Source organism: Spongiibacter pelagi, from assembly GCF_014705705.1.
GTDB classification, from domain to species: Bacteria; Pseudomonadota; Gammaproteobacteria; order Pseudomonadales; family Spongiibacteraceae; genus Spongiibacter; species Spongiibacter pelagi.
Window position 1 is genome coordinate 1 of sequence record NZ_JACXLD010000004.1, and the last position, 115,343, is coordinate 115,343.

Here is a 115,343-nt window from a genome sequence, read left to right on the forward strand (position 1 = left end):
CAGTGGAAAACCAGTCCAGGAATGCATTCCAATTTTGGGGGTAGTCTTTGCCGGCAATCGGGGATAAAGTATGGATATCCATCCAGTAGTTATACGCTATGTGGAGCTAAATGGATACCCCTTTTATGTATACAGTATTTGGCGGCGTTTACGATGCGCAAAATTATTCACTGCGATTGCGACAGCTTCTTTGCTTCAGTTGAAATGCGAGATGATCCCAGCTTGCGGGGTCGCGCAGTTGCGGTTGGTGGAAGTAGCCAGCGCCGAGGCGTGATTGCCACCTGTAATTACGAGGCTCGACGTTTTGGCGTGCGCTCAGCAATGCCTACAGGTCATGCCATGCGTTTGTGTCCTGATCTTATTGTTATTCCGCCGCAAATGGATAAATACCGCCGAGTCGCCAGCGATATTCGGCAGATTTTCAGTACCTATACCGATTTGATTGAGCCCTTGTCTTTAGATGAGGCCTATCTTGATGTGAGTCAGTCTAAACGCTGTGCCGGCAGTGCCAGTTTGATGGCTGAGGAAATTCGGCAGCGAGTTTCCCGCGAGCTGGGGATTACCATTTCAGCCGGTGTGGCCCCCAATAAATTTTTAGCCAAAGTGGCAAGTGACTGGAATAAACCCAATGGCTTAATGGTGATTCCACCGGCCAAAGTAGACGCTTTCGTGCGACAGTTACCCGTCGAAAAAATTCATGGTGTAGGCAAAGTGAGTCGTGCCCGTTTGCATGGTCGCGGTATTTATCTTTGCAGTGATTTACAACAGTTCAGTCTGCACGAACTCAGTAAAGAGTTTGGTCAGTTTGGGCCGAGACTGTATGAGTATGCTCGTGGAATTGATGAGCGCGATGTTGTGCCCTCAAGGGACCGGAAATCACTGAGCGTGGAGCGCACCTTTGAAATGGATATCGCCGATGCCGGAGAGGCGCGACTGGCCTTGGGCGAGCTGCTTTCTCAATTACAGCAGCGTCTACAAACGAAATCACAGAGTGACCGAGTCAGCGGTGTCTTTATCAAATTAAAGAGCTGTGATTTCCGCCAGACCACGGTGGAGCAAGGGCATATTGGTGGATTGCAGGAGCAGAGTTTTCAGCGCTTATTAGCGCAGGCGTGGTCACGATTGGCGAGTCCGGTGCGTTTGATCGGCGCGGGAGTAAGATTTGCCGAACCAGCTGCAGCGCAGAGCCGTCAGCTGGTTCTTTTTCATTAGGAGCCGTCAGCTGGCATTGTTTCATTAAGCCTAATCTACTTAGGCAGCTTGATCCTGAGCAATGGCCAAGCTGCGGCGCAAATACAACGGTTGTGGCGCATTGGGGCTGGCCTGATAAAACTCAGTGAAATCATCCAAGCTGACAATCGCTTCTTCAAGAACCTCATTCTCCAAAGCAAAAGCGTTAAAGCCAACCCGAGCCAGATAGCACAGTTGGTCGCGAATAAAGCCGCCAATTGCGCGCAGTTCACCGGTATAGCCCAATTGTTCACGCAGTTCACGGGCATAGCTAAAACCGCGGCCATCGCTAAATACGGGGAAATCCACCGCAATCAAGGCTAGCTCGCTAAGGTCTTCGCTCAGCGCTTTTGGTGATTCGTTGCATAGAAATACACCGACTTCACCCAGTGCCGCGAGTGCCGCTTTGTGCTCTTGCCAAAGTTTCAGGGATACGATGACGCGCCCCTGTGAAGGCAGGTTTTCTGTATCGCGCCAAACCTGCCAGCTATCTTCAAAAATTTCGCGGTTTTTAATGATCTTAGGCATATGCGCGCTCCTTGAATGGGTCCATGCCAATACGGTGGAAAGTGTCAATAAAACGCTCTTCCGGATTCCGTTTTTCTACATAAGTTGCCAGAATTTTTTCGATCACTTCTGGGATCTCTTCGCGGGCAAAAGAGGGGCCGAGAATATTGCCGATGCCGGCCTCGTTGCCTTGCTTGCCGCCGAGTGAAACTTGGAAAAACTCTTGGCCTTTCTTATCGACACCGAGAATACCAATGTGGCCGATATGGTGATGGCCACAGGCATTCATGCAGCCAGAAATATTCAGCTCGATTTCACCCAGATCGTAGAGGTAATCTAAATTGTCAAAGCGACGGTGAATCGCATCGGCTACCGGGATCGACTTGGCGTTGGCCAGTGAGCAGAAATCACCACCGGGGCAGCAAATCATATCGTTCAGTGTACCTACCACTGGCGCGGCCAGTTGCAGGGGTACAAGGGCTTGCCAGAGTTTGTATAGGTCTGCTTGTTTTACATCCGGCAACACGAGGTTTTGCTGGTGAGTGCTGCGAATTTCGCCAAAACCAAATTGCTCAGAAAGCGCAGCGACAGCTTCTAGCTGCTCGGCACTGATGTCGCCCGGTGCTACGCCTGCATTTTTCAGGGGCAGGGTGGCAATGGCATAACCCGCTTTTTTGTGGGGCTGTACATTGTGGCGCAGCCAGCGCGCAAAATCGGGGCCTTCCAATGCCAAGGCTTGTAAGTCCTCATTGCCCAGCGCTTCATATGCTGGGGGAACAAAGAACGTCTTAGCGCGTGCGATTTCCTCATTAGTCAGCAATAAGGGGCCGTCTTTGATTTGCTGCCATTCGGCGTCCACCAATTCACGGAAGGCTTCTGCGCCCATCGCTTTTACCAGAATCTTGATTCGCGCCTTGAACTTGTTGTCACGGCGGCCAAGCTGGTTGTATACCCGCAAAATGGCATCTAAATAACTGAGCAGATGCTGGGGTTCTAACGCTTCATGAATGACGGAGCCAACAACAGGGGTACGACCAAGCCCGCCGCCAACAATTACTTTGAAGCGAGTTTCGCCCTGTTCGTTGTGAATAATCTGCAAGCCGATATCGTGAACCAGCACCGCCGCGCGATCTTCTGCAGAGGCGCATACTGCGATCTTGAACTTGCGAGGTAAAAACGCAAACTCAGGGTGGAAGGTTGACCACTGACGAATAATTTCGCACCAGGGGCGGGGATCTTCAATTTCATCAACCGCAACCCCTGCAAACTGGTCGGTGGTGGTGTTGCGAATGCAGTTGCCACTGGTTTGTACCGCGTGCATTTCCACTTCGGCCAAGTCGGCTAAGATATCGGGCACGCGCTCAAGTTCTGGCCAGTTGAGCTGGATATTTTGGCGGGTGCTGATGTGCGCATAGCCTTTGTCGTAGTCACGGGTAATACGGGCAATTTGGCGGAGCTGGCGGGCATTCAGTGTGCCGTAGGGTACGGCGATACGCATCATTGGCGCTACTCGCTGAACATAAAGACCATTTTGCAGGCGCAGGGGCAAAAAATGCTCGTCGCTGATCTTGCCGTCAAGATAGCGTTGAGTCTGGTCGCGGAACTGATTGACCCGCTGACCAATAATCTGGTGATCATATTCGTTGTACTGATACATCTCTCGTGCCTTATCTACAGGACAGCCTAACTGTCATTTCGGGGAGAATTTTAATTTTTAATCGGATTTGTCGCTAACGGGTTTTGTGGATATGGCTTATACGATCTGCCGATGAATGATACCCATTGAGCGACTCGTGGAAGTGGCGGAATTGCTGTTATAATCCGCTCACATTTTGGTGGCGCCGGAAATCACCTGCGCTGGAAACTTGTTTTTTCGCAATAATTACTCACTAGGAAAACATCCATGACTGACCAAACTCAAGAAGAGCGCGAAGATAACACGGCCGATGTTGCAGCAACAGTGGCTTTGCTGACCATCGTTGTTGGCACCGTGGTTTATTGGCTTGCAGGTATGCCAAGCTGATTTAAGCCTGCGTTTATATAAAAATCCCGGCCATGTGCCGGGATTTTTTTTAGATGCGATCTCCCGGCAAGCGATCTTTTAAACGGTAGGCAAAGGCAATAATTTCGGCCACGGCAAGGTAGAGCTGAGGGGGGATTTCGGTATCTAAATCCACCTGAGAGAGCAGTTGAACAAGGTGGGTATCTTGATAGATTGGGACATCGTGTTCCATCGCTAATTCAAGAATGCGGTGGGCGAGATCACCTTCGCCTTTGGCGCTGACGATGGGGGCATTGCGCTGGTCGTAATGCAGAGAAACCGCAATTTCGCCGGGCTTGTTTGAGCCAGTTTGATCGTTCATCGGAGTCATGCTTGATCCTTCAGCAAATGTAGCTGATGCAGTGGCGAGTTATTTTCGGCACTGCTGCCCTGTTTTGAGCTGACTTGGATATCGTTTATACCTTGTTCCTGTAAGCGCTGGGTGAGTTCGCCTTGAAATTGTTTAATGGCGGCATCGGTGGCCGCATTTTCGGCGGTAAAATCTACTTTCATCTTTTCATTTTGCTGGCGCAGTACCGCTTTAACGGGGCCCATGCCGGGAAAGTCAAAATTCAATGTGACCGTCCACTGGTGCTTGGCCTTATCTGGATCAGTGCGTGATTTTGCAGAGGCTTGGTCTTCAAGGTCCCGTCGTTCAAGTCGCATTTGCCAAACGTCAATTCCATCTCTATCGCGGACTGGAATCTCCATGACATATTGCTGTTGCTGTGGATCTGCCGTTTGCAAATGCAGTAGTTGGTGGGCTTCGCCGCGGGCTAACACACCGCGAACCATATTCAATAATTGCTGATTGCTAGTGTCTGGATGTTTCAGAATTTCCGCTTGATTTAGCGGAATACGTGCCTGCGCCTGAATATCTCCGGGTAGGCTGACATTACTGCTTGGCAGCGCGGCTTGGGTGGTTTGATACGCTGAAGCTGCTCGACTAGATGGCGTTGTGAGTTTTACGGTCGTGCTGAGTAGCTCGTTGGGTAAGGGGGATTTTGCTGCAGTATTAGCTTGAGCTTGGGTCTGCGTTTTTCCCGCTTCGCCACTGGCTGTAGGGGTAGCGGTTTGATTCGTGCTCTGAGCTAATGTGGTTTTAAGTGGACCAGTGTCTTTCAAACCCGCAGTGAGCTGGGCCTCAATTCCGGCCTTGTCTGCAAGGGTTTTTGACGGTTGCGAGTTTGCATGGGCAGTTGTTTGTGCCGTGGATGCATTGGGTTTTGCGCTGTCTGCGCCACTGTTTGCTGCCATTGCGCCAGGGCGGCTATTAAGTTGCGAGGCAGCTTCTAATTGCCGAGCGAGTTTTAGCAAGGCGGTTTTGATATCACCGGTGACAGCTTGGCCCCGCGCTAGGTGAGATTCCAAAAACAGGCCGCTATTTTGTAACACGACATTTAAGGATTGCGGGTTGGTCATCTGCGATCGCTCCGGCAGGCTGGTGAAGAACTGTGCCGTGGCATTTTGTAGCTGGGGTGTTGTTCCTCCACGAAGATTGGCCAGTAGGCTGCTACTTAACTGATTCAGGTTTTCCTGCTGTGGCAGGCTCGCTTTAATCAGAGGCAGTAATTGCACGCTATTGCGATTGAGAATTTCCAATTGTGGACGCTGGCTGGCGTCGTGGCCGGTAACGCGGAGCTGAAGTTGTTCACCTTGTTTGAGCGGAGTTTGACTCTCCGCCATCATGCGCAGGCTGCCCGATGCCAATTCGTACATATGGTTGGCTTTCTGACTCAGAACCACAGCCATTAACACTTTGTCCGCCGCTAAAATTGGCGCAGGGCCGGCTGGGCGATTAAAGGCCGCCGGCTGAATTGGGACTTGTGGATTGATAATGACCATGTATCAAACTCGGTACTGCTCGTGTTTCGTAAAGAGTTTTGCCGTTGTTGAAAGAGTACGCTTAAAGAATACTCTATACCGGTTTATCGGCAGAAAGCGGGCATTTCTTTAATAAATTCCAATAAATTAAATCGTGCACGATTTAATTGCTCGTGATCTAGTTGTGTGCTTTACTGCGTAAACAGAAAAAACCAGCCACCGGGAGTTCAATAATGAGCACATTTTACGATTTTGAAATTGCCTCGCTGCAAGGCAAATCGATGAACCTGAAAGACTACGCCGGCAAAGTTGTGTTGATGGTAAATACCGCCAGCAAATGTGGTTTAACCCCACAGTACGAGGGTTTGCAGGCGCTCTATGAAAAATATAAGGACCGTGGCTTAGTGATTATTGGTGCGCCTTGTAATCAGTTTGCCAACCAAGAACCCGGCGATGCTGACACCATTCAAGGTGCGTGCTTGATGAATTATGGTGTGAGTTTCCCGATCACCGAAAAAATTGATGTGAATGGCAAAGGCGCTCATCCCTTGTTCGCGTACTTGAAAAAAGCGGCTCCGGGCACCCTGACCAATGCGATTAAGTGGAACTTTACCAAGTTTCTGATTGGCAAGGATGGACAGCCCATCAAGCGCTACTCGCCAACGACCGTACCTGCCAAACTCGAAGCCGACATTGAGGCCGCACTGAGTGCCTGATAGCGTTGATCCGGATTTTGCAGTGGCAGAGTCGATGCCGGAACAACTGCGTTTGCAAAATCAGCTCTGCTTTCCCCTTTATGCGGCGTCACGTTTAGTCACGCGGCTGTATCAGCCCCAACTAGATCGACTGGGGCTGACGTATCCGCAATACGTGGTGCTGATGATTCTGTGGGAGTCGGCGCCGCTCACCGTGAATGAAATTGGTCAGCGCGCCATGCTCAGTAGCAATACCTTAACGCCTCTACTCAAGCGGCTTGAAGCGCAGGGCTTGGTATCGCGGCAGCGCGATAGTGCGGATGAGCGGCGCGTTGTGATCAGCCTGACAGAACAGGGCTTGGCTTTGCGCGGTGAGTGCGAGTGTATTCCGCAGACGCTGTTCGAGCAGGCAGGGCTCAATGTTGAAGAGGCACTTGAGCTGAAGCGATTATTGGATGCATTACTGCCGGGGTTGGAGAGGGCAGTAGAGGGGACAGCATAAGAATGGTTTTCGCCCCGAGGGGCGGCTTAAGAAAAGGTTTCGCCCTTCTTGGGCGACTTCATTTTCTTTTAAAAGAAAACGAAGCAAAAGAAACTTTCCCCGCTCACTCGGCCTACGGCTACCCTCACTTCTTAAAATTCAATGAAACGCTGCGGAACTCGACCTTCACTGCGTTTCGGTCTCAAACAGTCCTCGCGAAATCCTTTCATTGAATTTCTACGATGTTCGGCGAGTTCGGACGGGGCTTGGGGTGGCACCGATCACCCCCTTCAGAGCCGTCGAGCACTGAAGAATCTGAACGGAAATAGCGCGAGGACTGTTTGAACGGAGCGTTAGCGAAGAGAGTTCCGCAGCGCCCGTTCAGGTTCAAAGCGCGCAGAGTACCGATGGCGCTGTTTGCCATCGGCGGTACTGCGGGGCGTGTTTTCTTGCTTACTTCTTTTTCACGAAAAAAGAAGTAAGTCGCCTAGGAAGGGCGAAAACCATTCTAAGATCGTCCCGCCGGGACGAACCCCTCCACCATAAAAAAAGGGCTGCAAAAGCAGCCCCTCATTTAAATCCCAGCGAAATAATGTATCAGGCAAATGCCTTGATGATATTCCCCAGCATTTCTTTGGCGTCGCCGAACAACATCCGGGTGTTCTCTTTGAAGAACAGTGGGTTGTCGATGCCGGCAAAACCGGAAGCCATAGAGCGCTTCATCACGAACACGTTGCGGGCCATGTCTACGTTGATAACAGGCATACCGTAGATTGGGCTGCCTTCCATCTCGCGAGCGGCGGGGTTTACAACGTCGTTAGCACCGATAACGATGGCCACGTCGAAGGTGTCCATGCGTGGGTTAACGGCGTCCATTTCCAGCAGCAGGTCGTAGGAAACGTCGGCCTCAGCCAGCAGTACGTTCATGTGGCCAGGCATACGACCGGCAACTGGGTGAATCGCGTACACAACTTCGGCGCCGTTCTTTTCCAGAATTTCCTGAAGCTCTTTAACCACGTGCTGAGCTTGGGCAACCGCCATACCGTAACCGGGTACGATAACAACGCTGCTGGCTGCTTCCAGAACGTAGTAGGCGTCCTCGGCAGACATAGCTTTTGCTTCGCCTTCGATCTTGGCCATACCGCCACCGGCAGCTACTTTGGTGAAGCCGCTGAACAAAACGTTGCTCAGTGAGCGGTTCATGGCTTTACACATGATCTGGGTCAGGATGATACCGGAGGCACCAACCAGAGCACCGGCTACGATCAGGATGATGTTGTTGATCGCGAAACCTGCGGCACACGCTGCCAGACCGGAGTAGCTGTTCAGCAGTGAGATAACCACGGGCATGTCGGCGCCGCCAATGGGGATAACCAGCATAATACCCAGCAGAGCAGAGAGGCCAACAACCAGATACAGGTAGAGGTGTTGCTCAGGGTTGAGAACAAACATCACGGTGCTGGCGATAATCGCCAGAATCAGCAGGATGTTGAAAACGCGCTGACCGGCAAACACCAGCGGGCGACCGGGCATTTTTTCGCTCAGTTTACCGTAGGCGATCATGGAGCCGGTGAAGGTCACACCACCAATCAGAATTGACAGGGCAATGGTGATCATTTCAAAGGCGTTGGCTTCAAAGCCGTAAAGAGCCGCCCAGCCAACCAGCAGTGATGCAATACCACCAAAGCCGTTGAACATGGCAACCATTTCTGGCATTGAGGTCATGGCGACGCTGCGGGCGATAACCGCACCGACGACACCGCCGGCAACAATACCTACAGCAATCCACTTGTAGTCGATAATGCTTTGGTCAAGCAGGGTGATAACCACGGCGATAAACATACCGACCGCAGATACCAGGTTACCTTTACGTGCTGTGGCGGGTGAGCCCAGCATTTTAAGGCCAAAAATAAACAGTACGGCCGCTGCCACATAGGACAGGTTGACCAGCAATTCAATTCCCATTACTTACGTCTCCCTTAGCCCTTTTTGAACATGGCTAACATGCGGTCAGTTACCATGTAGCCGCCAATCACGTTGATGGTGGCCATAGCAACGGCGATAGTGCCCAATACGGTTGCCAGCACGGTGTGCTCGGCGCCAGCAGAGGTGAGTGCACCTACTAGGGTAATACCTGAGATCGCGTTGGAGCCGGACATCAGGGGAGTGTGCAAGGTTGCGGGAACCTTGTTGATGAGTTCAAAGCCCAGAAAAATGGACAACATCAAGATAAATGCAAGAAATACGATTTCCATCTTGGTCGCTCCCCTTATTTAATGATTTCTTTGATGGTGGCATTGGTGATTTCACCGCCGTGGGTGATCACGCAGCCTTGCAGGATGTCGTTTTCGAAATCGATAACCATCGCTGATTTTTCTTTATCCCAGCCCTCGTCAACCAGGTTGAACAAGTTTGAGGAATACATTTGGCTGGCGTCAGTGGCCACGTAGTTTGACCAGTTGCCGTCACCGATAATGGTCACGCCGTCTACAACTACGGTTTGTCCGGGAACAGTGCCTTCAACGTTGCCGCCGGCCATGTCCACAATCACAGAACCGGGCTTCATGCCGGCAACCATGTCTTTGGTTACGAGCAGTGGAGGCTTGCGGCCAAATACCTGAGCGGTAGTGATCACGATGTCAGACTCGGCAATCTGCTTTTTCTGACCTTCTAGCTGTAATTGACGCTGTTCTTCGGTCAACTCAACGGCATAACCGTCTTTAGTCTGACCGGTTTCGCCCAGATCAATCTCTAGGAATTTACCGCCCAGAGAGCGCACTTGCTCGGCCACAACGGAGCGGGTGTCGAAGGCAACGACCTTGGCGCCCAGACGTTTGGCGGTAGCGATAGCTTGCAGACCTGCTACACCGGCACCGATGATAAATACGGTTGCAGGCTTCAGCGTACCGGCAGGAGTCATCATCATTGGCAGAATGCGGGGCAGCTTGGTGGTTGCCAGCAGTACCATCACATAACCGGCAAGGCTGGCCTGTGAGCTGAGCGCATCCATTTTCTGGCTGCGGGTGCTGCGTGGAATCATTTCCATACTGATGGCGGTCACGTTCTGATCGCGGAATGCTTTAATCAGATCGTGCTCATTGAATGGGTCTAGGTAGCTGATGTGGATACAGCCAGCTTTCAGCTGCTTCACTTCATCAATGTTGGGTTTAGCAATGCGCAGAACGATATCTGCGGTGCTTACCACATTGGCGCGCTCGCCAACAGTGGCGCCCGCTTCAACGTAGTCGTTATCACTGTAGCCGCTACCCAGGCCGATACCGGATTCGATCATCACCGACGCGCCGGCTCGTACCAGCTTTTTTGCGTCGCTCGGAATGATCGCCACTCTGTTCTCCCCCTGGGCGAGCTCTTTTGGAATTCCTATGAGCATTTGTGTATTCCGTTGTTGTTGTGAGTTGGTTAAACGCTTAACTTATAAAAAAGGCCGCGTAGGATATTACATTCCGGTTAAAGAAGCGACAGCTCTGAATGTTCACAGGTGCATGTTAAGTGTCTGTAATGGCAATAATTATAAAAAATGTCCCTATCCATTTTGGTGATAATTGGTGTCGATCTCAGGGCATCTCCTTATTAGCCTTTTCTGAGCATTTGTCTAAGCTAGTCCTAATTTTGAGCTTTCTGTGACATTGCAGCTCAATGTTGCTCGTATCGCCCCATTCTCAGGGAATGGGCTGGATGGATGCTATTGGAAGAATGATCACTAAGCCCGCATACCCTCTACAGTTGTTATTGGTATTCATCGCCTATTTTGTGGCTGGACGACTGGCGATTTTGCTGTCGATTCCGCCGGGCTATGCCACCGCTATTTGGCCGGCGGCGGGTATTGCGCTGGCTGCCTGTGTTTTATTGGGTAATCGGGTTTGGCCGGGTGTATTAATGGGCTCGGTTGCAGTCAATCTGAGCTTAGGGCCGGCCTTGGAAGGAGCGCCTTCGGAATGGCTCTCCGCACTTTCGGTACCGTTTGTTATTGGTTTCGGTGCGGCATTACAAGCGGTAGTTGGGTCGAGCCTCGCCACTAAGTACCTTGGTAAGTATTTCACCCTCAGTGACTTACATTCGGCCATCAAGTTTGTATTGCTGGTTTGTGCTGGCAGTTGCTTAATCAATTCCATTGTTGGTGTCAGCACCCTGTGGGCGGCGGGGCTGGTGCGCAGTGAAAATTTCTTGTTTAACTGGTTTACTTGGTGGGTGGGTGACGCCCTTGGGGTGCTGGTTTTTTCTAATCTGATTTTTGTTTTTTGGGCCAAGCCCAAGCAGGTTTGGCAAAGTCGCAAGCAAGTATTGGTTAGTGTTTTGGCGGTATCTTCGGCGGCCATGTTACTGATGTATGTCACCGCGAGTCGCTGGGAGTTGGAGCGTCAACAGCAAGACTTTGATCAGCGTAGCAGTCGCATGATGATCCAGATTACGACCTCCCTGGAACGTTATTGGGAAAGCCTGCTAACCCTCGAAAGCGCATTTCTACAACATACGCCAGAAAGCCCTGCTGAATTTCGTGAAGTGCTGGGCGAGACGTTACTGCGCAATAAGGGCCTGCAAGGCATTGCCTGGAATCAACCAGTTAAGAAAGAGCAGCTTGCGGCTTTTGAAGCATTGATGACACAAGAGCATGGTTTTCCAGTGGCGGTGACGCAATTGGATGAAAACGGCCTTGCTCAGCCGGTTTATTCCGACGGTCCTTATTTGCCAATTCGATTTATAGAACCGCTGAAAACCAATAAGGCCGCCTTGGGTTTTGATATCAATTCAAACCCCCTGGCTCGAGTGGCGTTATTGCGCGCTGTCCGTGAAAACCGACCTGCGGCAACTGATCCGGTAACACTGGTGCAGGAAACGGGTGGGCAACCTGGAGTGGTGGTCTATTTCCCGGTAAAACCCGATTCAGGTGGCGCTTCAGAAACCGATGTTAAAGGTTATCTTGCCGCGGTATTTCGGGTGGGCGCTCTATTTGAATCCCTGCTAGGCAGTGAGTATCTGCAGGGATTAAATTTTACGGTGTCTGCGGAAACGAGATTTGGCGACAAAGAAGTTTATCGACATGTTCAGGCAGGAGTAGAGCGAAACTCAGCGGAACATTTATTCCAAAATACCGCCTCGGTGCAATTCTCTGATCAAACTTGGCTAGTGAACATTTTTGCTAATCAACAATATTTGGCTGGCAGTCGCTCGCTGGTGCCCTGGGCGGTGCTTGCGGGAGGCATGTTGTTTAGTGGGCTTCTGGGTGTGTCGCTGTTGGTGGTTACCGGCCAGCGTATTCACGCTGAAGCGGCAGGCTTGGAATTGCAAGCTACCGTTGATGCCTTGCGCTCTACCCAGAAGCAACTGGTGGAGGCGGAGAAAATTGTCTCGCTGGGTAATATGGTGGCGGGTATGGCCCATGAATTAAACACGCCCTTGGGAGTGGCGATAACCGCCGTTTCAACATTAGAGAATGATGTTGCAAGATTGCAAAAAATCGCCACGAGCGGTGTTCTGGAAACTGCGCCACTCGCATCTTGCGCGGAGCGTATTGCCAGTGCGGCTGAGATTGTACGAAATAATGTGCATAAATCTGCGGCACTGGTGTCGAGTTTTAAGCAGGTGTCCTTGGATCAAAATGCGGGTGAGGTACGAGAGTTTAATCTTTCTGAACACCTTGCTGATTTGTTTGTGTATTTACAGGCAAAGTCCAAGCGAGAAGGGCACGCCTTGAGTTTTTCTTGCCCCCCAGGTTTGAATTTAATGACAGTGCCGGCAGGGCTGACCCAAGTGATTTATAGCTTGGTGCAAAACTCACTGCAACACGCCTTTGCTGAGGGGCAGCGCGGCAAGATGACACTGCATGTCAGTGAGTCGGGAGATTGGGTGAATATCGATTATTGCGATAATGGCGTGGGGCTAGATAGCCAGTATTTACCAAGGATTTTTGAGCCTTTCTTTACTGCGCGTCGAGGAGCTGGTGGCTCGGGACTGGGTTTGCATATGGTGAATAATTTAGTGCGCCAACAGTTGCAGGGCACTATTCGAGTCAGTGGCGATAAAGATGCGGGTCTGCGTTTTATTATTGAATTGCCGAAACGCATAACCCTGCCAGGTGAGGCGGAAAGATCTCGCGACTACAGTTTGGTTTAAGCTTTATTTAGAGAGCTTAGGAATGTTTTTCACTAAGCTGAATGCCCTTGTCGGTAATGACAATGCGGCGCTCGCGATACAGTTGCGAAAGCGCGCTTTTGAACACTTTTTTGCTGACTTTAAATAATCGAAATATCACTTCCGGTTTGGTCTTGTCGCCCAGTGCGAGAAAGCCATCGTTCGCTTGTAATTGCGCAATAATCTGATCAGTAAGCGCGCTAGCTTGCTCGGCGGCCGGAGGCTTTAGACTGATATCTAAGCGGCCGTCCGGGCGGATGCGTCTCACATAGGCATCAATTTGCTGGCCGCGCTCGAGTGCTGGAATACTTTTTAATTCGTCCTTGTATATCAGTCCCCAGAAGCGATTGGCTACTGCGCACTTTACCCCAAGGTCGGTGTGTTGCACGGCGATCACGCTGAGCTGCTCGCCGGGTTTGAATTGCTTGCGCGGTAGCTTTTCCTCGAGGTGGCGATCCAGTTTCATGCTGGAGACTAAGCGGCCGCGTTGATCGAGATACAGCTTTACCAATACCTTGCTGCCGGGCTGAATAGTGCCGACTTGCTCACCGTGGGGCAGCAATAATTCTTTGTTCAAACCCCAGCGTAAAAAAGCGCCGGTGTTATTAATGGCACTGACCTGCAAGAGGGCGACATCTCCTTCTTGCGCATCGGGGAAGCGCAGACTGGCAATAATGGAATCGTCGCTGTCCTTGTAGAGAAAAACGTCTAGGCTGTCTTGGTCGTCTTCAATGGGCGAAGAAATTTGTGAGCTGGGTAGCAGGGCTTCACCGAAAGCGCCAGCATCGAGATAAATTCCCGCTGGGGTTTGGCGAACGATGTTTAGGTGATTGCGGCGTCCCAGATTGGCCATGTCAGTCTCTAGCAAGAAAAGCGGCTATTTTAGCCTAGTTAGTCTCAGTAAGCTCTGTTCTATTTTTCCGGCGTCGTTTTAAGTGGCGTCTCGATCTATGGCAAACAGTTTTCGGCGTACGCTTTGGCGGTAGGCGGCGGGGCTGGTTTCATAGTGTTCGCGAAATAGTTTTCCAAAATAGCTGGTGTCATTAAAGCCGCAGTGATGGCTGATGTCGGTGATGCTCAAATTGCTATTGCGCAGTAATTCCTCGGCGGTTTCCAAACGGATTTTACGGAGGTATTGCTGGGGTGAAAGGCCGGTGGCATGGCTGAATCGGCGCTGAAAACTGCGCAGGCTTAAATCGTGAGCGCTGGCCAGCTCGGCAATGGAAAGGGTTTCGCTTAAATGGCTGGCAATATAACTCTGGCACATGGCGATCAGCTCATCGCCGTGGGCCGATTGGCCGGCGCTGTGAAAACCATGTCGGCTGAAGGGGCGACGGCTTTCCGGTGAAAACTGTTGAGCTACGCGCTGGGCAATGCGTCGCCCCCAGTGATTTTCAATTAAATGTAGCGTGAGGTCGGCGGCGGAGTTGACGCTGCCCGCACAGAAAAGTTTGCCAGATTCCGTCATCAGGTAGTCGCGCTGAAGTAATACTTGCGGAAAGCGCTTGGCAAAATCCTCGAAATAATGCCAGTGGGTGGTGGCGGGGCGGTAGTCGAGCAGGCCGGCGGCGGCCAATAAATAGCTGCCATTACCCACCGCGCAAATCTCTGCTCCGGCAAGAGCGTTATTGACTAACCATTCGAGTAATTCAGGGTTAATGCTGCGCTCAGGATGCCGCCAGCGACTGGGAATAAAAATAATATCGAAGGTCTCGCCGGGCGTGAGGCGATGATTAATCTCCAACGGTAAAAACCCAGACAGAGTGCATGTATCACGCTGGCCGACTAATTCCAGCGTTAGTGGGGTTGATCTTGATGAAGGCGGATGACCCAGCCGAAGGTGGTGGGCTGCTGCGTTGAGCAGCTCCATAGGCAGGCTGAGGCTGGTCATCAGCGCTTGGTCAAAAGCGAGTAGGGCGACGCGTTTTACGGGTTTTATCGGCACGCTTTGCAACCTTTGTTATGTTTTCACTGTTGGCGTAAATGGTATATTTAATGACGTTTATATCATATTTTTGATGTGAGGCTTTGACTAGACTGCTCAGGTCATTTTGGCGCTGTATGCCAATATTAAAAATATGAGGTGAGTAGTGAGTAGGTTGCCCGTTGTTGTCGGCTTTGGGGGAATTAACCCCGCTGGAAGAAGTTCATTTCACCATGCCTATCGTCGCTTGGTAATTGATGCCCTGCCTGAGAATAAGGCTTCAGCAACCTATCAAAGTTTGGCTTCGCTAATGGGCTTGCCGCTGCAAGGTTTAACGGCGGAACAGCGCCAATTTATTCTTGATCATACGCTGATTCGCCGCGTGGAAAGCTCGGCTTTTGACGTCGATCATGTGGCGTGGAATCGCCGCTTGAGCATCACCGGCAATGGTGTGCCCTGCGAGTTTGTGTGTCGCGAGCGAGATTTGCCAGAGGCACTACCGTCCAGCTGGACCGTTTCCGCTTTGGGAGATGGCCAAGTCAAAGTTCAATTTAGTCAGTCCCAAGAAATCCTTTTACCGGATACCCGCAAGTTTGAAGTTTCCAGTGCCGGGCAGTTGCCTACGGGTTTTGATCCTGCGGCTTTGTATGCGTCTCGCAATCACCCTCGCGGTTTGCAAATGTCAGTGTTTGCCGCCTCTGATGCGCTCGGTTCCATGGGGATCGATTGGGATGTGCTGCGCAATGTTGTGCGCCCGGATCATATTGGCGTTTACGCTTCGTCGGCGATGGCGCAACTGGATGAAAATGGTTTTGGCGGTTTGCTTAGCGCCAGAGATAAGGGTGCTCGGGTCAGTTCTAAACAATTGGCTCTGGGTTTGGCGGATATGCCCGCCGATTTTATCAGCGCCTATGTGCTCGGTAATGTCGGCACTACCAATGCCTCGCTGGGGGCCTGCGCGACCTTCTTTTATAACCTGCGTTCTGCCGTTCAAGATATTCGCAACGGCAAAGTTCGGGTAGCAATTGTAGGGGCGGCCGATGCGGCAGTGGAGTCGCGCGTTATGGATGGCTATAGCACGATGGGTGCATTGGCTAACGACGCGGCGCTGTTAAAACTGGATGAAGCGCTGGGTTTAACTGAGCCTAATTGCCGTCGTGCGAGCCGGCCGTTTAGTAGCAACTGTGGATTTACCGTCTCTGAGTCGGCCCAGTTTGCCGTATTGCTGGACGACAGTTTGGCGATGGAAATGGGGGCGCAGATATTTGGCGCGGTGCCCGATGCCTTTATCTGTGCTGACGGCTATAAAAAATCGATTTCTGGCCCCGGCGTGGGTAATTACCTGACGGTGGCAAAGGCGGTGGCGGAAGCGGCGGCGATTTTGGGTGATGATGCAGTGCGCCATCGCTCACTGGTTCAGGCGCATGGGACAAGCACACCACAAAACCGGGTTACGGAATCTCATATTCTGAATGAAACAGCCAAGGCCTTTGGTATTGAACATTGGCCGGTGGTGGCAATTAAGGCTTATTTGGGCCACAGCATTGGCGCCGCTTCCGGTGACCAATTCACCTCGACACTGGGTATTTGGAACGACGGCATATTGCCGGGTATTGTCACCTCGGATCATATTGCCGATGACGTGCACCGCTCAAATCTGGACTTTGTTTTGCAGCACCGTGATTGCGCGAACAATTTACCCGAGGTGGCCTTCCTTAATGCCAAGGGCTTTGGCGGTAATAACGCCACGGCTACAGTATTGTCACCGGCGGTAAGCGAGCGTCTCTTGGTGGGACGGCACGGCAAGGCAGCGTGGACCGATTATCTCAAGCGCCGTGAGGCGGTGGTGGAGCAGGCCGCAGAATACGATCAGGCCACCAGTACCGGCAATATCAATGTGCGCTATCGTTTTGGCGAAGGTGTTTTGGATGCTGAGGATGTTTCTATTGAGCGTCATCAGGTCAATATCAAGTCTTGGGAATCGCCAGTGGTGTTGCCCAGTGAGTCGCCCTATAGCGCCTGGTTAAAATAAAAGATTAATTACTACGCTCGTTACATTAATCAGGACTCCTGGACCCCTGTTTTGTCCTGTCGGCAAACAGGGGGCGTTGCCCATTACTTATCTTGCCTTCTTCAACTACTTATCTTTTCCCGGCAATTACGCATGTTGTCCTCAAGCTAGGTATGGCTCACTACTAACACGGTAATAGAACAGTTTTTTGGGTGAGTTAGCCGCACCCAATAAGTTAAGTAGTGGGGTCATTATGCGTAAATTTGTGCGTCATCCCAGCGATTTTCCCGCCGATGTTCGGGTGTTAAATGAGCATCAGGATTCGCATTCCGTGCAGATGAAAAATATCAGCAAGGGCGGCATGAGTTGTGAAGTTTCGGTTCCCATTTTTGCCGGCAGCCAAGTCGAGATTTGTGTGCCTTCGGTTTCAAAAGAGTGCTTTGGTTGTGGCGAGGTGGCATGGTGTCGCCCCGGTCGTGGGCACTTCCAGCTAGGTGTTCGCTTTGGTGATGCGGAAACGGCGTATCGAGCGCGGATGGTAGAGCAAATTTGCCAAATTGAAGCGTATCGCCGTGAGTGCGAATCTCGTGAAGGGCGCTTTCTCGCTCCAGATCAGGCGGCTGAGGAGTGGATTGAACTGTATGCTGAAGACTTTGATAACCAGTTTACGGCCGACGATAACGGCCTTCGCTTCTAAGCCGACTTCCTTCTTTATTAGTTTGACTAATCCTAGGCCCGCTTTTCAATAAAGCGGGTTTTTCCGCGCTATTGTTATTAAATTTTGCTAACAGCGGCGCGCATTTCGTGTTTGAATAAGCCAACTTTTGCTCGTGTATCTCGTCATAAGCCCCGAAATAATCGGGTCGGTGTTGAGTTGCTCTTGCGAGGCAATTTGTTGAGGAAAATACCCATGAAGCATGAAGCGACCAGTCGAGTCGTGATTAATATATCCAGGGATCTAGCTTGGAATAAACTGAAAGACCTTTCTGTTCCGCATCACTATGTGCCCGGCGTGAAAGACTGCAAAATCACCACCGAAAAGCAATCCGGCTTAGGCGCTAGCCGTCGAGTCTTCCAAGCGGGCGGTCGTTGGCTCGACGAGACAGTGACCGAGTGGAATGAGGGCGTGGGGCTGGTTTTACGCTTGCATAAAGACACGAAGGGCGCGCCATTTCCCTTTTCAAAGGCGTCCTTTCGCTATCGGATTGAAGATGCCGGTCATGGCAAAACGGCGCTGACTACCAGTCTGATGTTCGATTTGCGAATGGGAGCGTTTGGGCGTTTTATGTATCAACGTTTTCTGTACAAGTTTATTCGCGGCATGGTGCGGGATATTGCCTTGAGTCAAAAACATTTCTACGAAACCGAATCTCCGGTTACCGCATCAGACCTACCTGAATTGCGTGCCGTCGCCGCATTGGAGGCGTGATTTTTTGGATGCATTAAGCCTACTTCAGCGCCGCAATTCAGCTCCAAAACTCTGCGAGCCTGCGCCCACCGAGGCGGAGTACGCAGAAATTTTTGAGGCTGCTGCACGGGTTCCCGATCACGCGAGATTGCGGCCTTGGCGGCTGCGAGTGATTGAAGGTGCGGCTCGTAAGCAACTGGGGCAGCTGTTTGTCGACGCAGCGCAAAAACGCAATCCGGATTTTACTGAAGCAGAGTTGCAGCGCTTTCGCGATCAACCCCTGCGGGCGCCATCCATCATTGTGGTATCCGCAAGAATTCAAGCGCATCCCAAGGTGCCGGATATTGAACAGCGCCTTTCAGCAGGTTGTGCCGCCTATGCGGTGCTACTTGCCGCCGAAGCTTTAGGTTATGCCGGAATTTGGCGCACCGGTGATCACGCTTTCGATCCCGTTGTTCACGCCGGCTTAGGTATGGAAAAAGGCGAAGAAATTATTGGCTTTCTTTATTTGGGAAGCCGAGATGGCGCCGCCAAACCCCTACCTGATGTCGCTCTTTCTGAATTTGTACAATATTGGAATCACCCATGAATACAGTAACTCCACCAGAATTTGAAACCCTTGCCGTGCGTATTGAGCAGCATGTGGCTTGGGTGGCATTGAATCGCCCTGAAAAATCCAATGCGATGAATGACCCTATGTGGGTTGATCTGCAAAATTGTTTTGACTGGATTGATAGTGAGCCAGTGGTGCGGGTCGTTGTACTTTGTGGAGAAGGTAAAAACTTTTGCTCTGGTATTGATCTGGCTTCGCTGATGAATCTGTCGGTAGTGATGGCAGAAATTCCAGAAGCGGCGCGTAAGGTTGAGTGGTTCCGCCGTCGTATTCTTGAGTTGCAGGGTAATCTGACGGCAATTGAAAACTGTCGCAAACCGGTCATTGCCGCGATTCAAGGCAGCTGTGTGGGCGGTGGCGTGGACATGATTACCACCTGTGATATGCGTTATTGCACTGAAGATGCCCGCTTCTCTATTAAAGAAGTGGATGTTGGTTTGGTTGCCGATGTGGGTACCCTCCAGCGTCTGCCCAAGATTATTTCGCCGGGGATTGTTAATGAGCTGGCTTATAGCGGTCGCTATGTCAAAGCGGATGAAGCGGTGAGAATCGGCTTGGTCAATGCCTCTTACCCGTCCTATGCGGAGTTGATTGATGCGGTGTCCGAGTTGGCTCAGGATATCGCTCGCAAATCGCCGCTGGTATTGCGCGGTATAAAAGAAATGATCCGCTATACCCGAGATCACAGTGTCCAAGATTCACTCAATTACGTAGCGACTTGGAATGCGGGTATGCTGAGCCAGGAAGATGTAATGCTGGCCATTCAAGCAGGTCAGGGCGAGGCACCTGATTACAAAGACTAATATGTGGCCAGCCTCATCTAGATAGACTAATTTTCTGCCCCGATCAGGCCGGTATACTTAGCGGCGTTTTGTGGGGCGACCATTTTGCCTTGGACTCGTTTATAACATGCAGAAACTGACGATCTTTAAGACGCCATTTCTCAGCGGTTTTTTCCGCGGCTTCTTTCGTTTAACCACCTGGCTCATGCGCTGGGAGGTGGTAGGGCAACGCCCTCCCGAGAAAAAGTGCATGTTGATTGCGGCGCCGCACACCAGCAACTGGGATTTCCCTACGATGATGGTGGTGGCCTTTGTCCTCGGCTTAGATGTGCACTGGATGGGTAAACACACCCTGTTTCCCAAGGGGCCTTTGGGCGCGATTATGCGCTGGTTTGGTGGTTTGCCCATTGACCGGCGCAAGCGCCATAACACCGTTGACCAAATGGTGGATGAGTACAATCAACGTGATGAGTTGTTAGTGCTAATTACGCCAGAAGGTACGCGCAGTAAAGTCGAGCAATGGAAGGCCGGTTTCTACCATATTGCTCATGGTGCCGGTGTGCCGATTTACCTTGGCTTTGTCGATACCAAAACCCGCAAAACCGGATTGGGGCCGGCATTCCACCCCACCGGAAACTATGAAGAAGACCTGAAAACAATAATGGCGTTTTACGCCGATAAGCAGGGCTTTAAGCCAGAACACCAGTAAGGCGTTCGCCAGCTCAAATTCTGCGCTGGCCCTGTGCGGCAGATTCTGAGGACACTATGAAATTTTTTCTGACGCGAGCTGCGCAAATGGCAGCGGGCCTGTTTTTGTCTGTGCTATCTGTATCTGCACTAGCTTCACCTGTACTAACTACAGAGGCCGATGTAGCACAGATTAACACCCAAGCTATCGCCGAAAATGCGCCGGGTAACTGGCTGTCCTATGGTAAGGACTACCGCGAACAGCGCTATAGCGAGCTCAAGCACATCAATAAAGATAATGTTGCAGATCTTGGTCTCGCTTGGTCTTTTGATACCGATTTCAATCGCGGCTTGGAAGCGACGCCGATTGTGGTTGATGGCGTGCTGTACCTCACTGGTAATTGGAATGTGGTGTATGCGCTCGATGCCCGCAGCGGCAAATTGCTGTGGAAATACGATCCTCAGATTCCACGGGAGTGGGCCAAAATGGCCTGCTGTGATGTGGTCAATCGCGGCGTGGCCGTTTACGAAGGCAAAGTTATTACCGGCACCTTGAATGCCCGCTTAATTGCACTGGATGCCAAAACCGGTGACAAGCTCTGGGATGTGAGTACCGCTGATACTAAAACCTATCCTTACACCATTACCGGCGCACCTCGTGTCGCCAAAGGTTTGGTATTTATCGGTAATGGTGGTGCCGAATACGGGGTGCGCGGTTATGTCTCCGCCTTTGATGTAAACACGGGCGAGCTGCGTTGGCGTTTCTATACCGTACCCGGCAACCCGGCTGATGGCTTTGAAAATGAAGCGATGGCTAAGGCGGCAGAAACATGGACGGGTGAATGGTGGAAGCAGGGCGGTGGTGGCACCGTTTGGGACTCTATTGTTTATGACGACGAGCTAGATCAGCTTTATATCGGTGTCGGTAATGGCTCGCCTTGGAATCAAAAAATTCGCAGCCCCGATGGCGGCGATAACCTCTACTTATCTTCAATTGTTGCGCTGAACCCCGAGACCGGTGAGTACCTCTGGCATTATCAAGAAACGCCGGGAGAAACCTGGGACTTTACCGCCACGCAGCAGATAATGTTGGCAGAGATGGAGTTTGAGGGTGAGCCCCGCAAGGTGATTTGGCACGCTCCTAAAAACGGCTTCTTCTTTATTATCGATCGCGAAACCGGCGAATTCCTCTCAGCCGAACCCATTACTACCGTGAATTGGGCGACCCATTACGACAAAGAAACGGGGCGCCCAGTTGAAATTGAGGCGGCGCGCTACTTAGATGGCCCCCATGTCGTACGTCCTTCCTCAATGGGAGCGCACAACTGGCAGGCAATGTCTTACAGCCCGGAAACCGGTTATGTCTATATTCCTTTGATCAAGGCCTTATTTGAGTACAAGGATGTTGAGGACTATATGCACCATTGGGGGCACTACAATATTGGTGTCTACCTCAGTCAGCCCTCCGTGGGCGACCCAATGCTGGCTCAGCATTTAACGAAAACCTTGACCACTGGTGCCTTGCTGGCTTGGGATCCTAAAACCCAGACGGCGGCTTGGGAGGTTCCCCATAAATTAACTTGGAATGGCGGCACCTTGGCTACCGCGGGCGGATTGGTTTTTCAGGGTACCGCCGACGGCAAGATGCAGGCCTATGATGCCCAAAGTGGCAATAAGCTTTGGCAAAGCGATACCCGTGTCGGTGTGATGGCGCCGCCGGTAACCTATGAAGTGGACGGTGAGCAATTTGTTACAGTGCTGGTTGGTTGGGGCGGTGCCTTTGGCTTGATCGCAGGTATGGAGCAATCCACAGGCGTGCCTCCAAGTCGGGTATTAACTTACCGCTTGGGGGGAACAGGAGAGCTTCCGGCCAACCCAGAAAAGATTCGCTTTGACCCGCCTCCAAGACTGACTGAGGACGAGGCGGTTCTCAGCAAAGGTCGCGATTTGTACTACGCCTTCTGTGCCGCCTGTCACGGTACCGAGGTCATATCTAATGGTGCGGTGCCAGATCTGCGTCACCTTCCGCCGGTCTTTCATGAGCAGTTCAACGCCATTGTGCTTGACGGCATTATGAGTAAAGCGGGGATGGTGGGGTTTCGTGATGTTCTTGATGAGGAGAGCGCCTATGCGGTGCACGCCTACATCCTCGAGCGAGCTAACCTCGACCTAGAATCGCGCTCGCAAGCTGAGTGGTGGAAAAACTTTAAGAATTGGTTTTATACACAGATTGCCAAGTTGATGAATTTGCTTCTTTGAATACGTAATTTCCCCTAAGCTCTTCCAATTAGTCCGCCAGCCCAGAGCTGGCGGGCGATCCCGCCAAAAAACCTCTAACACTTTTCCATTGGTAACATAAAAAGCGCTCGGATTGTTACAAAGCTTGTCCACAGAATCTGTGGATAACTTGGTGGGTAACTGGTGGGATTAGGGCTGCAAGTGCGCAGTTTCGGGAACTGTAACAAATCGGTCAAATTTTATACATTTCATTGTTTTTCAATAAAAACAATAAGTTATGATAATTATGTAAACTTGTTATTTAGGTGTTTTGGCTAATTAGGGGTTTTTTACCCCAATAAAACCCTGCTGTGAATAAGTGTTACTTAGGGGGTTGACATTAGTAACACGTTACAAATTCACCCCGGGGGAAAAGTGCACCCGGGTTTCGCTTCAAAATAGTGCGGAATTAGGCTTGCTGCGGGCCGCTGTAGATGCAGCCACTTGTGCAGGTCTCCTGTATTTCGACCCGAGATAGTGCAGGTACCAGTGCCTTGGTTTGTTGCCAAATCCATTTGGCGAGGTTCTCGCTGGTCGGGTTTTCAAGGCCGGCAATGTCGTTAAGGTAGTGGTGATCCAATTGATCGTAGATCGGCATAAAGGCTTTTTTAAGATCCGAGAAATCCATAACCCAGCCCAGTACCGGATCAAGCTCTCCGCTTAATACCAGCCGTACCCGGAAGCTGTGCCCGTGTAGGCGCGAACACTTGTGGCCTTCCGGTACATTGGGTAGGCGGTGAGCTGCTTCAAAATTGAAGTCTTTATATATTTCCACGTTTTCTAAGATCCTAGCTGGGCCACTGGCGTTGGCGTAGTGAGCGGGTTGTTCGCAATGCCGAATTTTACCCCGAGCATGGGGTGCTGATGAAGCGCTGTTTACACCCGGTTCCGATTGCGGATTGCGTGCTTACTTGATTGAAAAACATACAGAAATCAGTCGGATACAATTTTTTTCATAAAAACTTAAAAAATCGCCGTTCAGCGTTTGACATGCAATTCCATTACTGTAGAATGCGCGCATCTCGATTCAGGGGTGATTAGCTCAGCTGGGAGAGCATCTGCCTTACAAGCAGAGGGTCGGCGGTTCGATCCCGTCATCACCCACCAATCGAGTTTTAAGTATGCGGACCGGTAGTTCAGTTGGTTAGAATGCCGGCCTGTCACGCCGGAGGTCGCGGGTTCGAGTCCCGTCCGGTCCGCCAATACTTACTCTGTTCAGACCTCCTTTTACTCCCTCGTACAAACTTATTTTCTGCTACTGAATAGCACGATTTTGTTTTTTGAGTTTTTGGGTTTGAGCGCACGTCTGCGGACCGGTAGTTCAGTTGGTTAGAATGCCGGCCTGTCACGCCGGAGGTCGCGGGTTCGAGTCCCGTCCGGTCCGCCAACAACGCGCTTATCCAGCCTTTTCTCGGTTTTTACCTCCTTCTTATTGCCAAGTCGCTAGCACTCTTGGGAATTTAGAAAATTTCCTTAGGCTCTCTGCCGCCATTGTGGTGAATTCTGCTTTAATATTCGCACAATAAACGTCATGATTTTTGCCGCAGGTACTGCGGGCAACTGGGAGAGGGTTTTGTCAGGGTTCACGGAAGCGATTGTTTTTTTTAAAGACAATAAAGTCGTCAAGGAAATGTTCTTCAGCGAATTTGAAGCGGTGTTGGATGACGTTGTTGGTATTCCCGATTTCACTAATCAGGCGCTGCAAGCGGCATTTGTAAAAATCGACGCCGATCTTCATGTTGTGGGTGCGGTATTTTTTCTGGTCAGCTTTGATGAAACTGGCAAAGTCAGTGCCAGCTGGAATATTCCCCTGCGCCATTTAATGGATCGAGGTTCTAAGGGACTTGATCTTGGCGGCGGTCCTATTCAATTGGTTTGTCGTAGTCTGTGCCCAGTTGCTTGGCATAAAGACCAGCTCTGGGATCCCGTGGTGGGTGATCAGGGGACGTTTTATGCCTTAAGTAAGGCGATTAAAAAGAATCGGCTGGGTATCGTAAGTCGGCCGGCTCAGGCTGAAAAAGGAAAAGAAAAGGAACGCCATAGCTTGCCGCTCTCGGAAGATGTGGCGGATGTGGTACCTATTTCCGAAGCGGTCAACCGGGCGCTGGAAAAAGCTTTTCAGGAAAAATTGGCAAGCCTGAAAGATGAGGAAAAGCTGAGCATTGCCACCCAGGCCGAAGCATTTCGCAGTCGTACCGATGACCTAGAAAAGAAATACACCAAGATGCTGGGCGAGCGCGAGAAGCAAATTGCCCACCTCAAAAAACTTGTTTTGCAGGCGCAAACGGGCCAGCAGTCGCTACAAAAGCAGCTAACAGAGACCCAGGATTTATTGGCCCGTCACCAGTCTGAGTTGGAGGCGCAGGTGAGTCATGGCGATGCGCACGCCCAGCAACAACTGGATATGCTTAAAGAGGAATACGAGCGCCGTTTTGAGCTGCAACTAGCGGAGCAACTCGCCAGTGTTAATCAGCAAATGGAGCAGCGTGAACGCGAGCTTCTGGAGCGTTCAACCCAAATTGTTGATATCCGCGCAGAATTACGTGGTCTGCGAGAGCAAAACCAGCAGTTGCTGGGGGGCGACAATAAATTGATTCAGGAGATGGGCGACAAGGGGATTATTTTCATTGCCTACCATCCCGGCGTTGAGCACTTGGTGATTCCGCCTGCAGAGCTACAGGAATACCTAGAAAACGCCAATGAATATGTGGCCAAACGTTGTGAAGTCGATTTCGAACATTACAAGCTTTGGCTGGAGCATTATCACTTGCCGATTTGCCGTGGGCTAAATGAAGACGGCGATATCTGTGGTGAGCCCATCGATAAGGTCTTGCGGCCGGTGTTGTTTAGACCGGGAGAAAGTGACCGCTGCTCGCATCACGCTGAGTCACTGGCCCCTGTTGAATAGTGGTGAGTGGCTCGGTAATTACCTCATTAGGTGATTGCTACGGCGTAAAATGGGATGTGCTAAGGCTTGATCAATTACATCCACTGGCGCCCGGCAATAAATGGTTTAAATTGCGCGGTGCACTGCTTGAGGCGGAACGTTTAGGGCGTAACACGCTAATCAGCTTTGGCGGGCCTTGGTCAAACCATCTTCACGCGCTGGCGGCGGTGGGTAAGGGTTTTGATTTCAATACCGTTGGATTTGTTCGTGCAGGTTCAAACGAGCCAGTAACCCCTTGTTTGGCAGATGCCAAAGACTGGGGCATGCAACTGCGATTCCTCTCTTATAGCGATTACCGGCGCCGTCACGATGCCGAATTTATCGCAGATATTCAGGCGGATTTTCCTGACGCGCTAATCATTCCTGAGGGTGGCGCCAGCCACTTAGGGGTGGCGTCTTGTGCGGAAATTGCCTCACTGATCCCCGAAGGCGGCGAGGTTTACGATGCGGTATTTATCGCCTGTGGCACTGGCGCGACCTTGGCTGGGCTGGTGTTAGGTTTGGCGGGGCGTGCGCCGGTAATTGGTGTGCCGGTGGTGAAGGGCGCAAGCTATTTACAGCGTGATATTGCCGCCATGCTTGCAGAGCAGGGACTTGGCGACAGTGCTGCCGAAAAATGGTCGCTCGATTTCAGGGTTAGCCAGTTGGGGTTTGGTCGGCTTAATGATGAGCTTATCGAATACATTCATCATTTTGAGGCCCGCACCGGGCTGCTGCTCGATCCAGTTTATACCGCAAAACTTTTTTTCCACGTTGATAATTTGTGCCGCGCAGGCGAGTTCGCTCCCGGCCAGCGGGTGTTATTAGTGCACACGGGTGGCTTACAGGGGCGGCGAGGTTTTCCCGAGGTGTTTTCTTAAAGCGCTGATTCTGGCCAGTCATTGGCGACCACAAAAATCCGTTCCCCTTGAGGGTTGATCAGCATAGTGGGGCGGCGCTCTACTCGTTGATCAATATCTGTGGGCAGTGCTTGTCGTTGCAGTTCGCTGGCAGAAAGCCAGTCCGGTTTTTGCAGTAGGGCCCAGCGCTCTGAGTTCTCCGTAAACTGCTTGAGATGTTGCCAGCGGCCATGCAAGTGCTGTGGGTGCAGGGCGCTGTTTTTTTGCTTGTTATCGCTGCGATAAAACAAAATCCCTCCCATCTTCAATTGGGGTTTTACCTCGCTTACGCCAAATTGATACAGCGCGCTGCGTCCTTCAGGGGTTTGAGCGAGGGGAAATTGATGGTCCCGCAAACGGGCTAATTTACGGTCGAGTCGGTCGGCGCTGTTGGGCCCCAGCCAGCGGCTGAGTGGGTCTGTCGTTAACGGCTGCTCTAATTCCAAAAAGAATTTAACCGCCAGCTCTAAATGAAAAACATCCTTGCTTATGCGGTCGCGGTACAAAATGTCGAATTCACCCAGGCTGCGGCCTTGGGCGTCGCGCACCGGAATATTGTGGCCGAGTAATTCAGTTTGTGGATCATTGTCGAGAAAGAAATGCCACAGAGCTTCATATTGCAGGCCTAGGCGACGGCTGGTTTGCGACTGGCTTAAATAGTCTTGTAGCGGTTCGGGGTTTTTGTCCAGATTATTTAGCCATTGCTCGCGCTGTGCGGTCAGTTCCAGTTCGGGGCAGAAAACGGTTTCGCCATTGTTTAGCGTAATAGCATTCAGTAATGGCGGTGCAAAGCAGCTCCAGGCAAGCGCGCGGACCAGCGGATTATTCAAGTGCGCCAGTGTGGTATCGAAACGGTTTACCGCTCCGCTTTCGGATAATTCCTGCATCTCGCTGCCATTGTTTCCTGATTACCTTTATCGGCGGTTATAATAGCGGCCAAGCTTTTGGCAATGAATACTATGAGTGAATTCAACAAAATTGGGGTTATTGGCCGCGAGGGGAAAGGAGTTGTTGAAACCCTTAATCGCCTGCTGGACTTTTTAGCCTTAAGAAGTTTACAGGTTGTGCTGGATGAACAGCTTGCAGTTTTGCTGCCGAGCCGTGAATTTGATGTTTCGCCGCGTCGTACGATTGGCGAGCGAACAGATTTGATTGTGGTGGTCGGTGGTGATGGCAGCTTGCTGGGTGCAGCTCGAAGCTTGTGTCGCCACAACACGCCGGTAGTGGGTGTTAACCGCGGACGTTTGGGCTTTCTTACTGACATCTCGCCCGATGAATTAGAAGCAACGTTGGGCGCAGTTTTAGATGGGCAATACTCTCTTGAAAAACGCTTTATGCTCTCGGTTGAGTTATTGCGCAAGGGTGAGCGGGTTGGCAAAGGCGAAGCACTGAATGATGTGGTGCTGAACTCGGGTACCTCGGGCCATATGATGGAGTTTGACCTCTTTATTGATGGCGAGCATGTCTATCGCCAGCGCAGTGACGGTTTGATTATTTCTACACCGACCGGCTCTACGGCGTATTCCCTTTCGGCGGGCGGCCCAATTATGCATCCGTGTCTCGATGCCATCGTTATTGTGCCAATGTTTCCTCATACCTTGAGCAGCCGTCCGATTGTGATTGACGGCAAAAGCGAAATCAAAATGGTGGTGTGTGACGATGATATTCACCCACCGGTAACGTGCGATGGGCAAATTCGCATTACCGCCGAGCCGGGCGATGAAGTTATCGTGCGTAAAAAGCCCCATAAAATTCGCTTAATTCACCCATTGGATCACAGCTTCTACGCCAGTTGTCGTGACAAGTTGGGTTGGAACTACAGCCGTGAGCGGGGCAACAAGTAGCCGTGCCAGACTATATTCGCTTGGGTTTTCCTCTAGAGCGCGATTTGGCGGCGTTTTCCGAATTCTTATGGCGACAGCGAATCCCGCACCGAATTGCCGAAGAAGAGGGACGTCAGGTTCTTTGGATCGGCAGCGAAGCACATGCGGAGCAGGTTAAACACTGGCTGCAAGAGATGGAGCGGGGCGAGTTGGTGCTGGATAAGCGAGACGGCGCTCCCCAAGGGATTTCCCTTTTGGGTCGCCTATTTTCCAGCCCGGCGGTCGCGGTATTGTTATTGCTCTCCGTTGTGGGTGCGGCTTTGCCGTTTCTCGATACCCGAGGACAACTTCTTCCCAGTCTCACGTTTTACCCGTTTTCGCCCTACACCGGCGAGGTGCAGGCAGTGTGGCCACTCGCTGAGCCGTGGCGAATTCTCAGCCCGATTTTTTTACATTTTGGCTTGCTGCACATCGCTTTCAATGGCCTGTGGCTTTGGTTATTGGGAGGCATGATTGAGCAGCGCCAAGGTGTCGTGCGTTTGCTTGGTGTGGTGCTCTTGGTAGGAGCGACGTCTAATATTGCGCAAGCGATGATGAGTCTGGTGATCTTTGGGGGCATGTCCGGTGTGATTTACGGCTTGCTGGGCTATATGCTGGCGTGGAATCGTCTTCGTCCCCAGCAACAATTTCCACTGCAGCCGGCACTTGCCTGGTTCATGATCGGCTGGCTTTTGCTGTGTATGGTGGGTTTGGCTTCGGCGCTTGGTCTGGGTGATATTGCCAATACTGCCCACGCCAGCGGCTTGTTAATGGGCCTGCTGTTGGGGTTTGTGGCGGCGCTGCTCGATCAGCAACCAGACCGATAGTCTCACTCTGATATAATCCAGAGCATCTTATACTTTTACTCCTTTGGCTTAAGGCCCAGTAATCTCGTTAGCAGGTTTGTATGGATTTTAAAAAACTGATCGACAATATCACCCCTGAAATTTATCAGGCGCTGCGTCGAGCGATCGAAATTGGTAAATGGCCCAACGGTGATGTGTTAACAGCTGAGCAGCGCGAACATTGCATGTCGGCGGTGATTGCTTGGGACTCGCGCCATCAACCGGAGCAGGATCGCGTAGGCTATATCGACAAGGGCAGCAAGGAAGAAGGTGAGCTGTGCGATGATGATCATAGTCATGATAATGACCCAGAAAGTGATCAGCCCCTGCGCTGGATGCACTGAGTTTTCCGTCTGTAGCCCCGCCAAATTCTAGAGCAGCCAATGACTGAAATTACTGGCCTCGCCGCCAAGATGAAGACCCAACTTGAGGGTGATCGCCCCCAATACCAATTGCCGCTAGGTGATACTTTAGTGCCGATGAATGCCTTGATCGGCCATACGGTAAAACTGGAATATCAACAGCAGATTAATTGTATTCACTGTGATCGGGTAACCAAGAAGAGCTTTAGCCAAGGCTATTGTTATCCCTGTTTTCAAAAGCTGGCGCAGTGCGATAGCTGTATTGTCAGCCCTGAAAAATGCCATTACTTCGCCGGCACTTGCCGTGAACCCGAATGGGGTGAAAGTCACTGCATGATTGATCATGTGGTGTACTTGGCGAACTCTTCTGGTCTCAAAGTGGGTATCACTCGTCATTCACAAGTACCCACGCGTTGGATTGATCAGGGCGCGGTAGCGGCACTGCCGATCTATCGAGTGAGCAATCGTCTGCAATCCGGTCTGGTGGAACATATTTACAAGCAGCATGTGGCCGATAAAACTTCGTGGCAGGCCATGCTGAAAGGCGAGCCAGAGCCCATTGATTTGCTTGCGCGGCGCGATCAGTTAGCGGCCGAGTGCGCGGATGAAATCGCTCAACTGCAAGACAAATACGGCCTGCAAGCGATTCAGCCAGTAGCGGGCGATGTGCTGGAAATTCAGTACCCGGTGCAGGAATATCCCAAAAAAGTCAGCTCCTTTAACTTGGATAAAAATCCCGTTGCCGAGGGTTGTTTAATGGGGATTAAGGGCCAATATTTAATTTTTGATACCGGCGTGATCAATATCCGCAAATACGGCGGCTACCGTCTCGCCCTTAGCAGTGATGCACTTTAAGGTAAGCACTCACCGCTGAATTACCTCGTTTTATGAATTTTGTGCTCGGTTCCCCGCCGGGCAATGGCAGGAGAACCACCATGCGCGATGCGCAGCCCAGTGCAATTTTTCTAAAAGATTACTCTGTTCCCGCGTTTTTGATCGATGCTACCGAGCTTCGATTTGAACTGGGTGAAGAGGCAACTACCGTTCACTCCTGTTTAACGCTGCGCCGTAATCCCGCCTCGGATAATGCGACCGCGGGCCTGACGCTACATGGCGCAGAGTTAGAACTGCTATCGCTGGCGATCGATGGCAATACTCTTAGTGAGTCGCAGTGGTCTGTGTCTGAAGAAACCTTGTGTATTGCCGAGGTGCCAGATCAGTTTGAACTGCGTTGCAGCACGCGGATTTATCCTCAGAAAAATACCTCACTGGAAGGCTTGTACAAATCCAGTGGCATGTTTTGCACCCAGTGCGAGGCCGAAGGGTTTCGCAAGATCACCTACTATCTGGATCGCCCGGATGTGATGTCGGTGTTTACCGTGGAGATTCTGGCCGATGCCAATACCTATCCGGTGTTGCTGTCCAATGGTAATCGCACCGACGTTGAAACACTGGAAGATGGTCGCACCCGTGTGGTTTGGCATGACCCGTTTCCCAAGCCGGCCTACCTTTTTGCCTTGGTGGCGGGCGATTTACAGGCAGTGGAAGATACCTTTACCACCTGTAATGGACGTGTGGTCGAGCTGAAAATTTACGTTGAACAGAAAGACCTCGATAAATGCGAACACGCCATGCTATCGCTCAAAAATGCGATGCGTTGGGATGAGCAAGTTTACGGCCGAGAGTACGACCTCGATATTTTTAATATCGTGGCGGTGGATGATTTCAATATGGGGGCAATGGAAAATAAGAGCCTCAATATTTTTAATACGTCCTGTGTTTTGGCCAAGCCAGAAACAACGACCGACGCTGGCTTTCAGCGTGTTGAAGGGGTGGTCGCCCACGAGTATTTCCACAACTGGTCGGGCAATCGCGTTACCTGCCGAGACTGGTTTCAGCTTAGTTTGAAAGAGGGTTTTACGGTTTTTCGCGATGCGGAATTCTCGGCGGATATGGGCTCGCCCACGGTCAAACGTGTTGAGGATGTGAGCTTGCTACGCAGTACGCAGTTTGCCGAAGATGCGGGCCCGATGGCCCATCCGGTGCGTCCCGATTCGTTTATCGAGATCTCAAATTTTTACACCGTAACCATCTATGAAAAAGGCGCGGAAGTGGTGCGCATGATTCACACCTTGCTTGGGCCTGAACTGTTCCGCAAGGGTAGTGATCTGTATTTTGAGCGCCACGATGGTCAAGCCGTGACCTGTGAGGATTTTGTGCTGGCCATGGAAGCCGCCAGTGGCATGGACCTTTCGCAGTTCCGGCGTTGGTATGAACTGGCTGGAACGCCAGAGCTGGATGTAAGCGGCAGCTACGATGCCGAGCAGGGCCGTTATACCTTAACGGTGAAACAACATTGCCCCGATACGCCGGGACAAACTAATAAGCCGCCGCTGCATATTCCTTTCTCGGTGGCTTTACTCGGCGAGGCCGGTGCCTTGCGCTTGAATCTGCAGGGGCAGGAGGCTGATAGCGAGACAGCGGACAATACCGAAATGGTGTTGCACGTGACCGAAGCGCAGCAGCAATTTGTTTTTAGCGAATTGCCGGAAGAGCCTGTACCCAGTTTGCTGCGTGGATTTTCCGCGCCGGTGAAACTGCACTTTCCCTATCGTCGTGACCAGTTAATTGCACTTATCACTCGAGATACTGATGGTTTTTGTCGCTGGGATGCCTGTCAGCAGCTGGGTATCTTAGAAATGACGGCGGCAATGGAATCTGCCAAAGCGGGGGCGGACTATCAGCTGAGTGCGGATTTCAGCGGGGCACTGGCGCAGTTATTAGCCGATGACTCGCTAGATAAGGCAATGCTGGCGATGATGCTGGTGCTGCCATCTGAGGCTTATTTGGCTGAGGTGTTTAAGCCGGTGGATGTTCACGCGATTCACCATGCTAGAGAACGTCTCCGCCGGCAGCTTGCCGAAGCCTTGCGCGAACCGCTACTGCAAACCTATGAACGCTGTCAGGATGCGCAGCCTTATCAAGCTAACGCCGAGCAGATTGCGCGTCGCAGTCTGAAAAATACGTCACTGGCGTATTTGATGTTGCTGGGCGAGGAGGGCATTGCTCAGAAAGCCCGTGAGCAGTTTGCTGAAAGCCAGAACATGACCGATCGTTTGGCGGCGCTCACCACCTTGGTCAATAACGAGGACAGCGCGAAAGCAGAAGCGCTGATGTCATTTTATCAGGATTGGCAGCACGAGCCGCTGGTGATTAATCAGTGGTTCCAAGTGCAGGCGGCCAGCTCCGCCCCCGGAACGTTGGAGAAAGTGAAATCCTTGATGAACCACCCGGCGTTTGATATTCGCAACCCGAACAAAGTCCGGGCATTGATAGCGACTTTCTGTGTGCAAAACGCGGTGAACTTTCACCGTGAAGACGGTGCCGGTTATGCCTTCTTGGCGGATCAGGTGATTGCGTTGAATCGCAGCAATCCCCAAATTGCTTCGCGTTTGCTGCAGCCATTGAGTAAATGGCGCAAATACCCCGAGGCGGCGCAGCAGAAAATGCAGGCCGAATTAAAACGGATTTTGGCCGAGCCGGATTTGTCGCGGGATGTTTATGAGGTGGTGAGTAAGTCTGTCTCAAGTTAACTATTGCGGCTTTTAAAGCGATAGGTAAAATCCTTTATTCGATATGGGCATAAAAATAAAAAAGTTATAAGCATATCGAATAAAGTTATAACATGTTGATTTTAAAAGATTTTATTCTTTTTTCTTGGCGATTATGGTAGATTCCTCGCCAGTAATCGGAGAATTTGGGTTTATTTGCCATGAGTTTTGGAGTTGGGAGTCTCGATCTCGCCGCCGCGAATGCGGAATTGCGCAATTTGTCTGCAGAAGAAATCATCTGCTGGACAATGGCGCTTGGCGAAACCGCAATGGGCTCAACCAGCTTTTCACCCAACTCGGCGGTAATGCTCAAATTGCTTACCGATAATGCCCCTAATGCTCCGATTGTCTGGGCAGACAGTGGCTACAATGTGGCGGATGCCTATCGGGTTGCCGAGCAATTGATTGAGTTGCTCAAGCCCAATCTCAAAATCGTGACTCCGGAAATGACCGCCGAGCGTCGCAATGCGCTGATGGGTGGGGTGCCGCATCCCGACGATAATCCCGATTTGCACAAAGAATTTACCCGCCAAGTTAAACTCGAGCCTTTCAATCGCGCGATTGCTGAAATTCAGCCAAAAATCTGGTTTTCCGGTATTCGCAAAGAAGAAACCGAATTCCGCCAGTCACTGGATATTTTGTCTTGGGATAAGCGCGGTATCCTGAAAGTCGCCCCTATCTTTTATTGGAGTGAGGACGATATCGAGGCCTATATGGCCACGCATAAGCTGCCGAGCTGCCGCCATTATTTTGATCCTACCAAGGTGGCGGATAACCGCGAGTGTGGCCTGCATACCTCTGCTTAAAAAAATCAGGGCAAACGCGCGGTATTGCGCTGCTTTACTTTAGTCCGCCGTGGGATTCCGGTATTCTGCCGTCGAAATTTTCCGGAGCTGATTATGTACGCTGTTCTTCGCCGCCTATTGTTTTGTCTGCCCACTGAAACCTCGCACAATCTGGCTTTGGCCGGTATCTCGCTATTACAGAAATGGCGTCTGAGCGGTTTGGTGGCGTCCGCGCCTGAGTCTCAACCAGTTGAGGTGATGGGCATTCAGTTTCCCAACCCCGTGGGCTTGGCGGCAGGCTTGGATAAAAACGCCCGCCATATTGATGGTTTGGCTGCGCTGGGTTTTGGCTTTATTGAAGTGGGCACGGTGACTCCAAAGGGGCAGCCCGGCAATCCCTTGCCGCGCCTGTTCCGCTTGCCAAAAGCACAGGCCATTATCAATCGCATGGGCTTTAATAACGACGGGGTGGATGCCTTGATCGAGGCGGTGAAGGCCAGTAAATATCGCGGCGTATTGGGTATTAATATCGGCAAGAATAAGGACACCCCGGCCGAGCAGGCGGTAGATGATTACCTGATCTGTTTGCGCAAGGTGTATCCCTATGCCAGTTATGTCACGGTGAATTTGTCTTCGCCAAATACCCCCGGTCTAAGAGACCTTCAATTCGGTGAGCCCCTTCGCCAATTATTGGCCAGCTTGAAAGAAGCGCAAACCGAGTTGGCAAAGCAGTATGGCCGTTATGTGCCGCTGGCAATCAAAATCGCACCAGATATGGCAGCAGAAGATGTGCGCAATGTGGCGGCGGTGATTAAATCCCAAGGTATTGATGGCGTGATTGCCACCAATACCACTATTGAGCGCGCGGCGGTGAGCGGCCTGCCCCATGCAGAAGAGGCTGGCGGTCTAAGTGGTGCGCCGGTTCGCCAGAAATCCACCGAGGTACTGGCCCTTTTGGCTGAGGAGTTAAAAGGCGAGGTGGCGTTGATCGGTGTGGGCGGAATCGACTGCGCCGAAGCGGCGGCGGAAAAAGCCGCCGCGGGTGCCGATCTTATTCAGGTTTACACCGGCTTTATCTATCAGGGGCCGGGCTTGATTCAGCGTGCAGCGCAGGGGTTTGGCTGGGGTAAATAAGCCTTAGCCCGCTTGTTGCTCGGCGCTAAAGGCTTGGCCAATGGCCACTTCTTCGGCGCCGGGAAATTTCATTTTTCCATCCCGAACCGACAGCGTACACAGTGGCCGTTTCGGCAGGCCCAGTTCCCGCAATAATTTGGCCAGTGGATGGCTGTTGCCAATTTCCGGCTTTTTGCCACCTAATTTAAAGGTAAAGCCTTCTCCCCATGTGCTGCCGACAATACGGCTGGCGCGACCGTGGCGAACAGTGAGAGAAGGGGCTTCCTGTTCTGGCATTTTACGGCGGCCATTGGCGGCGGCGTTAATGTCAAAAATCAATTCACCGTCGTCTTCAAAACGGGTGCGCACGCGCTTGTCATCCAGCTCAAAATCAACCTTGCTCACCCATTTCGGAAAGCCCCAAATAAAGCGCCCGGCGTGGGTGGTGAAGGGTTGGTCAACGGGCATGCGGTAAACAAAATTATCGAGTTTGCCGCTGGCCATGCGCGACAGGGCGCCGAGTAGGGGAACGCGAACCGGCGCTTGGCCCGGCGTAGTTACCGGAAACAGAATGGCGGCTTCGTTATAGTCGCCCAGATCATTGCGGCGGTAGTCTACGCCGATTAATTGCATTAGCGCCCGGCCCGGAAAAAGCTCGACGGGGGTGAAGCCGGTGTCGGCTAAAATTCGGCGAACCACGGCGGTTTTGACCGTATAAAAGTGCATCATCATTGAGGCTTCGTCGATACGTACGGGCAGGCTGATATCTTGACCATCGATCACAAAATGCTCGGCAGAAACTTTCTGGCAGCACTGATCGGTATTTTGCGGGCCATGTTGGCTGGGCACATCGTGTTCTTCAAAAATTACATCGAGCGTCTGCATTTGCGTAGGTCCGTTTTTATCGTTAATGATCGGTAATAGTCTGTATTCGCCAGCGGCCATCGGCAATAATACGTACTAATTATCTGGCATCAATGCCTGTTGCTATCACGGAATCAGATATGGCCCTTCTTACCAAACCTCTTACTCAAGTTAAAAAACTGGATGCTGCGCAAGTTCTGCGAATTGCAGAGCTAGGTTTGCGGGGTTCATTTCGTCTCGCACAGACGGTGACCGCTGTTTATCCACGGGCCCTAAAGTGGTTGGTGCAGTGGCGTCAGCCAGAGCCCCATGAAGTGCGTGAATTGTTTGAGGCGCTGGGTACCACTTACATTAAATTCGGTCAGTTTATTGCCAGTTCGCCCTCGGTGTTTCCAAAGAATTATGTCGACGAATTTCAACTGTGCCTGGATCGTACGCCGGCGATTCCCTTCACCAAAGTAAAGCAGATTGTTGAGCAGGATTTGGGGCGACCACTGGGGCAGGTGTTTGCCAGTATTGAACCGCAATCTTTGGCTTCGGCGTCTATCGCTCAAGTGCACGCTGCCAAGCTGCTAAGCGGTGAGGACGTGGTGGTAAAAGTGCAGAAACCCGGGGTTGAAGCGGTGTTGACCACGGATATGAATGCGGTGTATCTGCTGACGCGTCTGATGGAATTGATTATGCCCAATACCGACCGCGAGGCGGTGGCAGGCTTGGTGGCAGAAATGTATCAATCCATGGTGGATGAGTGCGACTTTATTAAAGAAGCGGAAAACCTTACTGAGTTCAGGCGCTTTTTGCAGAACACCGATAATACTCAGGTTGTGGCGCCCAAGCCGTATCCGCAGGCTTCCGGTCGCAAGGTGCTGACCATGGAACGACTTTATGGCCGCGCATTAACCGATAATAGCGTGGACAGCATGGGTATAGACCCGGCGGCAAGCCTGTTTAATGCCTTGAATACTTGGTTTGCCAGTTTGACCCAATGCCCGTTTTTCCACGCTGATTTGCACAGCGGTAATTTGCTGCTATTGGATGATGGTCGCGTTGGCTTTATCGATTTCGGCATGGTGGGGCGTATCCAGCCCGAGGCCTGGCAGGCGATGTTTACCTTGTTCACGGCCATTAGTACGCAAGACTACCGCAGTATGGCTGAGGCGATGGTTACCGTGGGGATTACCCGCGAAAAAGTCGATGTGGACGGCCTGACTCGCGACATTGCCAAGCTGTTTCAAGGTTTGGAAAATTTTGATGCTATGGCCGGAATGGGCGTTGGCGGTGAGGCCGGCGACGGCATTAATGCACTGCTGAGTGAGCTTGGCAATATCGCCCGAAATTACGGTATTCGTTTTCCCCGAGCGTTCACCATGCTGCTAAAGCAGTTTCTGTATTTTGATCGCTATGTGGATATGCTGGCTCCGGGGGCGGATATATTCCACGACCAGCGTATTGATATGATGCGCTTACACTAAATTAATAGGTAGATAACCCAATGCCATTTGCCGTGGTGAAGCAGCAAAATTCACAAAGGTAATCTAACGGGACAATTGGGGAACATTGTGACAGATCCAAAAATGAGCATATCGCAGGACGCGTTGCTGGATCTTGATGGGCAAAGCATGGACGGTGAAGCAGTGCAGGCTGTGGATACGCTCAAACTATCAAGTTTTCATCCAGGTCAAACCGCACAGACAAACTGGAAAGTGCTGTTAGTCGATGATGAAGACGAAGTTCATATTGTCTCGCGATTAGCATTGCAGGATTTCAGCTTTGCTGGTCGCCATCTTGAATTCATCAGCGCCCATTCCGGGGCGGAAGCTAAACAACTGATCCGGGAGCATCCGGACACTGCTATTATTTTACTCGATGTGGTGATGGAAACAGACGAGGCCGGCTTGGATGTGGCGCGCTATATCCGTCAGGAGTTGGGTAATCATTTCGTTCGAATTATTCTGCGTACGGGGCAGCCCGGCTTGGCGCCAGAGCGCCGGGTACTCAAGTCTTACGATATTAATGATTACCGGGCGAAGACCGAGCTGACCCAAGACCGTATGTTCTCGGTTATTTACACGGCGCTTTCTTCGTACCGCGACTTGATCGCCTTGGCACGCAGCCGCCACCAATTGATTGGTCTGGTGAACGAGATCGAACAATTGTCCCATCTTGCGGCTCGAGATTTACAAAACCCCCTTAATCGTGCGGTAAAAGGTGTGCGCAATTTGGCGACCAATCCGGCGGTGTTAGGTGATGTCGAAGCTGCTACTGGTTTAAAAGAGCTGAAAGGGGATATTTACGCGGTGCAGTCGGCCCTGAATCGCTTGGTCGCTCTGACCTCGGTGGGTCGGTTTAACGAAAGCCGCGAAATGGTGGATTGCAATGCGGTAATGCAAGAGGTGACCGCCAATCTCGATGCGCAGATCCGTAAGCACAATGCCAAAATCTATTACGACGCCCTGCCTACGGTATCGGCGTGTCGCCGACAGCTGGTGCAACTGTTTCAAAATCTGGTCAGTAATGCCATTAGCTATACAGACGGCGCTGCGCCAGAAGTGCGCATTAGTGCGGTAACCCATGAGCGCAATTGGCTGTTTTCGGTGAGTGATAATGGTCGGGGGATTTCCCCGGAGTTGCACAATGGCCTGTTTAGCCTTTTCCATCGCGATATGGAACAGGGCGAGAAAGCGCAAGAAACCGGTGTTGGGCTGGCTATCTGCGAGAAAATTGTGCGCTGGCATGGCGGTAAAATCTGGTTGGAATCTGAGCCGGGCCAAGGTGCAACGTTCTATTTTACTTTGCCGTTGAGTGAATAATATGTCGCCCGAGTTCGATGCCGAGCGAATACTCAAACACCTCCAAGTTCCACTGGTGTGTTTTAACGAGAGTGCGGAGTTGTGCTATCTCAATAACGCGGCCTTGGCACTGCTAACCAGTAGCTTGGATTGTGAAGAGTTACAAGGATTGTCCTTGTCTTCGCTGTTTTCGCTGCGAAAAGACTCCGGTGATCCACTGCTTAGCTCAGAGCTGATTGAGTTATCCGCCACCAATAATATGTATTCGGTGCATTTGGTGAATGGTAATGAAGATGCCGGAAAACCCTTCCTTATTGCGGTGTCTAAAATAGGCGGAGCCGAGACGGCAGCAGAGAGCGAGGCCGATTCAGAAAGTCAGTCAGATAATGAAAATATGTATCTGCTGTGCCTGCATGAGCCGGTATTTGATGGCCAAGACCAAGAGGGACTAATCAGCCCGATTTTAGATCCGCTTACCGAGCTTTTCGATCGCCGCGAATTTGAGCGCCGCTTGGATAATCTAGTGGATGATGCGGCGATCAGTTCTCGAACGCACGCGCTCGTGTTTCTCGATGTTGATCAATTCAAAATGATTAACGACACCCGTGGCCACCGGGCCGGGGATAATCTTATCAAGCAACTGGCCATGCTGTTGCAGAGTGAAGTGTGTCACGGCGATACCGTGTGCCGGCTCGGTGGCGACGAGTTTGGCGTATTGCTGAGTAATGTGGATGCCTTTGAGGCGCGCTCAGTGGCGTCGCGTTTACTGCGCGCGACTAAGCAGATGGAGTTTGTTTGGCAGGGCACAGTGCACAGTATCTCCTTCAGCGCCGGCGTGGTGCTGATAGATGAACATTCGCTCACCCGTGAAAAAGTGATGTCCCAAGCTGATGTGGCGGTGTACTCGGCCAAGGAAGAGGGGCGAGGGCGAGTTCATATCTACAATCCAGAAGACAATAAGCTTGGCCGTTTACAGGAAGATATGCACGCCGTGCAGGCGATTCGCTGTGCCTTGGAAAACCATGATTTCTTTTTGGTGAAAGAGGGTATTTACTCTCTTGATGCCGGAGAGCCTAAGCAGTCAGGAACCTATCTGGAATTGCTGTTGCGAATGCGTCGAGGCAATGAAGTGTTATCACCCGCGGCGTTTATGCCTGCGGCAGAACGATTTGGCATGATGCCAAGTATCGACCGCTGGGTCTTCGCCGAATTGATATCTTATTTGGAAGCTCATCCTGAATTACATGGGCAGGACTTGCTCTATTCGATCAATCTTTCCGGGCAATCCCTGTGCGAGAAATCCTTTTTGGAGTTTGTGATTCGCAAACTGCAAGTGTCCAATATCGACGTTCGTCAGATTTGCTTTGAAATCACCGAAACCGTAGCCATCCGCAATTTTGACTTGGTCACCGACTTTATCAGTCGGGTTCAGGCCATGGGGGGGCGCTTTGCCTTGGATGACTTTGGCACGGGAATGTCGTCCTTTGGCTATCTTCAGCAACTGCCGGTGGATTTTGTGAAGATTGACGGCATGTTTGTTCGAGACATGGATCGCAATTCGGTACACAGTGCCTTGGTCCGCTCTATTAACGAAGTGAGTCATGAGCTGGGTAAGCGCACGATTGCCGAGTTTGTTGAGCGCCCAGAGATTATTGATTGCCTAAAATCCCTTGGCGTCGACTTTTTTCAGGGGCATCTGTGTGGCAAACCTGTGCCACTGCATGAGCCTGAACCCCATCTTCAGCATTGATTTCCAACCATATTCACGTTAAATCGCGACAATTTCTGCTTTGCCAGTCGAACCGAGCCTGTTATAAACTTACTTGACAATATAAGTGCAAAATAAAAGTTTGCCGGGAGTCCATTTACGACTTCTGGAGCAAACTAGGGAGACAGAGTGACAATTAAACAGTTCTGCGACAATTCTGTACGCAAGTTCTTTCGGGCTGTGCCCACTGTTGAAAATTTGGCCAGTGTTAGGCGTATTGACCCCAATGAGGCCGACCCGTCTGAGCTAGGCTTAAAGCCTAAAGATTTGGAAAAAATCTGGCAGAACGCCGAGGATGTTTATCGCACAGGTATGCATCCGATGATGAATATCTGCCTGCGCCGACACGGCAAAATTGCCCTGCATCGCAGTGTTGGTCACTCCCATTTTGCCGGTAAACCCAATGCCCTTGTGGCCGAGTTAGATACCCCGGTTTGCCTGTTTTCCGCATCAAAAGTGGTTGCCGCGGTATTGATGCACAAGCTCGCCGAAGACGGCCACTTGGATCTGCTCAATCCGGTGAGTTATTACCTGCCGGAATTTGCCAGAGCGGGTAAGGGCAATATCACGGTTTATCAACTACTGTCCCACCGCGCCGGTGTGCCCGGTATTCCGCCAGATGTTCCTATTGAAGTGCTCTATGACCACGACACCGCGTTTGACTTGATCTGCCAGCAAGAAGCCCTCGATCCCGATGGCCGGGTAGTGGCGTATCACGCGCTTACCGGCGGTTTTGTTATGAGTGAGCTGATCCAAAAACTCACCGGGAAATCGGTGAATGAATATCTGGATGAAGTCATCCGCAAACCGATGGGAATGGGCTATTTCCATTACGGTATGCCTCAAGAGAAACACAAGCAGGCGGCTATAAATTACCTCACTGGCGCGCCCAATAAGGGGCCTATTGGTAACCAGTTGCACAAAGTGCTGGGGGCGGAGGTGGATACCGCTGTTGAAATTTCCAATAGTGAGCCGTTCCTGAATGCCACCATTCCCGCCGGCAACCTCTATGCGACTGCCGAGGAGGCTAGCCGCTTCTTCCAAATGTTGCTGCAACAGGGTGAATGGCAGGGTAAGCAAATACTCAAGCCGATTACGGTGCACCGCTTGACCCGCGAAGCCGGTCGGCCCCAATTTGACCGTTCACTGGGTGCGCCGCTGCGCTACAGCGCTGGAACCATGCTTGGCGGGCGCTTTGTTGGCTTGTATGGTCGTCATACGCCCCATGCCTTTGGTCATATCGGCTTTTCGAATATTGTGTGCTGGGCTGATCCCGAGCGGGATATTTCGGTCGCTATTCTCAATAACGGTAAGCCGATTCTTGGTACTCACATTCCTGGTCTATTAAAAATGATCGACAGTATTAGTCAGGGCTGTTCACGCTGTGTGGATATGCATGATCGTCACCACAAGATGGTGGGGGCTTTAGAGGGGTAAATGACACTATGTGCCAATGTTTGGCGCATTTCGGGAAGTCCCACTAGTCAATACGACAGCCATTGGTTAAAGTGGGTAGTAACACGATTTGCCCGTTAGGGTGACTGAGAAGCGGTAGTATTTGTGAAGAAACTTGAGAAACGAATGGAAAAGGCGGCCAGCTACGACGAGTGGCGGGAATTGGCGCTGGAGCATGATCGCAATTCCGGGCGTGAGCACTGGAAGAAGGTCGATAAAACCAGCCTGTACGATTACGCCTCTATTCGCTCTCGGATTGAGCGCCTGCGCTACTTCCGGGAAAACAACGACAATATCGGCCTGCTGTTCACCTTGAACGAAGGTATTCACGGCAATATGGGCGGTATGGGCAAACCCGTGCTGTATACCCGCGCTAAATTTGGCACTAAAAAACTGATCCACGATTATGTGGACGAAATCACCGACTCCCTAGATCATTTGGCCCGGCTTGAAGTCGATAGCCCCGGCTTTGCCGAGCGTTTGGACTTCTTCCGTCGCGCCAATAAATGTTATGGCCGTTCAGCTCTGATGCTGAGTGGTGGTGCGGTATTGGGTAATTTCCACGTCGGTGTGGTTAAGTCACTGTTACTGGAAGATTTGCTGCCAGATGTCATTTCGGGTGCCAGTGCGGGTTCACTGATTGCGGCAGTACTGGGTACGCGCAGCACAGAGGATTTAAAGCAATTTCTCGATACCAAGAACTTGATGAAAGAGCTGGTTGAAGAAGTGGACTTGGTGCGCAATGGGATTTCGAAGGGTACTCCAAGAATCAACCATCGCCTGTTGAAGGAAAAAATTGCCCGCCTAATTCCGGACATGACTTTCCAAGAGGCTTACGAGAAAACCGGCCGCTACATCAATATTTCGGTTTCGCCCTCGGATGTACACCAAACGTCGCGTTTGCTGAATGCGATCGCTTCGCCCAACGTTTACATTCGCAAGGCGGTACTGGCCTCTTGTGCCGTGCCGGGTATTTTCCCGCCGGTGATGTTAGAAGCCAAAAACGTTCACGGTCATCCCCAGCCTTACTTGGCAACGCGACGCTGGATTGACGGCTCAGTAAGCGATGATTTGCCCGCCAAACGCTTGTCGCGGATGTATGCGGTAAACCACTTTATTGTCAGCCAAACCAACCCATTGGTGTTGTGGATGGTGCGCGACACCAAGGCCGACAATTACAGTATCTTTAACTCTATTCGCCATGTTGCTTTGCGTACCATGAAAGAGAGCTTTCAAGTGAGCAATAACTTGGTGCAGCGCTACTTTAAATCGGTGCCCAGCGTACGTCGGGTGTCTAATTTAACGGCGGCTTTGGTGCGTCAGGAATACACGGGTGATATCAATATTATTCCCCGTTCTCGTTTCTTCGACCCGCGTAAACTGCTGCACGAATTGACAGAAGAACAGTTGGATTTCTTTATTCGCGAAGGCGAGAAAGCCACTTGGCCAAAGATTGAGATGATCCGTACCAGTACCAAAATCAGTCGCAAGCTGACAGAAATTCTGGAAGTGTACGAAGCCGAAGAGGCGGGGCGCTTGGGTAAGGCGCATCACCATCTCGGCGCGGAATTTCCCCAGTCACGACGCAAGCAGGCCTAATTGAGCGTTAACCTAGCTTAACTTTCATCTGCAAAAAGCTCCCTCTGTGGAGCTTTTTTTGTGGCTTGGAATATGTGCTATATAGAACACGGTAGCTTTGCAGATCAGAAATGAATTAAGCTTGCTTGTATACCCCGTGGGGTATGTGTATTCTAGCCTCCTCTTGGGCGCAGTTTTGGAGAACAAACATGGTTGAAGCAACTCCTTTCGAGCCGGTCGCGGCGCTGGGCGGCGGTGTGCTGATTGGGCTGTCTGCATTATTACTAATGTGGTCGGTGGGACGTATCGCAGGTATTTCCGGCATTGTATTTGGTGCGGTTAGCAACGGCGGCGAAGAGCGCAACTGGCGCCTGTTCTTTATTGGCGGCCTGTTTATTGGCAGTCTCATTGCGGCTTGGTTAAGTGGTGCCTTAAGCGGCGTTACTCCGGTGGCGTCTACACCCATGATGATAGCCGCTGGATTGATTGTCGGCTTTGGTACGCGTATGGGCTCAGGTTGTACCTCGGGTCATGGCGTTTGCGGTATTTCGCGTTTTTCATTGCGCTCCGTGGTGGCCACGGTCACCTTTATGGCTAGCGGATTTATTACCGTTTTCGTCATTCGCCACTTGCTGGGAGAAGGGCTATGAACTATTTGTTTGTCACGCTGGCGGGGGCGCTGTTTGGTGCCGGTATCACCATTTCAGGTATGGGTAATCCGGCCAAGGTTCAGAATTTCCTCGACCTGTTTGGCCAGTGGGATCCCAGTTTGGCACTGGTAATGGGCGCTGCTCTGGCAGTAACCACGCCGGGCTTTCGCTATGTGCTGAAACGTGGCAAGCCACTGTTTGCTGCGGATTTTTCTCTGCCTACCTTAAAAACAATTGACGGTAAATTGATTGCCGGTGCGGTGCTGTTTGGTATGGGCTGGGGGCTTAGCGGTCTTTGTCCAGCACCGGCGCTGGTAGCGCTTTGGACTGGCGCATCCAGCTTCTTTCTCTTTGTTGCGGCGATGATTGCCGGCATGTTTGCCTACCGCTTTTTGATGGAAGGCAAGTCAGCCTAATCCATTTGGGGAGTACCTTCTGTACTCCCCACATTCTCTATCACTTCACTCTAGGCGCTTTTAATACTCTGTTGTAGACTCAATTCCTTATAATAAAAAGGAGAGTCCAATGAGCGTTCGCTTTACTTTCAATCACGATATCGACACCGTTGCAGAAAAGCTGTTTGACCCTGATTTTCGGGTTGATCGGGCGATTGGCTTGGGTGAGCATAGCGCCGACTGTGAAATGGAAGGCGATGAAGATTCGGTTTCTATGGTGATGAATCGCGAGCTTGAACGTGAGCTTCCCGCCATTCTGGCCAAGGTGTTCAACGCTCGTCAAACCATGCGTTTTGAAGAGAGCTGGGAGCGCTCAGGGGATGGCTGGCAGGGCAAAGTAAATATTCAAGCTGAAGGGCAGCCAATCGTTATTACTGCGGATTACAGCCTGGTGCCCAAGGGCAAGGGCTGTGAGTACACGGCAACCCATTACTGCAAAGCCAAAATTCCCTTGATTGGCGGCAAAATTGAAAAATTTGTGCTCTCACTTACCGACGGTGATGCGGAAAAAGAGCTGCAATATCTGGCGGATGCCTTAGCCTAAATTCAATTTAGCCATTTAGGCGGCATTGGCTTGTCGATCGCTGCGCAGTTGTGCGGCGATCGCGTCTGGACAATTTAAGCGTTTCACATTTTCAAACAGGCGCTGGGCCTCAGGGTATTGGCGCCGCAAATATCCCAGCCATTGTTTGATCGGGCCGCCGGCATGGCGCGGCAGGCAATTCTGGCGGCAGTCACTGAATAAATCTTCAAGCAGGGGCAGTATTGCCAGCCAATCTAAAGGCTTGGGCACATTGCCTGCTTGTTCGGCTTTAATTTGTTGGGCCAGATCTGGGGTGCTCAACAGACCGCGACCTATCATCACTTGCTGGCTTTGGCTTTCTTGCCGACACTGCCAGTAATCCTTGGTATTCCACACCTCGCCATTGGCGATAATTGGCATTGTTGTCAGAGCGTGGAGCGGGGCAATCTGGTCCCAGAATGCGGGTGGCTTATAGCCGTCATCACGGGTGCGGGCATGAACTGCCAATTCGGTGGCGCCAGCCTCAGAAATTGCGGAAACAATCTCAGTTAAGCGTCCGCTGTCTCGGTAGCCAAGGCGGATTTTTGCCGTTACGGGTGTGGTTGCAGGCACCGCGCGACGCATAGACGAGACAATCTCGCCAACTAGCTCAGGCTCGTCTAATAGGACCGATCCACCCCGATGGCGGTTTACACATTTGGCTGGGCAGCCAAAATTGATATCGATGCCCGGCGCGCCGAGTTCTGCAGCACGGGCGGCATTGTCTGCCATACAGGCGGGGTCGCTACCGAGTAGTTGCATATAAACCGGAATACCACTGGGAGTAAGTCCCGCGTTATCCAATTCTGGGCACAGGCGGTAAAAAACTCGCCGAGGAAGTAGCTGGCCGCTGACCCGCACAAATTCAGTCACACAGCGATCTATGCCGCCGAGCTGGGTAAGCAGGGCGCGCATACGGGCGTTAACAACGCCTTCCATCGGTGCGAGGTGGATATTCATACCGGATCAGATATCTGGCTGCGTAAAAAAAGGCGTATTCTACGGTTCGAACCCCTTGAAGACTATATAATTGAACGGAATTTAGTCACTTGGCGTATGTCTAAGAGTCGATCATTTTTAAGAGGTCTCCCTTGAATCGTTTTTCGCTAAAGGCGCTGGTTTCCGGATTGAGTTTTGCAGTGATGACTGCAGGGCTGTTGTGGATATTGGCGGTTCCCGCTCCTGTCGATCCCGAAGTGGCTGCTGAAGAGGCGCAGTTATTTGAAGAGGAATTTGCGGAGTTTTTTGGCGAAGAACCTGAAATTGGTACCCAGTTATTTCTGCACCAGATCCTGCCCGGTAGTGCGCCGGTCGTGGTGATTGGCCGCGATGGTGAAGAGCTGAGGTTTGCGCGCGGAGATGCGATTGTTGAACCCTGCTTAAAATTGGCTGAAGTGTTTGATGATGCGGTATTGCTTGACGATTGCGGTGCCTATCAACTGCTAAAACTCAATGGCGAGAGTTTTGAAACCACGGTTCCGCGAGATGGCCGGTCGGGGCAAGCTGCTCCGATGATCGCTGATTTACGGGGTCAGTCTGCGGTAACAGATTTGGTGGGTGATTATCATCAGCGGCTGTTTCGTCGGCCGTTGTCACTGCGTGGACAAATGGATGTGGTGGTGAAAGAGTCAACGCCGGGTGATAAACAAATTCTATTGTTTCCGGGCAAGGACGCGCGTTTGTTTTCACTGCTACCACTTAAAAACGGCGATCAGTTAAAGGCGGTGAATGGTATTGCACTGGATGGTGGCTCGGCGCTGAATAGTATTTATGCTGAACTGGTTGATGCGCCGGTGCTAACGCTGACTTTGGAGCGAAACGGCCGGGATATGGTGATGCTGATGGCGATGCAAGCCAGTGAATGATTAGCGGGGCAGCAGAATGAAAAAAGGCGGCCAATGGCCGCCTTTTTTGTGCTCGTAAAACCGTGCCCAAATTATGGCAACAAGTGTTTTACGCCGTCGCGTTCTTCTGACAGTTCGGCAGCAGTCGCGTCCATTTTGCCACGGCTGAAGTCGCTTACAGAAACGCCTTGAACGATTTCCCACTCACCGTCTTTGCAGCGGCAAGGGAAAGAGTAGATCAGGCCTTCTGGAATGTCGTAAGAACCGTCGCTGTATACGCCCATGGAAACCCAATTGTCACCGTCAGTGCCCAGCGCCCAGCTGCGCATGTGGTCGATGGCAGCGTTAGCAGCAGAAGCAGCAGAAGAAGCACCACGTGCTTTAATGATGGCGGCGCCGCGTTGCTGAACAACGGGGATGAACTCATTTTCCAGCCAGTCTTGGTCAACCAAGTCAGATGCTGCTTCACCAGAAACTTTGGCGTTGAACAGGTCAGGGTACTGAGTGGCTGAGTGGTTGCCCCAGATAGTCATATTGGTCACGTCATTCACGGTTTTGCCAGTTTTCTGGGCAATTTGAGTCATGGCGCGGTTGTGATCCAGACGCGTCATGGCAGTGAAGTTGCGTGGGCTGATTGAAGGCGCGTTGCGCTGAGTGATCAGGGCATTGGTGTTGGCTGGGTTGCCGACAACCAATACTTTGATGTTTTTGCTGGCGTTCTGGTCAATGGCCTTGCCTTGAACAGAGAAGATCGCCGCGTTGGCTTCCAGCAGATCTTTACGCTCCATGCCTGGGCCGCGAGGACGAGCACCAACCAGCAGGGCGTAATCAGCATCTTTGAATGCTACATTCGGGTCATCGCTGCAGATAACGTCGGCCAGCAGAGGGAACGCACAGTCATCCAATTCCATTTTTACGCCTTGCAGGGCGTCAAGTGCAGGAGTGATATCCAGCAGTTGCAGAATAACGGGTTGATCGTCGCCCAGCATGGCACCAGAGGCGATTCTGAACAGCAGAGCGTAACCGATTTGACCTGCGGCACCGGTTACTGCAACACGAACGGGTTGTTTCATAGGGTTTTCCCTTTGATTTGATAACGAAAATTTGTGAGCGGGTGCCCTCGGAGGTGGATTGCACGCTCCGAGCATGCACCCGTGCCGGGATCTGGCCGTGTTTGGCTATTACACCGAACCACCTCATGCCAGCTGATTTTGGCCGGCTAATGATAGTCATGTCCGCCTCGGATTGCCAGTCGAACAGGGGGATTGTGATGGAATTGCATATGGCTGGCTGATAATTGGTCACTTCTATATAATTCACGGCCTTTTGCAGGGTCGGCTGTTAATGCTGGCTTCTGATCTTTGATATAAGCCGTTTTTTTGAAAGTCAGCCCTTTTGAACGTGAATCCGCGAGAACTGCCATGACCATGCCCAAGCTGGAATTTAACAAGTTGCAAAAGCGCTTGCGCCGGTATGCGGGGCAGGCCATTGAAGATTATCGGATGATCGAAGAGGGCGACCGCATCATGGTGTGCCTGTCGGGCGGTAAATTATGTCCGGTAAATATCTTGTAAACATTGGCTGAGAGCTGCCAACTGTGCTGCTAGGGTTATTGCATCTGTCACGACATGCTAATCTTGTTGGTATTACCTAGTTTTTCTCTTTTCTCTTTTCTCCGTTTGTAGTTGACCCTCACTGTTGATTGATTATTTTTGACAAAATGTAAGCTTCAGCATACAGTCGTATAAAAATTATTGCCCGGTGCGATTTGTCAAGAATGCTTGATGCGACCTTGAAGCGTTACAAATGGAATAAGAAGACCTTCTTCGCCATCGTTAATGGACATTCATGCCCGTTCGAGCCGTACGTTTCGGCATATCTCAATACGCTCAGTTCATACGCAAATAGCACACAGCACCGTTACGGCAGAGATCTGCTATTCATCCTCAAGTACTTTGATCGAAAGGGCATTGATCTGACTGGCCGAATAGCCTCCGGCGACCTGATTAGCATGGCTGAGTATTCGGATTTTCATACGCAGTGTGCCTTGAGCTCTGATATCGACCTTGACTCAAAGGTGGTTCCGCTCTTGTCCCACGCTGAGAGCAAAACGTTCAGGAATATCATGGCGTCAAACAACTTTGTCGCCAGCAAGGTCTCCAGCGAGACTCAGCGTGGACGACTGAACCGGCTTCGAAGCTATATAACGTGGTTGTTTGAGCAATTCCATGATCCACTTTCCGTCGGTGAGAAGCTCGAACGCAATTTCGAGAAATTAACAATGAAGATGCTCCAAGATGAGCGTTCATTGAATGTCGTTGAGGCGCATGTGAATCGACACCCAACTAAAGATGCGATTCCGCCAGACGTCTTTTGCAAGTTAATTGAGATCATTCGACCATCGTCCCCTAACAACCCATTCACCCAACGTAACCGATTGCGGAACTACCTGGTCGTCACATTACTTCTCGACACGGGTATTCGGCGAGGCGCACTGGCAAAGTTAAAGATATCGGATCTACGCTCTGACAGCTCCGGTGCGGCGCTTTGGATTTATCCAGAGCGCGATGACGTATCGGACCCACGGTTGGAAAGACCGAACCAAAAAACCAAAGCTCACCTCGCGGCGCTGAACCCCACGGTCATGGATGCCCTTTTGTTCTACATAGAAAGTGACCGGAAACTGATATGCGGATCAGCCGAGAACGACTTTGTCTTTGTAAGTAACAGCAATGCGAAGGGCACAAAAGGACAGCCTCTTGCTGCGAAATCAATCAATGAAGTGTTCTTCACGCTTTCAAAGGTGCTTGGTTACCGCGTACACCCACATTTGATGCGGCACATGTGGAACGACCTTTTTGATGACAATAGCGATCATCAGAACTTCACATCACAACAGGTTGAAGATGCCAGAAAGTACGCAATGGGGTGGTCCGCTAACTCGGCAATGTCGGACATATACAACGATCGAAGAACCTATCAGAAAGTTCGGAAAATCATGCAGTCCCACCAAGATCGTGTGGATGGTGCGAAATGAATGCCCTGTTGCAACAGGCAATGCGGTCGCATGAGCCAAACACAATTACCGCTCAAAGCGGCCTTAAAGTTGACGTAACCGCCGATTCTTGGCAGCTGCTCGCGACGACCAGTAAAGGTTGGAAGTTTGATATGAGCTGGGTCTGGAATACGGCTATTTCGGATGAAGACAGAAGCGACATGCTAACGGTCTATTCGCACTACGCGACGTCGAAGGCTGCCGGTACGACCTCAACAATTGTATCTAATACCAAACTATACCTATCATCAGGAATCCCACCGTTGATTAAGTTGAGGTCGCTGTGGAGCGGCCTTCCGGTGTCTCATAAGAAGGGGCTTAACCAATTCTTTGGCACGCTTTGCAAACTTGGATACAAGCAATACAACGATTACCACGGATTCACGAAAGCCAACTTGGACAAGGAAAAAACACTCACATTTGATTCGAAAAGAGGTGCGCTAAGTCACCAAGAGTTTGATAGCTTTTGCGCCGCTTTGAACCTGCGCCTCCAGTCGATTGACTGGAATGCAGACCGCTCGCTCGAATTTTTCCAATCACAATCCTTCAGCCAAATTTGCCGTTCCATTAGTAATAAACTAGCGGCAATCACTGTTCGTCGCCCCATACAATTGTCGATGCTCAAATGGATAGATGTGATTCCAGTAGGCAGTGGGTTTGAAGACCAACGAATCGACCCATCCCAGGAAGTTGGAAATATTGGCATCGACCAACTCCAGATAAGGTTTTTTCATGCAAAGGCTAGCGGCAGATCGTGGAGGACGGCACCAGAGAGGTTCCCGGTTGCTCTCAACGCGCAAAGCTCAGAGCTAATCGCCAGTTACAAACGGCTCTATATGCATGGTGTCCAGCTCTGGCTGAAAAATAGCGGTTGTCCGGTCACCCATGAAGAGACGCGTGATTTTTTGCCTCATATGCCGATGTTCCCGTTAACTGGCTTGTTCAATGAAAATATTGGCTCGATTGAGAGCTTGAGGTCGCTGTTTACTCAAGAGTCTCGTGGATTTCATGTCAACGAATCTGCAATAGCGATGAGCATGAGATACGTTGCAGCTGAATCCAGCCGGACGAAGGATTGCACAGTGACGTCGAACAGAATTCGGCATACAGTGCTGACTCGGGGCGCACAGGCGGGCTACACCGCAGCGACGTTAGCAAAGATCACAGGAGTTACTGAGCCCGCGGCTCGGCATTACATTGACCTTGACTACCGATCGCGTCGGATGATCGACGAACTCTATGATGGATCGGAGTTTTTAGCTGCTGTATTCAGCGATCCACTGGAGAGAGTCTCAGGCAAAGATGCGGAGGTCCTCGATCATCAGTTCAACAGCGTCGGCGGCATAAGAGATAAGCAAAGTTGCAACTCTTGCTCGGCTGTTACCGGGCGACCGATTGGCTGCTACGGGTGCAACAACTTTCGACCAATTCTGGAAGCTGATCACGCCGGAGTGCTTGAGCTGGCTGAACAGAAGCTGGCAGCCAATAGCAAAAAGCTACTTTCGCCCGTCGAAAAGCTCAGTGTGGAGAAGCTTACAAAACAGGTCGCGTGGATCAAGCGAACGATAGACGTGTGTAATCAAGTGCTGGAGGTACGACGTGGCGTTGAATAAGTACCTTGTCCGTACTCATGCACTAATTCAAAAGTACAAGGATGAAGCGCCCTTCAAGCAGTTCCAAAACCTAGATGGCCAATTGGCAACTTTCGATAATCTTGTCTGGTTTTACATTGATCCAAACAATGGCAAGAGAACTCGGATTTTAACCGGAAGGCACGGCACAAGAGGATCTGGATCGGCAGGTTCAGCCCCTAAATACGCATTGCCAGAGCCATACGGAGACTTGTTGAAGGTTTTCGTGATTGAGGCGTTTAATGCCTCTGTTTTCGCCTCGGAGATACAGGCACGTATCGGAGCGGCGCGATACTTACTCACAAACATGCAGGGTAACCTCCATACACAAACAGGATCAACGATCATCGAATGTTTCGGGGAGACTAGGCTTGATCGGATGGTGGTATTCCTTGAGTTCTGTGAGCGACAAGGGCTGATGCCTCGTGCATCCGATCAGGTTCGTCGTAATATCAGGGATAAACGTGATCGGACGGGTCACAGTGTCGAAGCCACCCGCAGAGAGAAAATGGCCAATGAGGAGGTCATAAGAGCTGCTGGGAACATATATGCAAAAACAATCACCAGTCTCAAACAAGGAAATGCCGGACAAGGCTGTTTTCGAGATGCATTGACTACATTTATTGTTTTGCTTTGCTGCGCATCACCGAATCGAGCCGGGGCTGAAGTGCCACTTCTTGTCAATCAGAAGCTCCAAAGTTATTCAGAGGATGGTCGAGCAGATGTTTTTTATCTTGATTGGCCGGGTAGCAAAGGCTATCAAGACAATCGAACCCATATTCTTTCGGCACTTAGCGGTCATGTTGAGAAAGGGATAAACTACTTCTCAAAAGCCTGTCAGCCAGGTCGAATCGTAGCTTCCTATTACTCTCGGCCAGACCAAACACTTGGGCAGCTACTAAAAGGGTTTCCAATCGACCCGGAAAGAAAAGTGCGTATAGACCTGAATCGTAAACCTCATCTTTTCACTTTAGGTTACGCATTAGGTTTCTATGACGTTGATACAGAAGTTCATGTATTTATTCATGACGCTGAAGATCAGGGGGCACCGTACGAAAGAAGCAGACCGATAAAACTAGCCACACGCAAGAGCTGCTGGAAGTCCAAGTACATATTCGAACTGCAGATAGAGGATGAAATTTCATCAAACGCGATGAGATTGGCAAAACGACCCGGTATTGAGCGTTTGTTGGGAGTCAATTTTAGTTTTTCTCAGGCTCCGAGGTTTGACCCAAATCAGAATCGTTTAATTTCTATTGGACAGCTTGAGAAAGTAGTGCGTGATTTGCAGAGAGAGGCATTCCCCAGCTTCCCTGCAGGTTTTTCTACTGGTGATTTGAATAGCGTCAAAATGGACGTTGCACTCTTCTGTGTTTTAGGTCATCAGTTCTTTAAGAACGGCGCTAATAGAAAAAGGGGAGGCGTGCCAGGCCAGCAGGGATACTACCATATACTGACCCCGCGCTCTCTTTCAACGATGGCTAGTTGGGGGCTTGGTAAAAGTGGTGATATTTTCCTACGTCACGGTTTCAGTTCTAACTACTTTCTGAATCTACATCAACTCCGTCACTATACGAATACCATTGCCGACAAAAGCGGTATTCCCAACGAAGTCTTGACAGCTTGGTCGGGTCGCAAAAGTCGCGAGCAAACATACGAGTACATTCATACCAGCCATGCTGAGCGCAGTTCAAGAGTGGCGGGCGTTCAGAAAAAGGCGACCGAAACCACCCAACCGATTCGCTGGGTCTCAAGCAACGAAATTGCGCGGGAATTTAACTTGCCCGCAAGTGTTACTTCGACGGGTCTTTGCACTCAGAATCTGGTTGTGATTCCGTGCGAATACCTGAACGATTTTGTATCGAGTTGCTTCATGTGTCCGAATGCCTGCCATGTAGCTGGAGATGGTGACGCTATCGATACACTCGAAAAGGACTGTCAATTCCAGCACCGGCGCCTGGAGGCGGTTAAAAATGATAATCGCCTCGGTGCCTCACGTGCAATGCAGGAGTGGTTCGTTCTCCATAACTTTAATACACAAGTCCTAGCTCAGCTCGTCCAGCTAATGAAAGATATGCCAGTCGGCACTGTGATCTCTTTCAGTGAAAAAGCTCGACAGTTCAATCTCCTCGATGCTAAGTCCAAGAAACTTACACAAGTTTTGGCCAAGCTTACGGATTCCCATAAGGATTTGCAGAACGCTCTTGCAAGACAAGAAAAGGCTACAGACGAGCCTCGCTCCAATAGAGATTTGAAGGAATTAATGGCCAAATACAGCCTTGCGGAGACAGAGTAAATGGCGCTACCCAGCATCTCAGCGCAAGACCAGCGGCGTATCGAGCGACTGATTTCCAACTGGAAAGGCAAACTGACTTGGAAACTGCTTGCGAAGGCGATTGAGCTTGAACTGGAGATCAAAACAACACGCCAAACGCTTTGTACCTATAGAGGAATTTACACTGCTTATTCGAACCGAAAAAGCGACCTTCGCGGCGTTACTCCTGAGGTTGTGGCTAGCATCACTCGGTCAGATATTAATGCCCAGGAGCGCATAGCACGCCTCGAAAAGGAAGTTCGCGATTTGGAAGAAAAGAACGCCCAACAATTACGAATGATTGATCGTATTTTTGCCAACGCAACCGCTATTCCGAATCTTGACCTTCGAGATCTCGTAAAGGAAAGACCTGAAGAACTTAATGTGAGACCGAAAGTATGACAAACGCTGGAAAACGCCTTAAAAAGATATATCGTTTGGTAGGGAGAGCCGTTTCAGATTATCAAATGATAGAGGATGGCGATAAAATTATGGCGGCGATAAGTGGGGGGAAAGACTCATTTTTAATGCTAGATGCACTGCTGCACTTACAGCGAGTCGCAAAAGTAAAATTTGAGGTTGTTGCTGTAAATATGGATCAAAAACAACCAGGCTTCCCTGAGGATGTGCTTCCAAGATATTTGGAAGAAAACAATATCCCATACTTTATTCTGGAAAAAGATACCTATTCTATCGTCAAAGCGAAAGTTCCAGAGGGAAAGACAACTTGTGCGCTCTGTAGTCGCCTGAGAAGGGGCAGCCTTTACGGTTTTTCGGAAGAGATCGGGGCAACAAAAATTGCTCTGGGTCATCACATGGACGACATTGTTGAGACAATGTTTCTCAATATGTTTTTTCAGGCTAAATTATCAGCTATGCCGCCAAAATTGTTGAGCGACGACAAGCGGAATATCATTATCCGTCCTCTTGCATATTGTCGTGAAAAAGATATCGAAAAGGTTGCTAGGGATCGAGCCTATCCGATAATACCCTGCAATTTGTGTGGTTCCCAAGAAGGCTTAAAGCGCCAAGCAGCCAAAACAATGTTGGAAGAGTGGGACGCACAAGACCCGGATCGTGTGGTTAATATTTTCCGCAGTCTTCAGACGGTTAAGCCCTCTCAGCTTGCCGACACTAGTCTATTTGACTTTGCCTCGCTCCATATTGAGCGTCCTGCTCTGATACCCGTAACAAATCTTGCGGACGAGGTGAATACTGAAAGCCTCTTGAAGGAAGCCTAGAGGCGTAATGATAGTAACGTTTCGGGCAATTGCGTTGGCGGGGGAGCTATGAGGCTCCCCAGTCTAGGGAAAGGTTTACGCAAGTTCTGATATTCAATTTCTAGAGTAATACTCTAAATTGCCTCTTGTCGGCATCCGATGATTTCAGGATACGGTACTCCATCCCGCTTGCCACCGCGATTTGCTGGGCAAAGTCCTTCTTGGCCTGTACAACAGCGTCCTCGATCTGGTTGTCGGCCTTCACCTCGACGATAACGTACTTCAGGCTGCCATCTGCTTCTTCACGTTGAAAAATGAAGTCAGGGTAGTAGCTGCGCACAGTCCGTGAATCGGGGTCGATGTACTGTATGAAGAAATCGGACTGGCCGTGTGTCAGCATTCCGGTGAAGTAGAGCTTTTTGACACGCTTCTCGCGTAGCAGATCCCAGAATAGCCAGTTCTCCGAGCCGGAGTCGAAGCAGTAGGTGTCGAGGTGGAAGCTCTTGGCGCGCTCTTCATCGTTGATCTTCTCGTCGTGCATCCGAACGATCTTATCCTTCGCCGCCGACATCTCGTAGTAGCCGTTCGGGGGCAGCTTAATCAGATCGACCTCGTGCTCCTCGGTTTGCTGCGATTCGTCCAAGTCGTAGAGCTGGCGGAACAGGCGCGGTATGATTTCGTCGTAGAGAAGCTCGTTGAACTCATTGGTGATGGCCACCAGCTCGTCGGAACCCTCTTTCGTCTTGGCTAGCAGTTCCTCGATCTCCAGCGGACACCGGTTCAGATAGCGGGATACCTCGGCCACAAGCGATAGTTGTGAGAAGGTTCGCTTCTTCCGGCGCGATGTGAGATCAAAGGTGCGGCTGCCGGAAGCGAGTGCCGCGTCGACGGCGGTCAAACCATCCTGCTGAGTTTCGATCAGACGGTATTTCTCGACCAGTTCGCCCCACTTCTGCGCATCCGCTCGCTCGGGCATCAACGCTTGCCCCGTCAACAACTGCTTTTCGCGTATCTCGTATTGCTTTCGCACACGCACTAGCTTGATCTTGACCGGCGGCTCAACCACGCGCACCTCCACGCGCTCCTTGTCCTTGCCGGTTTTCTGCAGCTCGTCCGCGCTGATGCGGAAGTTCTGCTGCAGCTCGTCGTTCAGGGTGTTGAGGTTGTCCTCGGAGAGGAAGACATTACCAGTGTGCTGAGCCTGCCCGATAGCCCTTAGACAGCGCATGGTGGCTTGAAGTACGAATACCTTCGATTTAGGCGAACGAAATAGTCCAACGCCAAACAGCGAGCGGCAGTTCCAGCCTTCCCGGCCCTTGTTGACCAGCAGGATGAACTGCTTTTCCGATCCTTCGGTGTCGAGCCGGTTAAATTCGCGGATGTCATCGTTAGTGGTAATCTTGCTGTCACCCACGTTGATCAGAATACGCGAGGTCGGGATGCCGTGTTTGAGAAGCGCTCGCTCCACAGCAGGTTTCAGCTCTTCGGTCAGCTCTTCAACTGTTGCGGCGAAGAACGCCAGTTTGGGCAGCAAGCCTTCCGGGCGCAGTTCGCCAGACTCTTTCAGGAAGTTCTCGATGGCGATGTCGACAAACTCGTCAGTGCGGGTGTTGGCGTAGCCGTGGAGCGTAACCTTCTTGAGGAAGTGTAGTGGTCAAGTAAAACTGGCCACGGGTTTATAAGTTTTCCAGTACATACTTTCTGCCACATTTGGCGGCAGGTCATCGTTGTGTCGATGCGGCCTGATTCCGCTGTAGTAGCCAATCACATAATCCGTGATCGACTGCTTCGCTTCAGCAAAAGAGCGGTATCCCGTTTCCGGTACCCACTCGGTTTTCAGGCTGCGGAAGAACCGTTCCATTGGTGCATTATCCCAGCAGTTACCCCGTCGACTCATGCTCTGCTTTATCTGGTAGCGCCACAAGTGTTGCCGGAAGCGCAGGCTGGTGTATTGAACGCCTTGATCTGAATGGAACAACAAGCCATTAGGCCTTCCTCTCGATTCGTAAGCCATCAGTAACGCCTTACTGGTTAGCTCGCTGTCAGCCTTTAGCGACAACGCCCAGCCAACCGGTTTCCGAGCGTATAGATCCAGCACTACCGCCAGATAAGCCCATCGTTGGCCTGTCCAGATGTAGGTAATATCACCACACCAAACCTGGTTGGGTTTACCCACAGCGAACTGCCGATCCAGTGTGTTGGGAATGGCCACATGCAGCTTCTCAGCCCGTTTATAAGCGTGTTTGGGCAGCTGATTACTCACCAGCCCCAACTCTTTCATCAAACCACCCGCCACATATCGCGTTAGCTTTTCGCCTCGCTGGTTGACGATAGAGGCAACCGTTCTGGCACCTGCGGAGCCACCACTCAACTGGTGTGCGGCACGTACCATCAACTTCAGCTTGCGACGGTAGGGGCTATCGCCTTCTGGGCGACTACGCCAGTACTTGTAACTGCTACGCTGAATATCGAATGTCTGGCACAGCAGCTTTACGGGATAGCTCTCTTGAAGCCGCTGAATTATCGAATATTTTTCAGCTCGTCTGACATCAAGAGAGCCATACCCTTTTTTAAAATGTCTTTCTCTGTTTCAAGGCGCTTAACTTGCCGCTCGAGCTCCCGAATACGACGCTGTTCTGAGGTCATAGGAGAGGCATCGTAGCTGCCACCAGAACGTTCTTGCTTGAGTTGGCGAACCCATTTGTCCATCGTGGACTTGCCCACGTTCATGGCTTCGGCGGCGTCTTTCACTGAATGCCCTGGTCAACGACGAGCTGTGCGGATTCGAGCCGAAACTCGGGGCTGAAGGTCGGGCGTGATGGTCTGGTCATTGGGTCACCTGTAATCGAATGAGGTGATGCTATCACCTCTAATTAGGTGGCCAAATTCACTATGCCACTACATGATGCTGTTATCGTAATTTTTATAACCGAGAATCGAGTTAATTTTTGGATGGATTGGAGAAACAAGCTTAATACCGGTGCGGCGTTCTTTGGGTACATGTGAAAAGCCGGTGCGCTCAGTAATATCTCCCGATATCGAGAGAGACCCGATCGAAAGGGGGCGTTGCGCATGCAGCTCAAGATGAGGCCTGGACTGCCACCCGGAGTCGGTTAGTGGACCATCAAATTCGCCGGGAATGAGATTTCTCAATACGGCGGTGATATCCCATGAAGCCCATTTTTTGGTTAGCCCTATATCGATATTGCCAAAATGATGCTCGTTGCTGTCGCGACTGGGATCGAAAAGATCGTCGTCTTCGTGCTCCACCAATCGGAGTTTTCGTTCATGCACGATAATGTATTGGTATTTGAAGCTGGCGCCGAAATTGAAACCCTTTAGCCAGTTGACGTTGAAGCGTTTCATTAAAGCCAGATCGATTACCGCTACACCGGCGGTTTCTATCGTGGATTCCAGATCGGCTGGCATGAGACCCGCGGTCATCGTTGCCAATTGCAGTCGCTGTTCGTCCTCGGGGTCGTAGACAAAGGTGCCGGCGAATCGCCCTTGGCCACAAGCACACAGGTGCCAACCTTCTGGTAGCAATGGCGCATCAAATAGTACCGCGAAATTAGCTCGACCCGTAGCGAATTGACCATCCAGCTCTTTCATCTCCGCGATAAGAGAGTCGGTTTCGAAGTCGAGTAATAACACACCGGATTCGGAACGATCACCGAGCCCTCTTGCTTGTTCAGCTAAATCCAGCACTTCACTCAGGAATCTGTCATTGTCAGTAATGCGAACACGCCCTGTAATGCCCAGTAATGGCGGGCTATCGCTCTGTTTATCCGGTAAAAGTGACGGGGAAAACGCTGCCGCTACTAATTGCGCCTGTTGGGCGATTGCGACAGGCACTTGCGTACTTAGCCGGATGCAAGTAACCAGGATGATAAATGGATGTTTCACGCACGCTTCCTTAGCGCTACGCTTTTAAATTTTCTTAGCGATCGTGCGGCATCGTCCGCGATCACATAGGCGGCTGGTAAAACCAGAAGCGTGAGAATTGTCGACGAAGACATACCACCGATGACAAGAAAACCGACTGGATTACGGAGTTCAGAGCCGTCGCTATTCGCTAACGCCACAGGCACCATGCCCAAGACAGTGGACAAAGCAGTCATTAGTACTGGCCGTAGTCGCTGAGGGCCTGCACTCAACACCGCGTCCCTCGACGCTTTCCCTGCCTCGCGGAACTGATTTGCAAGGTCTACAAGCAGGATGCCATTTTTCATGACAAGCCCCATGAGCGCAATGAGTGCAATCTGAACAAAAATGTTCAAAGGTTGATTGAAAAAATAGAGCATTGAGAAAGCGCCTATAAAAGAGAGGGGAGCCGTGACCATGACAATTAGGGGCTGCACAAAGCTGTTAAATAAGCTCGCCAGGATCATGTAAAGCGACACGAGGGCTAAAACGAAGGCGAAAATAATCGCGTCTGTGCTGTCCTGCATGCGTCGGGCTTGACCAAGGTATAGGCCGGAATAACCTTCGGGCAGGCCGACCTCAGCGACGATGCGGTCTAGCTCCTCTGTTGCAGTCCCGAGCGCAACGCCAGGCTTTGTGTTGGCGAAAATACCAATTTTTCGGGATCGAGACTGGCGCTCAATCTGGGCTGGGCCTGAAGCAAAGCGAAGGTCGGCCACATTGGCAAAATCAATGAGCGATCTGTCCGACGCCCGCGATTGAATGAGCTCGACCCAGCGCATGTCAGCGCGGTCGTCTTCCTCCATCTGGGCGCGCACCTCGATCCTTTCTCCATTTTCCTCATAGGAAGTGACCTCTATCCCGCCCAGCATAATACGCGCGTTGTTGGCAAGGCTTTTGATCGAGACGCCTAAATCTGCCGCTTTGGCACGATCGACATCAATTTGTAGTTCTGGGCGGCCAATTTTGTACGTAGAGTGTATATCCGCATAAATGCCGGTTTCTCGCATACGTCGCATGACCTCGTCGGTAATCCGTTCAAGCTCCCCCAGATCTGAACCGGTCAACGCATATTCCATATCAAAGGACGTAAGACCGCCACCGGTCATGATGGGCATTTCAGAAACAGAGATCGTTTTGGCCTCGGGTATAACCTTGTAGAGCACCTGGCGCGCTTCGGCCATAACGTCAAATTGATCCGATAAGCGATCTTTTTTGTGGACAAGTTTGAGAAAATAACTAATCTCGTTCACCCGCTCGGTCTGGTTGCCGCCGACGGTGAAGAATACGTTATCAACGTGTTTTATTTTTGCGAGCTCAGCGGCAGCGCGCTTCGCAAGCTCTCGTGACTGGGATATGCCTGCGCCTTGCTCCAATTCAACGTCGGCGATGAACTCTGACCTGTCAAGCGAAGGGATAAAATCGATGGCCAAGCGTTGAGCGACGAGCACGCCAATCACCACGGAACCCAGCGCGGCCGCGACCACAAAATAGCGATAGCGAATGGAAATGCTCAGCATTCGGCTATACCAGTTTTCCAGGCGCGATAGAGCCCGATCGATTAGGGAGCTAATTGCGCCTTTGTGCGCTTGTGGTTTTAAAATTCGAGCACACAGCGCAGGTGTGAGCGTGAGCGACACGAGCAGCGACACTCCAATGGAAAACACTACCGTTAATCCATATTCACGGAAAAAACGGCCAATCACCCCTTCCATAAAAGCGATGGGCACGTAAACCGCCATGATTGCTACTGTCGCTGCAATGACCGCACCGCCCACCCGATCGACGCCGTGGGAGGCTGCGTTCGCCGGGCTCATGCCGCCTTCTATTTCCCGCTGAATACTTTCTAGCACAACAATGGCATCGTCCACCAGAAGACCGATGGCCATGGCGAGGGCAATCAGCGTCATCATGTTGATGGTGAAGTCTGCGGTATAGAAGGCAAAAAAAGTAGCAATTAAAGCACATGGCATGGCGATAGAGACAATCAGCGTTGCCCCTATACTGAGGAGAAAGAACCAGGTGACGATAGCTACGAGACCGATGGCAAATATCATGTCCGCAAATGTGTCTCGAATGCCGGCCTCGGTGAAGAGAGATGCATCTTGAGCTGTGACGATAGTTGTTCCCTCTGGCGCTAAAGCCCGCACCTCATCGAGTGCCTCTTTTACGGCGTTGGCGACTTCGACGACGTTTGTGCCAGATTGCCTGCGAATATCAAGGGAAATACCGGTGCGGCCGTCTAACTCCGCGTAGGTGCGCTCGTCTTCCAACCCATCCTCGATGCGGGACACATCACCGAGCTTTACAGGCGCTTGACGGTCAAATGCGACGATGAGCTCTTCGAATTCACGGATTGAACCGACCTCGCCTTTTGTTTTAACGCCGAATTCGCGATCTTTCATCTCGGTTTCCATGCGGCCGCCTGGTACTTCCACATGTTCTCGCTTTATAGCCTGAACTACTTCATCGGCGGTTAGACCATAAGCGCGCAGGCGTTCTGCATTTAGCCAAATTCGTATTTGCCGTTCACGTCCACCAACGACTGTTACAGTTCCGACGCCGGTAACGCGTTGGAGGCGATTCTTAACGGTGTCCTCTGCAAACACTGTCAGTTCGCTGATTGGCACCGTACTTGCGATCATGACGGACAAAATCGGCGCAGATGCAGGATCGACTTTCTCAACAATGGGTGGCTCGATATCTAAGGGCAAATTACGCCGTGCAACGTCCAGCTTGTCCCGGACATCCTGGACCTTAACATCGAGGTTGTCCTCCATCTCAAATTCGAGAAAGATTTGTGACAGTCCTTCTGAGCTCACAGAACGGAGAAGTTTGAGGCCCGCTATGGTGTTTACAGCTTCTTCAATGACATCAGTGACTTCGGTCTCAATAGTTTCCGGCGATGCCCCCTCGAGCGCTGTGGTTACAGATACGTAGGGTATGTCCAGTTCGGGGAAAAAATTAACACCTAGACGTGCTAGCGAAATCGATCCAAGTACAACCAGTGCACCGATTAGCATGGTTGCAAAGACCGGTCGTCGGATAGACAGATCGGAAATCCACATCAGTTTTCCAATCCTTCTTTTCTGGTCATGACGACATCGTCAGAAACGTCAGTAAGGTGCGAGCTCGGCAATACGCGCATGCCGGCCTCCAGTCCACTAAGCACCTCAACCGAATCAGTGTTGTGGTCACGTGTTGTTAAGTGGCGTATTCTTGCCTTGCCATCTTCGTAGAGCAAGACATAGGGGTCGTTGGGCGGGCCACGCAATAAAGAACGGGGGAGGAGAACGACTTTGTGCGGCTTGGGAAAAATCTCGGCTCGCGCGAAAAGGCCCGGTTTGATTTTGTAGCCGTCATTGGTGATAACTGAACGTGCGTCAATCGACCGAGAGGCTATATCGATTCGGTCGTTAATAATGTGAATCTCAGATTCAATTACATCCGGTATACCATCGATACGGATTTCGACTTTCGTGCCTAACGTGATTTCGGGTAAGTACTTGGCAGCTATACTCCAGACGGCTACGACAGGATCGGCTTTTTTTACCTGGACCACGGCCGAGTTTCCCATGCCTGAGGCTCGGCTTGAGATGAAAACGCCTTCGTCCACAAACCGTTCGGTGATTACGCCGGTGTAGGGCGCGCGGGCAATAGCATCTTCAAGACTCTGTTCAACCTGGGCGAGTTTTGACTTTGTAATATCGACACGGGCTCTCGCAGTTTCTAAAGCGGCGGCCGAGGTGTCAAATTGCGCTGCTGAAGCTACTCCCTTGTTGCGCAGATTGGAGACCCGATTAAATTCAATCTTTGCCTTTCGAAATTCGGCCGCGTATAGGGCGGATGAAGCAGCGAGTTCCTGCTTTTGTAACCTGAGTACGACGTCTCGCGTTCGAAACAAGGCGTCGCCAGCTTTCACTCGATCGCCAACGCGCACATAGATTTCCTCAATCGTTCCTTCGATCTTGGGGCCAATATTGCTGGATTTTGCAGCCATTATCGTACCGGTTGCCAAAATGGGTTTTACAACGTTTTCAGTAGTGACGGTATGTAAGGCGAATTGGGATGGTTGAGAGTGCTCGGATGGCGGTGCTTGCTCAGTAATTTCGTTCTCTGCCGATGCAAATGCTTTGCCACTATGAAAAGCGGCGATCAGTGGCAGCGACACAAGAAAAATCGATTTGCTGATAAGGCGCAATGGAATACCCTCTTGCAATAAGGCGTTGTACATACTATAAGTATACATAACATATGTAAACAGAGGTTATTCCATGAAGCGAGAGGACTTGGAGTGGAATTTAGGGTACCTGCTAGACGATGCAGCGCGGCTGATGAGGCGGGCCTTCGATGCGCGAATCAGACACTTGGGTTTGACGCGAGCACAGTGGTTTGTGCTTGCACAGCTTTATCGGGAAGATGGGTACACCCAGACTAATCTTGCGAAACTGGCGGATATGGACAGGGCCACGCTGGGCAAAGTTGTCGACCGCCTCCAGGAAAAGGGCTTAATTGAGCGACGTCCCCACCCTGAAGACAGGCGGGCCAATCTTATCTACATCACAAAAGCATTTGATCGGCTGGTCGCGCCAATGCGTGCAGAATCAATACGACTCTACTCCGACGCCCTGCGCGGGCTTAGTGTCAAGCAGTGCGAGCAATTTACCGCTATGTTAGCCAAGGTCCGCGAAAATTTAATCGGTAAGGCAGAGATTGAAAATGATGGTGTTAGCGAAATGGATTCGTATATGCCACGCATGGTCGGCGTCCGTGAGCTTACCTGATTGCAGGTTCGGGCAGACAGAGAAGATGCAATAACTTTTAGTAATAATTATTTCCGCTACGCTGTGACTTGCGTGCAGCTGCCGATGCTATGCCAGGCATGCCTCGAGCATCCGGAGCCTTATTAAATATCTAAATGAGGAAAATATGGTGTTTGAGCAAGGAAAAACTGGTATTGGCAGCACTGAAAAGTTATTTGATATGTTCTTCACGCATGTTGGTACGCATCGTGACCTTGGATTGACGCTCCAAAATATAGAGGGAGATATCGCTAAAATTCATCTTCCTTTTCAGAGTAAGCATGCTGACTCAATAGAAAATGGCAGTCTTCATACAACCGCAATAGCGACGGCCATTGATAGCGCCTGCGGCTGTGCGGTGATGCTTCATCTCGGCAAGCCGGCAGCCATCGCGACCGTGAATCTAAGAATCGATTACATGCGCAAACCTGAGCCTGGGCGGGGCTTGGTTATCGAAGCTAGTTGCTATCAATATGCGGAGGATTTTATCTATGTTGGTGCGGCGGCTTATCAGGTAAATTCAAAAATAATGTGCTGCAACGCTGTTGGCATATTTAAATCTGACACGCCGGGCCCCGTGCTTGGCATGGAAATAACGTAGGCACGCCGAATGATAAACCAAAAGCTTATCGATTTTCTTGAAGAAACGCCTTATGCCCGTAACTACGGGACCGAAATAATTACTTCAATACCAGAGACGGAGTGCGTAACCCGGTGGCAGAATGTTTTTACGGGTAACCCACTTTTGCGTGCCTGGCACGGAGGCGTAGTTTCAGGTGTTCTTGAGCTGACCGGGACGCTCGCCGTCATAAATTCTGCCAAGACTAAAGAGTGCGCATTGCTTTCTATAAACACGAGCTACCTTCGTCCAGCCTTAGGTGATAAAAGTTTGTTTAGCCGTGCCACTGTCGTTCGAAGCGGAAAACGTGTTCATACGGTCAGCGCTGTTGTGTGGCAAAACTCTCCGGATGAACCAACAGCAATCGCATCATTAACGTTCGCAGGAAAGTAGTAACTCATGGTCTGCAGAAAGTCCGGGGCATCCACTTCAATTGCAATCCCGATTGAGGATTTTTATAAGAGTTGCCCTAAGCGTTCACCAAAACTGCTTTTGTCGTCATGGCAAAGCGTGATCTTTACTGACTGAGTAAACACATCTCGCCACACCCTTCATATCACAAGTATCCATCTTTAGATCAAATGCCTCTATTTTTTTCGAGGTGCCTGTTGCTAGATTACCCAAGTGAAAAGGCCAACACTTTGGGGGCGCGAGCTAAAAGCGCATGGCCAAAATTCATTTCCCATGCTGGTTCCCAATAATACCGTTGATCCTGCGCAGTACGCGCAACAGTTGAGGACGAAAGTCCCGCTTGTATTGGATCCACAAGTCCAATCATTGGGCTGTCACCAATTACGGGAAAACGGAAAGTTCGTAGGACGACCCGGTGAACTGTTCTCTTTCAGCGGGCCAGAAGGCGATTTTTAAGCAGAGGGCCGCAGCTAATTTTTGATGTGTCCGCACAACCGTGTCGACACCCCCAGACAGGTGAAGAATTCTATTATGAGCGTTGCCGAATTGGACAACTACAAGCAGGCCGCGGACAACCGCGACCTGAAACACATTCCAGGCTCCTTTGGCCTTCCCGTTATAGGGCACTTCTTCGAGATGGTGACGGATCTTTACGGCACCATCGACCGACAGTATTGCCGCTACGGGCCAGTATCGCGGCTAGGAGTGGCGTACCTCAAGGGAGTGCTGCTGATCGGGCCGGATCTCTACGGGGAGGTTTACCTCGACAAGGATAAGAATTTTTCCGCTGAGATGGGGTACGCGCGCACTCTGGGTCGCTTCTACAAAGGAGCGCTGCTGCTGCGGGATCACGGCGAGCATCGCTTCCAGCGCCGCATTATGCAGAGCGCGTTCAAGACCGAAGCCATGCGCGGCTACTTCGGCACTATGGGGCCTATGCTCAAGGAGGCTGTGGAAGGCTGGGACGGTCGCGAAGACTTCCTGTTTTTCCCAGCCATAAAACAGGCCCTGTTGGACGTGGCCGCTACAATTTTTGTCGGGCTGGACAAGGACGATGATCGCGCCGCCAATTTGAATCATGCCTTCCTGGACATCGCCAATGGCCTGCTGGGGTTTTTCGCCAAGGAAATACCCGGCACTAAATACGCCAGGGGTAAAAAGGCCCAGCGCCATTTGCAGGAGTTCTTCGGTTCGTTGATCGAGGAGCGACGCCGCGGCAAAGGCATCGATACCTTCAGTTACTTCACCCGGGAAACCACTGAGGACGGTGAATACTTCAGCGACGAAGACATCATCGCGCACATGAGCTTCCTGCTCTTCGCTGCGCACGACACCACTACCAGTGCCCTTAGTCACTTGATGCTGCATCTCGGGGAGAATCCCGAGTGGCAGCAGCGCTTGCGCGAGGAAGCGGCGTCGATCGATAAGGAGTTTCTGGATTACGACGATCTCGAAAAGATGCCACTGGCCGACGCGGCGGTGAAGGAAACCCTGCGACTGCATCCCTCAGCGATGGTGGCGCAGCGGAGAACAATTCGCGACTGCGAACTCGGCGGTTACCGCATACCTGCCAACACCCTTCTGTTTCTGGTGCCCCAGTATACCCACCGTATGGCCGAGTACTGGGATAATCCTCATACCTTCGATCCTGAGCGCTGGCTGGAGCCTCGCAACGAGCACAAGCGCCACCCCTTCAGTTTTGTCGGCTTCGGCGGCGGCGCTCATAAATGTATCGGCATGCACTTCGCGTTGACACAGACCAAGAACTTTTTACACCAGTTTCTGCGTCGCTATGAGTTCTCATTGGCGGCTGATTCCGGTGAAAAACTTCAGACCGTTCCACTGCCCAAGCCAGCGGATGATCTACCACTGCATTTGAAGCGTTTAGGGTAATACGTCTGCCGGGGCCTCCCTGTAGGCCAACCATCGCACCAGCACAATTTTGGCGTGGTTCGCCGGACTTTTCTGTGGTATGAGGCATGGGTTCGAGCGAGCTTCGCAGATGCTTTGCATCTCATACCCCAGTTTATTCTTTAGGATGGGATAGCCTGTAAGCTTTTGGTGACATGCCATAATGCTTTTTAAATAGCCTAGAAAAATTGTATTGATCGCTGTATCCCACCGCTTGCGCGATTGACTTAATCGACTGATTTGTATTCTGAAGAAGCAGCCGTGCTTTGTTCATTCTTAGGTTGCTAATGTAATCGAAAGGTGGCCTACCTAGCTCTTTCTTGAACAAGCGACTAAATGCCTCCCTTGTCATATTCTGACTGTTAGCCAGATTTTCAATGGCGATATTCTGTGTGTAAGACCGATTCAGGTAGGTGACTGATTTTTGAATGCGATGATCGATTACCGTTCTTTGGGATAACGTGATATCCAATTGGCTTAAGGTGTAACTAACTAAAAGGTTGCTATAAAGTTGTCCAATTAAGCCGTATCGATCTTTCTCTGCCATGGAACTAAGCCGAGTAACCCGATCAATCACTATGTCAATCGCAGGAGCCTTATAGATACCAGGTTCTATATTGAGGTGAATCGATGGCAGGTAAAAATAAAGTACCAACTGGAAAGACGATGAAAGTAGCGTGCCGTATACCTCCGTATGCGGCGGTATTAAATAGATCCAATTTGGCTCAAGAAAAATTTGGCGACCTTCATACTGCAGAGCCGCGGTAATCTCGGCATTGTAGTAAAGACACCACTCTTTGGTGTTCATGGGAACGTTGCCAATATTCTTGTCTACCCAAACATATTCGCAACTGACAAGGTCTACACGGAAATTCCCTTCTTCTTTCATAAACTGTACTTGGCTTTAAAAAAAGATGGCTTATTCTATCCAGCATAAATAATCGGGTGGCCTACCCTATATTGTATATCACAAATAGCCATCAATTGGTCATATTACACCATTCGTCGGAGGAATGTTTGGACTCCCCGAGAAAGATAGACACTTCCGCGCTATTCTTGAGCATAGGAGGAAGTCATATGAGCAGTCAACGATATACCCCGAAATTCAAGGACGAGGCCGTTCGCCAAGTAGTTGACAAAGGACTTTCAGTCGCCAGTTCGTTAATGCACACCGGTATGAATTTGCGGTAACAACGATGTGTCTTTCACTGAATGTTGCACGAGCCGGCTTCTACCAATGGCCGCAAATATCGCTATCTGATGGGGCAATGGAAGATTTATGGGTGCCGGCTTAACCCGGTCATCGTATGCAGCAAGCCGGGGCGTTTATGGCTCCCCACGGGTATTCCTGGATTTGCGCGAAGTCGGAGAAACCTGCGGGATACATCGGGTTGCCAAAACCATGAAAGCCCCCCTTTAAAGGCGGTGCGCGTCCAGATCACACATCTCCATCATTCGGTCAGATATACCTATTTTAGCGCAAGGTTTCTATTGCTATATTTGGAGTTGGAAAGTCCGACACATTGATTAGCAGGAGCTAGAAGGCCGTGGCAACACAATTATTTCCCATGCTGGATCCGAATTATATCGACAATCCTGAGCCGTACTGGCAACAGCTGAGAGAGGAAGCCCCGCTGTATTGGAGCGAGGAATTCAACTTTTGGGTGGTTACTCGCTATGAGGACGTGGATAATTTCGCAAAGCGGCCGGAAGACTTTTCATCTTCGAGCGGCCCTGGCGGTGGTTTGCGAATGGATGATGCTTCAGCTGAGGACGTAGTAGGCTTTTTGCCGATGATTCAAAACGACCCGCCAGAACATACCAGGTTGCGCTCTATATTTGCCAGAAGCTTCACATCGCGCCGCATAACGCAATTGGAATCTGAGATAAGTGGAATCGCCGATCAATTGATTTCTGACTTACAAAACAAATCTTCCGAAGGAAGAGAGTTAGACCTCTACAAAGATTTTGCAAGTCCATTACCGGTGGCAGTTATTGCAAAGCTTTTAGGAATACCGTTGGAATATTACGAGCGGCTTAAATTTTGGAATGAGGCATTGGGAGTTGGTGTCGGCGGAAGCTATACAGAAAAACAGCGTTTTAACGCCACAACTGAAATGAACGACACTTTATCCGAAATCATTGAGGAAAAACGACTCAACCCTGCAGGTGACCTGATTTCGTCGCTCGTTAAATTGGCCGATGAAGATGGCGAGCAGCTAAAGCCGAATGAACTTTTAGGGTTTTGTAAATTGTTGTGGATTGCCGGCAACGAGACAACCACGAATTTAATAACAAACGCTGCGGTTGTACTCCAGGAGCAACCCGAGATACTTGAGAAGCTGAAAAATAATAAAGCACTGATTCCTCAATTTGTCGAAGAAGCACTTCGCTACGTAGGGCCGGTAAATGGGCTCTTCCGTCGAGTAACTCGAGATATTGAATACAAAGGGAAGAAACTTAGGGAAAATGACAATGTCTGGATAATGTTCGCCTCAGCCAACAGGGATGAGAGACATTTTGAAAGCCCGGAAAGTTTCATTATTGAGCGAAGCCCTAATGATCATTTGTCACTGGGAAAGGGAGTGCATTTTTGCATGGGTGCAGCCCTGGCAAGACTTGAGGCACAAATAGCCTTTGAGCATCTGGTAGACGTGCTCCCTGGCTTTGAGTTAAAACCTGAAGAGGGTTTGCGCATTCCCGTACCAGTTCTGCGCGGGTGGATAAAGCTACCCATGATTCGTAAAGTATGACGCCATGAACGCCGCAGGGTTGTCTAATTGCCACGCCTTAACCAGTCGTGGCTGTTCGCGCTATGGCTGCTATGGGTCGGGAGCAGGCACGCCAGCGAAATAGTTGGAATGTCTGGAAAGAGCTGCTACCAGCCATATTGATGTCCAGGCCAGCCGTCCGCTTATTACCAGCAGCCGACTTTACTTGCGTTGGGCAGGAACTGACCTACCATAAATTGGCCATCACGGGTTTCTACCATAAGATGGCCAAAGCGGCCAAGTTATGGGTGAATCGATACGCTTTTGGTAGGTGGTCGCCGGTAGAGAGTTATATTAGGCCGCTATTAGAGCCGCTGGCTCGACTTCAGATTTGTAAAGGATATTTAGGCAGTATGACCCATTCTTAGCCCTTACTATTGGGCCCCCGTTTCGTGCTTTACGAAATAATAGATTGCTGTAAAAAAATATCCCAATATGTGTGGGTAAATTGTTTCTTATCTTATTGCTTTATAATGGAAAAATTGTTTTATCCTCGAAATTTATCGTGCTTATTGTGATTTCTTACCGGATACAAGGCAAGGACAGCTACACCATGCTCGATATCCTGATGAATCTGCAGAAAAGCGCGCCGGTGAAGTTTGAGCTGGTGGCGGTGAATATGGATCAGAAGCAGCCGGGCTTTCCCGAGCATGTGTTGCCTAATTATCTGGACAGTTTGGGCATCGAATATTACATCGTTAATAAAGATACCTACTCGATTGTTAAAGAGAAAATTCCGGAAGGCAAAACCACCTGCGGCCTGTGCTCACGTTTGCGTCGGGGCACGCTGTATGGATTTGCGGAAGACATCGGCGCCAATAAAATTGCTCTGGGCCACCACAAAGACGATATTGTTCAAACCCTGTTTTTGAACATGTTTTACGGCTCGCGGATGGCAGCAATGCCGCCCAAGTTGCTGTCTGATGACAAGCGCAATGTGATTATTCGTCCGCTCGCATACTGCCGCGAGGCGGATATCGAGCAGTTTTCTGCCTATAAAGAATTCCCGATTATTCCCTGCAACCTCTGTGGTTCTCAGGAAAATCTACAGCGCCAGAATATCCGGCAAATGTTGCTGAGTTGGGAAAAGCAGGATGGCAGTCGCATCGAGAAAATCTTTTCCGCCATGCAAAATATCGCGCCATCACAAATGGCCGATCCAAACCTGTTTAATTTCGCCGATCTCACCCTCGACCGTAGCGAGCCCCGCGCTGAATATCCTTTTGATGCCCAACAAACGATTGATGCTGGTGGTGTGTCGTTGTCTCCTACAGGAGTTCAAACACAGCTTCCGGCTGGAATTGAAACAATTAAAGTCACCCAGCTTTAAGCGACTATCTGTCTTAGCTCTCTCGAAAACGCTCTCAAGCGCCGATATTTTTCGGCGCTAGTCTTCAATCCATCAAAAACACTTTTCAGCAAAAACACACTTGCCAGTAAAAACAGGGTTGGCCTAAAAACTGCTTTACTTGTCTTGCGGCACTACAAATCAGCTTGAAATAGCTGTTTTTGTCAAAATAATGACTATTTTTTGGATTTTAAATCCGTTTTAATGGTTTTGTCATAAAATTGACGGAATGTGAGATGATTTCCCAGCTAGATACCGCCGCCCCCATGGCTCGTTTTCGGCAGCTTGTTCAAGACAAGCCAGAGCGTGTTGCCCTTGAGTTACACCAGTGGTTTCAAGAAGGTGTGGTTGGCGCAAAAGCGATGATGGCCGCCGCACTTTTTATGGCGCTAGACGGTAGCTTGGCCAAGCCGCTATTACGGTACCTGGAACCCGTCGATATCAAGTTGTTGATCAAATTGGAGGCGCAGGCCAACGAGTATTCCGATGAGGATTTGGCGCGCGCGGCGCTCAGTTTTGTCGCCGCTTTGATGGGCAGCGACAAGGTTAAAAAACCAAGCAATAAGCTCGATATTCGCGCCCTAGTTAATGCTGAATTTGGCGAAGAGGCCAGTCAACTACTGGCGATGAATCTCGATTTACATCACTCATCAAGACAAATTGACAAGCTGCGTTGGTTAGATCCAGAGGTGGTGTTGCAGTTGATTGCGGATGAGCATCCACAGGTGCAGGCGGCATTATTGGCTTGTTTGCCGGTTGAGCAGGCCAGAGCGTTAATTCCCTTGTTTGACAGTGAATTAGCCGAAGAACTGATGTTGCGCTTGTCTGCCATGTCGGGATTGTCGCCGCTGGCCGTCGCCGAACTCGACTACCTGCTAGAACATAAATTAGAGCGCATCGAGGGCCATATTCACCGTGCCTTCTCCGGTGAGCAGCGCGTAACTGCCATGCTTAAAGGCATGAAGCCGGGCACCGAAAGCCAGCTTTTGTCGGGTATTCAGCAATACCACCCCAAAACCGCGGAGCGTATTCAGGATGCGCTGCTGGATTTCGATCAGATTGCCAAATTACCGCAAATGCAGCTCGGCCGCTTATTGGGCTGGTTCGGTGACGAGGCCTTGTCCGCCTTACTGTCTTCAATGAAACAGCCCGCCAGAGGGCATTTTATGGCGGCCTTGCCTGAATCTCGTCGCGGTAGTGTGGCCGCTGGCATTGATACCGGGATGGCTGTCAGTAATCAAACTGCAACTGCTCATGAGCCACGGACGACTCTGCAAGATGCTGATTCGGTAAAACAGGAACTGGTCGGGATGGCGAAAAAATTAGCGGAGGCGGGAGAGTTGGTCTTGGGTGTGGAGCCCATTAGCTAATTAACTCTCTGCCGTTGTGAAAGATATTTGGTGAATCTGTAAATGATAGAAAACAGTAGCGCGATGACCGGGGAAATGCTCGACCGGGATTTGCTCAGTGAATTAAAGATGATCATGCCAGATCAGCTCGATGAGTTGGTGGCCCGCTTTGAACTGGATGGAACTCAGCGCCTAGAGCAGATGCAAACCGCCATTGTCCAGCAACAAGGCGAGCCGCTGCGGCAGGCGGCACATACCTTTAAGGGCGGGGCTGGCAGCTTGGGGGCCTTGGGTTTGGCTTCGCAACTGAAGTTGATGGAAGGCTGCGGCCGGGAGTCGGATTTTTCGGCGGCGCAAGGGCTTTTTAGCGAAATTAACACCCATTTTTCTATAGTTTTACAGGCGCTGCGAGTGTGGAGTAAGGAAGCGTGAACGAGCGGGGTCATTTCTGTGGATAGGGGCAGCAAAGATATTTTAAGCCAGCTTGAGGTTGATGCCTTGCTGGCGGCGATCCAGCAGGAAAATCCTCTTCCGCAGCAAACCTCGGATCGGGCAAATCATTTTGATCTGGCCACCGATCAGTTGCCTCCGCAGCAGCGCTTTGCCGGTCTGGAGCAATGGAATCGACGCTTTGCCGAAATTTTTCGCGATTCCCTCGCGCAAAGCCTCAATCAGGAAATTGATCTGACGCCACTGGATACCCAGTACTTGCCCTGTTCTGAATATCTTCACTCTCTCTATGTGCCAACCAGTATTCATATGATGCGGCTAAAGCCGCTGCCGGGGTCAGCCTTATTCGCACTCGATGCACAATTGGTCTTTCGCTTGGTGGAGTCGTTTTTTGGTAGTGGCATGGCGATTTCTCAGCCGGTCTCTCGCCAGTTTTCCCTTACTGAACGACGTATTGTCGGTCGAGTAGTCAGCATGGCTCACGACGATTTGGAGGCCTCTGCCAAGCATATTAGTGAATTGAAGTGTGAGCCCTTGGGCAGTGAAATGAACCCCTCGCTGGTGAGTGTGGCGGCGCCTTCTGAAGTGATGGCGGTCAGTCGCTTCTTCGTTGATATTGCCGGTAGTGGTGGTGAGATGCACTTGGTCTTACCTGTGAGAATGCTGGATGAACTTAGAGATGCGCTTGCTCAGAGTGGGGGTGGCCAGTATCGCGGCGAGGACTCGCGCTGGAGCGATGCGCTGACAGCAGCGGTATTAGATGTTTCGGTTCCCAGCCGTTATTTGCTTGATGAGAAAACCTTGCCACTGGGCTTTGTGGCGAATCTTCAGGTTGGCGATATTTTGCCGCTGACGGGGCGCGGTGCCGCAATTACTGTGCGGGGACGAAAAATTACCCCATTGCAGTTGGATGTCGTGCCTGGGCCTGATGATGTAAAAGGCCTGCAACTTACCATTGCCAGCCCCAATTAAGAGATATAACTAGATGAGTGATGAGCAGCATAAATCCACTGAGGCCCAGCGTAAGGCCTTTGATAATCGCTTGAGTCCGCGAGCGTCCACCAGTCCGGATATCGCCAAAGTATTGGATGTTCCGGTGCGTTTGAGTTTAGAAGTGGGCGGTGCCGAAATGAGTATTCGGCAATTAATTGAACTGCAGCAGGGTGAGGTGGTTGAGCTGGATCGAGAAGCCGGACAAGCCCTTGATGTATTGGTCAATGGCAAGCTCATTGCCCGCGGGGAAGTGGTGGTGGTTGAGAACCGCCTAGCCGTTCGCCTGACCGATGTGTTGAGTCCTAGCGAACGATTACAGACCTTGGGATGAGTTGAGGTTTTCCCATGAGTGGGGCGAAGACAGGCACAAATACGCTGCAAAACCGGCGCCGAGCTTTGGGGAGTGGCGCTATACAGGTGTTGGCTATTACCGGTGGCAAAGGTGGCGTTGGCAAGACCAGTGTCGCCATAAATTTAGCGGTGGCGGTGGCGAAATCGGGCCGTCGGGTCGCGTTGTTGGATGCCGATTTTGGCTTGGCCAATGTCGATGTGATGTTGGGACTCAGGGCAGAGCGCACTATTGAGCAGGTCTTAGATGGCGACTGTAGTTTGCGCGACATTATGCTGAGTGGGCCGGCGGGGGTTCGGATTATTCCTTCGGCGTCGGGGGCGCGCCGCTTAACCCGCTTGAATGAATTTGAGCAGGCGGGTTTGATTCGGGCTTTCGATGAGCTGTCGCAGCAAATTGATGTTCTGATTGTAGATACGGCTGCCGGGATTGCCGATGCGGTGTTGCGCGTAGTCAGTGCCAGCCAGGAAATTTTACTGGTGCTGTGTGATGAGCCTTCATCTATCACTGATGCTTACGCGATGATTAAGGTGTTGAATCAGGATTTTCAGAAAGTGCGCTTTCGGGTGTTAGTTAATAAGGCCGATTCCGAGCCCGAAGCCAGGCTGGTTTTTGAAAAACTACGCGGTGTTTGTGAGCGTTTCCTCGAAGTTTCCCTCCTGTTTGTTGGCTATATCCCCAGTGATCCTGCCTTGCTGCAATCGGTCAAAAAGCAGCGCGCGGTGGTAGACGCGTCGCCGGGTAGTGCGTCTAGCCGGGCTTTTTTCCGTTTGGCCGAACAGTTGTCGGGCTGGCGCTCGCGAGAGCGTCCGCAGGCGGCGCTGGCGTTTTTTGTCGATCAATTGCTAAGCAGCGAAACTACTGAGTTGGTGGCCCCTCCTGCAGTTAAATCGTCTTCCGAGGAGGGCGCTGATGCAAACTGAAGAGCCGGGGCCTCAATCACCCGAAAATGATGAGAATGCCGGTTTGGCGGAGCAGTGGAATACGAATGCCGCCCCCGATCCTTTCGCCATTGAAGAACAAGAAGAAGACGTGCTTTCAGCGTCGGAGCCGCGATCTGGCGGCTTGAAAATCCTGTTGGTGGAAGATTTTGCGACCATGCGGCGGATTATTCGGGACTTGCTGGCTGAAATTGGCTATCACCATATTATTGAAGCGGAGAATGGTGAGACTGCGCTGGGGATTCTCCACAATGAAGCCGTTGATCTGGTGATCAGTGATTTGAAAATGCCCGATATTTCTGGCTTGGAGTTATTGCAAGCCATCCGTGCTGACCATCGTTTGGCGCATATGCCGGTGATGATTATCACTGCCGATGCCCAGCGGGAAAATATCCTCGCCGCCGCTCGGGCCGGGGTGAATGCCTATATTATCAAGCCGTTCACCGCAGCGATTCTCGAGACCAAAATACGCCAGATCACTGGGGCAGTGTAGGCTTCATATCTGCATGGCGGGCTCGGTCTGTGAAATTAGCGACCTAGTTAACATTGCTGCAGGCTGGTGCTCGCCTACGGCTATCGTTTCTATAACAATATAACTACGTGGAGAACCGGAGGCCAAAGGCTTCGGGTAATGGATGATAACCACAGTCACTGGGGTGTGAGCCGTGCAACAGTCTGATCAAGAAAGCATATTGTCGATTTTTCTCGCTGAGGCGGGGGAAATTGTGCAGCGCCTGTTTGTGCAGTTGGAAGAATTGCATTACGGCTATGACGGTCAGCGCATTCTCGATGATATCCACCGTGGTTTTCATACTATTTATGGGGGTGCGGCGGTGTTGGGCTTGGAGCCCCTCAAGGACTGTGCTCACCTTACCGACCGAGTGATGGAACGCCTGCGCACGCGGCGTTTGAGTTTAAGTCCGAGTCGAGTGTCTTTAATCATGGGTGCCACCAGCGCCATTGAGGCAATGTTGACTCGCTTGGCAGAACAGCAACCGCTTTACCCCATTGCCGACGATCTTCATGAGCGCTTACGTCGCGCAGCGGGTTTGGCAGACTCTATGGAGGCGGCGAGCGAAGTGGCTATTGCTGAGGCCGCTATTATTGATGCTAATAGGGGAGAGCTTCAGCAGCACAGTCGTTTGGATAACACTCGCCTTGGCTTGTTTTTATCTGCGACACCTTCGATACAAACTTCGATACAGGCTTCGACGCCTTCAATGTCTTCGCATTCAGAGCCTGTCGAAGTTCGCCCAAGCGAGCAGCCGTCACTTGTCTCCGACATCGCACTAGCCGAACAGCCGGCACCCGTTTCGACCGCTGAAATAAATGCTGAAACGGCCAATGCAGATTGTATTGGTGAATTAATCCAAGAGCTTGCTTGGGTGCGCAAGCGGCTGCAGGCGGTTCAGGCGGGTAACGATCCTGAGGCATTGCAGCGGGCATTATTGCATTTTGAGCTGGTCGCTTCTGAAATTGAAAATTGGTGGCAGGCAAAACCCTGACTCTTTTTTAATTGCCTTGTTGCGTGCTTTCGCTCTTTTCATAAACTTGGTTTCCCCTATCCATAGACTCGGCTTCCGGGCCAAATCGTATATAATCGGGCGCGATTTTGTGCCGTTACCGAATACTGGCGGCTTGGGTTTAGGGGAAATTTTTGTCTTCTGCAATTCTGCAATGTGAACAGCTGTACAGCGAGCGCGATGATCGTGTGCTGTTTGCTGATCTGTCTTTCTCCCTCGCTGCGGGCGAAATTCTGCAAATCGCCGGGCCCAATGGTGCAGGTAAAACAAGTTTGCTCAGAATTCTGGCGGGTTTATCCAGTCGTTTTGAGGGCGAACTGCGCTGGCGCGGACAATCCATGCTGCACAACTGTGCACAATTTCATCGCGAAACCCATTATCTAGGGCACGGCGCCGGGCTTAAGGCGGTGTTGAGTCCACTCGAAAATTTACGTTGGTCCTGCGCCTTGCGCGGTGTATCTCAGGCTGATGAGGCCATTTTTGGCGCCCTCGACAAGGTGGGCTTATCGGGTTACGAGTATCATCCCTGTTTGGCATTGTCTGCCGGTCAGCAGCGCCGGGTTAATTTGGCTCGGCTGTTTTGCAGTTCGGCGGCGCTGTGGATTCTCGATGAACCGTTTACCGCGATTGATCAAAAAGGAGTGGCTGAGATCGAGTCGTGGTTGGCGGAATTCAAAACCGCAGGGGGTATGGTTTTGCTGACGAGTCACCAGCCCTTGTCGCCGAGTTTAGGTGCCAACGTGATCGATTTGGGGGCGCATTAATGAGCTTGGTATGGGCCATTATGCGCCGGGATATGCTGGCCTCATTGCGGCGTGGAAGTGAGTGGAGTAATCCGCTGATTTTCTTTGTGATGGTGTGTGCGCTATTTCCTTTGGGAATTGGCCCTGATCCAAAACAGCTAGCGGTATTGGCGCCGGGTATTTTATGGGTGGTGGCCTTGCTGGCATCCATGCTGGCAACAGACAGCTTGTTCCGCAGTGACTTTGATGACGCTAGCTTGGAACAAGTATTGCTTAGTGGTTCACCGTTGTTTCCGCAGGTTTTGGCCAAAACCCTCGCGCATTGGTGTATGACCGGCCTGCCTCTGAGTTTGGTGTCGCCATTACTGGGTGTGTTATTGCAATTGCCAACAAGTGGAATGTGGGCCTTGCTGCTGAGTTTGGCTATCGGCACGGTGGTGTTGAGTGTGATTGGTGCCATTGGTGCGGCGTTAACGGTGGGCTTGCGAAAAGGCGGCTTGTTGCTGTCCCTGATCGTATTGCCCCTGTATATTCCGGTGCTGATTTTTGGCAGTAGCGCGGTGCAAACCGCTGTGGAAGGGGCCAGTTATACCCCGCAATTGGCACTACTTGGAGCGCTATTACTGGGGGCTATTGCACTGGCGCCTTTGGCGATCGGTGCGGCGCTGCGTATCAGTGTGGATCAGTAATAAATAATAGAGAGAAAGGCTTTGTCGTTCTGGACGTATTTTCATAAATGGGGCTCACCGCGCTGGTTTTATCAGTTCAGTGGTCGTTTGATGCCTTGGCTGGCAATACCTGCCGTGGTTCTGTTGTTAGGGGGTTTTGCCTGGGGCTTGGCGTTTGTGCCGCCGGATTTCAAACAGGGCAATAGCTTTCGCATTATCTATCTACACGTACCGGCTTCTGCGGTGGCTATGGGCGCCTACATGCTAATGGCAACGGCCGGCGCTATTCATTTGATCTGGCGCATGAAGCTGGCGGCCATGGTGATGAAAAGTGTGGCTCCGGTCGGTGCGGCACTGACATTTTTAGCGCTCCTTACGGGTGCGGTTTGGGGCAAGCCCACGTGGGGAACTTATTGGGTCTGGGATGCTCGTATTACCTCGGTGCTGATTCTGTTCTTTCTATACCTTGGTATTTTGGCCTTACAGCAGGCTTTTGAAAATCAGGAAGCGGCCGCGAAAGCCTGCGCCGTATTGGCGATTGTCGGCGCCGTGAATATCCCAATTATCTACTGGTCAGTGGAGTGGTGGTACAGCCTGCATCAACCGGCCAGTATCAAATTTGTTGGCGAATCTACCATTCACTCCAGCATGTTGCGGCCGCTGATTGCGACTCTCACCGGAATGTACTGCTTTCTGGGATGGATGGTGTTGCTGAATACCCGCAATGAAATTTTGTACCGCGAGCGCAATACCCGCTGGGTTAAAGATGTATTAACCGGCGCTGGGAGCTAATTATGTATTTTGAGAGTTTCGCTGCGCTGATCAGCATGGAGGGGCATGGACCCTATGTCTGGTTTAGCTACGGAGTCGGCATCGTGGTTTTGGCAAGTTTGCTAGTTGCCGCTCGGCGCCGTCGCGCTCAATTAGAACAAATGTTAAAAGCCGCAGCTCGACGTGAGCAGCAGCAAAATAAAGCTGCCGTAACAGGAGAGCGCTAATGGCGATGCATCCCCAACGCAAACAGCGTTTGCAAATTATTCTCTTTATTTTAGTTGCGGTTGCAGCGGCTGCCGCGCTCTTAGGTTACGCCCTGCGAGAAAACATTAATTTGTTTTATCCCCCTGCGGATATTGTTGCGGGTAAGGCGCCGCTTGAGCGGAAAATTCGTGCCGGTGGCATGGTAGAGCAGGGCAGTGTTCAGCGCGCTACAGACAGCCTTAAAGTCCGCTTCAATATTACTGACTATATCGCCGTGGTGCCGGTGGAGTACGAGGGTATTTTGCCAGACCTGTTTGCCGAAGGTGAGGGTGTAGTGGTGTCGGGTGTGCTGGGTGGCGATGGTGTGTTTATCGCCTCTGAAGTGCTGGCCAAACACGATGAAAATTATATGCCCCCAGAAGTGAGTGCGGCGCTGGAAAAAGCCGGCACCACTTCTGTGTACCAACAGCAGGACGGCAAGGCGGAGAAATACGGCCAGTGATTATTGAGCTTGGACATTTCTCGCTGATTCTCAGCCTGTGTTTCAGTTTGGCCTTGGCCGTGCTGCCGATGGTTGGGGTAGCGCGAGCGAATAAGCGCTTGATGAATAGCGGCCGGGCGCTGGCTTTTGGTCAGTTCCTTTTTACCGGCTTGGCAACCCTTAGCTTGCTCTATGCTTTTTTGACCGACGATTTCTCGGTCAATATCGTTGCCGCCCAATCCAATACCTTGCTGCCGGTACCCTATAAAATCAGCGCCTTGTGGGGTGGCCATGAGGGCTCGCTGCTGCTGTGGGTATTTATTTTGAATACCTGGACGGTGGCTGTTGCGATTTTTTCCCGACAATTGCCTCGCGATATTCTGGCGCGGGTGCTGTCAGTGATGGGTATGGTGGCTGTGGGTTTCTACAGTTTTGCCCTGTTTACGTCTAACCCCTTTGCGCGCCGGATTATTAACGCGCCTCAGCAGGGGCAGGATCTCAATCCACTTTTGCAAGATCCCGGCATGGTCATTCATCCGCCCATGCTTTATGTCGGTTATGTCGGTTTTTCAGTCGCATTTGCCTTTGCGATTGCCGCGCTTTTGAGTGGCCGTATGGATGCCAGTTGGGCACGTTGGTCGCGGCCTTGGACTAATGTGGCGTGGTTGTTTCTCACCGTGGGCATTACCTTGGGGAGCTGGTGGGCCTACTATGAATTGGGCTGGGGCGGCTGGTGGTTTTGGGACCCGGTCGAGAACGCCTCCTTTATGCCTTGGCTGGTGGGCACGGCATTAATTCATTCCTTGGCGGTGACGGAAAAGCGGGGCTTGTTCAAAAGCTGGACCCTGTTGCTGGCGATCTTCGCTTTTGCCTTGAGCTTATTGGGTACCTTCCTAGTGCGTTCTGGGGTGTTGACCTCGGTACACGCCTTTGCCGCTGATCCGACGCGCGGGATGTTTATCCTCGGTTTCTTATTCGTGGTGGTCGGCGGTTCGTTGACGCTGTATGCACTAAAAGCGCCGAATCAGATGGCGAGCCGAGGCTTTACCTGGCTGTCTCGTGAGGCGTTTTTATTAGCCAATAATATTTTGTTATTGGTCGCCGCTTTAACGGTGCTGTTGGGCACGCTATTCCCCTTAATTATGGACTTTGCCGGATTGGGTAAATACTCGGTAGGGCCGCCGTATTTCAATGCCATGTTTGTGCCGTTGAGCTGTGTGCTGGCGTTGTTGCTGGGGCTTGGTCCCACCAGTCAGTGGAAGCGCAGCCGCAGCGGAACCTGGGGAAGGCTGATGTTGGTGGCCTTTATTGCCAGTTTACTTCTCGGTGTGACCCTGCCGGCGAGTATGGCGGGCAGCCTGCATTTTGCGTCCAGTGCGGCCGCTGTGTTGTTTATCTGGATTGTGGCCAGCAGCGTGGTCAGCCTGCGTAATAAATTGCGCAATGCCAGTCGCCTTTCCGTGGGTTTGAAACGACTCACGCCTTCCTACTACGGTATGTTGCTCGCCCATTTGGGACTGGCGTGTTCGGTACTCGGCGTGGGAATGGTCACCAGTTTTAATATCGAAAAAGATATGCGCATGGCGATTGGCGAGAGCATTGATGTCGGCCATTACCAACTGCGTTTCGATCAGATCGAAAATATTGAAGGGCCAAATTACCGAGGTCAGCGCGGTCATTTTACGCTTAGCAATAAGGGCCGGGAGCTGACTAAGCTGCATCCTGAAAAGCGCCGATATCACGCTCGCGGCAGTCAGGTGATGACGGAGGCGGCGATCGATGCAGGGCTGTTCCGCGACGTTTATGTCGCTATGGGTGAGCCGCTAGATAAGCAGGCTTGGGCGGTTCGAATTCAGGTTAAACCCTTTGTGCGCTGGATTTGGTTGGGCGGTATTTTAATGGCGCTTGGTGGCCTGCTGGCGATTTTAGATCGTCGCTATCGCCCTTCATCGGCGAGCACCACTGGTATGAAGGAGTCTCGTTAATGCAGCGCTTAAAATTATTTCTTCCGCTGATTATTTTTATCCTGATGGCGCTGCTATTTCTTGGGGTGCAGTGGCGGGTAAAAAATGGTGAGTACAGCCCGACAGATTTGCCCTCGGCGCTGATAAACAAACCGATGCCTAGCTTTCGTTTGCCCACCTTGGATGGCGGAGTATTCAGTGCGGCGGATTTACCGGCGGAACCGGTGCTGGTGAACGTTTGGGCGACCTGGTGTCCCACCTGTCATTACGAGCATCCTTTCCTAATGAAGCTGGCGGAACAAGGTGTAAAAATCCTTGGCGTTGACTACAAAGATGACGCGCAAGCCGCCCAGCAATTGCTAGACGAAAAAGGCGATCCTTATTTTGCTTCGGTTGCCGATCAAAGTGGGCAATTGGGTTTGGATCTAGGCGTAACCGGCGCGCCGGAAACCTATCTGCTCGATGCACAAGGTACAGTTTTATTTCGCTATCAAGGTGCTTTGGATCAAGCGGTTTGGGATAAGCATTTTGTACCGCGCTTGGCGGAGTTAAAAACCGGGGCGGGCAAATGATCCGTAGTGTAATTGTTTTCTTGGCCTTGTTTTTTGCCACTGCCAGCTGGGCGGTGATAGAAACCTATCAGTTTGATAATGAGCTGCAACAGCAGCGGTATAACGCGTTTATCGAAGAGCTGCGCTGCCCCAAATGTCAGAATCAAAATTTGTCTGGCTCCGACTCAGAAATTGCCCAAGACCTGCGCCGTCAGGTGCACAGCATGATTATGTCGGGAAAGTCCGATATCGAAATTACCCAATATATGTTGGATCGCTACGGTGATTTTATTCTTTATCGGCCACGATTTACGGCGGGTACAGCGGTGTTGTGGCTACTTCCTGCCGGCTTGTTGTTTATTGGTTTGATTATTTGGCTGCGCTTGGCGCGCCGCCGGGTGAATACTGCGCCAGTAAACACAAATTTGAGTGATGAAGAACGCATGCGTTTGCAATCCATCCTCAATGAACCTTCGAGCGACAAGCAGGAGGGCGCGAAATGAGTAATTTGATTTTGGGTGAACTCCTGCTGCTGGCTTTCGCTGCCGCTATTTTTATCTGGGGGATTCGTTCAGGACGCCAGCTTGATGGGGCGACTGTAGCCCAAGCCCAAAGCCAATTTTATCGACAGCGCCGCGCCGAAATTAGCGCCGAGTTTGAGCAGGGTTTGATTGATGAAACCCAGCGCGGTGATTTGGAAATGGAGCTGGATCGTCAGGTTTTGGAAGAGGCGCCCACGGCGGCAGCAGTCGCAAACTCGGCAACGGGTTTTCCGTTTTGGGTTGCCGGTTTTGGCGTGCTGCTTATTGTTTCGGCAATTTGGCTATACGGTTATTTGGGGTATCGCGACGATCTGCAATTGCAGGCGCTACAAGCCGATATTGTGGCGGCGGGCCAGTCCGGGGCGGAAATGAGCCCCGAGGCGATTAATGCCTACCAGCAGCAGTTACAAAAAATTATTGATAAGCATCCAGACAGCGCCGATCACTTAGTGGTGATGACAGGTTTGCTGCGTCAGCGCGGTGATTTTGCGGGCAGCATTCCTTATTTTGAAAAGCTGCGCGAGTTGTACCCGAAAGACCCGGATATTATGGCCCAGCTTGGTCAGGCGCGTTATCTCGCTTCTAATCGAACCTTGGATGCCACAACCCAAGCGCTATTTGATCAGGCGCTGCAAATTGAACCCAATCAAGCTACCGCTTTGGGCGTGTTGGGTATTGATGCGTTTGCCCGGGGGGATTTCCGGGGTGTGTTGCAATATTGGCAGCCATTGATGATGGGGCTGCCGCCGGGGACACAGCAGTTTAATTTGATAGCTAGTGGTATCCAGCAGGCTCGCGAACGCGCGGTGGCGGCGGGCGAGTTAAAAGGCATTTCCATTGCCATAAACTACAGCGAGGCTGCCTTGGCGACCCCCGGTATTTTGTTTGTGGTGGCGAAAGAACCGGACGGTATGCCGATGCCGGTAGCGGCGCTAAAATTGCCAGTGATGGGAAATGGTCAGCAAGTTATATTGCTCGATAGCGATATTATTCGGCCCGGTAAGCAGTTTAAGGATTTTTCTGAGCTATCGATTTCTGCGCATATCAGCACCACCGGTGTCGCCAATCGCCGCTCCGGTGAATGGCTGGCCGAGCCGGTAAGCTGGGAGTCTGATACTAGTTTGCCACTGAGCTTGCAGATTGATACTCAGCTACCTTGAAATGGCGGGTTGAGCAGGGTTGCAAAACAGGGCGAGTCGAACCTGTTTCCGGCGATACCTGTTTAGAAAAACAGGCCTTTCATCCTGCGGTGTCCAAGCTATAATCCGCCTTTGCAATTTACTCCGCCAATAAAAGATCAACGCCCTTGCCAGACGGGATTCCCGAACAGTGGATCAACCGTTTACCCGCAATTTTGTTGAAGAGCACCGGCGGACAAAGGAATTTTCGAGACAGTTTTCTATGCGGTTGAAAAGTATCAAGCTGGCGGGTTTTAAATCATTTGTCGACCCGACCACCGCGCATTTTCCCACCAACCTCTCGGCGGTAGTGGGGCCAAACGGTTGCGGCAAATCCAATATTATCGATGCCGTGCGCTGGGTAATGGGCGAGAGCTCCGCTAAAAACCTGCGCGGCGAATCGATGACCGACGTTATCTTTAACGGCTCGGTCAACCGCAAGCCGGTGGGACAGGCGTCCATCGAGCTGATTTTTGACAATACCAGCGGCCAGCTCGGCGGCGAGTACGCCCGCTTCAGCGAGATTGCGATTCGCCGTAAAGTCACCCGCGAAGGTTTGTCTGAGTATTATCTCAACGGCACCAAATGTCGCCGCCGCGATATCACCGATATTTTCCTCGGCACTGGCCTTGGTCCGCGCAGTTACGCGATTATCGAACAGGGCATGATTTCACGCCTGATCGAATCCAAACCCGAAGAGCTGCGGGTGTTTATCGAAGAAGCCGCCGGGATATCCAAATATAAAGAGCGCCGCCGCGAAACCGAAAACCGCATGCGCCGCACCCAGGAAAACCTTGAGCGTTTAACCGACCTGCGCGATGAGCTGGAGCGCCAGCTACAGCATTTGCAACGTCAGGCCGCCGCCGCTGAAAAATACACAGAGTACAAAAAAGAAGAGCGCCTGCTAAAAGCCCAGTTGCAAGTGCTGCAATGGCAGGCACTGGACGAGCAGGTTCAGGATAAAGATCGCAAAATTCGCGAACTGGAGCTGGGCCGCGAAGCCATTGTGACCGAGCAGGTCTCGCTGAATACTGGTATTGAGCAAGCGCGGGATCAGCATTCCCAGTTGAATGATGCCTTTAACGAAGTGCAGGGTCGCTTCTACAGTGTCGGCGCGGATATTGCCCGCTCTGAACAAGCCATTCAGCACCAGCAGGAACGCCATCGCCAGTTGCAGGCCGATCTGCAACGCCTCGACACCAACCTGATTGAAACCCGCCGGCACTTGGAAACCGACCGAGAAAAAATCGCCCTGTGGGAAGAGGAAATTGAAGCTATTGCGCCCGAGCTGGAGATTACCCTCGAGCAGGAAGAACAATCTTCAGAAGCCCTGATTCTGGCTGAAGAATCCATGCAAACCTGGCAGCAGCGTTGGGATGAATTTAACCAGCGCGCCGCCGGCCCAAGACAGCGGGCCGAGGTTGAGCAATCCCGTATTCAACACCTTGAGCTGACCATGAAACGCCTGCAGGAGCGCCTGCAAAAAGCCGAATCTGAGCGCGGCGGTTTGTTGGGTGAGCAGGGCGATGACGATATCGAGCTGTTACAGCAACAGGCAGCCGAGCTGGATTTGCAGGGTGAGAGCTTGCAGGAGCAGCTCGATCAATTGCAGCCTCAGATTGCCGAACAGCGTGAAGGGATTCGCAGCGATAGCGATGCTTTGGACAGTGCGCGCAGCCAATTACAAAGCCTGCGCGGGCGAATGGCGTCACTGGAAGCGCTACAACAAGCTGCTTTAGGGCAGGGCGATAAAGCGGTTTCAGAATGGTTGAGCGCCAAGGATTTAGCCAATCTACCCCGCGTGGGTGAAAGCTTGCAGGTTGCCGATAAATGGCAGAAAGCGGTGGAAACCGTGCTGGGCGATCAGTTGCAGGCACTGAGTCTGGATAGCATCGACTCGTTGGCGCCCATCTTGGCCGAGCTTGAAACCGGGGCTTTGACCTTCCTTGAGAGCGCTTCGGCTTCTGCGGGCAAAGCCGGCACTTTGGCTGAGGTGGTCACTGGCCACGCCGCATTGAGCGCCTCATTGAGTTCAGTGTATCTGGCTGAAGATTTAACTGAGGCCTTGCAGCGCCGTAATACCTTGCAGGATCACGAAAGTCTGGTGACGCCAGAGGGCTTATTGATTGGCAAGCACAGCCTGCGCGTCAATCGCGGTGACAACGCCCAAAGCGGCGTGTTGGCGCGTCAGGAAGAAATTCAGGAATTACAGGCGCAAGTTGAAGAACTGCAACAGCAAGTTGCCGAGTTACAACAGCGCTTGGAAGCGGGCCGAGAACAGCAAAAGCGCTTGGAAGAGCAGCGCGATGGTGTGCAGCGTGAGTTGCAGCAGCACGGTCGTCAGCAGGCGGAATTGCGCTCACAGTTGAGCGCCCAGCAAGCCCGTATTGAGCAGATCAGTGCCCGCCGTCAGGGCTTGGATGCGGAAATTGGCGAGCTGGCCAAGCAGTATAAAGCGGAACAGGAAACCCTAGCTGAAGCGCGGATGAGCCTGTCTGAGGCGATCGAATCCATGGAGCAGGATTCCGGTCAGCGCGAACAGTTATTGGGTGAGCGCGACCGCAATCGCACGGTCTTGGATGAGGCGCGGCAAAAAGCCCGTCACAGCAAAGATCACGCCCACCAATTGGCGATGCGCCATCAGTCACTGCAAACCCAGCGCGATTCGGTAATGGCGGGTATTGGCCGCACCGAAGAGCAACTGGCCCAGTTGATGGAGCAGCAGGAAACCCTACAACTCAATTTGGGTGAGGTCGACGGCCCGGTTGAAGAACTGAAAATGGAATTGGAAGCCAAGCTCGAACAACGCCTTGCCGTGGAAGAAGAATTGGCAGAAGCGCGCCGGAGTTTGGAAGCGGTAGATCATCAACTGCGCGAACACGAACAGAAACGCCACGGTGTGGAGCAGCGTTTGCAGCAAATCGCCGGTCAATTAGAGCAGGCTCGGGTTGAAAATCAAGGTTTGCAGGTACGCCGCAAAGGTTTACTGGATCAGTTGCAAGAAGCGCAATTTGATCTGAATAGCGTGCTTGAAAGTCTGCCCGAAGGCGCCAGTGAAAGTGATTGGCAGCAGCAGCTTGAGGCAGTGGGGCGCCGCATTGATCGTCTGGGGCCGATTAACTTGGCCGCCATTGAGGAATACAAGCAGCAATCCGAGCGTAAAAACTACCTCGATTCCCAGAATCAAGACTTGGTCGACGCACTGGAAACCTTAGAGTCGGCAATTCGCCGTATCGATAAGGAAACCCGCAATCGCTTTAAAGAAACCTTTGATCAGGTGAATAGCGGTTTGCAGAACCTGTTCCCGAAAGTGTTTGGCGGCGGTAGTGCCTATCTGGAAATGACCGGTGACGACCTGCTTAATACCGGTATCTCGATTATGGCGCGCCCACCGGGCAAGCGTAATGCCACCATTCACCTGTTGTCCGGTGGTGAAAAAGCCCTGACCGCGATTGCACTGGTATTCTCGATTTTCCGCTTGAATCCGGCGCCTTTCTGTATGCTGGATGAAGTGGATGCACCGCTGGATGATGCCAACGTGGGCCGCTATTCCCGCATGGTTAAGGAAATGTCTTCAGAAGTGCAGTTTATCTATATCAGCCACAATAAGATCGCCATGGAAATGGCCGATCAGCTGATGGGCGTGACCATGCACGAACCCGGCGTATCGCGTCTGGTATCTGTAGATATTGAAAAAGCAGCGGAACTCGCCGCCTCGTAATGGTCTCAATATGGCTATTTATTTGAGTGCATGGAACAATAGCCGCGTTGCACTCTTTATCTTAACGAAAAGAATATTACCCGCCGCACTCAGAAGGCGGGACGCTAAGGGCCTATTATGGATCTCGGTGTCAGAGAACTACTGATTATTGTCGGCGTATTGCTGGCGACGGCAGTTTTGCTGGATGGTTTTCGCCGCATGCGTCGCGAGCGTGAAGATACCCTGCGCATGAAAAGCAAGCGCCGTGACGCAGATGATGATTTAGTTAATCACGAATTGCCCAATGGCCCGGCGCGGGTGGTGGCGGTTCGTGAACATATCAGCCTGCATGAGCGTCGTGCAGACAGTATTGCCCCCGTGCAAGAAAAGCCTGTGCCAGAAACGCCTGAAGCTGTTAAACAGAGCAAAACGGTAGATGAGGTCGCTGAGTCGGTAGCGCGTGAGGCCGAGAAAGTGGATCACAGTATTTTGTTTACTGATCCCGCTGAAGAATTTGCCCGTCGTTCAACAGATAAACCCAAGGTTAAAGAAACCCGTGTGGTTGAGACTGGTATTTCTGAGCCTCGGCCTAATCAAGAAATAGAACCAGAAATCCCCGCAGATCAAGAACTCTCTGCGGCGCGAACGGTTTCTCGTCCTGCTGAAAAAACGCCTGTGTCACCCAAGACGGCTGAGCCGGTAAGCCAAGCAAAAGCTCCAGTAAAAGACACTCATTCGAAGGAAACTCATTCGAAGGAAGGCTCGCAGAAAAAGCCGGCTTTCCAAGAGTTGTTTGTGCTGAATGTGGTGGCTGAAGACGGTAAGCCCTATCGCGGCGCCGATCTTTTACAGGTCTTGCTGGGCTGTGATTTGCGCTATGGCCGCATGAAAATTTTCCATCGTCACGAGCAGGCGAATGGCGCGGGTGCCGAGCAATTTAGCGTGGCGAACTTAGTTGAGCCCGGTAATTTTGAATTGGATGGTATCGAAAACTTTTCAACGCCGGGCGTGGTGTTCTTTATGGAATTACCGGGGCCGGAAAATACCCTGAAAGCCTTTGAGGCCATGCTTGAAACCGCAAACTGTCTGGTGAGTAATCTCGGCGGTGAAATGCGCGATCAAAGCCATAGCGTGGCGACCAAGCAAACTCTGGAACACTACAAACAGCGGATTCGCGATTTTGAACGTCGCCAGATGACACTGGTATAAATTGGTTTATGTCTGATTCCGCTCTTCAGGCGCAGCTCGATTCACTGCGCCAGCAACTGCACCATCACGCCCACCAATACTATGTGCTCGATGCGCCGGAAATTCCGGATGCCGAGTACGACCGCCTGTTTCAGGCATTGCTGGAATTAGAACGCCAGCACCCCGAACTTCTTACGCCAGATTCTCCTTCCCAGCGGGTTGGTGCGGCACCCTTGAGTGCCTTTAGTCAGGTCGAGCACGATATTCCCATGTTGTCTTTGGATAACGTCTTTTCCGAACAGGAATTACTGGATTTCGACCGCCGTATTCGCTCGCGATTGGAAGACGTCGATCAGCTCAGCTATGCCTGTGAGCCCAAGCTGGACGGTATTGCGATTAGTCTGCGCTACGAAGACGGTGTTTTAGTCCGAGGTGCAACCCGTGGCGATGGTCGCAGTGGCGAAGATATCACCCAAAATGTGCGCACGGTTGGCTCGATTCCACTGCGTCTCACTGGTAGTGGCTGGCCAGCAAAATTAGAAGTGCGCGGCGAAATCTACCTGCCAAAGCAGGCCTTTGAGGCGCTGAATAATCAGGCGCGCGCCGAGGGCAGCAAGCTCTTTGTGAATCCGCGCAACGCCGCCGCAGGTAGCTTGCGCCAGTTAGATAGCCGCATTACCGCCAAGCGGGCTCTGGAAATGTGTTGTTACAGCATTGCCGGTTTGGATGACAGTGGTTTGTTCAGCCGTCATACCGAGGGTCTCGAGCAGCTTAAAGCCTGGGGCTTTTTAATTAATCCGGAAATGCGAGTGGTCGATTCGGTAGACGGCTGCATTGAGTATTACCGGGATTTACTCAAGCGCCGAGATCAGTTGCCTTACGATATCGACGGCATAGTTTTTAAGGTTAACGATCTGGAAACTCAGGCGGAATTGGGTTTTGTTTCCCGCGCGCCGCGCTGGGCCATTGCCCATAAATTTCCCGCCCAAGAAGAAATCACCACGCTGGAAGATGTGGAGTTTCAAGTGGGTCGCACCGGTGCGGTAACCCCAGTAGCGCGCTTAAAACCGGTGTTTGTGGGTGGCGTTACGGTGAGCAATGCCACCCTGCATAATTTTGATGAAATTGAACGCTTGGATGCCCGTATTGGCGATGCGGTGATTGTTCGACGCGCGGGCGATGTCATTCCGCAAATTGTACAAGTGGTGATCGACCGTCGTCCCGAAAATGCCCGAGTCGTTGCCATGCCCAGTGCATGCCCGGTGTGTGGTTCAGCGCTTGTTCGGCCCGAGGATGAGGCGGTATTTCGCTGCCCGGATAGTCTCGGTTGCGCCGCTCAGCGCAAGGAAGGAATCAAACACTTTGCCAGTCGCAAAGCCATGGATATTGATGGCTTGGGCGACAAGCTGGTTGAAGCCTTGGTGGATGAGGGACTAATCCAGTCGGTGGCCGATCTTTATGGCCTGCAGGTCGATCAAATCGCCGGTTTGGAGCGGATGGGGGCCAAGTCGGCGCAGAATCTGATTAGTGCAATCGACGCGTCTCGCAGTACCACGTTGCCCCGTTTCTTATACGCCTTGGGTATTCGTGAAGTGGGGGAGGCGACCGCAGCGAATCTTGCCCGGCATTTTGCCGTTCTCGATGCCTTGATGGCCGCCACTGAAGAAGAGTTATTAGCGGTGGATGATGTCGGCCCTATCGTAGCGGCGCATATCTTGGGCTTCTTCGCCAATGACAAAAACCGAGGTGTGATTGCCGCCTTGTTAGAGCAGGGTGTGCATTGGCCTGAAGTACAACAGCTCGCGGGTGACCTTCCTCTTGCCGGTCAAACTTGGGTGCTGACCGGTAACTTGGAAAGCATGAGTCGCACTGAAGCCAAGGAAAAGCTGGAGGCCTTGGGGGCCAAGGTGGCGGGTAGCGTTTCGGCCAAAACCGATTGTGTTGCCGCAGGTGAAAAAGCCGGCTCCAAATTGAAAAAAGCCGACGCGCTTGGCGTTAAAGTCATTGATGAAGCGGGTTTATTGGCGGTGCTTAACGGGAGTGATGACTAGTGTTGCGCTTGGGCTTGCTTATGCTGGGCGTGCTTGTGTTGTCGGCGTGTACGACGTCGCCGCCGCGTAACCCCAATGATATCTGCGCGATTTTCCGCGAGAAAGATGATTGGTATGCCGATGCCGCCAAAGCCTCGAAAAAGTGGAACTCTCCGATTCCCGTGATGATGTCGATTATGCATCAGGAGTCGCGTTTTGTGGGGGATGCCCGGCCACCGTTTCGCTGGTTCTTAGGCTTTATTCCGCTGGGTCGCGCCTCCGATGCTTTTGGCTATCCCCAAGCCAAAGACGACACCTGGCGCTGGTATAAAGACAAGGCGGGGAATTGGGGCGCAGATCGCAATGATTTTGACGATGCCATCGATTTTATCGGCTGGTATAACAATATCAGCTCGCGCACCTTAGGCATTGCCAATACCGATACCTATAGCCTTTATCTTGCCTATCACGAAGGTCATGGTGGTTTTAAAAAGCGGACGTTTGCCAAGAAGCAATGGCTGCAAAATGTGGCGGGCAAAGTCTCTGCCCGCTCGCGAACGTACAGCGCCCAACTGCAACTGTGTGAAGAAGATTTACAGCGCGGTGGCTGGTTCTTCGGGCTGTTTTAAATCCAACAGGTAAAGGAGAGTGGCTTACCACTCTCCAGTATTGGGCATAGAAGCCCAGGGCTCTTGCACAGGCAGGGCTTGGCCTTTCTGTAGTAACTCAACAGAAATACCGTCGGGTGAGCGCACAAATGCCATATGGCCATCGCGCGGTGGCCGATTAATGGTTACACCACCGTCCATCAGGCGCTGGCAGGCACCGTAAATATCGCTCACCGCAAAAGCGAGATGGCCAAAATTGCGGCCGCCTTCATAACCTTGTTCGTCCCAGTTCCACGTTAGCTCCAAGCAGGGTGTGCGATTTTCTGCCGCATTATCAGCATCGTCTGGCGCGGCGAGAAAAATCAGCGAAAATCGACCCTTATCGTTGTCGTAGCGGGCAATTTCTTTCATTCCGAGTAAATCGCAGAAAAAGTGCATTGAGGCATCGACATCTGAGATGCGAATCATGGTGTGCAGATATTTCATATTCTCTCCAGAACTTCGTTATGCTGTGGGCATTATAAGCACACAGTGACGTGGGTGATGTAAGGTGTAGTGCATATAAGTTGGATTTGGGGAAACTCCGTGAGCCACAAACATCTATTAATCGTTTATCACAGCCAGTCTGGTCGCAACGCCGATTTATCTGATCTGGCGGCCGAGGCGGCGCGTACAAGCGAAGAGCCGGTTGTGGTAAAGCGTTTAAAAGATGATGAAGCCGGGTGTCGGGATCTGGAATGGGCCGATGCGGTTATTTTCTTTTTCCCCGAAAATTTTGGCGCTTTGGCCGGTGGTATGAAGGCCTTTTTTGACCGCATTTTTTATCCGGTCATTGATAAGCAAATCAGTTGCAGCTATGCCATTTTTATCAGCACCGGTAACGACGGTAGTCAGGCCTTGACACAGGTACAGCGCATTTTTAAGGGGCTGCCATTTCGAGAAGTCAACGAGCCGGTGATTGTTCGCGGCGAGCCAAATGACGAGGCGCGTACCAAGGCATCTGAGCTGGGTTTGGCGATGGCGGCGGGCCTGGCCATGGGGATTTTTTGATCTGGCGTAAAATAAGCCGTTATATTGCGCGATATAACAATAACTTGCTTTACCTTTTAATCATCTGGTCTAGAATGTGAACGGTAGGACTAAGTGGGGGCGGATTGGCCCAAAAGTTCTTGATCTACGAAATTTGGATCATTGTTTTTCGCCCCTGGATACCCTAATGTTTTCTCTGATCACATTAATGTGGTATCCGTATTCCTGAAATTCGCTGCCTAATAAAAGCATTAAGATGGTGAAGTAATATGGAAGTGGCTGCCATCAATAATAAATCTTGGCATCGGTATACGCTGCCAAAACAACAAAAACGATAAGACCTGGTAACTGGAGCGCATATGGTTTTCAAAAAATCCTCTATTCCCCTAAAAGTGTCTGTACTGGCTGCAGCGGTAGCTGCTTCGAGTCAGGCGTTTTCCGCCGCGGTATTGGAAGAAGTGGTGGTCACCGCAACCCTGCGGGCGGAGAGTCTGCAAGACGTTCCGGTTTCGGTAAACGCCGTCAGCGGTGAAAAAATGGCTGAGGCCGGCATCGGCAAGGTAGAAGACCTGCAAGCCTATGTGCCTAACCTGACCATGTCAGAAACTGGCATTGGTACCAATATTTATATTCGCGGTATCGGTTCTGGTATCAACCCCGGTTTCGAGCAATCCGTGGGTATGTACTTCGACGGCGTAAGCTACGGTCGCGCCCAGCTAACTCGTGCGCCATTCCTCGATTTGGCACGGGTAGAGGTATTGCGCGGCCCGCAAAATATCCTGTTTGGTAAAAACAGTATCGCCGGTGCGCTGAGTTTGATTTCCGCACGCCCGGATCAAGAATTCGAAGGTAACGTCACCGCCGCCTACACTCCTGAATTTAACGAAGGTTCAGTAGACTTGATCTTGTCTGGCCCGCTGACCGACAGCGTCGGTGCTCGCTTGGCAATTCGCCAGCGCGTGACCGATGGCCACATTGAAAACCTGACGCTGGATCGCGACGAACCCCAGCGTGATGAGTTGACGATTCGGACTATTTTCGAATGGGATGCGACCCCGGATTTGACCGTGGCCTTGAAGTTGGAAGCGGGGCAGTTCGATGTGGATGGTCGTCAGATCGAAATTATTAACGACAATCCTTCTAATTCGACGACTAGCGCCTTTACTGGCCGCACCTACGCGCAGATTTTGGATGAAACCACCATTGCTTACGGCCCAGTAACTCTGGTGGAAGTGGATTCGGACTCTTCTGTTCTGAACAACTATCAGGACTTCAAGCGTTCTTCAAATGGTGATTACAGCTACAACGATACCCGCAACATCACCATCAATGCGGACTACTACAAAGACGGTCATCAGTTCACCTTTATCACTGGTTTGCTGGGTTATGAAACCGAAGAGCTGTGCGACTGTGACTTCACTGGCTCGCCCGTATTCAGCGTGGGCGCAGAAGAAGAGTACAGCCAGTTCAGCCAGGAAGTACGCTGGGTTTCACCAGCGGGTGAAAACTGGGAATTCATCGCCGGTGGTTTCTACCAGCAAAGCGAGCTGGATTTTTACGACAGTATTCGCGTAGACAGCGACATTCTGCCTCAGTTGCTTAATGCGGCAGATATTCAAGAAGCCGGTGCGCGCGGTGAGCGTCCTCCTTTTGACCTAGAAGGCGGTCCTCTGGGCTTGCCGGTTGGCGGTATCGGTGATGCCGGTGATGAGATCCGTAACTTGGGTACGCCCCGTTATTTCTCTACTGATACTAAATTGCTTTCGGCCTTTATCCAGGCCACTTGGAATGTGACAGACCTGTTCCGCACCACGCTGGGCTTGCGCTATTCCTACGAGGAAAAAGAAGGTAGCCGCCGTCTGGATTTTGAAAACCGTGAAACCGGTGTTCGTCCTGATGAAGGCGAGATCGATACCGTGGTAGCGAAAAACTTCTCCTCCGAACGTCATGACCTGAAAGGTAGCCGCGATAGCAGCTCTTTCGCGCCCTCGATCAACTTCCAGTATGACTGGAGCGACGACGTAATGCTCTACTCAACGGCGAGCATCGGTTATAAATCGGGTGGTTACGATGCCCGCTCAAACGCTTCGCCTGAAACTAATCAGATTCGCCCTCTGCAAAATGTTGGTGATGAAACACTGATTCTGGTCGGTAGTTTCGAATATGAAGAAGAGCAGGCGACCAGCTTTGAATTCGGTGCTAAAACCACCTTGTTGGATGGCGCAGCTGAGCTGAATATTGCGGCCTTCTACACCGACTACGACGATCTGCAGGTTAGTATCTTCGACGGCACCTTGGGCTTTAACGTGGGTAATGCCGGTGCGGCAACCACCATGGGTCTTGAGCTAGACGGCCGTATGGCGCTGTCTGAAAAGCTGATGATGACGGGTGCATTGGCATTCCTAGACTTTGAGTTTACTGACTATGAGAATGGCCAGTGTTATCAGGGTCAAACCCCAGACTATATGGTTGATGGTAATCCTTACTGTGATTACAAGGGTAAAACCAACCAATACGTTGCGGATTACTCGGGCAACCTGTCATTCATCTACACCGATATGTTGACCTCTGATCTTGAACTGCGCAGCGCGATTGATTTTGTGTTCACCGGTGATTACAACTCATCTCAGAACCTCGATCCGTCACAGCAGCAAGACGCCTATGTGAAGTCCAATTTGCGGGTGGCCTTGTCTGATGTGTCTGCCGGTTGGGAAGTGGCACTCTTGGTTAAAAACTTGACTGATGAGACCACTGTGTCTTACTCCAATGACACGCCGCTGTCTAAGAGCATCTTTGGTTCAACTGGCCACTACGGCTTTATCGACGCGCCACGCTCTATTGGCATTCAGGGTTCTTACCGCTGGTACTAAATTGGTAGCCAAATCCTAACGTTACAAACGCCGCTTTATGCGGCGTTTTTTTTGTCCTGCAATTTCTCGATATTGTTCCGCTGCGCCGCAGTAGACATAAAAAGATCAATATTTGTCGATTTTCCTTGCTTCCTGTGCCCGTTCCGATATCTTCAATTCAGGCTAACAAGCCTTCCTAACATAATGAAAATACGGGGAAACATAATGATAAAAGTCATGAAGATGTCTTTGCTGTCAGCCATGGTGGCCACGCTCTCATCCGGTCTCTATGCTCAGGAAGCTCCAAAAAACAAATCTGCGCTGCTAGAAGAAGTACTAGTTACTGGTACAAAAAAAGCTGAAGCTGAAAAGCTGCAGGATGTGCCGATTGCCGCCACCGCTTTTGGCGAAGATCAGCTAGAAGTACTTTTTGTACGCGATCTGCAGAGCTTGTCTTACACCATGCCTAACGTCTCTATGGATGATGTGGGTACCGCAAAAGGGGTTGCCAACTTCTCCTTCCGTGGTCTGGGTATTAACAGCTCGATTCCAAGTATCGACCCCACCGTAGGTGTGTTTATCGACGGCGTATATCAAGGCACCAACCAAGGTGTGGTATTCGATCAGTTTGATATGGCGGGCGTTGAAGTATTGCGTGGCCCGCAGGGTATTCTGTTTGGCCGTAACGTGACCGGCGGTGCGGTTCTGGTACGTACTACCGACCCAACCCCTGAAACAAGCTTTAAAGCGCGCCTGTCTCGCGAAACCGGCAATAACACCTATCTGTCGGCCGTGCTTTCCGGCCCGCTGGTTGAAGGCAAGTTGCTGGGTAAAATTGCCGTCTATGGCAATAAAGATCAGGGCTATTTTGAAAACAAAGCCAATGGCAATGATAGCTTTGGCGATTCCAAAACCTTGATGGGCCGCGCTGCCTTAACGTGGCTGCATGGTGGCGATGCCAATGCCGAAACCACCTTTAAAATTGAACAGGCGGATTCCGAGGGCGACGGCCCTGCAGGACAAAACCATGCCTTGTTTGATCGCAATAGTTTTGATTTCGCGATTGACGATGAAGGCTACTTCGATATGGAGTGGACTCGCGCAAGTGTGGAGCATAAGCGCGATATTGGTAACGGTACCCTGACCAATATTACTGGTTGGAAAAATCTGGAAACCACCGCTGAAACCGATATTGATGCCACTCCAAATCCAGTTTTTCATGCACCTATTGCTCTGGATGCCGAACAATTTAGTAATGAATTGCGCTATAACATTGTGTTGGATGAGCGCTTCGATGTAACAGCGGGACTATATTACTTCACTCAAGATATTTTTTATTTGGAACGTCGTAACTTTGGTGTTGCGCTGGTTCAAACAGGTGGCGGTAAGCAGGATCAAACCACTCTTGGGGCCTTTGCTGCGGTTGATTACCGCATTACCGATAATCTCTCTGTTCTTGCTGGAGTTCGTTATACCGAGGAAGAAAAAGAGGTTCAGGTTGCAAATATTGCATCGCCCGGTAAATGCAGTACCGATACACATTCTTGTTCAGGTTACGATTTTACTGACTCAAAAACATGGAATAATGTGTCTCCCAAGATTGGTGTGCAGTGGTATCCCATGGAAAATCTGCAGACCTATGCCAGCTACAGTCAGGGATTCCGTTCTGGAGGGTATAATCTAAGAAATACCTTGCCGAATGTGGAGCCAGGTCCCTTTGATGAAGAGACTCAAAACTCTTTTGAAATTGGTGCGAAGTGGGATGGCTTCGACGGCATGCTGCGCTTAAATGCGGCGATTTTCCAAAATGAAATTAAAGATATGCAGCGTGAAATCAACTTTTCACCTGCTCCTAACCAAATTGCACAAGTGATTGATAATTCGGCAGATGCCACGATCACTGGTGCGGAATTTGAAGCTCTTGCCGGTTTAGGTCAGTACTTTGTCTTGGCCCTAAATGCAGGTTATCTGGATGGTCAATACGATAAGGTACTATATGACTTGAATCGTGATCCAAATGGACTTATTGATGAAAATGACAAAAAACTGGACATTCCTCGTTTAGCACAATGGACTTACGGTGCCAGCCTGACCTTCCAGAACGATATGGGCGATGGCAATATGCTGACAGCTCGGGTTGGTTTCAATCACCGTGATCCCAGCGCTTATACCGATGATAACCTTGGTTATCTGAACTCGGCTGATATGGTAGATGCGGCGGTGTCAGTAAGTACCAAAGAAGGTTTCACCTACTCGGTATTTGGTCGCAACCTGAAAGATGAAGTGACCCACGGTGGTGATACGCAATTAGGTGGCCCTGCCTCTTTCGCCCCACTGAATAAAGGCAAGGTATTTGGCTTCGAAGTGAAGTACGAATACTGATCCTGACTTGTGCAGTAACTCAAAGGCCGGTTTTCCGGCCTTTTTTCTGCGTGACGGTTTTGGCTTGGCGTAATATAGCGGCGTTGAAAATAAATCATATTGTGTAGGTAGTTGTGGAAAGTAGTGAACAGCGGGTTTTACAGGCGGTAAATGCCTCTCTAATTGCGGGCAAGTCGGGTTGGTTAGTCACCATTGCTGCCACTCATGGCGCCTCACCGCGCCCATTGGGCTCCCTAATGTGGCTGGAGCAGGGCGGCGCAGTGTGGGGCTCGGTTTCCGGCGGTTGCATTGAAGATGATTTATTGGAAAAACTGCAGGCCGGTCAATTGGCAACACGTGCCTGCCAGCTAGTGGAATACGGCGTTAGCCCCGAAGAGAATGAACGCTTTGGCCTGCCTTGCGGCGGGCGCATGAAGTTATTGCTGGAATTTTTAAGCCCGTCCAAGCAATCCGATATTGAAACCTTATTGAAGGCCTTGTCTGAACGACAGGGGATTCGCCGCTGGGTGGATTTGGCCGGTTCTAGTTGGCAGTTTGAAACCATTGATCGCGGTGACGATGTGCAGCTTACCGAGAACAGCTTGCGTCAGGATTTTGGTCCTCGCTATCAATTACTTTTGATAGGGGCCAATGAGTTGGCTCGCTGTATTGCCGAAATTGCCACGGCGCTGGAATACCGGGTATTGGTTTGCGATCCGCGCGAGGAGCGTTGCCAGCAATGGGCGGTGGCCAATACCGAAATTATTCAACTGATGCCCGATGAGGCGGTAATGCAGTTTGCCGCAGACCGCTATTCGGCAGTCATTACCCTGACCCACGATCCGCGCATTGATGATATGGCCTTGATGCAGGCGCTTACCCACGATCTGTTTTATGTCGGTGCGCTGGGCAGTGTGCGCACTACAGAGAAACGCTGTGCCCGGTTATTGCAACTGGGGTTGAGCGACGCGCAAATCGCGCGCTTACATGCGCCGGTAGGTTTAAGTATTGGCAGTAAATCGGCCATGGAAATTGCGGTGGCGGTAATGGCTGAATTAACGGCGCTGCGGCGCGGTAAGGCCGAGATTGTTTGGCGTCAGTCTGAATCTTCTGGAATAAATCAGTCGTGAACGCATTACTGATTCTTGCGGCGGGGCAAAGCCGCCGCTTTGGTGCGGATAAACGCTTTGTGACCATGCCCAAGGGCGGGCCGCTACTGCCTGCATTGATCCGGCGCGGCGGTAAGGCGGGGCTGCCAGTGACGGTGGTATTGGCCGAAAGCGATCCGCTGACAGAAATACACGGCGCTCATATTTTGCGATCAACTCGTGCGGCTGGTGGTATGGGTTATAGCCTGGCCGATGCCATTGCGCAGCTCGATTCAGCCTTATCCTCAGTGTTGATTTTACCGGCAGATTTGCCTCTTTTGCGGATTAGCTCGTTGCGACAGGTGGCCGAACAGGCCGCTGAAGACCGAATTATTATTCCCCATTTTCAGGGGCAGCGCGGTCATCCGGTGGCGATTGGTCGTGCATTTTGGCCTGAGCTGTTAAACCTTGAAGGGGATCAGGGCGCGAAAGCGGTATTGGCGAAGTATGCCGATGCCTGTGTGCGTCTCGATCTGGATGATCCGGGTATCTGCGCCGACGGCGATACGCCAGCGGCGATGCAATCCCTTTTCGATGAAATGACCTTGCCGGAATAGCGTCAGCGGTTTGCGTTTTGATAGCTTGGTAGCCGCTCAATAAAGGCTTCCGCCGCCCGAGAAAGACTGCGACTGCGGTGGTGCACACAACCGAGGGTGCGCTGTAGCTGATGGCCTTCAAGTTGCAATTGCGTCACGCTGTCATCCAGCATACTGCTAGGCAAAATACTCCAGCCCAAACCAATGCTGACCATCACCTTGATAGTTTCCAGATAATTGGTGGCCATGCCCACTTCCATTTTCAGGCCGGCATTATCAAATAAGCTTTTAATAATTTGGCCGGTGTAAGTGTTCAGGCCGGGGGGCAGGGCGGTGTGTTCAGCGAGCTCGGTGAGGGCTACGGTTTTTTTGTTTGCCAGCAAATGATCATTGGCGACTGCCACCATCAAAGGGTCATCCCACACCGGAATAAAGCTGAGTTGGGCTTCTTTGCTGGGTGCCAGTGTAATTACCGCCAAGTCCATCTCGCCCTGCAGTATGAGCTGGTGGGCCTGTTCCGAATCCATAAAATCGATATCGAGCTGAACATTGGGGTATAAGCGGGAATATTCGCGCAATACCGGCGGCAGGCGGTGCAGGCCAATATGATGGCTAATGCCCATATTTAAGCGCCCACTGATACTTTGATTTTGCAGGTCGTTTATCTGCCGTTGGGCCTCGCGTATATCCTGTAAAATTCGCTTGGCATTGGGCAGTAGGGCCAGTCCGGCTTCGGTCAGATTGACGTGGCGGCCAATGCGATCAAACAATTTACAGTCCAATTGCTGCTCAAGGCTGGCTATGCGCTTGCTGATTGCGGGTTGGGTAAGATGCAGCCGGTTCGCCGCCTCTGAAAAAGAAGCGTGTTCGGCGACGGCCAGAAAGGCAGTAAGATTCTGTGTATCCATACTTGGAGTCTCTATTAATGCTGCGCTCAGCAAGGTAATAGTTGGCTGCTGAATATGTTATTAGATTCCAAATTGGAATCCAAATAATAAAAAATATGAATTTGAGTTATTTATTCGGGCTGCGTAAAATTCAGCCTGTAATCTGAATCTGTAAATATCGTTCTGTGGCATTAAGCGGCAGCGAATTATGTGCATTCCTGGGAGCGCAACATGGCTGGACAAACTCTTTACGATAAATTGTGGCAGGCCCATTTGGTGAAGCAGCGGGACGATGGTTCCGCACTGATTTACATTGATCGCCAACTGGTTCATGAAGTGACGTCGCCTCAGGCTTTTGAAGGCCTGCGTATGGCCGGGCGTAAGCCTTGGCGCATTAGCGGCAGTATCGCCACGCCAGACCACAATGTGCCGACCTTGCACAGCGAGCGTTCAGCCGGTGTGGCCGGGATTGTCGATGAAGTTTCTCGCATTCAGGTGAAAACGCTGGATGAAAACTGCGAAGAATTTGGCATCACCGAATTCACCATTAACGATGTGCGCCAAGGTATTGTGCACGTTGTTGGGCCAGAGCAGGGCGCAACCCTGCCCGGTATGACCGTGGTTTGCGGCGATTCCCACACTGCCACTCACGGTGCACTGGGTGCGCTGGCACACGGCATTGGCACCTCCGAAGTGGAACACGTACTGGCGACCCAGTGCCTGATCCAAAAGAAAAGCAAAAACATGCTGGTGCGCGTTGATGGTCAGCTTGGCCCCGGCGTGACGCCTAAAGACGTGGTGCTGGCCATTATCGGCAAAATCGGCACCGCAGGTGGAACCGGTTACGCCATTGAATTTGGCGGTCAGGTACTTCGCGATATGTCGATGGAAGGCCGCATGACCGTTTGTAATATGGCGATTGAAGCCGGTGCACGTGTCGGCATGGTCGCCGTAGACCAAACTACGATGGACTATGTCAAAGGTCGTCCTTTTGCGCCCAATGATTCTGAGTGGGAGCAGGCGGTCGCTTATTGGGAAACCCTGCACAGCGATGCCGATGCAAACTTTGATGCGGTTGTTGAGCTGGATGGCGCGCAGATTAAACCGCAAGTGAGCTGGGGCACCAGCCCGGAAATGGTCTTGCCGGTGGATGCCAATGTGCCAGCGCCAGACGATTTCTCCGACCCAGTTAAAAAGGCGGCTTGCGAACGCGCCCTGCAATATATGGGGCTGACGGCAGGGCAGGCGATAAAAGATATTCGTTTGGACAAGGTCTTTATCGGTTCTTGCACCAATTCGCGAATTGAAGATTTACGCGCGGCAGCGGCGGTGGTGAAGGGCAAGAAAGTGGCCGACACCATCAAGGAAGCGCTGGTTGTGCCTGGCTCAGGTTTGGTGAAGCAGCAGGCGGAAAGCGAAGGCTTGGATAAGATCTTTATCGAAGCCGGCCTCCAATGGCGCGATCCCGGTTGCTCCATGTGTCTGGCAATGAACGCCGACAAACTGGGTGCGGGTGAGCATTGCGCCTCAACCTCTAACCGTAACTTTGAAGGGCGTCAGGGCTTTGGCGGTCGCACTCACTTGGTGAGTCCTGCGATGGCGGCGGCAGCGGCAATTGCCGGCCATTTTGTTGATGTTCGTGAGTGGAATTAAGGGGAGTCGATCATGAAAGCATTTACCGTTGTTGAAGGTGTTGTGGCGCCAATGGATCGCGCCAATGTCGATACCGATATGATTATTCCCAAGCAGTTTTTGAAATCGATCAAGCGCAGTGGCTTTGGCCCCAATCTGTTTGATGAGCTGCGTTATTTGGATGAAGGTCAGCCCGGTCAGGATTGCAGCAGCCGTCCACTTAATACCGAATTTCCGCTGAATTTTCCGCGCTACAAGGGCGCATCCATTCTGTTGGCTCGTGAAAATTTTGGTTGTGGATCCAGCCGTGAACACGCGCCGTGGGCGCTGGACGATTACGGCTTTCGCTGTGTGATTGCGCCCAGCTTTGCCGATATTTTCTTTAATAACTCCTTCAAGAATGGCCTGTTGCCGATCGTATTGGATGAGAAAATTGTCGATGAGCTGTTTACCAAGATGTACGCCGAAGAAGGTTTTAGCCTGACGGTTGATTTGCCGAATCAGTGTGTGCGTCTTGCTGATGGTACTGAGTTTGCGTTTGAGGTGGATGCATTCCGCAAGCACTGCTTGGTTAATGGCTTAGACGATATCGGCCTGACCTTGCAGGATGCTGACGCTATTCGCGAGTTTGAAACGCAGTGGCAGGCGAAGTCGCCGTGGTTGTTTCGCGAGCATTCCGCCTAAAATCGGGGATTAATTATTGCGCTCGTAATTTTGATTGCTGGCGCTGCGCTTATCGTTAATTCGCGCTTTCAATTCAGTATTTGAAACAAAAGAAATTATTAAGAGAGAACGCTGTGACTGTTTCTAATAGAAAAATCGTAATTCTGGCCGGTGACGGCATTGGCCCAGAAATTATGGCAGAGGCTAAAAAAGTATTGCTGGCGGTAAACGCCTCTCACAATCTGGGTTTGGAAGTTGATGAAGGCTTGGTCGGTGGCGCTGCCATTGATGCCTGCGGCACCGCATTGCCCGAAGAAACCTTTGCCAAATGTGAAGCGGCACAAGCGATTCTGTTGGGCGCGGTTGGCGGCCCGAAGTGGGATGCTTTGCCGCCAGCAGAGCGTCCTGAAAAAGCGGGCTTGTTAGCGATTCGTTCGCGCCTTGATCTGTTCGGTAATCTGCGTCCAGCACTGCTGTATCCCCAGTTGGCTAATGCGTCTTCGCTGAAGCCCGAACTGGTTGCCGGCTTGGATATTCTGATTGTGCGCGAACTGACCGGCGGCATTTATTTCGGTCAGCCGCGCGGTATTCGCGAATTGGAAAACGGTGAGCGTCAGGGTTACAACACCTACGTGTATAGTGAGTCGGAAATTCGCCGCATCGGTAAAGTGGCGTTTGAATTGGCGCAAAAGCGCGGTGGTCGCCTGTGTTCAGTTGATAAAGCGAACGTGCTGGAAGTGACCATGCTGTGGCGGGAAATCATGCAGGATCTGGCCAAGGACTATCCCGATGTTGAGCTGAGCCATATGTATGTCGACAATGCCGCCATGCAGTTGATTCGCGCGCCAAAACAGTTTGATGTGATGGTGACCGGCAATATGTTCGGCGATATTCTGTCTGACGCGGCGGCGATGCTGACCGGTTCTATTGGCATGTTGCCCTCGGCTTCACTAGACGTAAATGGCCGGGGCATGTACGAGCCCTGTCATGGCAGTGCGCCGGATATTGCGGGCCAAGGTATTGCTAACCCGCTGGCTACGATTTTGTCGGTAGCGATGATGTTGCGTTACTCCTTTGCTGAGCCAGAAGCGGCGCAGGCGATTGAAGATGCGGTAAGCAAGGTATTGGATCAAGGTCTGCGCACCGGCGATATTTTCTCCGAAGGCTGCCAGAAAGTGTCGACCGTAGAAATGGGCGAGGCCGTGCTTTCCGCACTGTAATTCTTTAACCGTTTTGGCGCTCGCGGCATTCAGCGGCGGCGCTCACGAGTGAAAATTTAAATTCCAAAGTAATGAGGCTTTTCTTGAAAGCCGGGGAAGAGAAATGAAAAAAGTAGGTTTTGTTGGCTGGCGCGGCATGGTGGGTTCTGTGCTGATGGGCCGCATGCTGGAAGAAAATGATTTTGCAGGTATCGATCCGGTATTTTTTACCACCTCTAATGTGGGTGGTCAGGGCCCGGATATTGGTCGTGATATCCCCGCGCTAAAAGACGCAATGTCGATTAGCGAACTGGCGGAAATGGACGCGATTATTTCCTGTCAGGGCGGTGATTACACCAAGGCCGTATTTGCTGATTTGCGCGCCAGTGGCTGGGACGGTTACTGGATTGATGCGGCTTCGTCACTGCGTATGGCGGACGATGCGATCATTATTCTCGATCCGGTCAATCTGGATGTTATTCAGCAGGGCTTGGAAAAAGGCGTTAAAAACTTTATCGGCGGCAACTGCACCGTTAGCTTGATGCTGATGGCGATTGGCGGTTTGTTCCGCGAAGGTTTGGTGGACTGGGTTAGCGCCCAGACCTATCAAGCGGCTTCCGGTGCGGGTGCACAAAATATGCGTGAGCTGATCAGTCAAATGGGTGCGATTCGCGATGCAGTAGCGCCAGAGCTGGCCGATGAGCGCAGCAATATTCTGGATATTGATCGCAAAGTGGCGGAAGCCATGCGCAGCGAAATCTTCCCTAAAGAGAAATTTGGTCACGCCTTGGCAGGTAGTCTGCTGCCTTGGATTGATACCCAGCTTGAGAACGGTCAAAGCCGTGAAGAGTGGAAAGGGCAGGCGGAAACCAACAAGATTTTAGGCCGTTCTTCGCCTATTGCGATTGATGGCACCTGCGTGCGTATTGGTGCGATGCGCTGTCACAGTCAGGCACTCACCATCAAACTGAACCGCGATCTGCCATTGTCAGAAATTGAACAAATTATCGGCAGCGCCAATAGCTGGGTAGATGTGGTGCCCAATGATCGTGACGAAACCCTAAAGCGTTTGACGCCAACGGCGGTGACGGGTGGTTTGCAGGTGCCGGTAGGGCGTTTGCGTAAACTGAATATGGGTGGCGAATATTTGTCGGCCTTTACCGTGGGCGACCAATTGCTGTGGGGTGCGGCGGAACCTCTGCGCCGTATGCTGCGCATCTTGTTGGGTGATATTCGTTAATGCGTCTGGTTATTTTTGGAGCGGAAAGCCTCGAGGCCGAAAAGCTCATTGAAGGGCTTTCTGAGCTGGAGTACAGCTTCGCTAAAGTGGTTGGTGTCGTTGACGACGCCGAAGCCGATATCGCGCTGTACAAGGGGCGACCAATCCGTGTTGAAGAGTTTGAGGATATTGATCCTCAGCAATTTGATATTGGCGTGTTCTTGGCTGGTTCCGCACCAGCCAAAGTGGCGGAATTTTTCGATGCTGGCAAGCATCTCATTGATGCCAGTGGTTATCTGGCAGAAATGGATGATATTCCGCTTTACGGCTCCGGCGAAACGATGAGCGCTGGGACTGGAACGATGCAGATTGCCGTGGCCGATGCCGTGAGTGCTCAGGTTTCGAGCTTATTGCAATCCGTCGAAGGAATTCGCCGCGTCGATGTGGCGGTGCAGCAGCCGGCATCGGTTTTGGGTCGGGCCGGTGTTGAAACCCTGGCGGCGGAAACCGCGCGCTTATTGAATGGTATGCCTTTGGAGGCATCGTCTTTCAATGCGCAAATCGCCTTTAATTGCCAAGCGGATAGCGCGCAGGCAGAGCAAATTGAAAGCACACTACAGCGCCTGCTGGCTGATAAGGCTTGCGAGGTGTATTGCTCGGTTGCGGTGGTGCCTGTATTTCACGGCCATTTATTGAATCTGGCGCTTGAGTTTGATGAGCCGCCGGTGATGTCCTCGCTGTTAGCGCAGCTGCAAAGTGATGAGCGGGTAGAGGTGTTTAGTGCTGGCGAGTCCGAATTAACTCCGGTGGGGCAATCAGGACAAGACACGATAGCGATCAGTGCGCCGATATTGCACCGCCGCAAGCCCAATCGGGTTCAGTTGGCCCTGTGTGCAGATAATTTGCGTAAGGGTGTCGCATTTAACATTATTGAGGCACTCAACTCCTTGATAAAAAACAATAACTAGCTATAGTTTAGCCTGCTTATTCAAGAATTTTTCTAGCTTTACCGCCCTGATTTTAGCGTCTGTTTTATCACTTAATTCTGACGACGATTCTCTCGGGGCTTAAACCTATCAAGGCAGGGTAGACGTATGTTGAGGAAGAAACTGGCCCAGGCGGTACTGGCGTGTTCTGTTATTCAGACTTCGGCAGTAATGGCGCTGGGACTTGGTGAGATCGCGCCAGAAACGGCTTTGGATCAACCCTTCCGGGCATTTATTCCGCTCCATGAAACCGGCAGCCTAGATGCCTCTCAAATTAAAGTGGCGTTGGCTTCCAGCGCGGATTTTGAGCGTGCTGGTGTCGATCGCAGCGGCTTTCTTTCCGCTCTCGAATTTACTGTAGACAGTGTGCCCGGCGGTTTAACCGGCATTATTGTCAGCACTCGCGATCGGGTTGTTGAACCCTACCTCGATTTTGTTCTTGAAGTGCGTTGGCCCACCGGTCGGATTTTGCGGGAATACACCGTATTGCTCGATTTGCCGACCAGCGTTTCCCGCGCTGAGTCAGTGGTCTCTGCTCCCAGTGTTGCACCTGCTCCGACAACGTCGCCAAGCTATGCTCAAACTGAGCCCGGTGGTGCCCGTGGCGCCGTGACTTTACCCGCACCCCAGTCCGCAAATCAGCCAAGCGAATCGTCAACAAGCGGTATTCAGCCCCGCGAAGCCGATAAGAAAACTGACTTGCCCCAAGCGGCAAATCCCGGTGAGTACCGCGTTCAACACAGCGATACCATGTGGGTTTTGGCAAACCAATTTCGCCCCTCATCGGCGGTAACTGTTGAGCAAACCATGATCGCGCTGTTCCGGAAAAACCCGGAAGCCTTTCTGAATGGCAATGTAAACAGCATTAAATCCGGCTATGTCCTGCGTGTTCCCAGCGAAAGTGAAATTGCGCAAATTTCCCAGGACGAAGCGGTAAAGGAATTCAGCCGCCAAAATAAAGTCTGGCGTGGGGAAGCGGCGGCGCCCCGGCAGTCACAGCCCAGTGTGCCAAGTGCTGAAAGCGCAAGCAGCAATCCTCAACTTAAAGGGGTAGATAGTGCTGCGGCGGAAGCTGAAGCCCCAGAAATGGTAGAGGGGCGTCTTAGCCTGACCACAGCCGATGGGGCCGATTCCGGACAAGCCGGCGATCTGGAAGCGCAGTTGCGTGGTGAACAGGAAGCGCTGGAACAGGCCAAGCTTGAAAATGAGAGCATGCGCGGCCGTGTGGCAGAGATGGAAAAGCAAATTGCGGCAATGGAGCGCTTGATCAGTCTTAAAAATGATCAATTGGCCATGTTGCAGCAGGGTGCTTCAGCAAAACAGGGTGCCTCAGCAAAACAGGGAGACTCTGGAGAACAAGGTGAATTAGGAGCGCAGGACGCTCTTGAGCAAGCTCAGACTCAGGGCGCAGCGACGTCAGCCGACACTGAGCAAAGTGCAGCAACTGAAGCTGAAATTGCCAGTTTGATGGAACAGGCGGGCATGACCGAGGGGCAGGCGCCCGCTGATGTCGACGTTGCGGAGGGAGCACTCGAAGCCGCGGCTTCAGCAAGCAATGTAGATAGTGCAAAGCCCGCAGTTGCAAGCGAGGAGGTGAAAGCAGAGCCAGCGCAAGGCGAGAGCTGGTTTGCCAGTCAAACCTTTCGTTATGCCGCTGCAGGTTTAGCGCTATTACTGCTGATTTTGTTTGGCCTGCGTCGCCGCAATGCCGCACAAGAAGCTGAAAATGACGCTGAGATGCACGAGCCGAATCTCGACAGTGGCGCAGTTAATGCCATGTTTGAGCAACCGCTTGAAAATGCAGAAGACGACGCGTTGATGAATGCTGCTGAAGGTGGCAATACTTCGGAAGCGAGCGCGGCCGAAGAACTCGCCGTATTCGAAACCTTCGATGACAATCTTGAAGACTTGCTTTCAGATGATAGTTCAGCGACTGAAGATACTGCTGTAGAAGAGCCTGCTCTAGAAGACACAACACTCAATTTTGACGATATTGATCTGGATGGCGCTGACGAAGAAGTTCATCCGCAAACCAGTGATGTATTGAGCGAAGCCGAAATTTATATCGCCTACGGTAGCTATGAACAAGCGCAACGCTTGCTGCGAACTGCGATTGAGAAAGACCCTGAAAATAGTGCCGCTCGCGTAAAACTGATTGAAACCTATCTGGAAACTCGCGATAAAGCTGGCTTTGACCAAGCTTATGCGGAGTTAAAGGCACTGGGCGATGACGACGCTGTCGCGCAGGTGAAAGAGTCTATGTCAGCGATTGAGGGCGTCAGCGATTGGCTGGATGATGAAAGCGACTCCGTTTTTGCCGATCTTGATTTTGGTGCAAATACGGATGCGGCTGAGGAAGCAGATTCTGGCGTTGAAACCACCGCGGAGCTTGATGAAACCTCACTAGATACCGCTGCCTTAACGGCGCTGGCTGAGGCTGGCGATGATGTTGCCGATGAGGCGGTATCGCTGGTCGGCGAGGACGAAGAACTCGAACTCGATATTGATCTAGATGACGATTTTGAAAACGCCTTTGCGGCGCCTAAATCTGAAGAGTCAGCTTTAGACGAGCTAGAACTTGATCTGGATTCGCTGAGCTTTGATGAAAACTCCGATCTTGGCAGTTTAAAAGAACAGCTCGGCGAAGATAGTGCCGAGCAAGAAGATATTTTAGATTTTGGCGAGCTGGATGCCGAGCTGGAATCACTGGATGCCGCTTTCTCACTGGATTCCTCTGAATCAACTTCTGAAGTTGAACCCGAAAACGCAGCTGACGATGAGGTTAAGCTTGCGGTTGAGGAACAACCAGAGAGCGAACCAGAAACTGAGTTCAGCATTGATCTGGACGATGAGCTCGCTCCGGAATCGGTGAGCGCTGAGGCGGATAAGCAAGATCTGGATTTGGGCGATTTTGATGCGGAATTGACTCTCGGTGACGATGTGGCGCCAGAGCTGACTGCGGAAGAGCCAGAGTTTGAGCTGGATGATGCGGCAGTCCTAGAATCGCCTGAAGTGGTAAGCACCGAGCCGGCCGAAACAAAGACTTCTTTGGCGGATGACAACGAGCTAAGTCTGGATGACTTTTCCTTTGATGAGTTCGATGCCGGCAGTGATGATGGCGCTGAGCTAAGCGCATTGTCAGATACCGATGAAGTGTCTACCAAGCTGGATCTGGCCCGTGCCTATATTGATATGGGTGACAGTGACGGTGCCCGTGAAATTCTGCAGGAAGTCACTGAGCAGGGCGACGATGTTCAGCGCAGTGAAGCTCAGCAACTGCTGGATAACCTGAGTTAAAGGAGCGCCGCTTGCGGCGCCTAGATATTGAATACCCCCTTTCCGCAATTAGATACCCAGCCCTTTGCGGCCGGCAGCCGCATCGCGCTGGCGCTGGCCTATCGCGGTGGAGATTTTAAAGGTTGGCAAAGCCAGGGTAAGCCTCGGGTCAATACCGCCCAAGACTGCCTAGAAACGGCCTTGGCTAAAATCACTAATCAACCCGTATCGCTGGTTTGCGCCGGTCGCACCGATGCCGGTGTTCACGCCAGCTACCAAGTCGTCCACTTTGATCTGCCTTGTCCGCGTTCAGAAAAAGCGCTGGTAATGGGCTGCAATTCTAATTTGCCGGATTCCCTTGCGGTGAAATGGGTACGCAGCGTCGATCCTGATTTTCATGCACGCTTTTCCGCTACCGCGCGCCGTTATCGCTATATTATTTTGAACCGCCCACTGCGCGATGTGCATATGTCGGGTTTGGTCACCCAATATGCTCATCCGCTTGATGCGGCCTTAATGAATGACGAGGCGCAGGCCTTGGTGGGTGAGCAGGATTTTAGTGCTTTCCGCGCCGCCTCGTGTCAGTCCCGTACGCCGATGCGCAATATCCATTTTATTTCGGTAAAGCGCCGTGGTGATTATGTGGTGATCGATCTACAGGGCAATGCGTTTTTACATCATATGGTAAGGAATATCGCTGGAGTATTGATGGCGGTGGGTAGTGGTCAAATGCCTGCTGGGTGGACGGCGGAAGTACTCGCCAGTTGCGACCGCACTCAGGGCGGGGTAACCGCTCGGCCAGAAGGTTTATATTTGGTGGATGTCAGCTATCCCGCACATTTTGCACTGCCGGAAAATCAACCCGGCCCCGCGTTTTTGGCGGATATCAGTCTGGCTGACTAGCCGCTCTTATTACGCGCTCTTGATGCCGGCGTTCTGATTAAAGACGTTGTTATTACAGACATCAGACCGGGCTATTTGATAGAATCCCAGCCCGTTAATAACCGCCTGTGAATCCGAGTGAAGCCAGCCCGCGTAAAAATCTGCGGTATCACCAATACCGATGATGCTTTGTCTGCCGCCCATGCGGGAGCTGATGCTATCGGTCTGGTGTTTTATGCCAAAAGTCCGCGTTATGTTGAGTTTGAGCAGGCGCGGCAGATTATCCGTGCCTTGCCGCCCTTTGTGACCAGTGTGGGACTGTTTGTGAATGCCGATCGCGGCCTTGTCGAACAGGCTATCGAAACCTGTCAGCTCGACCTGCTTCAGTTTCACGGCGATGAAAGTCCCGAGTTTTGCGAAGGCTTTCAGCGACCTTATTACAAGGCGCTGCGGATGCGTGATGATATTGATGTAATTGCAGGTATTGAGCGTTACGCCAATGCCAAAGCGGTGCTGCTAGACAGCTACCGCCCCGGTGTACCGGGTGGCACCGGCGAGCGTTTCGATTGGGCGCGGATTCCGCACACTCTGCCCAAGCCTCTGATTCTTGCCGGTGGCTTAAAGCCAGAAAATGTGGCTCAAGCTATCGATGCTTGCCAACCTTGGGCAGTGGATGTCAGTGGTGGGGTGGAAGCGGCGCCGGGCCAGAAATCTGTAGAAAAAATGACAGCTTTTATGAAGGCGGTAGACAGTGCCGCCAATGGGAGTACTAGGTGACAAAGCAAGCTATGGAAAACCGCTTTCCTGATTTTCGAAATTTCCCTGACAACAAGGGGCATTTCGGTATTCACGGCGGTCGTTTTGTATCTGAAACCCTGATTCACGCGTTAGATGAGTTGACCGAGGCCTATCAGCGTCTCAGTGCTGATCCCGCGTTTCAGGCTGAGTTCGATAATGATCTTGCCCATTACGTTGGGCGTCCATCACCGCTTTACCATGCCGAGCGCTGGTCGCGTGAAGTGGGTGGTGCGCAAATTTATCTCAAGCGGGAAGACCTGAACCACACTGGCGCGCACAAGGTAAACAACACCATTGGTCAGGCGCTACTGGCCAAATACATGGGTAAGAAGCGCATCATCGCCGAGACCGGTGCCGGTCAGCACGGTGTCGCCTCTGCCACGGTGGCCGCGCGTTTAGGGATGGAATGTCAGGTGTTTATGGGCGAAGAAGATATTCGCCGCCAAGCCCTGAATGTGTATCGCATGAAGTTGTTGGGTGCGGAAGTGATTTCCGTGACCTCGGGTTCGCGCACTCTTAAAGATGCGATGAACGAAGCCATGCGCGACTGGGTTACCAATGTCGACAATACCTTCTACATTATTGGCACGGCAGCGGGCCCGCACCCTTATCCCATGCTGGTGCGCGATTTCCAATCGATTATCGGCCGCGAAGCGCGTCGCCAATTTGCTGAACAAGCCGGTGGACAGCCCGATGCGCTGGTTGCTTGCGTGGGCGGTGGTTCCAATGCGATTGGCTTGTTCCACCCCTTCCTTGAGGATGAGGGTGTGGCAATGTACGGCGTTGAAGCGGGTGGTCATGGTGTTGAAACCGGACAGCACGCCGCACCACTTTCAGCGGGTATTCCCGGCGTATTGCACGGTAACCGCACTTATCTGATGCAGGATAGTGACGGCCAGATTATGCATACCCATTCGGTTTCCGCCGGCTTGGATTACCCCGGTGTTGGCCCTGAGCATTCATGGCTGAAAGATATTGGCCGGGTTAATTACGTGTCGATCAACGACGACGAAGCACTGGCGGCGTTCCGCAAGCTGACCTTGGTTGAAGGCATTATGCCGGCCTTGGAATCCAGCCACGCCGTGGCCTATGCCGAAAAACTGGCGCAAACCATGCGCCCAGATCAGAGCATCATCGTTAACCTGTCGGGTCGCGGTGACAAAGACATTCATACCGTCGCCAGCATCGACGGTATTGGTATTGAGTAACGGGGAAAAGCATTGAGCCGTTTAGCAGGATTATTTTCCGAACTTAAAAATCAAGGCCGCAAGGCCTTGGTTCCCTATATTGTGGCCGGTGATCCAACGCAGGAGATCACTCTGCCCTTGATGCATGAATTGGTTGCCAAGGGTGCAGACATTCTGGAAATTGGCGTACCGTTTTCCGACCCCATGGCGGAAGGGCCGGTGATTCAATTAGCCCACGAGCGGGCTTTGGCCAATCACACCTCATTGAGCAAAACCCTGGAAATCGTGTCAGCGTTTCGCAAGGACAATCAAACCACCCCAGTGGTGTTGATGGGCTACACTAATCCTGTAGAGCGCATGGGTTATAGCGAATTTGCCAAGCGCGCTACGGCGGCGGGTGTAGATGGTCTGCTCACTGTGGATTTACCGCCAGAAGAGGCGAGCGAGTTGAGCGCTATTTTGGCGGAAGCGGGTATCGACAATATCTTCCTGTTGGCGCCGACCAGTACCGATGAGCGCATTGCGCAAACGGCGGCGCTGGCCAGCGGTTATCTATACTGTGTTTCCCTGAAAGGGGTAACGGGTGCAGGGCACTTGGATGTCGAGGCGGTTAAGGCGCAGATGGACAAGATTCGGGCGCATACCGACCTGCCAGTTACCGTGGGTTTTGGTATAAAGGATGGCGCATCGGCCTCGGCGGTTGCCCCACACTGTGAAGGCGTGGTCGTGGGTAGCGCATTGGTTGAAAGCATTGCCGCCTCTAGCACGGATGCGGCGAAATTGGCGGCCTGCGAGCTGATTGCCGATATTCGCAAGGCGATTGATAGTATTTAATATCCCGAACATACGGGATTATTGTTCAGCGGCAGCGCTGTTGCGCCGCTGGCGAAAATTATAGAAAGAGCGCGTAAGCGCCAGCCATGATTACGATAAATTGACGGGAAAAAAACAATGAGTTGGGTTGATAAGATTTTACCCGCAGGGGTACGCCGAACTGAGACAGGCGAGCGCCGCGAAGGCAAAGGTATTGTGCCAGAAGGGCTGTGGAAGAAGTGCGTCAAATGTGATGCCGTGTTGTATCGTCCAGAGCTGGAAGCCAATAACGACGTTTGTCCCAAGTGCGATCACCATATGCGTATTGGTGCGCGCCGCCGTATTGCGCTGTTTCTCGATGAAGAGGGGCGTCAGGAAATCCTCAGTCATATTGAGCCCGTGGATCGCCTGAAATTTAAAGACAAGAAAAAATACCGCGACCGTTTAACCGCTGCGCAGAAAAGCACCGGTGAAAAAGATGCGCTGATTGCTTTTACCGGTACTGTGAAAGAACAGGCTGTGGTGGTTGTCGCTTTTGAATTTAACTTTCACGGCGGCTCAATGGGTTCGGCTGTGGGTGAGAAATTCACCCAAGCGGCTAATGTCGCCTTGAAAGAGCGCCGGCCACTGGTGTGTTTCTCTGCCTCAGGCGGTGCCCGTATGCAGGAAGCGCTGATTTCCCTGATGCAGATGGCCAAAACCAGTGCGGTACTAGAGCGCATGAAGCAAGAAGGTGTGCCCTATATTTCGGTGATGACCGATCCGATCTACGGTGGTGTATCTGCCAGCTTGGCCTTGCTGGGTGATATTAACGTGGCCGAACCCGGTGCGCGCGCCGGTTTTGCTGGCCCTAATATTATCGAGCAGACCATTCGCCAAAAACTGCCGCCGGGCTTCCAGCGCAGTGAGTTCCTGCTTGAGCACGGTGCTATCGATATGATTGTGCACCGCGCCGAGATGCGCGATACCCTGTCACGGGTATTGAGCAGTCTGACCTACTATCGCAACTGATCTTTCCACCACCGTGAGATTTACGCAGCTCGACGCGTGGTTGCGGTGGTTGGAAACCCTGCATCCCAAGCCGATAGATCTGGGTTTGGAGCGTGTGCAAACCGTTGCCCGCGCTCTGAATATCCATTTTTCCATTCCTGTTATCACCGTTGCCGGTACCAATGGCAAAGGCTCTACGGTAGCTTTGCTCGACGCCATTTTAACGGCCGAGGGCAAGCGGGTAGGCTGCTATACCTCGCCCCATCTTTTGCACTATAACGAGCGCGTTAAACTTGCCGGTGAGCTGGCTACAGATCAGCAGTTTTGCGATATTTTTGCACAAATTGATGCCGCGCGCGGCGATATCTCCCTGAGTTATTTCGAGTTTGGCACCCTTGCCGCGCTGTGCCTGTTTATGGCTGCCGAGCTGGATGTGGTGGTGCTTGAAGTTGGTTTGGGCGGTCGCCTAGATGCGGTCAATATCATTGATGCAGATATTGCTATTGTTACTTCGGTGGCGCTGGATCACGAAGCCTGGTTGGGTTCTGATCGCGACACCATTGGCCGTGAAAAGGCCGGTGTGTTTCGCTCGGGCAAGCCCGCGATTTTTGGCGACAGTTTGCCGCTCGCCAGTGTGATCGACTATGCCGAAAGCCAGCAAGTGCCGTTGCTGGCTCGCGACCGTGATTTTGGCTTTGACTATGCCGAGTCTGCCTGGCATTGGTGGGGGCAGCAGGCGGGGGAGCGACGAGAAATCCTGAATCTGCCTCTGCCACGTGTTCTGTTAGATAACGCTGCAAGCTGTCTGCAGGCAATTGAGTTCTTGCCCTTTGCCGTTTCCGAAGCCGCCATACGCACCGGGCTGCAAACCGTATCGGTTTCCGCCAGACAGCAACGTTTCGATTTTAACGGAATAGAAGTGTGGCTGGATGTGGCGCATAACCCGGCAGCGGTTGCGCGCTTGGCTGAAGCCTTACACATCAGTTCAGGGAAGGGCTGTTCAGGGCAGGGCAGTTCAGAGCAGGGAAAAACCGTGGCGGTGTTCGCCATTATGGCTGACAAGGCCGTGGATGCGGTATTGGAAATCATGTTTCCGCTGGTGGATTGTTGGGCCTTACCGCAATTACTTGATAATCCCCGCGCCCTTAGCGCTGAGGTTTTAGCCGCTAAGCTTGAGTCACAAGCGGCTGAAGTGATGTCGCAGGGCCAGGCCATGGCGGCGACACTGGATAACATCATTCCGGAGATACGCGCGGGTGATCGCCTGGTTATCTTTGGTTCATTTTTTACTGTTGCCGACGCTTTAGCCTATTTTTGAGCGGCTTATTTCACGGTAGTGGATGTGATGGCGACAGCGCGATACCATGCGCAAGCAATAAAACCCTGCGAAGAAAAGCACAAGCAAGGATAGAAAGGCATGTTAAGAGAGCGTCTGGTTGGAACATTGGTACTGCTGTGTGCGGGAGTGATCCTGTGGTCGGTACTGTTCGACAGCCCGGCGGAATACAAGTTGGATCGCACCACCCAAATTCCGGTTGCGCCACATATCGATCCTGTTCTGGATCGCGCACCTAAAAAACCCCAAGGCATTCCCAGTGCTGACACCCGTTTAGTGCCGGAGCAGCCGGTGTTGCCGGTTTCTGATTTA

99 protein-coding genes, 3 tRNA genes and 4 pseudogenes (1 of these 106 running past the window's edge) are annotated in these 115,343 nt (G+C 51.5%); 84 read left to right on the forward strand and 22 right to left on the reverse strand.

The genetic code is table 11. The annotated features are described in order from the left end of the window. Positions 1-153 precede the first annotated feature (153 nt). Positions 154-1,212, forward strand: a complete 1,059-nt coding sequence (gene dinB, locus IB286_RS08005; RefSeq protein WP_190764342.1) for a DNA polymerase IV — start codon at positions 154-156, stop codon at positions 1,210-1,212. A 39-nt stretch (positions 1,213-1,251) separates the two neighbouring features. Here the strand turns inward: dinB and IB286_RS08010 are convergent, their stop codons facing one another. Both IB286_RS08010 and IB286_RS08015 read right to left on the reverse strand, forming a co-directional pair. Continuing rightward, positions 1,252-1,758, reverse strand: a complete 507-nt coding sequence (locus IB286_RS08010) for a DUF934 domain-containing protein (protein WP_190764344.1) — start codon at positions 1,756-1,758, stop codon at positions 1,252-1,254. Further along, positions 1,751-3,394 carry a nitrite/sulfite reductase gene (locus tag IB286_RS08015; RefSeq protein WP_190764346.1) on the reverse strand — a complete coding sequence of 548 codons (1,644 nt, stop codon included), beginning with the start codon at positions 3,392-3,394 and terminating at the stop codon, positions 1,751-1,753. Before IB286_RS08015 ends, IB286_RS08010 begins: the two co-directional genes overlap by 8 nt. A gap of 246 nt (positions 3,395-3,640) precedes the next feature. On the opposite strand from IB286_RS08015, the gene IB286_RS08020 reads away from it, so the two are divergent. Further along, entirely contained in the window at positions 3,641-3,760 is a 120-nt protein-coding gene (locus tag IB286_RS08020) for a methionine synthase (RefSeq protein ID WP_190764348.1), read from the forward strand. Positions 3,761-3,809: 49 nt separating this feature from the next. Here the strand turns inward: IB286_RS08020 and IB286_RS08025 are convergent, their stop codons facing one another. Together IB286_RS08025 and IB286_RS08030 are read right to left on the reverse strand one after the other, a co-directional pair. Further along, positions 3,810-4,109, reverse strand: coding sequence for an EscU/YscU/HrcU family type III secretion system export apparatus switch protein (locus IB286_RS08025; protein ID WP_223826238.1), 300 nt, complete (start codon positions 4,107-4,109; stop codon positions 3,810-3,812). Further along, complete coding sequence (locus IB286_RS08030) at positions 4,106-5,623, reverse strand: flagellar hook-length control protein FliK (protein ID WP_190764350.1); 1,518 nt, start codon at positions 5,621-5,623, stop codon at positions 4,106-4,108. Before IB286_RS08030 ends, IB286_RS08025 begins: the two co-directional genes overlap by 4 nt. 212 nt (positions 5,624-5,835) lie before the next feature. On the opposite strand from IB286_RS08030, the gene IB286_RS08035 reads away from it, so the two are divergent. Further along, positions 5,836-6,318, forward strand: coding sequence for a glutathione peroxidase (locus IB286_RS08035; RefSeq protein ID WP_190764352.1), 483 nt, complete (start codon positions 5,836-5,838; stop codon positions 6,316-6,318). Further along, positions 6,311-6,799, forward strand: a complete 489-nt coding sequence (locus tag IB286_RS08040) for a MarR family winged helix-turn-helix transcriptional regulator (protein ID WP_317889730.1) — start codon at positions 6,311-6,313, stop codon at positions 6,797-6,799. The genes IB286_RS08035 and IB286_RS08040 overlap by 8 nt, the downstream gene beginning before the upstream one ends. A gap of 576 nt (positions 6,800-7,375) precedes the next feature. On the opposite strand, the gene IB286_RS08045 is transcribed toward IB286_RS08040, so the two are convergent. The 3 genes from IB286_RS08045 to IB286_RS08055 are packed head-to-tail and all read right to left on the reverse strand — an operon-like array spanning position 7,376 to position 10,169. After that, positions 7,376-8,743 carry an NAD(P)(+) transhydrogenase (Re/Si-specific) subunit beta gene (locus tag IB286_RS08045; protein ID WP_190764354.1) on the reverse strand — a complete coding sequence of 456 codons (1,368 nt, stop codon included), beginning with the start codon at positions 8,741-8,743 and terminating at the stop codon, positions 7,376-7,378. 14 nt (positions 8,744-8,757) lie between these two features. After that, on the reverse strand, positions 8,758-9,033 hold the full coding sequence (locus IB286_RS08050) for an NAD(P) transhydrogenase subunit alpha (RefSeq protein WP_190764356.1): 276 nt from the start codon (positions 9,031-9,033) through the stop codon (positions 8,758-8,760). A gap of 14 nt (positions 9,034-9,047) precedes the next feature. Then, the gene (locus IB286_RS08055; RefSeq protein ID WP_190764358.1) at positions 9,048-10,169 is read right to left on the reverse strand and encodes an NAD(P) transhydrogenase subunit alpha; all 1,122 of its coding nucleotides are present in this window, start codon (positions 10,167-10,169) and stop codon (positions 9,048-9,050) included. A 305-nt stretch (positions 10,170-10,474) separates the two neighbouring features. On the opposite strand from IB286_RS08055, the gene IB286_RS08060 reads away from it, so the two are divergent. Then, positions 10,475-12,910: a CHASE domain-containing protein gene (locus IB286_RS08060; protein ID WP_190764360.1), complete on the forward strand. Its 2,436-nt coding sequence runs from the start codon at positions 10,475-10,477 to the stop codon at positions 12,908-12,910. A 16-nt stretch (positions 12,911-12,926) separates the two neighbouring features. On the opposite strand, the gene IB286_RS08065 is transcribed toward IB286_RS08060, so the two are convergent. Both IB286_RS08065 and IB286_RS08070 read right to left on the reverse strand, forming a co-directional pair. Beyond that, the gene (locus IB286_RS08065; RefSeq protein ID WP_190764362.1) at positions 12,927-13,781 is read right to left on the reverse strand and encodes a CvfB family protein; all 855 of its coding nucleotides are present in this window, start codon (positions 13,779-13,781) and stop codon (positions 12,927-12,929) included. Positions 13,782-13,859: 78 nt separating this feature from the next. After that, the gene (locus IB286_RS08070) at positions 13,860-14,873 is read right to left on the reverse strand and encodes a GlxA family transcriptional regulator (RefSeq protein ID WP_190764364.1); all 1,014 of its coding nucleotides are present in this window, start codon (positions 14,871-14,873) and stop codon (positions 13,860-13,862) included. Positions 14,874-15,018: 145 nt separating this feature from the next. Between IB286_RS08070 and IB286_RS08075 the strand changes: the two genes are divergently transcribed. The 7 genes from IB286_RS08075 (at position 15,019) to IB286_RS08105 (ending at position 22,612) form a co-directional block, all read left to right on the forward strand. Then, a complete protein-coding gene (locus tag IB286_RS08075) occupies positions 15,019-16,884 on the forward strand; it encodes a beta-ketoacyl synthase (RefSeq protein ID WP_190764366.1) in 1,866 nt (621 codons plus the stop codon). 232 nt (positions 16,885-17,116) lie between these two features. Beyond that, positions 17,117-17,560: a PilZ domain-containing protein gene (locus IB286_RS08080; RefSeq protein ID WP_190764368.1), complete on the forward strand. Its 444-nt coding sequence runs from the start codon at positions 17,117-17,119 to the stop codon at positions 17,558-17,560. 213 nt (positions 17,561-17,773) lie between these two features. Beyond that, on the forward strand, positions 17,774-18,292 hold the full coding sequence (locus IB286_RS08085) for an SRPBCC family protein (protein ID WP_190764370.1): 519 nt from the start codon (positions 17,774-17,776) through the stop codon (positions 18,290-18,292). A 4-nt stretch (positions 18,293-18,296) separates the two neighbouring features. Beyond that, the gene (locus IB286_RS08090; protein ID WP_190764372.1) at positions 18,297-18,860 is read left to right on the forward strand and encodes a nitroreductase family protein; all 564 of its coding nucleotides are present in this window, start codon (positions 18,297-18,299) and stop codon (positions 18,858-18,860) included. Next, positions 18,857-19,687, forward strand: coding sequence for a crotonase/enoyl-CoA hydratase family protein (locus IB286_RS08095; protein WP_190764374.1), 831 nt, complete (start codon positions 18,857-18,859; stop codon positions 19,685-19,687). The genes IB286_RS08090 and IB286_RS08095 overlap by 4 nt, the downstream gene beginning before the upstream one ends. 106 nt (positions 19,688-19,793) lie before the next feature. Then, positions 19,794-20,375 (forward strand): lysophospholipid acyltransferase family protein, encoded by a 582-nt coding sequence (locus IB286_RS08100; protein WP_190764376.1) that lies wholly within the window; start codon positions 19,794-19,796, stop codon positions 20,373-20,375. 56 nt (positions 20,376-20,431) lie between these two features. Next, positions 20,432-22,612: a PQQ-dependent dehydrogenase, methanol/ethanol family gene (locus IB286_RS08105; protein WP_223826240.1), complete on the forward strand. Its 2,181-nt coding sequence runs from the start codon at positions 20,432-20,434 to the stop codon at positions 22,610-22,612. Between the two features lie 427 nt (positions 22,613-23,039). On the opposite strand, the gene queD is transcribed toward IB286_RS08105, so the two are convergent. Continuing rightward, a complete protein-coding gene (gene queD, locus IB286_RS08110) occupies positions 23,040-23,405 on the reverse strand; it encodes a 6-carboxytetrahydropterin synthase QueD (protein ID WP_190764378.1) in 366 nt (121 codons plus the stop codon). A 256-nt stretch (positions 23,406-23,661) separates the two neighbouring features. Here queD and IB286_RS08115 point away from each other — a divergent pair. The 5 genes from IB286_RS08115 to IB286_RS08135 all read left to right on the forward strand — a co-directional run bounded on the left by IB286_RS08115 (position 23,662) and on the right by IB286_RS08135 (position 26,437). Further along, positions 23,662-23,737: transfer RNA gene (locus IB286_RS08115), tRNA-Val, on the forward strand. Between the two features lie 18 nt (positions 23,738-23,755). After that, a tRNA-Asp gene (locus IB286_RS08120) sits at positions 23,756-23,832 on the forward strand. A gap of 108 nt (positions 23,833-23,940) precedes the next feature. Further along, positions 23,941-24,017: transfer RNA gene (locus tag IB286_RS08125), tRNA-Asp, on the forward strand. Between the two features lie 186 nt (positions 24,018-24,203). Continuing rightward, on the forward strand, positions 24,204-25,538 hold the full coding sequence (locus IB286_RS08130; protein ID WP_190764380.1) for a hypothetical protein: 1,335 nt from the start codon (positions 24,204-24,206) through the stop codon (positions 25,536-25,538). Between the two features lie 2 nt (positions 25,539-25,540). Beyond that, a complete protein-coding gene (locus tag IB286_RS08135; RefSeq protein WP_190764382.1) occupies positions 25,541-26,437 on the forward strand; it encodes a 1-aminocyclopropane-1-carboxylate deaminase/D-cysteine desulfhydrase in 897 nt (298 codons plus the stop codon). Here the strand turns inward: IB286_RS08135 and IB286_RS08140 are convergent. After that, the gene (locus IB286_RS08140) at positions 26,434-27,342 is read right to left on the reverse strand and encodes a DUF1853 family protein (RefSeq protein ID WP_190764384.1); all 909 of its coding nucleotides are present in this window, start codon (positions 27,340-27,342) and stop codon (positions 26,434-26,436) included. The two genes, IB286_RS08135 and IB286_RS08140, sit on opposite strands and share 4 nt — an antisense overlap. Before the next feature lie 72 nt (positions 27,343-27,414). Here IB286_RS08140 and IB286_RS08145 point away from each other — a divergent pair, with 72 nt between their 5' ends. The 7 genes from IB286_RS08145 to IB286_RS08175 all read left to right on the forward strand — a co-directional run bounded on the left by IB286_RS08145 (position 27,415) and on the right by IB286_RS08175 (position 35,054). After that, complete coding sequence (locus IB286_RS08145; RefSeq protein WP_190764386.1) at positions 27,415-28,299, forward strand: NAD(+) kinase; 885 nt, start codon at positions 27,415-27,417, stop codon at positions 28,297-28,299. A 2-nt stretch (positions 28,300-28,301) separates the two neighbouring features. Beyond that, complete coding sequence (locus tag IB286_RS08150) at positions 28,302-29,144, forward strand: rhomboid family intramembrane serine protease (RefSeq protein WP_190764388.1); 843 nt, start codon at positions 28,302-28,304, stop codon at positions 29,142-29,144. A gap of 80 nt (positions 29,145-29,224) precedes the next feature. After that, positions 29,225-29,506: a YeaC family protein gene (locus IB286_RS08155; RefSeq protein ID WP_190764389.1), complete on the forward strand. Its 282-nt coding sequence runs from the start codon at positions 29,225-29,227 to the stop codon at positions 29,504-29,506. Positions 29,507-29,545: 39 nt separating this feature from the next. Continuing rightward, positions 29,546-30,379 carry a DUF2797 domain-containing protein gene (locus IB286_RS08160; protein ID WP_190764391.1) on the forward strand — a complete coding sequence of 278 codons (834 nt, stop codon included), beginning with the start codon at positions 29,546-29,548 and terminating at the stop codon, positions 30,377-30,379. An 80-nt stretch (positions 30,380-30,459) separates the two neighbouring features. After that, a complete protein-coding gene (pepN, locus tag IB286_RS08165; RefSeq protein WP_190764393.1) occupies positions 30,460-33,117 on the forward strand; it encodes an aminopeptidase N in 2,658 nt (885 codons plus the stop codon). A gap of 179 nt (positions 33,118-33,296) precedes the next feature. After that, positions 33,297-33,941 carry a phosphoadenosine phosphosulfate reductase domain-containing protein gene (locus tag IB286_RS08170; protein ID WP_190764396.1) on the forward strand — a complete coding sequence of 215 codons (645 nt, stop codon included), beginning with the start codon at positions 33,297-33,299 and terminating at the stop codon, positions 33,939-33,941. Between the two features lie 93 nt (positions 33,942-34,034). Further along, positions 34,035-35,054 (forward strand): quinone-dependent dihydroorotate dehydrogenase, encoded by a 1,020-nt coding sequence (locus IB286_RS08175; protein ID WP_190764398.1) that lies wholly within the window; start codon positions 34,035-34,037, stop codon positions 35,052-35,054. Between the two features lie 3 nt (positions 35,055-35,057). On the opposite strand, the gene IB286_RS08180 is transcribed toward IB286_RS08175, so the two are convergent. Then, positions 35,058-35,918 (reverse strand): acetoacetate decarboxylase family protein, encoded by an 861-nt coding sequence (locus IB286_RS08180; RefSeq protein WP_190764400.1) that lies wholly within the window; start codon positions 35,916-35,918, stop codon positions 35,058-35,060. Between the two features lie 119 nt (positions 35,919-36,037). Between IB286_RS08180 and IB286_RS08185 the strand changes: the two genes are divergently transcribed. From IB286_RS08185 to IB286_RS08220, 8 genes are all read left to right on the forward strand, one after another. Beyond that, entirely contained in the window at positions 36,038-37,369 is a 1,332-nt protein-coding gene (locus IB286_RS08185) for an ABC1 kinase family protein (protein ID WP_190764401.1), read from the forward strand. Between the two features lie 102 nt (positions 37,370-37,471). Continuing rightward, positions 37,472-38,707 (forward strand): sensor histidine kinase, encoded by a 1,236-nt coding sequence (locus tag IB286_RS08190; RefSeq protein ID WP_190764403.1) that lies wholly within the window; start codon positions 37,472-37,474, stop codon positions 38,705-38,707. 1 nt (position 38,708) lies between these two features. Then, the gene (locus IB286_RS08195) at positions 38,709-40,436 is read left to right on the forward strand and encodes a putative bifunctional diguanylate cyclase/phosphodiesterase (RefSeq protein WP_190764405.1); all 1,728 of its coding nucleotides are present in this window, start codon (positions 38,709-38,711) and stop codon (positions 40,434-40,436) included. Positions 40,437-40,583: 147 nt separating this feature from the next. Then, positions 40,584-41,891 (forward strand): serine hydrolase domain-containing protein, encoded by a 1,308-nt coding sequence (locus tag IB286_RS08200; RefSeq protein ID WP_190764407.1) that lies wholly within the window; start codon positions 40,584-40,586, stop codon positions 41,889-41,891. 123 nt (positions 41,892-42,014) lie between these two features. Then, positions 42,015-43,508 carry a DUF3336 domain-containing protein gene (locus IB286_RS08205; RefSeq protein ID WP_190764409.1) on the forward strand — a complete coding sequence of 498 codons (1,494 nt, stop codon included), beginning with the start codon at positions 42,015-42,017 and terminating at the stop codon, positions 43,506-43,508. Between the two features lie 188 nt (positions 43,509-43,696). Beyond that, a complete protein-coding gene (locus tag IB286_RS08210; RefSeq protein ID WP_190764411.1) occupies positions 43,697-44,137 on the forward strand; it encodes a YeeE/YedE family protein in 441 nt (146 codons plus the stop codon). Then, entirely contained in the window at positions 44,134-44,553 is a 420-nt protein-coding gene (locus IB286_RS08215; RefSeq protein WP_190764413.1) for a DUF6691 family protein, read from the forward strand. Before IB286_RS08210 ends, IB286_RS08215 begins: the two co-directional genes overlap by 4 nt. 109 nt (positions 44,554-44,662) lie before the next feature. Further along, positions 44,663-45,136, forward strand: coding sequence for a DUF2505 domain-containing protein (locus tag IB286_RS08220; RefSeq protein WP_190764414.1), 474 nt, complete (start codon positions 44,663-44,665; stop codon positions 45,134-45,136). A gap of 15 nt (positions 45,137-45,151) precedes the next feature. Here IB286_RS08220 and IB286_RS08225 read toward each other — a convergent pair whose 3' ends face one another. Continuing rightward, positions 45,152-46,114: a tRNA dihydrouridine synthase gene (locus IB286_RS08225; protein WP_190764416.1), complete on the reverse strand. Its 963-nt coding sequence runs from the start codon at positions 46,112-46,114 to the stop codon at positions 45,152-45,154. Positions 46,115-46,245: 131 nt separating this feature from the next. On the opposite strand from IB286_RS08225, the gene IB286_RS08230 reads away from it, so the two are divergent. After that, positions 46,246-47,019, forward strand: a complete 774-nt coding sequence (locus IB286_RS08230; protein WP_190764419.1) for a hypothetical protein — start codon at positions 46,246-46,248, stop codon at positions 47,017-47,019. Positions 47,020-47,090: 71 nt separating this feature from the next. Here the strand turns inward: IB286_RS08230 and IB286_RS08235 are convergent, their stop codons facing one another. Further along, the gene (locus IB286_RS08235; RefSeq protein WP_190764421.1) at positions 47,091-48,071 is read right to left on the reverse strand and encodes a malate dehydrogenase; all 981 of its coding nucleotides are present in this window, start codon (positions 48,069-48,071) and stop codon (positions 47,091-47,093) included. A gap of 348 nt (positions 48,072-48,419) precedes the next feature. On the opposite strand from IB286_RS08235, the pseudogene IB286_RS08240 reads away from it, so the two are divergent. From IB286_RS08240 to ttcA (IB286_RS08265), 6 genes and pseudogenes are all read left to right on the forward strand, one after another. After that, positions 48,420-48,548, forward strand: a pseudogene (locus IB286_RS08240) (tRNA 2-thiocytidine(32) synthetase TtcA); the annotation flags it as partial. A gap of 227 nt (positions 48,549-48,775) precedes the next feature. Next, positions 48,776-50,035: a tyrosine-type recombinase/integrase gene (locus IB286_RS08245; protein ID WP_036257005.1), complete on the forward strand. Its 1,260-nt coding sequence runs from the start codon at positions 48,776-48,778 to the stop codon at positions 50,033-50,035. After that, positions 50,032-51,666 carry a hypothetical protein gene (locus IB286_RS08250; protein WP_051171363.1) on the forward strand — a complete coding sequence of 545 codons (1,635 nt, stop codon included), beginning with the start codon at positions 50,032-50,034 and terminating at the stop codon, positions 51,664-51,666. Before IB286_RS08245 ends, IB286_RS08250 begins: the two co-directional genes overlap by 4 nt. Further along, on the forward strand, positions 51,653-53,980 hold the full coding sequence (locus IB286_RS08255; RefSeq protein WP_036257006.1) for a hypothetical protein: 2,328 nt from the start codon (positions 51,653-51,655) through the stop codon (positions 53,978-53,980). The genes IB286_RS08250 and IB286_RS08255 overlap by 14 nt, the downstream gene beginning before the upstream one ends. Then, a complete protein-coding gene (locus IB286_RS08260) occupies positions 53,981-54,400 on the forward strand; it encodes a hypothetical protein (protein WP_051171364.1) in 420 nt (139 codons plus the stop codon). Beyond that, the gene (gene ttcA / locus IB286_RS08265; protein WP_027875038.1) at positions 54,397-55,239 is read left to right on the forward strand and encodes a tRNA 2-thiocytidine(32) synthetase TtcA; all 843 of its coding nucleotides are present in this window, start codon (positions 54,397-54,399) and stop codon (positions 55,237-55,239) included. The genes IB286_RS08260 and ttcA (IB286_RS08265) overlap by 4 nt, the downstream gene beginning before the upstream one ends. A gap of 100 nt (positions 55,240-55,339) precedes the next feature. Here ttcA (IB286_RS08265) and IB286_RS08270 read toward each other — a convergent pair whose 3' ends face one another. The 5 genes and pseudogenes from IB286_RS08270 to IB286_RS08290 form a co-directional block, all read right to left on the reverse strand. After that, positions 55,340-56,752, reverse strand: a complete 1,413-nt coding sequence (locus tag IB286_RS08270) for a TnsA endonuclease N-terminal domain-containing protein (RefSeq protein ID WP_205618954.1) — start codon at positions 56,750-56,752, stop codon at positions 55,340-55,342. Between the two features lie 120 nt (positions 56,753-56,872). After that, positions 56,873-58,049: pseudogene (locus IB286_RS08275) on the reverse strand (IS3 family transposase). 67 nt (positions 58,050-58,116) lie between these two features. Beyond that, positions 58,117-59,124: a conjugal transfer protein TraF gene (gene traF / locus IB286_RS08280; RefSeq protein WP_027873952.1), complete on the reverse strand. Its 1,008-nt coding sequence runs from the start codon at positions 59,122-59,124 to the stop codon at positions 58,117-58,119. After that, on the reverse strand, positions 59,121-62,210 hold the full coding sequence (locus IB286_RS08285; protein WP_036256185.1) for an efflux RND transporter permease subunit: 3,090 nt from the start codon (positions 62,208-62,210) through the stop codon (positions 59,121-59,123). The genes traF and IB286_RS08285 overlap by 4 nt, the downstream gene beginning before the upstream one ends. Continuing rightward, complete coding sequence (locus IB286_RS08290) at positions 62,210-63,376, reverse strand: efflux RND transporter periplasmic adaptor subunit (protein ID WP_161624250.1); 1,167 nt, start codon at positions 63,374-63,376, stop codon at positions 62,210-62,212. Before IB286_RS08290 ends, IB286_RS08285 begins: the two co-directional genes overlap by 1 nt. Before the next feature lie 40 nt (positions 63,377-63,416). Here IB286_RS08290 and IB286_RS08295 point away from each other — a divergent pair, with 40 nt between their 5' ends. From IB286_RS08295 to IB286_RS08310, 4 genes are all read left to right on the forward strand, one after another. Beyond that, on the forward strand, positions 63,417-63,926 hold the full coding sequence (locus tag IB286_RS08295; RefSeq protein ID WP_027873950.1) for a MarR family winged helix-turn-helix transcriptional regulator: 510 nt from the start codon (positions 63,417-63,419) through the stop codon (positions 63,924-63,926). Between the two features lie 145 nt (positions 63,927-64,071). Then, positions 64,072-64,545, forward strand: coding sequence for a PaaI family thioesterase (locus IB286_RS08300; protein ID WP_051171147.1), 474 nt, complete (start codon positions 64,072-64,074; stop codon positions 64,543-64,545). Positions 64,546-64,554: 9 nt separating this feature from the next. Next, positions 64,555-64,956, forward strand: coding sequence for a PaaI family thioesterase (locus tag IB286_RS08305; protein WP_084498002.1), 402 nt, complete (start codon positions 64,555-64,557; stop codon positions 64,954-64,956). 549 nt (positions 64,957-65,505) lie between these two features. Continuing rightward, positions 65,506-66,867, forward strand: coding sequence for a cytochrome P450 (locus IB286_RS08310; protein WP_051171146.1), 1,362 nt, complete (start codon positions 65,506-65,508; stop codon positions 66,865-66,867). Positions 66,868-67,000: 133 nt separating this feature from the next. Here IB286_RS08310 and IB286_RS08315 read toward each other — a convergent pair whose 3' ends face one another. Then, positions 67,001-67,774 carry a helix-turn-helix transcriptional regulator gene (locus IB286_RS08315; RefSeq protein ID WP_027873948.1) on the reverse strand — a complete coding sequence of 258 codons (774 nt, stop codon included), beginning with the start codon at positions 67,772-67,774 and terminating at the stop codon, positions 67,001-67,003. Between the two features lie 265 nt (positions 67,775-68,039). Between IB286_RS08315 and IB286_RS15865 the strand changes: the two are divergent. The 23 genes and pseudogenes from IB286_RS15865 to IB286_RS08425 form a co-directional block, all read left to right on the forward strand. Continuing rightward, positions 68,040-68,293, forward strand: a pseudogene (locus IB286_RS15865) (IS3 family transposase); the annotation flags it as partial. 139 nt (positions 68,294-68,432) lie between these two features. Continuing rightward, positions 68,433-69,638 (forward strand): cytochrome P450, encoded by a 1,206-nt coding sequence (locus IB286_RS08320; RefSeq protein WP_027873947.1) that lies wholly within the window; start codon positions 68,433-68,435, stop codon positions 69,636-69,638. A 553-nt stretch (positions 69,639-70,191) separates the two neighbouring features. Continuing rightward, positions 70,192-70,986, forward strand: a pseudogene (gene ttcA, locus IB286_RS08325) (tRNA 2-thiocytidine(32) synthetase TtcA); the annotation flags it as partial. A 254-nt stretch (positions 70,987-71,240) separates the two neighbouring features. After that, positions 71,241-72,374 (forward strand): FliG C-terminal domain-containing protein, encoded by a 1,134-nt coding sequence (locus IB286_RS08330; protein ID WP_190764423.1) that lies wholly within the window; start codon positions 71,241-71,243, stop codon positions 72,372-72,374. Between the two features lie 42 nt (positions 72,375-72,416). Further along, on the forward strand, positions 72,417-72,785 hold the full coding sequence (locus IB286_RS08335) for an Hpt domain-containing protein (protein WP_190764425.1): 369 nt from the start codon (positions 72,417-72,419) through the stop codon (positions 72,783-72,785). An 18-nt stretch (positions 72,786-72,803) separates the two neighbouring features. Further along, the gene (locus IB286_RS08340) at positions 72,804-73,775 is read left to right on the forward strand and encodes a flagellar motor switch protein FliM (RefSeq protein ID WP_190764427.1); all 972 of its coding nucleotides are present in this window, start codon (positions 72,804-72,806) and stop codon (positions 73,773-73,775) included. Positions 73,776-73,788: 13 nt separating this feature from the next. Then, positions 73,789-74,127, forward strand: coding sequence for a flagellar motor switch protein FliN (gene fliN, locus IB286_RS08345; protein ID WP_190764428.1), 339 nt, complete (start codon positions 73,789-73,791; stop codon positions 74,125-74,127). 14 nt (positions 74,128-74,141) lie between these two features. Continuing rightward, positions 74,142-75,068, forward strand: a complete 927-nt coding sequence (locus tag IB286_RS08350) for a MinD/ParA family ATP-binding protein (RefSeq protein ID WP_190764430.1) — start codon at positions 74,142-74,144, stop codon at positions 75,066-75,068. Then, positions 75,058-75,579, forward strand: a complete 522-nt coding sequence (locus IB286_RS08355; protein ID WP_190764433.1) for a response regulator — start codon at positions 75,058-75,060, stop codon at positions 75,577-75,579. Before IB286_RS08350 ends, IB286_RS08355 begins: the two co-directional genes overlap by 11 nt. A 172-nt stretch (positions 75,580-75,751) precedes the next feature. Then, positions 75,752-76,591 (forward strand): Hpt domain-containing protein, encoded by an 840-nt coding sequence (locus IB286_RS08360; RefSeq protein WP_190764435.1) that lies wholly within the window; start codon positions 75,752-75,754, stop codon positions 76,589-76,591. Positions 76,592-76,743: 152 nt separating this feature from the next. Continuing rightward, positions 76,744-77,373 carry a cytochrome c biogenesis heme-transporting ATPase CcmA gene (gene ccmA, locus IB286_RS08365; RefSeq protein WP_190764437.1) on the forward strand — a complete coding sequence of 210 codons (630 nt, stop codon included), beginning with the start codon at positions 76,744-76,746 and terminating at the stop codon, positions 77,371-77,373. Further along, a complete protein-coding gene (ccmB, locus tag IB286_RS08370) occupies positions 77,373-78,041 on the forward strand; it encodes a heme exporter protein CcmB (RefSeq protein ID WP_223826242.1) in 669 nt (222 codons plus the stop codon). Before ccmA ends, ccmB begins: the two co-directional genes overlap by 1 nt. 21 nt (positions 78,042-78,062) lie before the next feature. Beyond that, a complete protein-coding gene (gene ccmC / locus IB286_RS08375; protein ID WP_223826243.1) occupies positions 78,063-78,812 on the forward strand; it encodes a heme ABC transporter permease CcmC in 750 nt (249 codons plus the stop codon). A gap of 2 nt (positions 78,813-78,814) precedes the next feature. Continuing rightward, positions 78,815-79,018 carry a heme exporter protein CcmD gene (gene ccmD, locus IB286_RS08380; protein ID WP_190764439.1) on the forward strand — a complete coding sequence of 68 codons (204 nt, stop codon included), beginning with the start codon at positions 78,815-78,817 and terminating at the stop codon, positions 79,016-79,018. A 5-nt stretch (positions 79,019-79,023) separates the two neighbouring features. Then, complete coding sequence (ccmE, locus tag IB286_RS08385; RefSeq protein ID WP_190764925.1) at positions 79,024-79,500, forward strand: cytochrome c maturation protein CcmE; 477 nt, start codon at positions 79,024-79,026, stop codon at positions 79,498-79,500. Beyond that, the gene (locus IB286_RS08390; protein WP_190764441.1) at positions 79,497-81,464 is read left to right on the forward strand and encodes a heme lyase CcmF/NrfE family subunit; all 1,968 of its coding nucleotides are present in this window, start codon (positions 79,497-79,499) and stop codon (positions 81,462-81,464) included. Before ccmE ends, IB286_RS08390 begins: the two co-directional genes overlap by 4 nt. After that, entirely contained in the window at positions 81,464-82,015 is a 552-nt protein-coding gene (locus tag IB286_RS08395; RefSeq protein ID WP_190764443.1) for a DsbE family thiol:disulfide interchange protein, read from the forward strand. The genes IB286_RS08390 and IB286_RS08395 overlap by 1 nt, the downstream gene beginning before the upstream one ends. Then, positions 82,012-82,497, forward strand: coding sequence for a cytochrome c-type biogenesis protein (locus tag IB286_RS08400; protein WP_190764445.1), 486 nt, complete (start codon positions 82,012-82,014; stop codon positions 82,495-82,497). Before IB286_RS08395 ends, IB286_RS08400 begins: the two co-directional genes overlap by 4 nt. Then, entirely contained in the window at positions 82,494-83,696 is a 1,203-nt protein-coding gene (ccmI, locus tag IB286_RS08405) for a c-type cytochrome biogenesis protein CcmI (RefSeq protein ID WP_190764447.1), read from the forward strand. The genes IB286_RS08400 and ccmI overlap by 4 nt, the downstream gene beginning before the upstream one ends. Positions 83,697-83,937: 241 nt before the next feature. Then, complete coding sequence (gene smc, locus IB286_RS08410; protein ID WP_190764449.1) at positions 83,938-87,435, forward strand: chromosome segregation protein SMC; 3,498 nt, start codon at positions 83,938-83,940, stop codon at positions 87,433-87,435. A gap of 117 nt (positions 87,436-87,552) precedes the next feature. After that, positions 87,553-88,623 (forward strand): cell division protein ZipA, encoded by a 1,071-nt coding sequence (zipA, locus tag IB286_RS08415; RefSeq protein ID WP_190764452.1) that lies wholly within the window; start codon positions 87,553-87,555, stop codon positions 88,621-88,623. Positions 88,624-88,631: 8 nt separating this feature from the next. Further along, a complete protein-coding gene (ligA, locus tag IB286_RS08420) occupies positions 88,632-90,653 on the forward strand; it encodes an NAD-dependent DNA ligase LigA (RefSeq protein WP_190764454.1) in 2,022 nt (673 codons plus the stop codon). Between the two features lie 20 nt (positions 90,654-90,673). Beyond that, positions 90,674-91,261: a transglycosylase SLT domain-containing protein gene (locus IB286_RS08425; protein ID WP_190764927.1), complete on the forward strand. Its 588-nt coding sequence runs from the start codon at positions 90,674-90,676 to the stop codon at positions 91,259-91,261. A gap of 24 nt (positions 91,262-91,285) precedes the next feature. On the opposite strand, the gene IB286_RS08430 is transcribed toward IB286_RS08425, so the two are convergent. After that, a complete protein-coding gene (locus tag IB286_RS08430) occupies positions 91,286-91,726 on the reverse strand; it encodes a VOC family protein (RefSeq protein ID WP_190764456.1) in 441 nt (146 codons plus the stop codon). Between the two features lie 99 nt (positions 91,727-91,825). On the opposite strand from IB286_RS08430, the gene IB286_RS08435 reads away from it, so the two are divergent. The 5 genes from IB286_RS08435 (at position 91,826) to IB286_RS08455 (ending at position 99,184) form a co-directional block, all read left to right on the forward strand. After that, on the forward strand, positions 91,826-92,290 hold the full coding sequence (locus tag IB286_RS08435; protein ID WP_190764458.1) for a flavodoxin family protein: 465 nt from the start codon (positions 91,826-91,828) through the stop codon (positions 92,288-92,290). Positions 92,291-92,628: 338 nt separating this feature from the next. Continuing rightward, the gene (locus IB286_RS08440; protein WP_190764460.1) at positions 92,629-95,139 is read left to right on the forward strand and encodes a TonB-dependent receptor; all 2,511 of its coding nucleotides are present in this window, start codon (positions 92,629-92,631) and stop codon (positions 95,137-95,139) included. Positions 95,140-95,343: 204 nt separating this feature from the next. Next, entirely contained in the window at positions 95,344-97,500 is a 2,157-nt protein-coding gene (locus tag IB286_RS08445; RefSeq protein ID WP_223826244.1) for a TonB-dependent receptor, read from the forward strand. A gap of 113 nt (positions 97,501-97,613) precedes the next feature. Then, positions 97,614-98,609: an XdhC family protein gene (locus tag IB286_RS08450; protein WP_190764462.1), complete on the forward strand. Its 996-nt coding sequence runs from the start codon at positions 97,614-97,616 to the stop codon at positions 98,607-98,609. Continuing rightward, a complete protein-coding gene (locus IB286_RS08455) occupies positions 98,606-99,184 on the forward strand; it encodes a nucleotidyltransferase family protein (RefSeq protein WP_317889731.1) in 579 nt (192 codons plus the stop codon). Before IB286_RS08450 ends, IB286_RS08455 begins: the two co-directional genes overlap by 4 nt. A 2-nt stretch (positions 99,185-99,186) precedes the next feature. Here IB286_RS08455 and IB286_RS08460 read toward each other — a convergent pair whose 3' ends face one another. After that, entirely contained in the window at positions 99,187-100,071 is an 885-nt protein-coding gene (locus tag IB286_RS08460) for a LysR family transcriptional regulator (RefSeq protein WP_190764464.1), read from the reverse strand. A 210-nt stretch (positions 100,072-100,281) separates the two neighbouring features. On the opposite strand from IB286_RS08460, the gene leuC reads away from it, so the two are divergent. From leuC to IB286_RS08525, 13 genes are all read left to right on the forward strand, one after another. After that, entirely contained in the window at positions 100,282-101,703 is a 1,422-nt protein-coding gene (gene leuC / locus IB286_RS08465) for a 3-isopropylmalate dehydratase large subunit (protein WP_190764466.1), read from the forward strand. A 12-nt stretch (positions 101,704-101,715) separates the two neighbouring features. Continuing rightward, a complete protein-coding gene (leuD, locus tag IB286_RS08470) occupies positions 101,716-102,366 on the forward strand; it encodes a 3-isopropylmalate dehydratase small subunit (RefSeq protein ID WP_190764468.1) in 651 nt (216 codons plus the stop codon). Positions 102,367-102,479: 113 nt separating this feature from the next. Further along, on the forward strand, positions 102,480-103,565 hold the full coding sequence (gene leuB / locus IB286_RS08475) for a 3-isopropylmalate dehydrogenase (RefSeq protein WP_317889732.1): 1,086 nt from the start codon (positions 102,480-102,482) through the stop codon (positions 103,563-103,565). A 103-nt stretch (positions 103,566-103,668) separates the two neighbouring features. Further along, complete coding sequence (gene asd / locus IB286_RS08480) at positions 103,669-104,784, forward strand: aspartate-semialdehyde dehydrogenase (RefSeq protein ID WP_190764470.1); 1,116 nt, start codon at positions 103,669-103,671, stop codon at positions 104,782-104,784. Continuing rightward, positions 104,784-105,731: an Asd/ArgC dimerization domain-containing protein gene (locus tag IB286_RS08485; protein ID WP_190764472.1), complete on the forward strand. Its 948-nt coding sequence runs from the start codon at positions 104,784-104,786 to the stop codon at positions 105,729-105,731. Before asd ends, IB286_RS08485 begins: the two co-directional genes overlap by 1 nt. Before the next feature lie 126 nt (positions 105,732-105,857). Continuing rightward, positions 105,858-109,046 (forward strand): FimV/HubP family polar landmark protein, encoded by a 3,189-nt coding sequence (locus tag IB286_RS08490; RefSeq protein WP_190764474.1) that lies wholly within the window; start codon positions 105,858-105,860, stop codon positions 109,044-109,046. A gap of 27 nt (positions 109,047-109,073) precedes the next feature. Next, positions 109,074-109,928 carry a tRNA pseudouridine(38-40) synthase TruA gene (gene truA / locus IB286_RS08495; RefSeq protein ID WP_190764476.1) on the forward strand — a complete coding sequence of 285 codons (855 nt, stop codon included), beginning with the start codon at positions 109,074-109,076 and terminating at the stop codon, positions 109,926-109,928. A gap of 117 nt (positions 109,929-110,045) precedes the next feature. Beyond that, complete coding sequence (locus IB286_RS08500; RefSeq protein WP_190764478.1) at positions 110,046-110,684, forward strand: phosphoribosylanthranilate isomerase; 639 nt, start codon at positions 110,046-110,048, stop codon at positions 110,682-110,684. A gap of 11 nt (positions 110,685-110,695) precedes the next feature. Next, positions 110,696-111,913 (forward strand): tryptophan synthase subunit beta, encoded by a 1,218-nt coding sequence (gene trpB / locus IB286_RS08505; protein ID WP_190764935.1) that lies wholly within the window; start codon positions 110,696-110,698, stop codon positions 111,911-111,913. Positions 111,914-111,925: 12 nt separating this feature from the next. Then, positions 111,926-112,726, forward strand: a complete 801-nt coding sequence (gene trpA / locus IB286_RS08510; RefSeq protein ID WP_190764481.1) for a tryptophan synthase subunit alpha — start codon at positions 111,926-111,928, stop codon at positions 112,724-112,726. A gap of 117 nt (positions 112,727-112,843) precedes the next feature. Then, a complete protein-coding gene (gene accD, locus IB286_RS08515) occupies positions 112,844-113,716 on the forward strand; it encodes an acetyl-CoA carboxylase, carboxyltransferase subunit beta (protein ID WP_190764483.1) in 873 nt (290 codons plus the stop codon). Between the two features lie 13 nt (positions 113,717-113,729). Next, positions 113,730-115,013: a bifunctional tetrahydrofolate synthase/dihydrofolate synthase gene (gene folC / locus IB286_RS08520; protein WP_190764485.1), complete on the forward strand. Its 1,284-nt coding sequence runs from the start codon at positions 113,730-113,732 to the stop codon at positions 115,011-115,013. 99 nt (positions 115,014-115,112) lie between these two features. Beyond that, on the forward strand, positions 115,113-115,343 hold the 5' end (the start) of the coding sequence (locus tag IB286_RS08525; protein ID WP_190764487.1) for an SPOR domain-containing protein. It continues 426 nt past the right edge of the window; the window shows 231 of its 657 coding nt (coding positions 1-231); the start codon lies at positions 115,113-115,115; its stop codon lies off the right edge, out of view.

Coding starts and splice junctions, on each gene's coding strand:
- dinB (WP_190764342.1), top strand. CDS start 154: ATGCGCAAAATTATTCACTGCGATTGCGACAGCTTCTTTGCTTCAGTT.
- IB286_RS08010 (WP_190764344.1), bottom strand. CDS start 1,758: ATGCCTAAGATCATTAAAAACCGCGAAATTTTTGAAGATAGCTGGCAG.
- IB286_RS08015 (WP_190764346.1), bottom strand. CDS start 3,394: ATGTATCAGTACAACGAATATGATCACCAGATTATTGGTCAGCGGGTC.
- IB286_RS08020 (WP_190764348.1), top strand. CDS start 3,641: ATGACTGACCAAACTCAAGAAGAGCGCGAAGATAACACGGCCGATGTT.
- IB286_RS08025 (WP_223826238.1), bottom strand. CDS start 4,109: ATGACTCCGATGAACGATCAAACTGGCTCAAACAAGCCCGGCGAAATT.
- IB286_RS08030 (WP_190764350.1), bottom strand. CDS start 5,623: ATGGTCATTATCAATCCACAAGTCCCAATTCAGCCGGCGGCCTTTAAT.
- IB286_RS08035 (WP_190764352.1), top strand. CDS start 5,836: ATGAGCACATTTTACGATTTTGAAATTGCCTCGCTGCAAGGCAAATCG.
- IB286_RS08045 (WP_190764354.1), bottom strand. CDS start 8,743: ATGGGAATTGAATTGCTGGTCAACCTGTCCTATGTGGCAGCGGCCGTA.
- IB286_RS08050 (WP_190764356.1), bottom strand. CDS start 9,033: ATGGAAATCGTATTTCTTGCATTTATCTTGATGTTGTCCATTTTTCTG.
- IB286_RS08055 (WP_190764358.1), bottom strand. CDS start 10,169: ATGCTCATAGGAATTCCAAAAGAGCTCGCCCAGGGGGAGAACAGAGTG.
- IB286_RS08060 (WP_190764360.1), top strand. CDS start 10,475: ATGGATGCTATTGGAAGAATGATCACTAAGCCCGCATACCCTCTACAG.
- IB286_RS08065 (WP_190764362.1), bottom strand. CDS start 13,781: ATGGCCAATCTGGGACGCCGCAATCACCTAAACATCGTTCGCCAAACC.
- IB286_RS08080 (WP_190764368.1), top strand. CDS start 17,117: ATGCGTAAATTTGTGCGTCATCCCAGCGATTTTCCCGCCGATGTTCGG.
- IB286_RS08085 (WP_190764370.1), top strand. CDS start 17,774: ATGAAGCATGAAGCGACCAGTCGAGTCGTGATTAATATATCCAGGGAT.
- IB286_RS08095 (WP_190764374.1), top strand. CDS start 18,857: ATGAATACAGTAACTCCACCAGAATTTGAAACCCTTGCCGTGCGTATT.
- IB286_RS08100 (WP_190764376.1), top strand. CDS start 19,794: ATGCAGAAACTGACGATCTTTAAGACGCCATTTCTCAGCGGTTTTTTC.
- IB286_RS08105 (WP_223826240.1), top strand. CDS start 20,432: ATGAAATTTTTTCTGACGCGAGCTGCGCAAATGGCAGCGGGCCTGTTT.
- IB286_RS08140 (WP_190764384.1), bottom strand. CDS start 27,342: ATGCAGGAATTATCCGAAAGCGGAGCGGTAAACCGTTTCGATACCACA.
- IB286_RS08145 (WP_190764386.1), top strand. CDS start 27,415: ATGAGTGAATTCAACAAAATTGGGGTTATTGGCCGCGAGGGGAAAGGA.
- IB286_RS08155 (WP_190764389.1), top strand. CDS start 29,225: ATGGATTTTAAAAAACTGATCGACAATATCACCCCTGAAATTTATCAG.
- IB286_RS08160 (WP_190764391.1), top strand. CDS start 29,546: ATGACTGAAATTACTGGCCTCGCCGCCAAGATGAAGACCCAACTTGAG.
- pepN (WP_190764393.1), top strand. CDS start 30,460: ATGCGCGATGCGCAGCCCAGTGCAATTTTTCTAAAAGATTACTCTGTT.
- IB286_RS08170 (WP_190764396.1), top strand. CDS start 33,297: ATGAGTTTTGGAGTTGGGAGTCTCGATCTCGCCGCCGCGAATGCGGAA.
- IB286_RS08175 (WP_190764398.1), top strand. CDS start 34,035: ATGTACGCTGTTCTTCGCCGCCTATTGTTTTGTCTGCCCACTGAAACC.
- IB286_RS08180 (WP_190764400.1), bottom strand. CDS start 35,918: ATGCAGACGCTCGATGTAATTTTTGAAGAACACGATGTGCCCAGCCAA.
- IB286_RS08185 (WP_190764401.1), top strand. CDS start 36,038: ATGGCCCTTCTTACCAAACCTCTTACTCAAGTTAAAAAACTGGATGCT.
- IB286_RS08190 (WP_190764403.1), top strand. CDS start 37,472: ATGAGCATATCGCAGGACGCGTTGCTGGATCTTGATGGGCAAAGCATG.
- IB286_RS08195 (WP_190764405.1), top strand. CDS start 38,709: ATGTCGCCCGAGTTCGATGCCGAGCGAATACTCAAACACCTCCAAGTT.
- IB286_RS08210 (WP_190764411.1), top strand. CDS start 43,697: ATGGTTGAAGCAACTCCTTTCGAGCCGGTCGCGGCGCTGGGCGGCGGT.
- IB286_RS08215 (WP_190764413.1), top strand. CDS start 44,134: ATGAACTATTTGTTTGTCACGCTGGCGGGGGCGCTGTTTGGTGCCGGT.
- IB286_RS08220 (WP_190764414.1), top strand. CDS start 44,663: ATGAGCGTTCGCTTTACTTTCAATCACGATATCGACACCGTTGCAGAA.
- IB286_RS08225 (WP_190764416.1), bottom strand. CDS start 46,114: ATGAATATCCACCTCGCACCGATGGAAGGCGTTGTTAACGCCCGTATG.
- IB286_RS08235 (WP_190764421.1), bottom strand. CDS start 48,071: ATGAAACAACCCGTTCGTGTTGCAGTAACCGGTGCCGCAGGTCAAATC.
- IB286_RS08245 (WP_036257005.1), top strand. CDS start 48,776: ATGCTTGATGCGACCTTGAAGCGTTACAAATGGAATAAGAAGACCTTC.
- IB286_RS08250 (WP_051171363.1), top strand. CDS start 50,032: ATGAATGCCCTGTTGCAACAGGCAATGCGGTCGCATGAGCCAAACACA.
- IB286_RS08260 (WP_051171364.1), top strand. CDS start 53,981: ATGGCGCTACCCAGCATCTCAGCGCAAGACCAGCGGCGTATCGAGCGA.
- ttcA (WP_027875038.1), top strand. CDS start 54,397: ATGACAAACGCTGGAAAACGCCTTAAAAAGATATATCGTTTGGTAGGG.
- IB286_RS08285 (WP_036256185.1), bottom strand. CDS start 62,210: ATGTGGATTTCCGATCTGTCTATCCGACGACCGGTCTTTGCAACCATG.
- IB286_RS08290 (WP_161624250.1), bottom strand. CDS start 63,376: ATGTACAACGCCTTATTGCAAGAGGGTATTCCATTGCGCCTTATCAGC.
- IB286_RS08295 (WP_027873950.1), top strand. CDS start 63,417: ATGAAGCGAGAGGACTTGGAGTGGAATTTAGGGTACCTGCTAGACGAT.
- IB286_RS08300 (WP_051171147.1), top strand. CDS start 64,072: ATGGTGTTTGAGCAAGGAAAAACTGGTATTGGCAGCACTGAAAAGTTA.
- IB286_RS08305 (WP_084498002.1), top strand. CDS start 64,555: ATGATAAACCAAAAGCTTATCGATTTTCTTGAAGAAACGCCTTATGCC.
- IB286_RS08310 (WP_051171146.1), top strand. CDS start 65,506: ATGAGCGTTGCCGAATTGGACAACTACAAGCAGGCCGCGGACAACCGC.
- IB286_RS08315 (WP_027873948.1), bottom strand. CDS start 67,774: ATGAAAGAAGAAGGGAATTTCCGTGTAGACCTTGTCAGTTGCGAATAT.
- IB286_RS08330 (WP_190764423.1), top strand. CDS start 71,241: ATGATTTCCCAGCTAGATACCGCCGCCCCCATGGCTCGTTTTCGGCAG.
- IB286_RS08335 (WP_190764425.1), top strand. CDS start 72,417: ATGATAGAAAACAGTAGCGCGATGACCGGGGAAATGCTCGACCGGGAT.
- fliN (WP_190764428.1), top strand. CDS start 73,789: ATGAGTGATGAGCAGCATAAATCCACTGAGGCCCAGCGTAAGGCCTTT.
- IB286_RS08350 (WP_190764430.1), top strand. CDS start 74,142: ATGAGTGGGGCGAAGACAGGCACAAATACGCTGCAAAACCGGCGCCGA.
- IB286_RS08355 (WP_190764433.1), top strand. CDS start 75,058: ATGCAAACTGAAGAGCCGGGGCCTCAATCACCCGAAAATGATGAGAAT.
- ccmB (WP_223826242.1), top strand. CDS start 77,373: ATGAGCTTGGTATGGGCCATTATGCGCCGGGATATGCTGGCCTCATTG.
- ccmD (WP_190764439.1), top strand. CDS start 78,815: ATGTATTTTGAGAGTTTCGCTGCGCTGATCAGCATGGAGGGGCATGGA.
- ccmE (WP_190764925.1), top strand. CDS start 79,024: ATGCATCCCCAACGCAAACAGCGTTTGCAAATTATTCTCTTTATTTTA.
- IB286_RS08395 (WP_190764443.1), top strand. CDS start 81,464: ATGCAGCGCTTAAAATTATTTCTTCCGCTGATTATTTTTATCCTGATG.
- IB286_RS08400 (WP_190764445.1), top strand. CDS start 82,012: ATGATCCGTAGTGTAATTGTTTTCTTGGCCTTGTTTTTTGCCACTGCC.
- ccmI (WP_190764447.1), top strand. CDS start 82,494: ATGAGTAATTTGATTTTGGGTGAACTCCTGCTGCTGGCTTTCGCTGCC.
- smc (WP_190764449.1), top strand. CDS start 83,938: ATGCGGTTGAAAAGTATCAAGCTGGCGGGTTTTAAATCATTTGTCGAC.
- zipA (WP_190764452.1), top strand. CDS start 87,553: ATGGATCTCGGTGTCAGAGAACTACTGATTATTGTCGGCGTATTGCTG.
- ligA (WP_190764454.1), top strand. CDS start 88,632: ATGTCTGATTCCGCTCTTCAGGCGCAGCTCGATTCACTGCGCCAGCAA.
- IB286_RS08425 (WP_190764927.1), top strand. CDS start 90,674: ATGCTGGGCGTGCTTGTGTTGTCGGCGTGTACGACGTCGCCGCCGCGT.
- IB286_RS08430 (WP_190764456.1), bottom strand. CDS start 91,726: ATGAAATATCTGCACACCATGATTCGCATCTCAGATGTCGATGCCTCA.
- IB286_RS08440 (WP_190764460.1), top strand. CDS start 92,629: ATGGTTTTCAAAAAATCCTCTATTCCCCTAAAAGTGTCTGTACTGGCT.
- IB286_RS08445 (WP_223826244.1), top strand. CDS start 95,344: ATGATAAAAGTCATGAAGATGTCTTTGCTGTCAGCCATGGTGGCCACG.
- IB286_RS08460 (WP_190764464.1), bottom strand. CDS start 100,071: ATGGATACACAGAATCTTACTGCCTTTCTGGCCGTCGCCGAACACGCT.
- leuC (WP_190764466.1), top strand. CDS start 100,282: ATGGCTGGACAAACTCTTTACGATAAATTGTGGCAGGCCCATTTGGTG.
- leuD (WP_190764468.1), top strand. CDS start 101,716: ATGAAAGCATTTACCGTTGTTGAAGGTGTTGTGGCGCCAATGGATCGC.
- asd (WP_190764470.1), top strand. CDS start 103,669: ATGAAAAAAGTAGGTTTTGTTGGCTGGCGCGGCATGGTGGGTTCTGTG.
- IB286_RS08485 (WP_190764472.1), top strand. CDS start 104,784: ATGCGTCTGGTTATTTTTGGAGCGGAAAGCCTCGAGGCCGAAAAGCTC.
- IB286_RS08490 (WP_190764474.1), top strand. CDS start 105,858: ATGTTGAGGAAGAAACTGGCCCAGGCGGTACTGGCGTGTTCTGTTATT.
- trpB (WP_190764935.1), top strand. CDS start 110,696: ATGGAAAACCGCTTTCCTGATTTTCGAAATTTCCCTGACAACAAGGGG.
- accD (WP_190764483.1), top strand. CDS start 112,844: ATGAGTTGGGTTGATAAGATTTTACCCGCAGGGGTACGCCGAACTGAG.